This window comes from Streptomyces stelliscabiei (genome assembly GCF_014873495.1).
GTDB classification, from domain to species: domain Bacteria; phylum Actinomycetota; class Actinomycetes; order Streptomycetales; family Streptomycetaceae; genus Streptomyces; species Streptomyces bottropensis.
The window spans coordinates 5,157,975-5,273,317 of record NZ_JADBGF010000001.1; the positions used below are offsets into that span (position 1 = coordinate 5,157,975).

Genomic DNA, 115,343 nt, shown 5'->3' on the forward strand with positions numbered 1-115,343 from the left:
GAAACGACAGTGGTTTGACGAAGTACGCGCAAGAGAACGGCCCCCGACCGATTGACCTGGTCAGGGGCCGTTCACCTAGGCGGTGGGTGTGGGATTTGAACCCACGGTGACTCGCGCCACGACGGTTTTCAAGACCGTTCCCTTAGGCCGCTCGGGCAACCCACCCGCGCCCCGGCCCACCAGGCCCGGAGCGGGTACAGCGTACCGGGCGCGGACGGTGCTCGGGGGGCGTGGTCCAGACGGGGTCCACTGGATCCGTTGAGCAGCACCCCGTCCCCGGTCCCGCGCTGGCATGCAGTAGTCCTCTGCCGGCCGCGGCCAGGCTCGTCCTCCTGGAGCACGACCTTCTGATCCGTAGGATCGGGCAGGTCCTCGCAAGGAGTGGCGACGGCCTGTCGGCTCGATCGTTCAAGGTAGCGATCATGTGGGTTCATGTGCCGTCGGCGCCGTCACAGTTGCCGTCACCTCTATGAGCTTTCGCCGCACCGTTCGCCTGCTTGAGCAGGCTCAACCGTAGGGCTGGCGGGCAGAGGCCGCACAACCCGCCCCGCCACGGTGCGCACAAATAACCGCAAATGGAACTTTCCTCATATAACCGCAAAACGCCTACAGCGAGACACTCAGGTCTATAGGTTACTTCTGCTGCCACACCAGCAGCAGCAAAGCGAAGAGGCCACAGCAACATCAGGGATGCACATGCAGATCACAAAGATTTCCATTCAGAATTTCCGTGGCATCCGGGAACTGAGTATCCCCATGGCGAACTTCAGCTGCATCATTGGCGAAAACAATGCTGGCAAGTCTTCGATTCTGCAAGCACTCGACATCTTCTTCAACAATCCCGGACTCCGAGACAGTGACTTCTACAGGAAAGAGGAGTCGATTCGAGTAGAGGTAACCTTTGACGAGATCAAAGATGAGGACCTGGGCCGCCTCACCGATGAGCATCGGTCTCGCATTGCTGAACACGTATCCGAGGGTCGACTTTCACTTTCTCGCCTCTACTCGCAACCGGGTAAGGGCGTATTACGCATGGTTGCACCCATGCCGATCGACAAGAGGTACTGGCCTGATGCAATCACGGAGGTAACAGCAAAAAAGTCAGGCCAAGAGCTTCGCGCAAATGCAGTTTTCCATATTCCAGACCTAGCCGACGTCCTCCCGCCCCGCCCAACACAGAAGCAGGTTCGAGAAGAGGTTGAGAAGCTGATCGCAGCACTCCCCGCCGATCAGAAAAGGCCAGATGACGTCCCCCTCGTAACAGGCATGGATAAATCCATCCATGCACTACTTCCTGAAGTGATCTACATTCCGGCCGTTAAGGATCTCTCTGACGACTTGAAGACCGCCGAGACGGCTTCTTTCGGCAAGTTGATCGGAATTCTGTTCAATACAATTAAACCCAAACTGGCTAACATTGATGCACTATTCAGCACGCTAGAGAACCTCCTCAACGTCACTGAGGTCGATGGCGTAGAAGTTGACGATCGCCTGAAGGATGTAATTACGGTCGAACGCGCGGTCGAAAAGAATCTTCAAGAAGCGTTCCCTGAAACATCTATCAGGATTGAAATTCCACCACCCGATCTCAAGAGCGTTCTGAACAACGCCCAAATCGCAATTGACGATGGCGTCCGAAGCGGGTTCAAGAGTAAGGGAGACGGCCTCCGCAGGTCTATCACCTTCGCAATTCTCCGAGCATACGCCGACATGAGAAGCCAAGAGCGAATGTCCGATTCGTCGATGGCTCCGCGCCCTTACCTTCTACTGTTCGAAGAGCCTGAGTTGTTCCTCCATCCACGTGCCCAAATCCAGCTCTTCGAGGCACTGAAGGTGTTCGCCGCAGACAACCACGTCATGGTGAGCACACATTCTTCAGCGTTCTTTAGCCCACAGGCCACAGGAACCTTCGTAAAGCTAATCAAAGATCGCTCGGCGACGCCACCTTGCGCAAAGGCATTCCCTGTCGATTTGTCAGACCTTCGCCTAAAAGATCAGTTCCAGATGGTAAGGCAGGAAAATAATGATGCTGCTTTCTTCTGCGAATCGATCCTACTGGTTGAGGGCGACAGCGACCACATCGTCATTCCCCATATCGCCCGCACGCTAAATCCCGCTTGGGACTTCGCCAAAAAAAGTGTGGCAATTGCTCGGGTGGGTGGAAAGCACAACATCCAGAGGTACCGATCTTTCTTTGAACGCTTCGGTGTTTCTGTTTCCGTTCTGGTAGACCTTGATGCCCTCACAGAAGGGTTCGATAAACTGGGTGCATCAGACCCCGCCACTAAAATGCGTAATGAACTGATGCAAGACGTGGGCAATATGCTGACCGGCACTCATGTCAGCGGCGTCGATCTTTCCGGAAATCAGCTCCGGAAAATCAAGGAGTCGCCCACCATCAAAGAGATTTGGTCCGAAGCGAAAAAACAGGGGGAGCTTTTCAACTCTCGCGAGTGCACATGGGAAGATCTGAGGGATGCAGTGGATAAATTCTTCCACCAAGTGGTTACCCGTGACGCACGTTTGCAGGTACTGAAAGAGCTCCATGACGGACCCATGGCCGATAAGCATAAATTGGTCATCGAAGCCCTCCGGAAAGAGGGGATCTACGTTCTTTCAAAGGGAGCAATTGAGGCCTACTACCCTCGCCCTGCAGCGGGCGATAAGCTCCGCGCTGCACAAGAATACTGCGATGAGCTCACCGACCCTCATCAGATTCGGCAGCTCGTAAACACAGATGGAGAAAGCGGAGACTGCGAGTTTGATCTAATCTTCGCCAACTTCTTCGGTGAAAGAGTTCTGACGCATCGACGCTCTTCCCCTGATTTGACTAGTTCACCAACCTCCGAAATCAGCGCCCCGACCAATGTGGATAGTTGAGGCGCACAACGCTTGTCGTAGTGACCGCTGAGATACGGTCGCAATCAGCTGAGGTGAGAAAGCATCGTGTATCCGTTGCACCGGCTGTGCGCTGAACGGGCGATAGCAAAGTCGCAGTTGGAGAACTGTGCTTGATCAGATGCCAGATCGGTTGCTTCTACACGGTTGACCTGCCTGAGCAGTGAACTGAATGGTCGCTGGCAAGGAGCGGTGCTCCTTAAGGTCATCTCGTCAAGTTGACACGAAGAGAGTCAAACTGGCGCCAGCACTCGGTCGGTCTGAGATCCTGGAGACCGATCGAGAGGGGCCGAAGGCATGGAGTGGAAGACCCACGGTGAGCGGCAGATCTACACGAACAAGTGGGTGAACCTGTGTCTGGTCGACGTCCAACAGCCTGACGGGCGCAGGTGGGAGTATCACGTCGTTCGCCTCCGGCACCTGGCCGTGGCCGCCGTGGTCAACGACCGGCAAGAGGTGCTGATGATGTGGCGGCACCGCTTCATCACGGACTCGTGGGCCTGGGAGTTGCCCATGGGCCTGGTCGAGGAGGGCGAGTCGCCTGAGGAAGCGGCGGCCCGCGAAGTGCTGGAGGAAACGGGCTGGCGGCCTGGACCCATCAAGCCCTTGATCTACGCCGAGCCGGCCAACGGCATCACCGACTCTCAACACCACGTCTTCCGCGCGGACGGCGCGACCCACGTCGGACCGCCCACCGAGAAGAACGAGTCAGACCGGATCGAGTGGATCCCGCTCAGCGAGGTGCGCGCAATGATCGACCGACGCGAGATTGTCAGCAGCGGAACCCTGGTTGGTCTTCTCTACCTGCTCATGGATGAAGCGATCCGCTGACCGGTGGGAGCGTCGCCCGTAGCCGTGCCTCGAAGGCCAGGGCTACGGGCTCCTGCCTGTGCGGGGCCAACTGGTCGTAGAACTCCCTGAGATGGCCGGACACTCGCTCGGAAGCCACCGCCGACGCGGACTCCAGAGCCTGCGTGGCAGTGCCGCACGCCTGGTCGAGCTTCCCTTGGTCCAGCTGCGTACGGGCCAGCCAGAATGCGTGAAACGCCCGGCCGCGCTGGTTGGTGAGGGCCTCCCGACGCAACGCGTCCGCGATCAAGGGTTCAGCCGTCGCCGCCTCGCCCAATCGGCCGTGGGCAATGCCCGTGTCCACTATGAGCTTCAGTTCGTCGAAGTAGGTCACCCACGACGGGTCCGGGTCGCTCTCCTGGATCTGCTCGAACTGGCGGTGCGCTTCCCCGATGGCCTGGTGCGTCGCCGTATGACTGCCGAGCGTGGCATGGGCAAATGCCTCCCGCATGGAGAGCATCGACAGAACTCGCGGTGTCGTGCCGAAGGCTGAGCGGGCCTGGTCCTGGGCGGCGGTGACGAGTGCCAGGGAGTCCGCGGGCTTGTCCTGGTAGGTCGCCTGCAAGCTCATGCACGCAAGCACGTTGGCCATGAACTGGCGGTCGTCGATCTCCTTGGCCAGTTGCAGGGCCTCGGTGAAGTAGGCGCGGGCCTGGTTGTACTGGCGGGCGTCGAAGTAGGTCCAGCCGGTGAGGCGTGCCAGCTCGGCCGCGATCCCGTACAGGCCGTTCTGGATGGACGGCGGGCGGCTCTCCTTCAGCAGGCCGACCACGTAGCGGAGCTGGCCGACGACGGCCGGCCTCAGTGCCTCGCCGCCGTGCTGGTCGTCCCGACGCCAGTAGTCCTCGATGGAGGAACGGAACGCTTCGAGCGTGGCTGGGCTGAGGGTGGTCCGCGTGGCCAGCGCCAAGATGCTGTCGACGTCCGGGCCCGGAAGAGACGCGGCTGACCGTTCCTCGGTCTCTGGCACTTGAGGTGCCTCGCGCTCGGTAACCGCGAGAGCCTGCGGTGTCTCCCAGGGACGCCGGGCAAGTCCGAGCATGCCTCCTGGGATGCGCAAGCCGTCCGAGATTCGCTCGATCACGTCCATGTGGAGCAACTGGCGGCGCCCGGCGATCACTTCGCCGACCCGGCTCGGAGTCAGGTCGCAGCGCCTCGCGATCATCGACGGGTAGATGCCCGCTCGGGTCTTCACCAGCCGGAAGACTCGGGCGAAGTCCCGCACCCGGCACGCGCTGATCATCTCGGGGTCGGTGAGCAGCCTGGCAGGTAATTCCTGCGGCCGGTCGGCGTCGGGCATCGGGCCAGCTCCCACACTGCGAGGGCTACGCAACGTCGCGGATTCTCTACTAGCCGCGATATTACCCAAGTTGGGTAATCAGCCTGGCCTTTTGGCAGGGGTGCCCTGATCGCGATGCTCCTCTCATGGCGAGCAATCAGCAGACCAGACCAGGCATCAGCGAGCTGGCGAAGGACCGTGCCACCGGACGCATCGGGGTCGTCATGGGTGAGGTCGGCGGCCGTGTGCAGATGCGGCCGGTCCGTGGCGGCAGGGAGTGGGATGCCATGCGGGACGACGTGGAGGCGCTCAGCGCGCGGGAGGAGCTGAGCGTGCGTCTGGCCGCGAGGAACGGCAACAGCCGGGTCGGGCTGTGATGCGCGCCGTCGGCCGGTACGCCGGGGTCCTGTTCATCATCTGCATCAGCTGTTCGTGCGGATTGGTGATCGGTGTGGCCCTCGGCACCGGCCAGTAGACCGGCCGCCCCGGACGGGTGCCGTTACGGCTCCCCCGTCCCCGTTCGGGGCCGGCCTCCAAGCCCGCTCGCGATGGTCTTCGAGCCTCGCTCGGTGATCGCGACGGCAGGTAAGTGCCCTGCACCTCTCACACCAGGAGACTGCACATGACGGCAACAGCGAACGATCAGAAGACCGGTCGCGCGGTGGCGGGTGAGGAACTGTTCCAGAGCCTCACTCACTTCGTGATCACCCACAACGGGCAGTCGCCCGAGCGTGGCGAGCGGATCGCGGACCAAGCGGTCGCGTTCGTCGTCACGGCTGCCACCGCCACCGTTCCCATGGTCCCGTCCGACGACGTGGACCTCGGCCTCCACGCGCTCATCCTGCACACGAAGGAGTACGCCGGGCTGTGCGAGCAGTACGCGGGCCGCTTCCTGCACCACAACCCGAAGCCGGGCGGTGGGGCACGCGACCCTGAGAAGGTCGCTGCCTCGGCTCACGCCATGAAGGCGGCCGGGTTCATGGTCTTCGACGGCCTGTGGACCGTGGACGGCACGAACCTCGCGCAGTGCGACTCGGACTGCGGCCGACCCTACGGTCAGGACTGACCCACACAACAGCGACGCGACCGGCCTCGAATCGAGGTCGGTCGCGTGCGCCTGGAAGGAGAAGAGACGTTGCCCGGCTCAACCGCTGAACTGCCGATCGTGGTGCTCGACGCGCTCATGCCCACGGCTCAGCGCCTCGTCGTCAACCGCCGGGGCTCCACGGTCTGGGAGGTGGAAGGCAATCGGGGCCACTACGCCGTGAAGCTCGGCCACCCGATCGAAGCCACCGCCGACTGGGCCGCCCAGCCCTGGACCGCGCTCGCGCCGGCGCGCGAGGGCGCCGTACTGCACCGACTCGGCCTCGACCTCGACGCGATCGCCTACGGCGAGTGGGAGCGCGGGACGTGGAACTTCCAGCCGTGGCGCGAAGGGCCGGACCTGTACCGGCTGTGGGAACCCTGCCGTAAGCCGGACTCATCCATCGCGCCGCACACCAGCGTCGCCCTGGGGTGCGTCGAAGCACTGGCGGAACTGCACGCGAAGGGCTGGGCACACGGAGACGTGCAACCCTCCCACTTCATCATCGGTCCCGACCGGACTCATCTGATCGACCTCGCCCTCGCCCGTGGCGGAAGCGTTCCCCAGGGGTACGACTTCCCGTTCCGCGGCTGCCTCGTCCACTACGAAGCACCGGAGATCGCCCGCAGCGTCCTCGCCACTGGGGAAGCCGAACCCACGCCGGAAGCGGACATCTACGCCCTCGGCGCGTCCCTGCTCATCTCCGCCACCGGCTGGCGAGCGGTCGAGTACCCGGACGACGCTCCTCGCCCCGTGCAGCGAGAAGCCGTGGCCAACGGCCGACGCCGCCCCGCAAAGGCACCCGGTGAGCTGGGCGAACTGATCGAAGCCATGCTCAGCCATGCGCCCGAGGACCGGCCGACGATCTACGAGGTGGGTAAAGCCCTGAGCTGATCCCCAACCCTGCTCGCCGTCGTTGCTCGTACGGCGGCGGGCCGACAACAACAGACCGGACCACCCCTCAGCCTGGACAGCATTCCGGGTGGTCCGGTCGTGGAAGCCCTGATCAGGACCCCGGTGCCGATGGTACCGGGGTGGTCGGCGTGCCCGGATGCGGGTGCGGCCACAACCTCGGCTTCCTGTTGTCGAGTTGGAGAGGGCCACTGGTGAAGTCCCGTCGAGGAACGCAGTTCTGGCCTCAGCCACCGAAAGTCAGCCACGACGGCGGGCGCGCCGAACGAGCACCCGTCACGTGTGCCTCCAGCAACCCCGTACGGGCCTCAGCCACGCTGCCCGAATACGTCACGGACCGTGCTCCCGTCTGCCTGGGCGTTGTGAACGTACGGACGGCACTCCACTCCGCTTCGTGCTTCTGGTGCGATACGGCGGGTGGTGGCACGGTGCGCTCGTCACCGGGGCGCTTCGGTCTGCTCCTCGCGCTCGGGACAGTCGGGTTGCTTCCTGCTCTGGCGGTTCGTCTTGGTGGTGTTGCGCGCTGAGCGGCCGGGGGCCGCCGCAGCGGTGGCGGAGACAGGGAGCGGCGGCGGCCCGTGGCCGCCAGCGCGCGCGGACCGCCGTAGGCGGGCCGCCTTGATTCGCCGGTGAGAATATTGACGCAGTGGCACTGGTACTGGCCATGGGAGACCGGGTGCGCCCCGTGATGCGAAGCCTGAGCGTGCGGCCTCAGGGCGTTCCACTCGAATTCAAAAACGAGTACGATGACCAGTATCTTTGCCGTGCTCTGCTAGTTCAGTTCTTCGACGACGTTCGGGATGAAGAATATGTCCCGTCATATGCTGGCGGGAATTCGCGAATCGACTTTCTGATTCCTCGATTTAAGCTCGGAATTGAGCTGAAGCACACTCGAAATGGCCTCAAGGATAAAGATGTGGGCGAACAGTTGGTTATTGATGTGGCCCGCTACTCCGCACATAAGTCGGTCAGTCACCTGATCTGCCTGGTGTTCGACTATGGCGGCCATCTGAGGAACCCGCGAGCGCTCGAAGAGGATCTGCGGCGTGAGGTAAGTTCCCCCGAAATGGCGGTGACGGTTCGGATTTATGATCGGTGATTTTCTGTCCTTTGACTCTTGTCAGTCCACTGCTTAATCCCGGCGCTGGTGTCTGCCCTACTGACTTGATGGGGTGATGTCGGGGCCGTTCGCCTAACAGTCGGCGGTCGGCACCGCGGGTGAGTGAGAGGTCGGTGAACGGTGACATCGGGCCTGGCGTGAGCGCGGAGAGCCGGGCTGCTCTCGAAAACTCTCCGGGCCAGCCCCGGCTCAGCCATGCCCAGGTCGACCGGCTGGAGCGGTTATCTCGGGGGTCGAGCGGGGTGTCAGGCATGTGTCTCTCAGCGCACTGTGCCTGACAGATATCTACGGGTTGTTCAGGCACGTACGGCATGTTCGCAACGTGGGAACCGATCCCCGACGCTGCCCATCAGCGTCGTGCCTGAACCGTTCCCGTCTCCGAGCGCGTCCATACGGGCACCCCACACCGTGGAGCCGCCGCACCATGAGCACATCTGAACCGCCAGCCTGGCCGCACTGCGCACACGGCGCAGACCCTGCTGCCGACCCCTTTGGTTGTCGCGGCATCCACGTCTCCGGCCACACCGCGTGCCTCGCCCACCTGTCCGACGCCGACCGCGACGCCTACCTGGCGGGCCTGGCTCCCGGCGCCAGCATCGACCACCGGGGCACCACCTTCACCGAATCCCTCCTCAACGCCTTACTCAACGCCCTCCGTAACCCTGCAACCGGTCACCCCGACTTAGGCGACGCCGGGTTCGAGGCGGCAACCTTCAAGGACGCCGCCGTGTTCGACTCGGCGACCTTCGAGCGCGCCGCCGTGTTCGACTCGGCGACCTTCAAGGGCGACGCCATGTTCGACTCGGCGACCTTCAAGGGCGCCGCCAGATTCGAGTCGGCGACCTTCAAGGACGACGCTTGGTTCGGGTCTACCTTCGAGCGCGGCGCCGTGTTCGGGTCGGCGACCTTCGAGCGCGGGGCCGTGTTCGGGTCGGCGACCTTCGAGCGGAATGTCTGGTTCGACTGGGTGACCTTCAAGGGCGCCGCCTGGTTCAACTCGGTGACCTTCAAGGACATCGCCGGGTTCGAGTCGGCGACCTTCGAGCGCGCCGCCGTGTTCAGGTGGGCGACCTTCGAGGGCCCAGCCGTGTTCGCGGACGCGACCTTCGAGGGCGCCGCCGTGTTCAGGTCGGCGACCTTCGAGCGCGCCGCTGTGTTCGAGTCAGCGACTTTCGAGGGCGACGCCGCGTTCGCGGAGGCGACCTTCGAGGGCGTCGCCAAGTTCGGGGAGGCGACCTTCGAGGGCGACGCCGCATTCCCGTCGGCGACCTTCGTGGAGGCCGACCAGTTCGGGCCTTTGGTGTGTGCTGGGCGGGTTGTGCTGTCCGGCGCAAGGTTCGGCGGCCCGGTGACCCTCTCATTCGCTACGCGCCGTCTGGAGTGCCGTCGCACCCGCTGGTCATCGACCGCGGAGATCCGCCTGCGCTACGCCACAGTGGACTTCGCCCATGCGGTGTTCGAGTACCCCCTCACGATCGCCGCCGAGGCGGATCCGTTCGTGCTCACCAACGGCCGACAGCTCACCGAAGATGCTGTTCCGACCCCGCCCGACCCCGGCGTGCGGATGGCGTCGCTGCGTGGGGTGGACGCGGCCCACCTGGTCCTGGCCGACCTCGATCTGTCGGGATGTCTGTTCGCCGGCACCGTGCACCTGGACCAGCTCCGCCTGGAGGGCTCCTGCATCTTCGACACGGCCCCGCCTGCCGTGCACTGGCGGCGCTGGCCGCCTGTGCGGTTCACCGAGCGTCGCGTCCTGGCCGAGGAGCACCACTGGCGCGCGAGCCGGCCGGGGGCAGTGCGGGGCTGGAACGTGGCGGTCCTCGGCGCCGGGCGGACGGGGCCGTTGCAGCTGGCACCGGTGTATCGGGCGCTACGCAAGGCCTTCGAAGACGGCAAGCACGAGCCGGGAGCCGCGGACTTCTACTACGGGGAGATGGAGATGCGCCGCCATGCCGATGACATCCCCCGCGGTGAACGGGGGCTGTTGACCGTGTACTGGGTGCTGTCCGGCTATGGCCTGCGCGCCTCCCGGGCCCTGGCCTGGCTGGGTGCCGCCATGTGCCTGACCGTCGTGCTGCTGATGGCCTTCGGCCTCGCGAAGGACACCCCGAAGCACACCGCGACCGGCACCGTCCCGGCCGACGGGGGCAAGGTCACCTTCGAGATCGACAAGGACGATCCCCAGAACCCCACCGGCAACCGGTTCACCGGCGAGCGATTCGAGAAAGCCCTCAACGTCACCCTCAACTCGGTGGTGTTCCGCGCCTCCGGCCAGGACCTGACCACCACCGGCACCTACATCGAGATGACCTCCCGCCTGACCGAACCCGTCCTCCTTGGCCTGGCCGTCCTCGCCATCCGCAACCGCGTCAAACGCTGACGGCCCTGCCCAGGCCCGGCCAAGCCCACTGAACGGTTCGACCGAATCGTTCCCGGCTCCGTGCCTTGCTTGCCTGCACCATTGATCATGCCTTTGAACTGCACAAAAAGCCTTCGCCCTCTAGATAAGCCGGGGGGAGTTGGCGCGTGGTAGTTCCGTAGCAGCGCGACCTTGTGCCCCAAGTGCCATGCGCTCACGACTCGGGTAAAAACCGGCACGAACCCGCGGCCTTCTCCGCGGAGTTGGCGACCGACTGCACCGCAGCCACTAGGCGGGCTGGCCCGCACATGCCCCAAGGCGCCTGGTGAGAGACCTGGTGCCAGCAGCGATCTGGTCCACGCCTGGTCCACACGCACTGATCCACACCGCGACAACGCCGGATCAAGGTGAGACAGCCGCACGCAGAAGGGGTGCCCCTCAGCGAGAGGCACCCCTTCTGACCAGCATGTCTATGACCTGCGGAGTGGGCGGAAACCGGGCCCACGGAGACGCTTTCGCGTCCTCACGTTTTTCAAGACCGTTCCCTTAGGCCGCTCGGGCAACCCACCCCCCGCGATCACCGGGGTGGTCGCGCGGGGACAAGAGTAGCCGGTCAGCTGGGGCGGGGGTGGGCCGGATCGGGGGTGGCGGGTGGGTCGGCCGTCGGCCGGGGTGGGTCAGCTGTCGCCCTCGCGTTCGCCCAAGGTGACGTCCGCCGTGCGGGTCTTGCCGTCGCGGGTGTACGTGAGGGTGACCTTGTCGCCGGGGAGGTGGGTCCAGATCTCGCCGATGAGGGTGGGGCCGCTGTCGATGACGTGGTCGTCGAGCTTGGTGATGACGTCACCGGGCTTGAGGCCGGCCTTCGCGGCGGGGCCGTTCGCGGTGATGGAGTCCGAGCCGCCCTCACCGGAGTTCGTGATCTTCGCTCCGCCCGTGCCCTCCTCCAGGGAGACCGAGGCGCCGATCACCGGATACACCGGCTTGCCCGTCCTGATCAGCTGCTGGGCCACGTTCTTGGCCTGGTTGATCGGAATGGCGAAGCCGAGACCGATGGAGCCCGCCTGGCCGGAGCCGAAGCTGCCGTTGCTGGCGGACTGGATGGCCGAGTTGATGCCGATGACGTTGCCGCGGGCGTCGAGGAGGGGGCCGCCGGAGTTGCCCGGGTTGATCGACGCGTCGGTCTGCAGGGCGCTCATGTAGGAGGCCTTGCTGCCGGAAGAGCCGTCGCTGGAGGCCACGGGGCGGTTCTTGGCGCTGATGATGCCCGTCGTGACCGTGTTGGAGAGGCCGAAGGGCGCGCCGATCGCGATCGTCGAGTCGCCCACCGCGACCTTGTCCGAGTCGCCGAGCGTCAGCGGCTGGAGGTTCGAGGGGGCGTTCTTCAGCTTGATGACCGCCACGTCGTAGCCCTGCGCGTGGCCGACGACCTCCGCGGCGTACTTCTTGCCGTCCGGGAAGGTGGCCGACACCTTGCCGCCGTCGACGGCCTCCGCCACCACGTGGTTGTTGGTGACGATGTGGCCTTCCTTGTCGAAGACGAAGCCGGTGCCCGTGCCGCCGTCGCCGTCGCTGTTGGACGCCTCGATGGTCACCGTGCTCGGCAGTGCGGAGGAGGCCACGGCTGCGACCGTACCGGCGGCGCGCTTGACGTCTCCGCCGTTCTGGGAGGCCGAGACGGTCGTGGAGCCGGTGGAGTTGTCGTTGCGGTCGGCCAGCGTGTAGCCGATGCCACCGCCGACACCGCCCGCGACCAGCGCGGCCACGAGGATCGCGGCGATCAGACCGCCCCGCTTCGTACCCGCCGGCTTGGGGGCGGGCTGCTGCGTCTGCTGCCACGAGGAGCCCCAGCCGCCGTCACCGGGACCGCCCGCGCCACCGGCGCCACCGGGTCCGGAGGCCGCGCCCGTGTCCGCGTACGCGCCACCGCCGTGGTCCGCGTACGACGGGACGGCCGGGGGCGCCGGAGGGGGCCAGGCGGCGTCGGGCGCGGAGGACCCGGCCCCGCCGGGAGCCTGTCCGTAACCTCCGCCGTACCCCTGGCCCGGGGCCGCCGCGTAGCCGGGCGCCCCGGCGGACACCAGTTCGGGCTGCGGCTGATGAGCGGCCGGCTGCGGCGCGGTCGGGTACTGCGCCGTCGGCTGGTGTCCCACCGGCTGCTCGGCCGTCGGATGCTGCGGCACCGTCGGCTGCACCGCGGTCGGCCCCGGCTCCGGGGCCGTCGGCGGGAGCTGGGTCGTCGGCGCGTTGTCGGCGGCCGTTCCGGCAGCCGGCGCCGGGGCGGGGTGCTCCGCCGGGGCCGCGCTCGGCTCGTGCGCAGGGGCCGGCGCGGAGGCAGCGGGAGTGTCCACCGGCACGGGAGGTGCGGACGGGGCCGGGGGTACCGGGGTGCCCTCGTTCTCGGTGCTCACAGCTTTTCTCCTCGATCCACGGCTTCGGCTGGTCGGCGGTCGACGTCGGCGGTCGACTGTTCTTGGTCGCACGTCGGACCGTGCGCAAGTTTGTATGGGGTCAGCTTTTCCCACGAGCCGTCAGGGCACCATAAGCGGTGCCTGTGGGTCCGGGACCATCCTTTATATAGGATCTATTGGACTAATGACGCGTACTGTGCGTACGAACCAGGTCGTCCACGGTCACCACCCCCACGCGTACCCCGTCACGGTGGCACCATGACGCGGTGACCCACGTACGACAGCTCCCGATTCAGGTCGTCGCCCACCGGGGGGCCTCCGAGGCGGCCCCCGAACACACCCTTGCCGCGTACAAGAAGGCGATCGAGGACGGCGCGGACGCCCTCGAATGCGATGTACGGCTGACGGCGGACGGCCACCTCGTCTGTGTCCACGACCGGCGCGTCAACCGGACGTCGAACGGCCGGGGCGCGGTCTCCGCGCTGGAGCTCGCCGACCTCGCGGCCCTGGACTTCGGTTCCTGGAAGAACGGCGACGAGGCCCCCGACTGGGAGGTCACCCCCGAGGACCGGGCCGACACCTCCGTCCTCACCCTCGAACGCCTGCTCGAACTCGTGGCCGACGCGGGGCGCCGGGTGGAGCTGGCCATCGAGACCAAGCACCCCACGCGCTGGGCGGGCCAGGTCGAGGAGCGGCTGCTGGTCCTGCTGAAGCGGTTCGGGCTGGACGCCCCGGCGACGGCCGCCGAGTCGCCGGTACGGATCATGAGCTTCTCGGCGCGCTCGCTGCAGCGCGTGCGCACCGCGTCCCCCACGCTGCCGACCGTCTATCTGATGCAGTTCGTCTCCCCCCGCCTGCGCGACGGACGGCTGCCGAACGGTGTCCGGATCGCGGGCCCCTCGATCCGGATCGTGCGCAACCACCCCGCCTACATCGAGCGCCTGAAGAACGCCGGCCACCAGGTGCACGTGTGGACCGTGAACGAGCCCCAGGACGTCGACCTCTGCGTCGAGCTGGGCGTCGACGCCATCATCACCAACCGCCCCCGCGCGGTGCTCCACCAGCTGAGCCGCTGACCGGGGTCCCCGGCCCGGACCCACCTTCGCCGCCCCACCGAGCGCACGGCCTCCCACAACTTCGAACACACCGATTCCGACAGCTTCCAACACCGCGCTCGGGACGGCTCCGAACACGCCGCTGTTCACACCTGCGACCACCTCGCCGACCGCCGTCGCCGTCCCCGCACGGCGCTTGACGGAGGTAAGAATTCCGCCAAGGCGGCCGGACCATGACTGGGGACAAGTCGGCATATCAGGGACGAAATTCAGCCACTCGGCTACGGGGAGTGCACCGGCGCGTTCGGTCCGTGTTCGATCGTCGCGAGTGCGCCAGAGCACGTGTTCCGGCCGGTTTCCAGTCCAGTCCCATGGGGCATTCACACCGTGGCGTGGGGCGAAGGAGGTCTCGGGGGTGGCGTTGGTGGTGGCACAGGAGGTGCCCACGTCGTCGAGCATGGCCGTACCCCATGGCCCTGCGGGCGTGGGGAAAGCGAGGCACCGGATGCGCGATCAGTTGCGCGACGGCGGTGTGGCGGATTCGGTCATCGACGACGCCCTACTGATCCTTTCCGAACTGCTCAGCAATGCCTGCAAACACGGCAGACCACTGGGCGACGCGCTGGCCGGCGACGGCGACGTGCGCTGCGCCTGGCGCATGGATCCCACCGGACGGCTCACGGTCGAGGTGACGGACGGCGGTGGTCCGACCCGCCCGGTCCCGTCCACGCCCTCGGTCACCGCACACGGCGGCCGCGGGCTGAACATCGTCACGGCGCTGGCCGACGACTGGGGCGTACGCGACGACGCCCGCGGCGAGGTCACGGTGTGGGTCGTCGTCCAGGACGACATCTACCGCGCCCACCGCCGGGACGACTTCGCCACCCGCGTCGTCGCCCCCACGGTCTCCGCCGTTCCCGACCTGGACTTCGTGGACGCCTTCGACGACCTGGACTGAACCGACGGTCGGCGGCAGGCGTGCACATCCCGGCCCGAACCACCGGTTCCGGGACGACTCGGTGCGTTGTCCACAGGGTCCCGTCGGGCGTCGTACGAGCGGCTAGGCTCGCGCCAGTACGAGACGAGCCGTGATCGGGAGACACCCACGATGGCCAAGAAGCGACCCCACACGAAGGCCAAGCGCCCGCAGGGCACCGGCGGAGTCGGCGCCGCAGGCGCCGATGGGCAGGTTCCGGTTGTCGGCGCGCGCGAGCAATGCCCCTGCGGCAGCGGCCGCCGCTACAAGGCCTGCCACGGCCGGGCCGCCGCCCAGGCGGTGACCGAGCTGGTGCAGCGCCCCTTCGAGGGCCTGCCGGGCGAGGGCGACTGGATCGCGCTGCGCGAGCTGGTGCCCGCCGCCACCGTCGAGCTGCAGCTGAAGGACGCGCTCCCGGAGGGCGTTCCGTCGGTGACGCTCGCCACCGTCCTGCCCATGGCGTGGCCCGCGCTGCGCCGCGACGACGGCTCGGTGCTGCTCGGCCTGCAGAACGACACGTCGTCCGGCGACATCAGCCGCGACCTCGCCGACACCCTCCAGCGCGCCCTCGTCGCCGACCCGGGCACTCCGGTCCAGGGCCGACGCGCCCCGGCCGACGGACCGCGTCTGCAGGACCTGCTGGACCCCGAAGGTGAGTTCGAGCCAGTTGTGCACACGGGCTTCGAGTTCTGGGTCCCGGACACGGAGAACACCACCCCGGAGGTGACCGCCTCCCTGGAGCGCGCCAACTCCGCGGCGATCCCGACTGTGAAGCTCGCGGGCGTCGATGCGGCGTACTGGTGCGAGACCCCCGACAAGAACCATTTGCGATGGGTCATGCCGCACGCCGAGGAGCGGCTTCTGGACGCCCTCGCCCGGCTGCACGCGGCGGGGCGCTCCAGCCTCGGCGAGGGCACCCGTCTGGTCGGTTCCTTCCGTGCTCACGGCCTCACCGTGCCGGTCTGGGACCTGCCCACCGGGGTCGGCGCGGACGACGTGGAGAAGCCGGCGGCCGAGTTCGCCGAGCGGCTCGCCACCGCCCTGGCCGACGAGTCCCCGCTCACCCCGGACGAGCGCCGGGCGCGCGGCGGGCTCACCAACCGGCAGGTCACGCTGAGTTGACCCTGCGCGTCGGCGCGGACCGCGTGGGCGGCCGGCCGAGTGTGCTCGGGATGTGGTGACTCCTGTCACAACTCCCCTACGTGACAAGCAAATTCGTGTCCGAATAGCCAAGACCGAATTTGCGAAGCGCCGATCTCTTGTTACGGTTTCATTAGCCCGGTTGCTGGTGCATCCCCCGTCGCCAGCAACCGGGTCTTCTCATGCCCGGGTCTCTTCCGGGTCCTGCCCGGGGTCCTGGGCGCCACCGCCACACCGACCCCGCTCGGCCTCAACGCCCTTATGAACGGCCTGAGTTGCTCCCTGAGCGCAGCAGCAGCGGTCCGTCGCCGTTCGGTGCCGCGAACTCCGCCACGGCCGTGTACGCCCCCATGACGCCCCGCGTGCGCTCCCTGGGCGTCTCGCACGCCCCGGGCTCGTCGTGCGCGCCCACGGCGCAGTACATCCGTACGGTGTGACCGCCGGGCGCCATCATGCTGAGGACCGAACTCAGCTCACGCCCGGTGGCGTTGCGGTAGTACGTGCGGGCCCAGGTCTGCTCGCCCTGCGTGAGGACGCACGTCTGCGCCTCGATGCCGTCGGGGGAGGTGAGTTCGGGGCCGCAGCGGGTGGCCGTGGCGAGTCCGATGCCGAGCAGCGGCCGCGAGGAGCGCTCGGTGCCGTCCTTGTCGCCGGCATCACCGGCATCACCGACGCCGCCGCGGCCCGCCGCCGTTCCGTCCGGCGCACCCGAACCGCCCGCCTTCTGATCGACGTGTCCGGAGGACTTCTCGGCGGCACCTGCCGACCCGTCGGCGGTAGGGCCCGGGTGCGAGGAGGGAGACCGTGCGGACGTGAGGGCGCGGTCGGACGTTCGTACGTCGCCGAGGGGGCCCGCGGCGGCGGCGAGGGGCAGGCCCAGCGCGACCGCGACCGCGGCGGTCAGTCCCGCCAGGCGGAGCCGGTGCGGATCGGGCCCGCCGCGCACCGGCTCGGGTGCTCTACGGCTCCGGGGCGGGGGAGCGCTGTGGCGACCGCGCGGAGGGGCCCCGCGGCCCCCGGGAAGACGCTGCATGTGCGGAAGATAACGACCGACCGGGGGCACCCGGTCCCGCGCGCGCCGGGCGCGCTCAGAACTCGGGCGCGCTCACACCCGTACGAGTGAGGGCGTCGACGACCGCGTCCACGACCGCCTCGACGTCGGGCACCCAGGGCGCGGCCGAACCGGGCAGCGGGGCCCGCTCCCAGCGGATCACTCCGTGACCGGTCTCGGAGGGGGGCAGTGCCAGATAGCCGCCCTCGCTGTGGAAGCGGAGCGAGCCGGGCACGAAGTCCTTGGCGTAGAGCAGTTCGCCCAACTGCTCCATGGAGTACGGCGCGACGAGGATCGCCCAGCGGTGCGGGGCCGCGACCACGGGGCCGAGGCGCATGCCGGTGCGGTCGAGCGCGGCGAGGGCGCGGGAGGCGGCCAGGGCCGGCAGGCTCACCGCGCAGGGGGCGGCGCCGCCGGTGGCCAGCACGATCGGTGCCGTCGGCCGGTTGCCCCACCACCAGCGCACCATGCGCTCGTCGGTGGTGGCGGCCAGCAGGCCGGGGTCGAAGGGGTGAGCGCCGGGCACCACGCAATCCGGGTCCGGGCAGCCGCAGCGGGCACGGCCCTGCGGGTCCGGCGCCACTCCCGGGAGTACGGGCCACTGCCATTCCGTCGCGAACGTCAGGGCCTGCTCAAGTAGCTCGGGCCTCCCGCCGTTGCGCCTGGACAGGAGCCTGCGTCGCTTTCCGGGGATCTCGCGCATGAGCGCTCGTCCTTTCCGTTGCACGCATGGCAACACCGTGGGTCACATCACAACATGTGTCGTTCACTGCACTGTGCGTACCTGCTGGCGCATCACACCCCTGTCGCGGACAAGGGGAACCCCTGCGGGCCGGGCTCGGTTACGTCCGCGTCCATCGCTTGCGTCGACTTGCGTCTGTCAAAAGCATGGGCATGGCGTAGGGGTGGCGGCGCCTGGCGTTTTGCCGTCTCGCGTGTGCTCGCCGCCTCCGCCACGGGAGGATGGGGCTCGGTCGTCGGTGGATAGGACGCCCGGGTCCGTCGCCAGGTTCCGGGCGACCTCCGCCACCCCTGGCCTTCACCGAGTACGTACCCATCACGACCGCTGTGACGCTCTGTTGAACAAGGCCAGTCGACCTCAATACACCGTTCACCACAACACTTTTAAGCCAACTTTCCTTTTCCCGAAGGTCTGGACAAGAGGTTGACGGGTGTCCAACAAGGCCTCACGGACACCAGATATCCCAGCAGGACAATGCTGGACATCCCCTCACGAGTGCGTGTACATGTGGAGAGACTGCTAGCGGCGCAGAATGACATGGGGGTTTGCGATGCTTTTGAGCAATACGCACCGGTCGGAAAGCCGGACACCATGAACGCCCCTCACCCTCCGAAAGTGGCTGGAATCGATTCAACGGTTCCCTCCCCCGCACACACTGTCGCGCCCGCGCCCGTCGCCCCCGGTTCCCCATCGGCCCCTCCCGCCACAGGACCGGGCACCGCCCCCGGGGCCGTTCTGCAGGACAGACTCGCGGGCTGGGTCTCGGACCTCACGACGCTGCACGAACTCACCGAACGCCTGACCCGCACGGACTCGCTCGACAGCGCGCTGGAGGAGACCCTGCGCGCCGGAGCTGCCCTGGTGGGCGCCCGCCGCGGCCTCCTCGTCCTGGAACCGGCCGGCGGAATCGGTCCGGACACCACCGTCGGCCTCGGGCTCGGCCGCGCCGACCTCGGGCACATCGAGACCGTGCCGCGCAGCTCCCTGCCGTACGGCCGCATCCTCGACGGACTGCCGGGCGGGGACGGCGAGATCGCCCAGCCCGACCTGTTCGCCGAGGACGGACTCGACCCCCGCCACCGCGAGGTCGCCGCCCGGCTCGGATACGCGGCGAGCTATGCGCTCCCCCTGTCCAGCGAGGGCGCCGGCCGGCTCGGCGCCGCCGTCTGGCTCTACGACGAGCCCGCGGAGCCGGTCGAGCGGCAGCGCCACCTCGTCGGGCTGTACACGCGCTACGCCGCCGAGCACCTGGCCCGGCTCGTCGAGGTCGAGCGCACCCGCGCGTGCATGGCGACCATCGCCGAGGAACTGCTGCCCTCCCGGCTGCCTCGGGTCGCCGGCGTGCAGCTCGCCGCCCGGCACCGCACCGGACCGCGCGGCGGCGGGGACTGGTACGACGCGCTGCCGCTGCCGGACGCCGCGCTCGGGCTCGCGGTCGGCTCGGTCACGGGGTCGGGGCCCAGCGCGATCGCCGCGATGGGACGGCTGCGCGCCTCCCTGCGGGCGTACGCGGTGATGGAGGGCGAGGACCCCGTCGCCGTCCTCTCCGACCTGGAGCTGTTGCTGCGCCTGACGGAACCCGCCCGCTCCGCCACCGCGCTCTTCGCCTACGTGGAACCCGCCCTGCGCAAGATCACCCTGGCCGGGGCCGGACACAGCCCGCCGCTGGTGATCGGCGAACGGCGCACCGAGTTCGTGGAGACCTCGCTGTCGGCGCCGCTCGGCATGCTCGCCTGCTGGGAGGCGCCGAGCGTGGAGCTGACCGCTCATTCAGGAGAAACCGTCCTGCTCTACACCGACGGCCTCCTCCAGCGCACCGGCGAACCCGTCGACCGGGCCTTCGCCCGCCTCCACGCGGCCGCGGCCTGCGTCCCCCGGGCCCTGCGCACCGACCCGGGCGCCATCGCCGACCACGTCCTGCGCACCGTTCTTCCGGAGAGGCTCGACGCGGCCGACGGCACGGAGGACGTGGTGCTGCTGGCGGCGCGGTTCGAGTAGGCCTGCCGCGCCTTCCTCGGGTGCGGGACGGCGGTCCCTCGCGGCTGCTTGCCGTGAGGGACCGGTGACCCCTCGTGAGAGGCGTTCCGGCCGCCCCGGGCCCCCGGCGGCACGACCGTACGATGGACGCGGTCCAGTGCCGTACCTAGGAGGATGACCGTGGCGGACGAGCTCGAACCGGTGACCCCGGAGACCGAGGCGACCGAAGCCGAGGAGCCCATCAAGCAGCGCAAGAACGGCCTGTACCCGGGCGTGTCCGACGAGCTGGCCGAGAACATGAAGTCGGGCTGGGCCGACACCGAGCTGCACGGCCTGGAGCCGATCGCCCAGGCCGCGGAGACCGCCGCCCGCCGCGCCGCGCTCTCCGCGCGCTTCCCCGGCGACCGCCTGGTCATCCCCTCGGGCAACCTCAAGACCCGCTCGAACGACACCGAGTACCCCTTCCGGGCGTCGGTCGAGTACGCGTACCTCACCGGCAACCAGACCGAGGACGGCGTCCTGGTCCTGGAGCCGACCGGCGCCGAGGGGCACGAGGCGACGATCTACCTCCTGCCCCGCTCCGACCGGGAGAACGGCGAGTTCTGGCTCTCCGGCCAGGGCGAGCTGTGGGTCGGCCGACGGCACTCGCTGACCGAGTCGGCCGAGCTGTACGGCATCCCCGCCGCCGACGTCCGCGAACTCGCCGACAAGCTGCGCGAGGCCACCGGGCCGGTGCGGGTCGTACGCGGGTACGACGCCGGCATCGAGGCGGCGCTGCACGACAAGGTCACCGCCGAGCGGGACGACGAGCTGCGGGTCTTCCTCTCCGAGGCACGGCTGGTCAAGGACGCGTTCGAGATCGGCGAGCTGCAGAAGGCCGTCGACTCGACGGTGCGCGGCTTCGAGGACGTCGTACGCGTGCTGGACAGGGCCGAGGCGACCTCGGAGCGCTACATCGAGGGAACGTTCTTCCTGCGCGCCCGGGTCGAGGGCAACGATGTCGGCTACGGCTCCATCTGCGCCTCCGGTCCGCACGCCACGACGCTGCACTGGGTCCGCAACGACGGTCCGGTCCGTTCCGGCGACCTGCTCCTGCTGGACGCGGGCGTCGAGACGCACACGTACTACACGGCCGACGTCACGCGCACCCTGCCGGTCAACGGCACCTTCAGCGCGATCCAGAGGAAGATCTACGACGCCGTCTTCGACGCGCAGGAGGCCGGTATCGCCGCCGTGCGGCCCGGCGGCAAGTACCGCGACTTCCATGACGCCGCGCAGCACGTTCTCGCCGAACGGCTGGTCGAGTGGGGGCTCGTCGAGGGGCCCGTCGAGCGGGTCCTGGAGCTGGGCCTCCAGCGCCGCTGGACCCTGCACGGCACGGGTCACATGCTCGGCATGGACGTCCACGACTGCGCCGCCGCGCGCGTCGAGTCCTACGTCGACGGGACGTTGGAGCCGGGGATGGTGCTGACGGTCGAGCCCGGCCTGTACTTCCAGGCGGACGACCTCACCGTCCCCGAGGAGTACCGGGGCATCGGCGTCCGCATCGAGGACGACATCCTGGTGACGGAGGACGGCAACCGCAACCTGTCCGCGGGGCTGCCGCGACGCTCCGCTGAGGTTGAGCTGTGGATGGCTTCGCTGAGGGGTTCGCGGGACTGAGGGGCCGGTTGTGCGTTTCTTGTTCGTCCGCGGGTGAGTGGGGGCTGGTCGCGTAGTTCCCCGCGCCCCTGAAAGCCCAGACCCCCGCAGCCCTGAAAGCGCGGCGGTGCCGGGCCGGAAAAGCAGTGGGCGCAGCCCCTGCTTCTCAGGGGCGCGGGGAACTGCGCGACCCGCCCCCACCGGACCCGCGGATGAGGGTCGAAGGGGCGCGGCCCCTGGGGGAGGGACGGGTAGGGGCGGCGGGGGCGAGGAACGCTATGCGGCCACCCTCGCGGCAGCGACAGGCAGCGCGTCCACGAACAACGCGCCCGCCAGCAGCGACGCACTCCCGCGAGGACTCCACCCCCGCTCCCGGAGATCCGCGTCGAGCGCCATCAGCGCCTCCCGCCCCGCGCCCGTCGCCGTACCCCCCGCCTCGATCACCGCCCGGGCCCCGGCCTGCACCCGCCGCAGCCCCTGCGGCCCGGCGGTGTACAGCAGTTCGGTGTCCTGCAGCGTGGACATCACCGTGAGAAGCGCATCGAGACGGGCCTCCCCCTCCCGCGCGCCCGCGACGCGCGCCCCGGCCAGGGCGTCCAACGCCCGCCGTACATGGGGAAAGCCCGCCCGGGCCTCGCCCCGGGCACCCGCGGCCCCGTACGTGGCGGAGACCGACGACCCCCGCGAGGGGCGCCTGGGTGCCCGGCGGTCGGGGTGGGCGGCGATCCTCTTGGCGATGGCGGCCAGTTCACGCCCGCGGGCGCCGGGCTCCATGGCGGCCGCGGCGACCAGCAGACCCAGCACCCAGGTGGCGCCGCGATGCCCGCCGCCGGCGCGTCGCATCGAGTGCTCGGTGCAGCGCCCGATCGCACCGAGTTCGGCCCGGAGTCCGGGGGTGGGGGCACCGTTGCGCCGGGCGCAGGCCGCCATCGCCGCGAAGCCGGGCAGCAGTGCCTTCGCCGACCAGCGCAGGGTGCGGTGGTCCTGCCGGGTCGCGCGGGCGCCGAGGTCGCGCGGGTCGGGCAGGCCGGGCTTGGGGGTCAGTTCCAGCTGCCGGGTGAGCGCGGCCACCGCGGCCCGCGCCAGCGTCTCGTCCTCGCGACTGCTCATGGGCGCACGCCTACGAGGCCACCCCACGAGGAGCCGGTGGCGCCGTCGCTCGGGGGGTCCGCCGGGGGCTCGCCCGAAGGGGGCGTACCGCCCTCGCCGCCACCGCCGCCCGCGCCGGTGTTCTCGGCGTCGGGGTCGATGCCGAGGGTGAGGGAACCCCGGTGACCGCGGGCCGGGTTCGCCTTCTTGAGGGCCTTGAGGGCCTTGAGGGCCTTGAGGGTGAGCAGGCCGCTGGAGGCGCCGCCACCGTCGTGGACCATGTCGTCGCCGAGGTTGGTGCAGCCGCCGCTGTGCCGGGAGCACGGCTCCAGCGTGAAGACCTCCTGGGCGATCTCGCCGTCGAAGAAGAACTGGCCGGTGAAGTCGACCTTGCCGCCCTCGTAGGTGCCGTCCTCCTTCTCGCCGCCGGTGTCGGCCTTCACATGGATGTGGCAGGTGCGCGGGGTGGACCAACCGGGGGAGACGGTCTCGAACTTGACGACCCCGTTCGCGTCGGCGATCTGACATCCGCGAAGGTACGTGGCGTCGGCGGCGGTCGAACCGTCCTCGCTCTCGGCGGGTGCCGAACCGCCGGGATTCGCGGTGGTGCAGCCGGAGAAGTAGCCCCAGGCGTCGCAGTGCCAGATCTCCACGGCCGCGCCGGTGACCGGGGCGCAGCCGTCGGTGGCGTCCACCACGGTGAGGCGCAGCGTCAAGGGAACACCGCTCTTGCCTTCGGTGATGTCCTTGCGGACGAGGGCGCCGTCCAGATGGCAGGGCCCCTCGGTGACGCTCGACATCAGCGTCATGCACGCGCTGCCGGTGCTCGTCCCGGACGCCGTGACGGTCACCTTGGCGCTGCCGGTGTTCCCGTCCGCGAACGCCGACTGATACCCGGTGGCCACCAGCCCGTCGGCGGCGACCGTCCCTCCGGTCACCGCGGGAGCACGGCGCCTCGTGCTCGTTCCGCTCGTGCGGTGTCCCGCTGTGTGGTTTCCCGTCATGGCCCTGAAGTTAGGGGCGCACTCCGTCAGGGGGCTGAGGTCCGGCTGTGCGGTGGCTGAGAGTGCGCGGCGGTCCGCCTCCGGCGCCGGAACGGGGTCTGTCCTCCGCCCGGCCGCCGCGCCGGGAGCCGGAAACCGGAAGCCGGCGGATGAGACGGTTCTCACGTTTGCCGTCCCGCATACGGACGAGGCTTGTGTTGCCGTTCGAAGCACTGGCGGTGTCGGCTATGTTCTGGTCGCGACCAGCAGCTGACCGAATATTCGGCGCCGTCGGCCCGGTCGGCCGCTCACTTCTTCTGCGGCCGGCCCTTGAGTGAGAAATTCCTGTCGGCAACCGCTTCATCGAGCCGCAAGACCGCAACTCCGTCGGTTTCCACGCACAGATTGATGAGGTCCCCATGAACGCATCCCTCGACCCCACGGCCGCAGAGTCAGGATCCACGGCCGCCGTCGGTCCGGAGCGGGTGTCCTTGGTGCAGTTGGCGGCGCGGAGCGGGGGCGCGCTGTCGCCCGCTCTGACCCGTGCCGTGTCGAACGGCGTCGAACGGACCGGTCCGGGACGGGTCGCGGTCGCGGCCTTCCAGTCCTCCGTCTGACACCGCCCGTATCCGGCCGATCCCTGTGACCGTCATGGGCCGACCGCTCCTGCCCCTACGCCAGTTCGTGCTGAAGATGCACAGTCGCTGCGATCTCGCGTGCGACCACTGCTATGTGTACGAGCACGCGGACCAGAGCTGGCGCGGCCGGCCCCGGGTGATGTCGGACCTCGTCCTGCGCGCCACGGCGGAACGCGTCGCCGAGCACGCGAAGACCCATGGGCTCGCCGCCGTGCACGTGGTGCTGCACGGCGGTGAGCCCCTTCTCGCGGGCCGCGCCCGGCTGCGCGCGGCCGCCGTGGAACTGCGCGCCGCCCTCGACGGCGTGTGCGAGCTGGATCTGCGGATCCACACCAACGCCGTCACGCTCGACGAGCGGTTCCTGGACCTGTTCGACGAGTTCGGCATCAAGGTCGGCGTCTCGCTGGACGGCGACCGCGCCGCGAACGACCTGCACCGGCGCTACGCCGACGGGCGCAGCAGTCACGACCGGGTCCTCAGGGCCGTCGCCCTGCTCGGCCGGCCCCGCTACCGCCACCTCTTCGCGGGCCTGCTGTGCACCATCGACCTGCGCAACGACCCGGTCGCCGTCCACGACGCGCTCGCCGGCCTCGCCCCGCCCCGCGTCGACTTCCTCCTCCCGCACGCCACCTGGGACGAGCCCCCGGCGCGCCCCGAGGACGACGTCGACGGCACCGCGTACGCGCGCTGGCTGCTGGCCGTCCACGACCGCTGGACCGAGACCGGACGGCCCATGGAGGTCCGGGTGTTCGACTCGGTCCTGCGGACCCTGCGCGGCGAGAGCAGCCTGACCGAGTCGCTGGGGCTGGACCCGGCCGACCTCGCCGTGATCGAGACCGACGGGACCTTCGAACAGGCCGACTCCCTGAAGACCGCCCACGCCGGGGCTCCCGCCACCGGCCTGGACGTGTTCGCCCACTCCCTGGACGAGGTCGCCGCGCATCCCGGGATCGTGGCCCGGCAGCAGGGCCTCGACGGGCTGGCCGCGCAGTGCCGTTCCTGTCCGGTGGTGCGCTCCTGCGGCGGGGGCCTGTACGCCCATCGCTACCGGTCCGGCGGCAGCGGGTTCGCCAACCCCTCCGTGTACTGCTCCGACCTGTTGTCCCTCATCACCGATCTCCGGGACCGTCACATGACCGACCAGTCCGTACAACCCGCGCTCGCCGAGGCCCACTTGGACGAGCTGGCCACGGGGTGCGGCTCGGACACGACCGTGGACCTGCTGGGCCGCCACCAACTCGCCCTGGTCCGCGAGCTGCTGGGCCATGTGCGGCACACGACGACGCGCACCCCTGCGGGCGGGGACGCCGAGGGCGCGGAGGAGGCATGGGAGACGCTGACCGCCCTCGACAGCGCGGCCCCCGAGGCCGTGGACACGGTCCTGGCCCACCCCTATGTACGGCCCTGGGCGCTCAGCTCCCTCGGGGTCCGTCCACCGACGCGACCGGTGGCGGGAAAGCCCGGAGAGGCGGGAGGGACGGCACCGGCGGAACCGGCCGGGGGCGGCAGCGAGACGGCCGCGACGGCGACCCGCGGGATCGCGGAGATCGCCGCCGCCGCCGTGGTGCGCGCCGGGCGCCCGGCGGCGGTCGTCGTCCCGGTCCGCGACGGGCTGCTGCGGCTGCCCTCGCTCGGCACGCTGGCGGTGGGGGCGGGCGCCGGGCACGCCGTGGTGCGCGCGGGCGCCGACGGTTTCACGGTCCACGCGGACGACCGGACGTACACCGTGGCCCGCAACGAGCCCGGGGACCCCGCCTGGCGGGGGAGCCGGCGGTTCGAGCTGGACGGCTGGTCCGTGACCCTGGAGGACACCGACCCCTGGCGGGCCTGCCACGGGCATCCGGCGCACCCCCGGCTCACCGAGGGGGAGGCCGAGGCGTGGCGGGCCGACCTCACCCGGGCCTGGGCCTGGATCCGCCGCGAACTGCCCCGCTACGCACCCGGGATCGCCGCGGGGCTCCGGGTGATCACCCCGCTCGTGCCCTCCCCCGAGGGCGCCGACATCAGCTCGGCGGCCCGCGACGCCTTCGGTGCCGTGGCCATCGCCCGCCCCGCCGCGCCGGAGACGCTGGCGCTGCTCCTCGTCCACGAGTTCCAGCACGTGAAGCTGGGCGCGGTCCTGGACCTGGCGGACCTGTACGACCCGGCGTGCGACACGCTGTTCTACGCGCCCTGGCGCCCCGACCCGCGCCCGCTGGAGGGGCTGCTGCAGGGGACGTACGCCCATCTCGCGGTGGTCGACTTCTGGCTGGCCCGGTGGCGGAGCGGGGGCGGGCAGTGGGCCGAGACCCGGTTCTCCCGGTGGCGGGACCAGACGGCGGAGGCGGTGGAGACCCTGGCGGGGTCGGGCGCGCTGACGGAGGCCGGGGGACGGTTCGTCGCGGGGCTCCGGCGGGCGCTGCCGGCGGACGAGGTGAGCGCGGACGCCCGGCGGGCGGCCCGGCGGGTGGCGGACGAGCACCGGCGGACCGTTCTGCCGTAGGGGGAGTGGAGTGTCTCCTGCTTCCGCTTACGTGTTCGAGGCTCGCGCAATCCTCGGCCGGAGCGGGGACATTGGGCCCGTTCGTCATATTCCACGTGACCCTGCCCCCTTCCTACACTGAGGAAAGTCACCGGGCATCGGGGGGCACGGGTGCGAGGAGATGCGGCCAACGGGGGCGGAAGCCCTTATTTCTTCCTGAGTTATGCGCACACCCCGCGCAACGACGCCGGTGACACCGATCCGAACATCTGGGTCAAGAAGCTGTACGACGGGCTGTGCGCCCACATCATGCAGATGACCGATCTGCCGCGCGGCGCACGCGCCGGGTTCCTGGACCAGGGCATGGCGGTCGGCACCCGCTGGACGGACGAACTGTCGGAGAACCTCGCGCGCTGCAAGGTGTTCGTGCCGCTGTACTCGCCGCGCTACTTCATCAGCGAGCAGTGCGGCCGGGAGTGGTGGGCCTTCTCCCAGCGCCAGATCAGCCACCGGGCACGCGGCGGGGCCGCCCGGGAACACGCGATCATCCCCGCGTTATGGGTGCCCGTGGAACCCGTACAACTGCCGCACGCGGCGAAGGACCTGCAGTTCAACCATGTGTCCTTCGGCCAGGACTACGCGGAGGAGGGGTTCTACGGGCTGACCAAACTCCGGTACCTGCGCGACGAGTACGAGCGGGCCCTGTACCGGCTGGCCAAGCAGATCGTGCACGTGGCCAAGGTCACCGAGCTGGACGAGGGGCAGACGTACGACGAGTACGAGTCGCTGCCCAGCGCGTTCGGCGCCTCGGGGCACCCCCCGGAGTTCGACATCACGGTCCTCGCGTGCACCCGTTCCGACCTGCCCCCGGGCAGTGAACCCGACTGCTACGGCCCGCTGCCGCGCGACTGGAACCCGTACCACCCGGCGTCGGCCCGGCCGCTCGGCGAACACGCGGCCGACCTGGTGCGCACCATGGACTACAAGGTGAACATCGGGGACTTCGAGAAGGACGCCGACCGGCTGCTCGGGCCCGGCCCGCCCAGGGCGCCCGGACTGCTGCTGCTCGACCGGTGGGCGCTGGGCTCCGCCAGGGGCCGGGAGCTGCTGGACCGGCTGTGCGAGGAACAGCGGCCGTGGATCAGCGTGATGATCCCCAGGTGCGAGGACGACGCCGGTCCGGCCCGGGAGAAGAGGCTGACGGCGCTCACCGAGAAGGCACTGGCCGCACGCATGACGGAGGGCAGCGGGCACCGCACCCTCAACGGCGGCATCCGCACCCTGGACGCCTTCGGCAACGAACTGCAGACGGCCGTGAAGCAGGCCGTCGCCTCCTACGAGGCACACGCGCGGACCTATCCGCCGGCGGGACCCCGTATCGCGCCCCCGCGCCTGCGGGGCCCGGCGGACCTGGGCGGCTAGCGCCCGGGGCCACCGGGACGCACGGGAGCACGGGAGCACGGCAAGGGCGGGGCGGGTCGGACAGGGCGGAGGACGGCAGGCCATGACGGAGAACCGCAACGGCACGGTGATCACGTTCTACTCGTACAAGGGCGGCACCGGGCGAACGATGACGCTCGCGAACGTGGCGTGGATCCTGGCCGCGGGCGGACACCGCGTCCTGGCCGTCGACTGGGACCTGGAGGCGCCCGGCCTGCACAAGTTCTTCCACCCCTTCCTGAACCCCGCGATGCTCCGGGCGACCCCCGGGCTGAGCAACCTCATCGGCGACTACCGCCGCGAGGCACTGCGCGACCTGCCCGACCGCGCCCCGGACTGGCACCGCCGCTACGCCCGGGTCCGGCCGCACGCGCTGACGCTGGACTGGTCGTTCCCCGAGGGCGGCAGCCTGGACTTCCTGTCCGCCGGCCGCCGGCACGACGACTATCCGATGATCGGCAACATGGACTGGGAGCTGTTCTACGCCAGTTACGGCGGCGGCCGGTTCTTCGAGGCGATGCGCGCGGACATGCGGCGCCACTACGACTACACCCTGATCGACAGCCGTACCGGCCTCAGCGACCTCGCCGACGTCTGCACCGTGCAGATGCCCAACACCCTCGTCGTCTGCTACACCCTCAGCGGCCAGAGCATCGAGGGCGCCGCCGCCGTCGCGCAGAGCGTCCGGGAGCGGTTCGGCCACAAGGGCATCCGCATCCTGCCCCTCGCCATGCGCATCGATCTCGGGGAGAAGGACAAGCTCGACGCGGGACGCGCCCTGGCCCGCGAGCGCTTCGCCGGGCTCCCGGCCGGCCTGGACGGCGAACGGCTCACCGACTACTGGTCGTCGATGGAGGTCCTCTACCAGCCCTACTACGCCTACGAGGAGATCCTCGCGGCCTTCGGCGACCCGCCGAAGACGGCCAACTCCATGCTGAGCGCCTGCGAACGGGTCACCTCCGTCATCACCGAGGGCCGGGTCACCCGACTGCCCCTGATCGGCGAGGAGAAGCGGGCGCGGTACAAGGCCGCCTACACCCGGCGGCGGCCGCTGCCCGTCTCCCGGCTGGTGCTGTACTACGTCTCCGAGGACCGGATGTGGGTGGACTGGCTGGAGTCGGTGCTGCGGGACGCGGGCTTCGAGGTGGTGCCCATGGACGTCCGCGAACTGCCGCAGGACGCCGACGGGCTCCCCGGGGACGACGACCGCACGGGGCCCGGAGCCGCGGCGCACCCGGACCCGGACGACGACTCGGAACGGCTGCTCGCCGTGGTCTCCCCCGCCTTCCTCAACTCCCGGCGGGCCCGTCGGGCGTGGGACGACGCGGTACGCGCCGGGGGGCGCAAGCCCCGGAACCGGCCGGTGGCGGTGCGGGTCGACGACGTCCGGCTCAGCCTGCCGCACTCCGGCCGGGGCGCCATCGACCTGACCCGGCTGGACGAGGAGCGGGCGTACACCACGCTGCTGACCGGCCTCGACCACCCGGACATCCTGCCGGCGCCCCCCGGCGGCGCCGCGCGCTTCCCCAACACCGGCACGCGCATCTCCAACGTCCAGCCCCGCTACCCGTGGTTCACCGGTCGCTCACCGATCCTGGACCGGCTGCGTGAGCGCCTGGTCAGCGGCCGCTCCGGCCAGCGGCTGCCGCAGGTGCTGCACGGCCTGGGCGGGGTGGGCAAGTCCCAGCTGGCGCGCGAGTACGCGCACCGGTTCAAGGCGGACTACGACCTGGTGTGGTGGATCGACGCCGAACAGCCGGACCTGGTCCTGCCGAAGGTGGCCGCGCTCGCCCAGGAGCTGGACCTCCCCGTCGGTGACGACGTGGCGGAGGCGGCAGAGGCGGCCATGGCCGCGCTCCGGCAGGGGGACCCCTGCGCGCGGTGGCTGCTGATCTTCGACAACGTCCCCGACCTGGACAAGGCGCTGCACCTCTTCCCGGAGCGTTCCGGGCCCCTGCCCGACCACGTCTACGGTCATGTCCTGGTCACCACCCGGGCCCGGCCCGCCTCGACCGCCGTCCAGTCGCTGGAGATGGAGGTCTTCACCCGCGAGGAGAGCGTGGAGCACCTGTGCCGCCGGGTGCCGGGACTGCGCGAGGACGACGCGGACCGGGTCGCCGACGCGCTGGGCGACCTGCCGCTCGCCGTGGAGGTGGCGGCGGCCTGGCTGGAGACGACGGCCACCCCGGTGCAGGAGTACATCGAGCAGCTGAGGGAGCAGTCCACCCGGGTGCTGTCCGTGCAGGAGGCCGTGGACGCGGTCGAGTACCCGTCCTCCGTGGGCGCCACCTGGAACATCTCCATCGCCCGGCTGCGCGAGGAGTCACCGGCCGCCGCCCGGCTCCTGGAACTGTGCGCCTTCTTCGCCGCCGAGCCCATCTCGATGTCCCTGATCAGCAGCGACGCGATGATCGACGCGCTCCTGCCGTACGACAGGGATCTGCGGGCGCGCTACATGCTCGGCCGCGTCACCCAGGCCCTGAACCGCCTCGCGCTCGCCAAGGTCGACTCCGCCGACAACTCCATCCAGGTGCACCGGCTGGTGCAGGCGGCGGTGCGGGACAGCCTGGACGACGAGCAGCATGTGCAGACCATGCACGAGGTGCACCGCATCCTCGCCGCCGCGCGGCCCAGCGAGGGCGCCGTGGACGATCCGGCGCAGTGGCCCGGTCTGGAGGTGATCTGGCCCCACCTGACCCCCTCGAACATCCGCTCGTGCACCAAGGACGAGCCGCGCCAGCTGATGGTGGACCGCGTCCGCTATCTGTGCAGGCGCGGCGAACTGCAGGCCGCGCGCACCCTGGCCACCCAGCTGCACGAGCTGTGGACGGACGCGTTCGGGGACCGCGACGACGAGCAGATCCTCAACCTGCGCTTCCAGCTGGCGAACGTGCTGCGGGCCCAGGGCGACTACCAGGCCGCCGTCGCCATGGACGAGAGCACCCGGGACGGCCGGCGGCGGCTGTTCGGCGAGGCCCATCCGACCGTTCTCATCGCCTCCGGCAGCGTCGCCGCCGACTACCGGGCGTTGGGCCGCTTCAAGGAGGCCCTGGAGCTGGACACCCGGATCCACCAGGGCTTCGCGGCCGTCTTCGGCGAGGACCATCCGCGAACGCTGTCCGCCGCCAACAACCTCGCCATCGACTTCCGGCTGGCCGGTGACAGCGAGGCCGCGCGCCGGCTCGACGAGGACACGGTCCGCCGCCGTACCGCGCTGCTGGGCCCGACGCATCCGTACACCCTCGCCACCAAGGGGCTCCACGCGCGCGACCTGCGGGATCTCGGCGACTACCGGACCTCCGCCGAGTTCCTGCGCGAGGTGCGTGAAGGGTTCGAGCAGGTGTTCAACCCGGGGGTGCCCGAGGTCCTCCAGGCCGACAAGAGCCTCGCGGTCTCCCTGCGCAAGGCGGGACGTACCGCCGAGGCGCTGCGGATCACGGAGGAGACCTGGAAGACGTACGCCCGCTACCACGACCGCTACGGCAGCACGATCCCCGAGGTCCTCGCCTGCGGGCTCAACCTCGCCGCGGACTACTACGCCACGGACGCCGAGGACGGTCCCGCGCGGGCGGTCCGCCAGGTCGAGGAGGTGCTCGACGGGTACCGGGACTCGTTCGGCGCCGAACACCCGTTCACCATGTACTGCTTCAACAACCTCGCCATGTACCACCGGGCCCTCGGCAACACGGAGACGGCCGAGGAGCTGAGCCGTCACGCCCGCGACTGTCTGGCCGCCACCCTCGGGGACGACCACCCGTCCGTTCTGTCCGCCGGCCTGAACCTGGCCAACACCTACGGGGACCGGGGGCTGCACGAGAGGGCCGAGCACTGGGAGCGCCGGGCCGTGGACGGACTGCGCCGGAGGTTCGGCCCAGACCACCCCGATGTGCTGGTCGGCATGGGCAATCTGGCGGTCACCCTGCGGGGCACCGGCCGTGAGGAGGCCGTGCAGCTCCAGGAGAGGGCGGTGAACCGGCTGACCCATCTGCTGGGCAGAACCCACCCGGTCACCACGCTGGTCCGGTCCTGGCAGCGCGTCGGACGGGATCTGGAGCCGCATCAGATCTGACGCGGGGCGCGTGCGTCCGCCGGGGGGCGACTGCGGGGGGCGTGCGACTGCGGGGACGCGTCCGCGTGGGGTATGGGGGCGTGTCCGGGTGGGGTACGAGGGCGTGTCCGCCTGGGCTGCGGGGGGGGGCGCTCGCGTGGGGTAGGGGGCGCGGGCTGCGGAGGCGGGTCCGCGTGCGGCGTGCTGTGGGCTACACGGCCATCAGCGGGGCGTCCTCGCGCCACTTGAGGATCTTGTCGAAGCTGACGACCGCGCCGCCGTGGCCCGGTTTGTTGCCGATGTGGACGTGGTCGGCCAGTTCGCGGATGAGACAGAGGCCGCGCCCGTTCTCGGCGTCCGTGTGGGCCTGGGCCGGACGGACGGGGTGACGGTGCGGGAAGCCGGGGCCGGAGTCCGCGACCTCGATACGGCACTTCTCTCCGTCGAGGTAGGCGGTGACCCGGTACGCCTCGGTGGTCGCGCCGGCCGAGAGCCCACCGCCGTGCTCGACAGCGTTGGCGCAGGCCTCGCTGAGGGCGACGGAGAGGTCGTAGGAGACGTCCGGGTCGACGCCCGCCGTCTCCATCGTGCCGATCAGCAGCCGCCGGGCGAGCGGCACGCTCGCAGCCTCACGCCGCAAATGGAGTGACCACCAGATGCTCATGCTCCAGCCTCCAGGCCGCGGCTCGACATACCGTTACGTATTGCCGCCGAGAGCACCGCGCAATCGCCCGGACGCTGTCTGTCCGCCCATACGGCGGATGCGGCCCCCGCACATTCGGTGTATGCGGACCGAACCCTTCCGAATCACCTGTCACTCCGTGCACACAAGGCCACGGCTTTGGGGGCTCCGCCACGCCACCCCCACCCCCGTCGCGCCCGCGCCCCCACCTGAACACCGCCGCCCTCGCCCCCGTACCTCCCGCCATGAACCCGCCGAACCCAGCGGAGCGCCCCGGTGCGATGATGGGCCCGCCATGACTGCCCCCCGCCCCCACCGGCCGACCACCCCGCGCCCCGTGCGCGCCGGAGGTGAACTCCGGTTTCCACGAGCCGCGATGTTCGCCGCGGTCTGCGTCGCGCTGGCCGGGGCCGGACACGCGCTCGCCTCGTGCGCGGCGATCCCGCTGTGGACCCTGGGTATCGGCTTCGCCGGCGTCTTCGCCGTCGCGGCCGCTCTGGCCGGACGGGAACGCTCCCTGCCGGGCATCGCGGCGACCCTGGCGGTGGGCCAGACCCTGCTGCACGCTCTGTTCGGACTGGGCCAGCACGGGCCGACGGCCGCGTCACGGACCGCGGAGGCCATGGACGCGGCGCTCGTGGAGCGTGCCGCCCGCTTCGTGTGCGGCACGACCGCGGCGGCCCTGAGCCCCGCGCAGGCCCAGCGGATCCTGGTCGAGGCCGGGGTGGGCGGCACACACGCCGCGCACGCCCCGACGGACACCATGACGACCGTGGCGGGCTCCCCCGTCACCCTCCTGCCGTCGCTGCCCATGATGCTCGGCCATGTGCTGGCGGCCTTGGCCGCCGGCTGGCTGCTTCGCCACGGCGACCTCGCACTGCTCCGCCTGGCCCGCCTGTCGGGCCATGAGCCGCTCGTACGGTCCCTGCGCGGCGCGCTCGCGCTGGCGCTGGCCCTTCGCTCCGGGCTCCCGAGCGCGCCGGAGGCCGTTCCCTGCGCCCCGCGTGCCGGGTACGCGGCGCCCGCGACCCTGCGGACGACCGCCCTGCAGCACACGCTCGTCCGGCGCGGACCACCGGCCGCCGCGTCCGCCCTCACCCTCGCCGCCTGACACGACGCCCGCTCACTCCACACCTGGGAGGGGAGTCGTCGACGGCGTCGAGACACGCGCCGCATCCGCCTCAGCTCCCGGCCCCCGGCTTCTCGCTTCGGGCTCGGCCCCGGCTGCCGCGCGCGGCACGCGCACCCCTCGTCCTCTCCTCCTCACTGTGGAGTGTCACCAGTCATGAAGGCTTCTCGTATCGCCGCCGTCGGCGCCCTCGCCGGTTCGGCCGTCCTCCTCCTGTCCGGCCCCGCGTTCGCGCACGTCAGCGTCGCGGCGGAAGGCACCGCGGCCAAGGGCGGGTACGCGACCGTCAACTTCAAGGTTCCCAACGAGCGCGACGACGCCACGACCACCAAGCTCGAGGTGAACTTCCCGACCGACCACCCGCTCGCCTCGGCCCAGCCGGAGGCCATCCCGGGCTGGGACATCAAGGTCACCAAGGCCAAGCTCGCCAAGCCGGTCGAGCTGCACGGCGAGCAGATCGACGAGGCCGTCTCCAAGATCACCTGGACCGCCGACGGGACGGGCATCAAGGCGGGCTTCTTCCAGAAGTTCCCGGTCTCCATCGGCCAGCTCCCCGAGAACACCGACGAACTGGTCTTCAAGGCGATCCAGACGTACTCCAACAAGGAGGTCGTCCGCTGGATCGAGGTGCCCAAGGACGGCGAGGAGGAGCCCGACAACCCGGCCCCCGTGCTCGCGCTCTCGGCCGCCTCCGGGGACCACCACGGCTCCGCCGCCTCCACCGCCTCCGACGAGTCCGAGGACGCCGACGACGCCAAGGCCGCGTCGAAGGAGACCGCCGCCGCCGCGCCCGCCGACACGAGCGACACCACCGCCCGCGTCCTCGGCATCGTCGGCATCGTCGTCGGCGCCGCGGGTGTCGCCTACGGCGTGCTGGCCGGCCGTCGGCGCACGACCTCCTGAGCCTCCGGCTTCCCGGCCCCTCCTCCTCGGCGCGCACGTGCAGCCCCCGTGCGCGCCGGGGCTCGAACCAACTGGACATTTTCCTATGCGCACGAACACGAAGAAGACGTTCGCGGCCGGAGCGCTGCTGGCCGCGGCCGTCCTCGGCCTCTCGGCCTGCGGCACGGGCGACAGCTCCACGACATCGGTCGCCGAGGTCTCCGACACCGGCCCCCAGAAGCCCTACACGGTCCTCGACCAGCCGTTCACCAAGCCGGATCTGGTCCTCACCGACACCAGCGGCAAGGCGTACGACCTCCGCGAGGAGACCGAGGGCAAGCCGACGCTGATCTACTTCGGCTACACCAACTGCCCCGACGTCTGCCCGCTGACCATGAACAACCTGGCGGTCGCGAAGAAGGAGGTGGCGAAGAAGGTGCCGAAGTCGGAGCTGGCGAACCTCCGGCTGGTCTTCGTCACCACCGACCCCGAGCGGGACACCCCGGCGGAACTCGGCAAGTGGCTCAAGGGCATCGACCCCGAGATCGTCGGCCTGAGCGGCGACTTCGACGACATCCAGAAGGGCGCCCTCAAGCTCGGCATCTCCATCAACCCGCCGACCAAGAACAAGAACGGCAAGGTCGTCTCCGAGCACGGCACCCAGGTCATCGCGTTCTCGCCGAAGACCGACGGGGGCTATGTGCTGTACGACGAGGAGGCCACCGTGCAGGACTACGAGAGGGACCTGCCGAAGCTGCTCAAGGGCGAGAACCCGTGAGGCCTCGACTCGCCGACGCCGTACGGCCTCGGCTCGTCGGTCCCGTACGGCCTCGGCTCGTCGGTCTCGTACGGCCTCGGCTCGTCGGTCCCGTCCTGGTCACCACGGCCGCGCTCGTCCTCGCCGGGTGCGGTTCCGGTGACTCCTCTTCCGCCGCCTCCGCCGCGAAGCTGTCCGTGAAGTCCGCGTACATGCCGCAGCCCGTCACGGACTCCCTGGCCGCCGGTTTCCTCGTCATCCGGAACGACGGCGGCAAGGCGGACGAGCTGACCTCCGTCACCAGCGACATCGCCCAGGACGTCACCGTGCACGAGACGGACGGGCAGTCGATGCAGGAGATCAAGGGCCTGAAGGTCCCCGCCGACGGCGAACTCGTGCTCAAGAGCGGCGGAAACCACCTGATGTTCGAGAACCTGAAGCGCAAACCGAAGGAAGGCGAGACGGTGTCCCTTCGGTTGAACTTCACCAAGTCCAAGGCCATCACGGTCGAGATGCCCGTGAAGTCGGCGACGTACCAGCCGACCAGCGGGCGCTGAGGGAGGAAGCACCGTGAGCCGGTTGAGGCCGTTGCTGTTGCTGTTGTTCGCCGCCGTCGGAGTGCTGCTCGCCGGTGCCGTGCCCGTCTCCGCGCACGCCGCGCTGACCGGCAGCGACCCTCAGCAGGGGTCGGTGGTCCAGGACGCGCCGGACCAGGTGTCGCTCTCCTTCTCCGAGAACGTCGCGGTGTCCGACGGCGCGGTGCGCGTGTACGACCCCAAGGGCAAGGAGGCCGACACCGGCAAGGTCACCGAACTGGGCGGCAACAGCTACTCGGTCGGCCTGCACGCGGGCCTGCCCGACGGCACCTTCACCGTCACCTACCAGGTCGTCTCGGCGGACAGCCACCCCGTCTCCGGTGCCTTCACCTTCTCCGTGGGGGCGCCCTCCAAGACGACGGTCGCGGTACCCGAGCAACAGGTCGGCGGCGGGGTCGTCGGCGGTCTCTACGGGTTCGCGCGCTACCTGTCGTACGCCGGCTTCATCCTGCTGGTCGGCGGCGCGGCCTTCGTGCTGGCCTGCTGGCAGCGCGGTGCCGGCGTACGGCCGGTGCAGCGGCTGGTGGTCGGCGGCTGGCTCACGCTGACCACCGCCACCCTCGCGATGCTGCTGCTGCGCGGCTCCTACACCGGCTCCGGCAAGCTCGGCGACGTCTTCGACCTCGACCTCCTGGGCCAGGTCCTCCAGACGAAGACGGGCGCCGCCCTCGTCTCCCGCCTGCTGCTGCTCGCCGCGGCGGCACTGTTCATCGCGGTGCTGTTCGGCGCGTATGCGCGCCGGGACGAGGAGATCGAGGAGAGCGGGGAGAGCGGGGAGAGCGAAAGCAGCGAGGAGAGCGAGGGCAGCGAGGAGGGAGCCGTCGGAGGCCGGACCGCCGAGGACGGTGACGCCTCCGAGGGCGCCGACGACGCCGACGAGAGCAAGGACGGGGACGGCGACGAGGACGAGGGCGGGAACGACGACTCCCTCCGGCGGGACCTCACCTTCGGGCTGGCCATCGGCGGAGGCGTGGTCTCCGCCGGTCTCGCCGCAAGCTGGGCGATGGCCGAGCACGCCTCGACCGGCATCCAGACGGGCATCTCGATGCCCGTCGACATCCTGCACCTGCTGGCGGTCGCCGCCTGGCTCGGCGGCCTCGCGACGCTGCTCGTGGCACTGTTCCGGGCACCGGTGGACGCACAGATCGAGACCGAGGCCGTACGGCGGTTCTCGCGGGTCGCGTTCGGCAGCGTGCTCGTACTGACCGCGACCGGGATCTACCAGTCGTGGCGCCAGGTCGGCACCTGGTCGGCGCTGACCGGCACCTCGTACGGGCAGCTGCTCCTCGTGAAGATCGGCCTGGTCGCCGTACTGGTCGGGATCGCGTGGATCTCCCGCCGGTGGACCGCGCAGCTAGCGGAGGCAAAGCCGGGTGCTGCGGAGAATGAGGGAGCCGCGGAAAAGGAGCCGGCGGCCGCACGTGCCGCCGGCGGGTCCGCGGGGAGCGCGGGCGGTGGCGCCGGAAAGGCCGCCGCGAAGGGTTCCGAACGGGCTGCTCAGCTCGCCCGCCAGCAGGCGGCGGTGGCGAGCACACGCGAGAAGCGCATGCGGAACGCCGATCCCGGCCGTACGGGGCTTCGCCGGTCGGTGCTGGCGGAGGCGGGCGTCGCCGTCGTCCTGCTCGCCGTCACGACGGCGCTGACCGCTGCCGAGCCCGGACGCACGGTGGAGGAGGCCAAGGCGGCCAACGCCGCCGTGCGGCAGGAGAACGAGACGGCCGGCGCCTTGGCGCTGGACATGTCCTTCGACACGGGGGGCAAGAACGGCAAGGGCGTGGCCCGGCTGCAGATCGACCCCGCGCGCGTGGGGGCCAACGAGATGCACGTCTACGTCCAGGGCCCCGACGGCAAACCCTTCGACGTCCCCGAGGTGAAGGTCGCCTTCACCCTGGACGCCAAGGAGATCGGTCCCCTGCCGGTCGTCCCCGACCGCGTCACCACCGGCCACTGGACGGCGAACGGCGTGCAGATCCCCATGGCGGGCGACTGGAACATCGAGATCACCGTACGGACATCTGAGATCGACCAGGTGACCGTCAGCAAGAACGCGAAGATCGGCTGAAACACCATGGCTGACCAGGATTTGATCGAGAACGACCCCGCCACCCCGGAAGGCGCGCGGGGCCGGCGAGGGGCACGGAAAAGCTCCGGGCATGCGGCAGGCGCGGCACGGGCGCGAGCGGCCGAGGACGCGGCACAGCCGCCGTCCGGCCCTTCGGATTCGGGACGCGACGGCGACAGCCCGGCCGCCGGTGGAGCGATCTCGCGTCGTCTGCTGCTGGGCACCGCCGGCGCGACCGGGCTCGTCCTGGGTGCGGCAGGCGCCGCCGCCGGTTATGCGGCCGGATCCTCGTCCTCTTCGTCCTCCTCGGACGAGGAGGACACACCGCTCTCCTCCCTCGGCGCGGGGGAGGAGATGTTTCACGTGAAACATCAGCCGGGGATCACCACGCCCCTCCAGGCCCGCGGTCACCTCGTCGCGTTCGACCTGGCCGCCGGGGCGGGGCGCAAGGAGGCGGCCGCTCTGCTGCGCCGCTGGTCGGACACGGCTCGGCGGCTGATGGCGGGCGAGCCCACGGCACAGGACGACACCGATATCGCCCGTGACGCCGGCCCGTCGTCGCTGACGGTCACCTTCGGATTCGGACACAGCTTCTTCGCCCGTACCGGTCTGGAGAAGCAGCGTCCGGAGTCCCTGGATCCCCTGCCCGACTTCTCCTCGGACCAGCTCGACCGGGCGCGCAGCAACGGCGATCTGTGGGTGCAGATCGGGGCCGACGACGCGCTCGTAGCCTTCCACGCCCTGCGCGCGATCCAGAAGGACGCGGGCAGCGCGGCCCGGGTGCGATGGCAGATGAACGGCTTCAACCGTTCGCCGGGTGCCACGGCCCACCCCATGACGGCCCGCAACCTGATGGGGCAGATCGACGGCACCCGCAACCCCAAGCCCGCCGAGCCCGACTTCGACGAGCGGATCTTCGTGCCCGCGTCCGCCTCACCGACCACCTCCGGCGACCCGGCGTGGATGGCGAACGGCTCCTACGCCGTCGTACGCCGCATCCGCATGCTCCTGGACGACTGGGAGCAGCTCTCGGTCAAGGCCCAGGAGGACGTGATCGGGCGGCGCAAGTCCGACGGCGCGCCGCTGAGCGGGGGCGAGAAGGCGACCGAGACGACCGCGATGGACCTGGAGAAGACCGACGCCCAGGGCAACCTGCTCGTGCCGATCAACGCGCACGCCCGCATCACCCGCCCCGATCAGAACGGCGGCGCGGCCATGCTCCGGCGTCCGTTCTCCTTCCACGACGGCATCGACGCGAAGGGGGTCCCCGACGCGGGCCTTCTCTTCGTCTGCTGGCAGGCCGACCCCCTCCGCGGCTTCGTCACCGTCCAGCGCAAACTCGACCGCGGCGACGCCCTCTCCAAGTTCATCCGCCACGAGTCGAGCGGCCTCTTCGCGGTGCCGGGGGGCGCGGCCGAGGGGGAGTACGTGGGGCAGAGGTTGCTGGAAGGCTGACCGAGGCGGTGTGCGGCGTCTCCCAGGGCCGTACGCCTCTCTTGGGGCCTACACGTCGCCCTCAGGGGTGGTGGGGCGGCATGCGTGCGCCGGGGCCCCGCGAGGCCCATTAGGGTGAGCCCATGCCAGCCAGCTACGTGTACCTCGGCCCCGAGGGCACCTTCACCGAGGTCGCCCTGCGCACGCTGCCGGAGTCCGCGACCCGCGAGCTCGTCCCGATGGTGTCCGTGCCCGCCGCACTGGACGCCGTCCGCAACGGCGAGGCCGAGGCAGCGTTCGTCCCGATCGAGAACTCCGTCGAGGGCGGGATCACGACCACCCTCGACGAGCTGGTCGCCGGCGCCCCGCTGATGATCTACCGCGAGGTTCTCCTCTCGATCACCTTCGCGCTGCTGGTCCGGCCGGGCACCAGGCTGTCGGAGATCAAGACGGTCACCGCGCATCCGGCCGCCCAGCCGCAGGTCCGCAACTGGATGAAGGCCAATCTCTCCCCGGACGTCGTCTGGGAGTCCGCCGCCTCGAACGCCGACGGCGCCCGACTCGTCCAGGAGGGCCGTTACGACGCCGCCTTCGCCGGGGAGTTCGCGGCCGCGCGGTACGGCCTGGAGGCGCTGCAGACCGAGATCCATGACGCGGAGAACGCCCAGACCCGGTTCGTCCTCGTCGGCCGCCCCGCCCGGCCCGCCGCCCCGACGGGCTGCGACAAGACGTCCGTCGTCATCTGGCAGCGCGACGACCACCCCGGCGGACTGCGCGACCTCCTCGGCGAGTTCGCCGTACGCGGCGTCAACCTCATGCTGCTGCAGTCCCGCCCGACCGGCGAGGGCATCGGCAACTACTGCTTCGCCATCGACGCCGAGGGTCATATCTCCGACCGCCGCGTGGCCGAGGCGCTGATGGGCCTCAAGCGGATCTGCCTCCAGGTCCGCTTCCTCGGTTCGTACCCGCGTGCGGACGCCGCCACGGCGAAGATCCGGCCCACGTCGGCGGGGACCTCCGACGCCGAGTTCGTGGCAGCGGCGGACTGGGTGGCCCGCTGCCAGGATGGCCGATTCTAGGTAGGCCGGTTCTAGGTAGGCCGTTCCAGGTAGGCCGGTTTTTAGAGCGGTCGGCTTTAGCACGGCAGGTTCGAGCACGGCAGGTTCGAGCACGGCCGGTACCAGCACGGCCTACCTGCCCCTGGGCTTCGCGCTTGCGCGTCCACCGCCGGTCCTACCTGCCTATTTTCTTTGTCCACAGAAGTTATCCACAGGGCCGCTTCTCGACCTGGGGACAAGTCGACAACGTATCGCCACGCAGTCGACAAATCCCCTTCGTGGACCCCACTCCGTCCACAACCCCGTAGGTCACCCTTCGTCCACGCGTTTCCTCTGGTCAACCCTTTAGAGCGACCCATTCACCCACGAATCCACACGAAAGTGGGCGTGAAGGTGGTTTGAGTCGGGAATCCTCAAGCTGGCCCCCGACATCCCCCGCGATCTTCCCCGTAGTCCACAGATCTTTCGCACAGCCTGTGGATAACTCTGTGACACTGCGGACCGCTGTGGACAGCCGATCCCCAAGTCCCCTGCACTACAAGGGAGTCGAGTCAACCAGGCGCCGCAGCCACCCCCTCTTTCAGGGGGCCGAACACCGCTTCATTGACTTTCACCACCCCGGTACACCGCCCCACGACGCCCACGCCTCCCCTCCAGAGCCAGTGGCATTCGGTGCAATCACCCACAGAAGGGTCATGGGGCGTATTCGAGTCGTGGGCCGGAACCACGCACCGGTAACCTTGGGGCGTGATTGACCTTCGCCTGCTCCGTGAGGACCCCGACCGTGTGCGCGCGTCCCAGCGCGCCCGTGGAGAGGACGTCGCGCTCGTCGACTCCCTCCTGTCCGCCGACGAGCGGCGCAGGTCCTCCGGCGTCCGCTTCGACGAACTCCGCGCCGAGCAGAAGTCGCTCGGCAAGCTGATCCCCAAGGCCTCCGCCGAGGAGAAGGCCGAGCTGCTCAAGCGCGCCGAACAGCTCAAGGCCGACGTCAAGGCCGCCGACGCCGAGCGCGACGCGGCCGACACCGAGACCCATGAACTCCTCCTCCAACTCGGCAACCTCGTCCACCCCGACGTCCCCGTCGGCGGCGAGGAGGACTTCGTCACCCTGGAGACGCACGGCGAGATCCGCGACTTCACGGTCGAGGGCTTCGAACCGAAGGACCACCTGGAGCTCGGCACCATCCTCGGCGCCATCGACACCGAGCGCGGCGCCAAGGTCTCCGGCTCGCGCTTCTACTTCCTGACGGGCGTCGGGGCCCTCCTCGAACTCGCCCTGGTCAACGCGGCGATCGCCCAGGCCACCGCCGCCGGCTTCACCCCGATGCTGACCCCGGCGCTGGTCCGCCCGCAGTCGATGGCCGGTACCGGCTTCCTCGGCCAGGCCGCCCAGGACGTCTACCACCTCGACAAGGACGACCTCTACCTGGTCGGCACCTCCGAGGTCGCGCTGGCGGCGTACCACATGGACGAGATCATCGACGCCGACCGGCTCCCCCTGCGTTACGCCGGCTTCTCCCCCTGCTTCCGCCGCGAGGCCGGTTCGCACGGCAAGGACACCCGGGGCATCTTCCGCGTCCACCAGTTCGACAAGGTCGAGATGTTCTCGTACGTCGCGCCGGAGGACTCCCAGGCCGAGCACCAGCGACTGCTGGACTGGGAGAAGCAGTGGCTGACGTCGCTGGAACTGCCCTTCCGCGTCATCGACGTCGCCTCCGCCGACCTCGGCTCCTCGGCCTCGCGCAAGTTCGACTGCGAGGCGTGGATCCCGACCCAGGGCAAGTACCGCGAGCTGACCTCGACCTCCGACTGCACCGAGTTCCAGTCGCGTCGTCTGCAGATCCGCGTCCGTGACGGCAAGCAGGTCAAGCCGCTGGCCACGCTCAACGGCACGCTCTGCGCCGTCCCGCGCACGATCGTGGCGATCCTGGAGAACCACCAGCAGGCCGACGGCTCCGTCCGTGTCCCCGAGGTGCTGCGCCCGTACCTCGGCGGCCGCGAGGTGCTGGAGCCGGTGGCCAAGTGAGCGACGCGGCTGTCACCGGGGGTTCCGCCGGCTCCACGGGCTCCGCGGGGACCGCGACGTCCGAGGCACCGGGGGCGCCCGAGATGCGCGAACCTTCCCTGCAGCCCTCGGGCTTCCCGTACAAGCTGATCGCGACCGACCTCGACGGAACGCTCCTGCGCTCCGACGACTCCGTCTCCCGACGCACTCGTGAAGCGCTCGCCGCGGCCACCGCGGCGGGCGCCGCCCACATCGTCGTCACCGGCCGGGCCGTCCCCTGGACCCGCCACATCCTCGACGACCTCGGCTACTCGGGCCTGGCCGTCTGCGGCCAGGGCGCGCAGGTCTACGACGCCGGAGAGCACCGGCTGCTCACGGCCGTCACCCTGGACCGCCAGCTCGCGGCCGTGGCCCTGGCCAAGATCGAGGCAGCGGTCGGCCCCCTGCATCTGGCGGCCAGCCGGGCGGGCCTGGAGGGCGAGGTCCTCGTCGGCCCCGGCTACGCCCTGCACGGTTCCCTCCCCACCACTCCGCTCACGGACGTGTCCGACCTCTGGGCCGCCCCGCTGAACAAGATCTACATACAGCACCCCACGCTGACCACCGACGAACTCGCCGAGGCCTCCCGCCAGGCCGCCGGCGGCTTCGTCTCGGTCGCCATGGCCGGCGAGGGCATCGTCGAACTCCTTCCCCTCGGTCTCAGCAAGGCCACCGGCCTCTCCCTGGCCGCCCGCCGCCTCGGCGCGAAGCGCGCCGACACCATCGCCTTCGGCGACATGCCCAACGACATCCCCATGTTCAACTGGTCCACCCACGGCGTAGCCATGGCCAACGCCCACGCCGACCTCAAGGCCATCGCCAACGAGGTGACCACCTCCAACGACGACGACGGCATCGCCGCAGTACTGGAACGCCTGCTCCCCTAGCCGAGGGCGCCGCCCGACGCCACGGGGGCTGCCGGCCCTACGCGTAACGGGCCGGACGAAGCCGACGCCACTGGCTGAGCCACGCGGTCGCCCCCACAACGGACTGCGGTGAGACTGCTGCGTGGTGACGGGGGCAGAGGCGCGGTGAGGTCGCGCGGCAGCGGGGTGGAGCAGACAGCGGTGAACTCGCGGCGCGGTAGCGGTTGGAAGCGCGAGACAGTGAAGCCGACCGGCGTGCAGAGCGAGTTGCTGCGCTCACCCACCCGCGCCGCCCACGCACACCTGGCGGCATGGGCACCTTGCGGCAGGGCCACCTCTCCGCCAACCACGGGCTCTCAGGTGGCGCCAGCACCTCTCGCCGGCCGGCGAACGGAGTGAAAGAAACCCACCCCTGCCCAGCACCGATCCTCGCGCCCCTCAAGAACGCCCCTGCCGCGGCAAACCCGGGCGCCCCGCACATACCCCCAGCCCAACAGCACGGCCAAGTCACAGCGACAGCGGAACGGCGGAGGATGCACGAATCGAACGTGCGCGGGCAGAACCCGACCACGGCTTAGCAAGCCGGTGCCTTACCACTCGGCCAATCCTCCGGGTGGGCGGCCCACGCGAAGAATCGCGCGCTCGAAGCGGCCGCCCCGGGCAGCCCCCCGCTGGGGGACGGACTCTACGGAGGGGTAACTACTCCGGAGCCCGCCGTGGGCTGCCCTGCTGGGAACTCGACACACTGCGCCTGAAGGACAGCATCGCCGGGCTCCTCTCCCAGTACGTGGCGCCGACTCGATCCGGCGACCTGGACATCAACCACTCTGCCCGGCCGCCGAGTTGCTCGCCACCGAATATCCCCGCACGAGGCGCGCCCACAGAGGCAGTCACCGTCGGCGCCACCTGCGCCGCCGCGCCTTGCTGAAGAACCACCCGGCGGGCGGCTCGTCCGAGCGCCACGGCTGAGGTTCAGGGGCCTCCCGCCGCCAACGCGCCGCGAGCATCCGGGCCCGGGCCGACGGTTCTGCCGTCTCGGCGTCCCGTATGAACTCCTCGTCCAGAACGATGTCGTCCCAAGCCGCGGGCCCTACGGCCGAAACCTCGCCACCCTCCAGGGTTCCGGAATCGGCACCGGCACCAGCGCCGACATCTGGACCGGGGCTGAACGCCCCGGAGGATTCCGTCACTCCTCGCCGGCCAGCTTCAACGTCCGCAGTTTCTGCCCCGCGTACCAGGTCGCGCCCGCGGTGACCACGATCAGCAGGACCACCGCGGTCGGCAGACCCACGTCGGACGTCACGAGACCGCCATCGGTGACTTTCTGGGCCACGGCGAGCGCCCACTGCTGCACGCTGAGCGTGCGTGCCCCGTCCACCAGGGAACCGAAGAGCGTCTCCCAGACGAGCGCGTACACGAGTCCGAAGACGACCGCGTGCCGGGTGACCGTACCGAGGAGCAGGAACATGGCCGCGTACGCGATCGAGGCGACCAGCGCCGCCACCGTGTAGGCGACCGCGATCTGCTGTCCGTTGCCGTTCAGGATCAGGCCCGCGATCAGCGTCGGGACGGCCGAGAACGCCATGGTCACCGCGATGGCCACGATCAGCTTGGTGAAGATGATCGTCGGCCGCTTCACCGGCTTGGCCAGCAGATACACCACCGAGCCGTCGTCGATCTCCGGCCCGATCGCGCCCGTCCCGGCGATGACGCCGATGATCGGCACCATCGTGGCGAGAGCGAACCCGCCGAGGAGGTCCGAGGCAACCTGGTCGTCGGCGCCGCTCAGGGCGCGGACGGCCACCGAGAGCAGGATCAACAGGGCAGGAAGCGCACTGAGAATGAGGGCCCGACGGCGGCCGAGCAGAGCCCGGTAGGTGAGCCGGGCGACTGTGGGGTCGTACATCTTGGGCCTCCTACGCCGCGACGAGATACGAGAAGACGGACTCGAGCGACTCGTCCGACGGCGAGACCGTGAGCAGACGGATGCCGTGGTCCCGGGCCACCCTCGGCAACAGCGTCGTGAACCTGCCGAAGTCGACGGCCTGGATACGCAGAGCACCCTCGGCCAGGTCCACTTCGATCCCAGCGGTCGACGGGTCGGCGATCAGTGCGGCGGCCAGGGCACGGTCGTCGCTGGAGCGCACCAGATAGCGGTGCGGGCGGTCGGTCATCAGGCGGCGGATGCGCCGGAAGTCACCGCTCGCCGCATGCCGTCCGGCGACGATCACCTCGATGTGGGCCGCCAACTGCTCGACCTCTTCGAGGATGTGGGACGAGAACAGCACTGTGCGGCCCTCGTCGCCCATGCGCCGCAGCAGGTCCATGAGCTGCATGCGTTGGCGCGGGTCCATGCCGTTGAACGGCTCGTCCAGCAGAAGCAGGGACGGTTCGTGCACCAGCGCGGACGCCATCTTCACGCGCTGGCGCATGCCCTTGGAGTACGTGGAGATCTTGCGGTCCTGCGCGTACTCCATCTCCACCGTGGCCAGCGCCCGCTGGGCGGCCTTGGCTCCGAGGCCGTGCAACTCGGCGTTGGCGACGACGAATTCGCGACCCGTGAGGAAGTCGTACATCGCCTCGCGCTCGGGAACGATGCCGATGTGCTTGTAGATCTGCTCGTTGCGCCACACCGGCGTGCCGTCCAGTGTGACGGAGCCCGTGGAGGGGGCGAGGAAGCCGCCCATCATGTTGATGAGGGTGGACTTCCCGGCGCCGTTCGGGCCGAGCAGGCCGGTGACACCGGGGCCGATCGTCATCGTGACGTCGTTGACCGCCACCACGTTGCCGAACCAGCGTGAGACGTGGTCGATGTTGAGCGTGGTCACAGCCCGACCTTTCGGTAGCGGCGCATCAGCAGGCCGTAGGAGCCGGCGATGAGACCCAGGACGACGAGGACGTACAGGGCTCCCTGCCCGTCGGAGGGGCCGTGCCCGCCGGGGAAGGCGGAGGTGGCGCCCAGGAAGGCGGTCTGTACGCCGTCTATCAGCGTGATGGGTGAGAAGAACCCGAGCCAGGGCACCGCGTCCGAGCTGCTCTGCTCGTTGGCGATGGCCTGGACCACGGACACCGCCCCGTAGGAGATGGTCAGGACGGCGATGACGGCCGCGATACCGAAGCCCCGCCGCGGGGTGACCGCCGAGATCACCAGGCCGATGCCGGCGAAGAGGAGCGACAGCAACGCCACGGACACCAGCCCCTGTGCCAATCCCTTGGTCTGGTCGGTGAAGTCGAGTTTGGCCAGCAGCGCGCCGATGTAGAGCACGAGCAGGGGCACCGCGGTGAGGATGAACAGTGCCGAGGTCAGCGCCGCGAACTTCGCGCGGACGTAGTCGGCGGTCTCGATAGGGCGCGAGAAGTACAGCGGGACCGTCTTGAAGCGCAGGTCGCGCGAGACGGACTGCGGTGCCTGGGAGGCGACATAGAGGCCGATGACGGCCTGCATGATGACCGCGTAGTCGGTGTACTTGATGGGAAGGTCGTTGGCCTGCGTGGCGACCGCGACGGCCACCATGATGGCCGCCGGCACGCACATCACCGCGAACAGCAGCATCGGCAGCACCTTGGACTTGGCCGAACGGCCCAGTCCGTAGGCGCCCCGCAGGGACTGCGAGTACAGCGCGCGGCGGGCGTAGGCGCGGCCGAGGCGGGGGCCGTCGTAGGAGCGGTATCCGATGTTGTGGATACGGCTCTGCTCGCCCGTGCGAGCGGGCTGTCCGGCGAGGGCCGATGCTGGTGCATCGTGCTGCTCAACCGCCATGGCCGACCGCCTCCTTCCCTGCGTCCTGGGCGCTGCGGGTGCCCGTCTGCTCGTCGTTGTCCTGGAAGACCTCGGCGATCTGGTGCCTGCGCTGCTCCATGCGGACGAGGCCGAGACCAAGGTCGGCGACGACGTCGCGGACCAGGTCGTAGGTCTCGTCCCCCTGGGCCGTGAGCAGCAGGATGTGCCCGGCTCCCGGGAGCCCGCCTCCTTCGGAGACGGTCACTCCGCGCGCGTGCAGTGCCTTGCGCAGAGCATCGGTGCCGTCGGGGTGTTCGTCGCTGTCGGTGACCTCGATCGCGAGGGTCGCCGTGCTCTGGGTGAAGTCCCTGGTGGAACTGGACCGCAGGAGCTTGCCGCCGTCGACCACGACGACGTGGTCGCAGGTCCGTTCCAACTCGCCGAGCAGATGCGAGGTGACGAGCACCGAGATGCCGAAATCGGTGTGGATGCGGCGGATCAGGCCGAGCATCTCGTCCCGGCCGACCGGGTCCAGGCCGTTGGTCGGCTCGTCCAGAAAGACCAGCTGCGGGTCGTGCACCAGGGCCTGGGCGAGTTTCACCCGCTGTTTCATGCCCGTGGAGTAGCCGCCTATGGGGCGGTACCGCTCCTCGTACAGGCCGACGTGGCGCAGGGTGTCCGCGGTGCGCTCGCGCGCGGCGGTCGGTGGCAGTCCGGACATGCGGGCCATGTGCACGACGAACTCGGTGGCCGAGACGTCGGGCGGCAGGCAGTCGTGCTCCGGCATGTACCCCACGCGCTCGCGGATGGCGCCACCCTTGGTGGCGACGTCCAGGCCGAGCACCTCGGCACGGCCCTCCGAAGCGGGGGACAGACCCAGCAGGATTTTGATCAGTGTGGACTTGCCGGCGCCATTGGCACCGACGAGTCCCGTCACACCGGGTCCGATGTCCATGGAGAGCCGGTCAAGAGCGGTCACCCTCGGGAACCGCTTGCTCAGGCTTTCGGTCGCGATCACAGTCACGATCTAGACATTAGGACCACGGACCGCCGCGGTCGTCACCCCGCAGAGCTGTCTACGCGTCACCCTCTAGTCGTACGTGCCCGTAGGGGGTCTCCCTCGCCAGGTCCCCTAGGGGTCGCCCTGAGGTCGAACGACCCGACGAGGCCGCGCGCCACGAGCCGGCGGCCGTCATGCGTGGAACGACCGGCGTCGCCGTTTCGTGCCCGCCTTCCCGCGTGCGTCTTCGCGCCCGTGTTCCAGCCTGTCCGTGCACATCCGTCCCGCGCACATCCGGCCCGTGTGCACATCCGTCCCGTGCCCGCCCATCTCGTGCCTGCTCGTCTCGTCCTCGTCGGTTCTCCACAGCCCCGCCCCACCCCATTGACGCAGCCACCGATCACTGTCACATTCACTGGTGTCACCATGTGAACACGGGCCGTAGTCGATGAGGGCAGGTGGGGCAGCGACATGACCTCGGCACCGAAAGACGGACTCACCGCGGAGCTGCGAGGGTTCCGGCAGGTCCAGACGCTCGCGTACGAGTGCGCCGAAGCGGTCGCGGCCCAGCTGAAGCCGGGCGTGACCGAGCGCGAAGCGGCCCGGATGCAGCGGCGCTGGCTGCGCGAGCGCGGCGTACGGGACTGGTTCCACCTGCCGTTCGCGTGGTTCGGCGACCGCACGGCGTTCGTGAACTTCCGCATACCGCTGCAGTTCTTCCCCACCGACCGCCGCCTCGAAGCGGGAATGCCCTTCATTCTCGACATGGCCCCCATATACAAGGGCCATACGGCTGACATCGGCTATTCGGGCTGCCTCGGCCCCAGCCCTCTGCACGACAAGCTGATGACGGACCTTCGAGCACACCGCGAACTGATCCTGCGCGAGGTGCGCGAGCATCGGTCGTTGCGCGAGATCTATGAGGACGTGGACCGGCTCATGGTCCGCCAGGGATATGCCAACCGGCATCGCGCGTATCCCTTCGGTGTCATCGCGCACAAGGTGGACCGGATCACGGAACGTCGCTGGTCACCCCATGTGTTCGGGTTCGGCGCGCGGGCGCTGAAGGGGCTGGCGGCCGACGCGCTGCGCGGGCACCGGGACGGCTGGTCGCCTCTGTGGTCGCCGTACCGGTTCTCCGATCACCCGCCCCGGCCGGGGCTGTGGGCGGTCGAGCCCCACCTCGGTTTCCGGGGCATGGGCGCGAAGTTCGAGGAGCTCCTCGTCGTCACCGATTCGGCAGAGGCCGAGGAGAGCGCGTTCTGGCTGGACGACGATCTACCGCACGTCCGGCGGTGGGCGGAGGAGAAGTGCCGATGACCGAAGGGGGAGAGATGGGGGGCGAGGTGACGTGTGAAGGGGCGCGGGAGCGTCGGGTGCGCGCGGACGGGGTCGAGCTGTGCGTCGCCGAGCTGGGCGACCCCGAGCAGCCGACCGTGCTGCTCGTGCACGGTTATCCCGACACCAAGGAAGTCTGGTCCGAGGTCGCCGTACGGCTGGCGGAGCACTTCCACGTGGTGCTGTACGACGTGCGCGGGCACGGCCGTTCGACGGCACCCGAGCCGTTGCGCGGCGGCTTCACCCTGGAGAAGCTGACGGACGACTTTCTGGCGGTCGCGGACGCGGTCAGTCCCGACCGCCCCGTCCACCTGGTGGGGCACGACTGGGGCTCCGTGCAGGGGTGGGAATTCGTGACCGTCGAGCGCACCGAGGGACGCATCGCGTCCTTCACCTCGATGTCCGGCCCGTCCCTCGACCACATGGGGCACTGGATCAAACGGCGGCTGAAGCGCCCGACCCCGCGCCGCATCGGTCAACTCCTCGGTCAGGGCGCCAAGTCCTGGTACATCTACGTACTCCACACGCCTGTACTGCCCGAGCTCGCCTGGCGCGGTCCCCTCGGAAAGCACTGGCCCGGCATGGTCCGGCGGGCCGAGAAGCTGACCGGGGGCGGCTACCCCCGTCCGTCGCTGCCCACGGACGCCGCGCACGGGGCATGGCTGTACCGGGACAACATGCGCACCCGGCTGGCCCACCCCCGTGACGACGCGTACGCCCACGCGCCCGTGCAGCTCATCACGCCCCTGGGCGACCAGTTCCTCTCCGAGCAGCTCAACGACGACCTGGAATCGTGGGCTCCGCAACTCATCCGCCGTACTCTGCCCGCCAAGCACTGGATCCCGCGTACACGTCCGGATCAACTCGCCTCCTGGATCACCGAGTTCGTCACCGCGACCGAGGGCGGGCGCCCCGCCCCGGTTTCCACCGGGGCGTACACGGACCGGTTCGGTGGGCAGTTGGTGCTGGTCACGGGTGCGGCCGGCGGTATCGGGCGCGCCACAGCCTTCGCGTTCGCCGAGGCCGGAGCACGCGTCGTCGCCGTCGATCTCGACGCGGAAGGAGCGTCCCGTACCGCGGAGTTGTCCCGGTTGATCGGCGCGCCCGAGGCCTGGGCCGAGGTGGTCGACGTCTCGGACGAGCGAGCCATGGAGAAACTCGCCGAGAAGGTCGCCACCGAGTACGGCGTGGTCGACGTGTTGGTGAACAACGCGGGAGTCGGGCTGTCGGGATCCTTCCTCGACACCACTTCGGAGGACTGGCGGAAGGTCCTCGACGTGAACCTGTGGGGCGTGATCCACGGCTGTCGGCTGTTCGGCAGGCAGATGGCCGAGCGCGGCCAGGGCGGCCATATCGTCAACACCGCCTCGGCCGCCGCGTATCTGCCTTCCAGATCACTGCCCGCATACAGCACCTCCAAGGCGGCCGTCCTCATGCTGAGCGAGTGCCTGCGCGCGGAGCTGGCCGGTCAGGGCATCGGGGTGTCGGCGATCTGCCCCGGCATCGTCAACACCAACATCACCTCGACCGCGCGTTTCGCCGGCGTCGACTCCGAGGAGGAGAAACGCCGGCAGCGGAAGACCGCGAAGCTGTACGGACTGCGGAACTACCCGCCGGAGAAGGTCGCGGACGCCGTTCTGCGCGCGGTCGTCCGCAATCAGGCGGTCGTCCCCGTCACCCCGGAAGCCCACGGCGGCCGCTTCCTGTCCCGGTTCGCCCCGCGGGCGCTGCGCGCACTCGCCCGACTGGAGCCACCACTGTGAACCTGTGGGACGGCGGCACGGAGCGAGCGTCATGGGGGCGCCCGGCGCACCTTCGGCGAGGAAGAGGAGAGCCGTGTCGGGTGTGAGCACACGGGCGGGATCGGCGTAGTCACCGGCGGCGGCCGGGCACGCACAGGAGAGAGGCACGAGGATGGTGAACGACGAATCGGCCCAGACCGCGTATCGCATCGAGGACCTGGCGTACCGGAGCGGCGCCACGGTCAGGACGATCCGCGCCTACCAGGACCGGGGGCTGCTCCCCCGTCCCGAGCGGCGCGGCCGGGCCAACGTGTACGCGGACACCCATCTGACCAGATTGCGCCAGATCGCCGACCTCCTCGACCGCGGCTACACCCTGGCCTCCATCAAGGAGCTTCTGGATGCCTGGGACACGGGCCGCGGCCTCGGCGGGGTGCTGGGCCTGGCCGCGGAGGTCGACGGACCGTGGACCGACGAGAAGGCCGTACGGATCTCACGGGCCGAGTTGGCCGAGCGATTCGGCGGTGCTCCGGACGAGGCGGCGGTGGCGGACGCCATCCGGCTGGGAGTGCTGGAGCAGGTACCCGGCGCCGAGGACGCCTTTCTCGTTCCGAGCCCCCAAGAGCTGGCTGTGGCGGTCGAGTTGCATGGAGCCGGGGTACCACTGTCCGCGATGGCCGGTCATCTGCGGGAGTTGAGGGATCAGGTCGAGCACATCGCCGCCCGTTTCCTGGAGTTCACCACCGAGCATGTGTTCGCTCGCTACATCGGCTCACACCAGCCGCCGAGCGAGGCGGACACGGTCGAGGCGGCGAGACTGGTACGACGGCTACGCCCCCTCGCTCAGCAGGCCGTGGACGTCGAACTCGCCCGTGCGATGCGGCTGTTCGCGACCCGACAGCTGCGTCGGCACCTCGATCCGGAAGCCGCCGTCGAACCGGCCGACGCGTCGCGTTCGGTCCGGATAGCGGCATCCACGATGCGGTCCGTCGAGAGGCTGGTTGGGCCCGCGCAGGCCCCCGCTTTCATCTCCGCGGCAGCCGAACGGGAGGTACAGTCACGCACCTTGGACGCTCTGACAGCAAATAGATCTGAAAGTAACGAACTAGCCTAATTACCCTATATTCGACAGGTAGTTGTCCACAGAATTGTCAATTCCCCTGTGGATAACCTCACTTGACTGTGGATCAAACATCCGGATCAAAATCACGTGCGTGACGCGGGTCTCGCCAGGCACGCTGGCGGGATGAACGAACGACGCACCGTGAGAGTGTCCAAGTACCTCTCCAAACACCTCCGCCACCAGCCGGAGCGGATCGGGCTCACGCTCGACGAGAGCGGCTGGGTCAGGATCGACACCCTGATCGAGGCGGCCGCCACCCACGGCTTCCACTTCACCCGGGCGGAACTCGACCATGTGGTCGAGGCCAACGACAAGCAGCGCTTCGCCGTCGAGGGTGACCGGATCCGTGCCAGCCAGGGGCACACCGTCGACGTCGACCTGGGCCTGCCCCCGGCGACCCCGCCGCCGTACCTCTACCACGGGACCGTACCGGCCTTTCTCGGCGCGATCCGTGCCGAAGGCCTGCGCGCCATGAACCGCCACGACGTGCACCTCTCGCCCGATCGCGAGACCGCCACACGCGTCGGCGCCCGTCGCGGCCGTCCCGTCGTGCTCTCGGTGGACGCGGGTGCCATGCATCGCGACGGCCACGTCTTCCGTGTCAGCGCCAACGGGGTCTGGCTGACCGAGGCGGTACCGCCCGAGTACCTGCGGTTCCCCGAGGCGCGCTGAGCGGAACCACCCGACGACTGCCCTTAGGCTCGACGCATGAGTCTGCGTCTGAGCACCGTGATCCTGCCCTACCTCCGCTGGCACGAGGGCGGCCGCGACAGCTGGCAGCGCGCCGAGCAGCTCGGGTTCCACACCGCGTTCACGTACGACCACCTGTCGTGGCGCACCTTCCGGGACGGGCCGTGGTTCGGCGCCGTGCCGACCCTGACCGCGGCAGCTGCCGTCACCGACCGCATGCGCCTCGGCACGCTCGTGACCTCCCCGAACTTCCGGCACCCGGTGACCCTCGCCAAGGAACTCATCTCCCTCGACGACATCTCGGGCGGCCGGGTCACCCTCGGCGTGGGCGCGGGCGGCACCGGCTTCGACGCCACCGCGCTCGGCCAGGAGCCATGGACACCGCGTGAGCGCGCCGACCGGCTCGCCGAGTTCGTCCCCCTGCTCGACCGGCTGCTCACCGAGGACTCCGTCTCCTACGAGGGCGACCACTACTCCGCCCACGAGGCCCGCAACATCCCCGGCTGCGTCCAGCGCCCCCGGCTGCCCTTCGCGGTGGCCGCCAACGGGCCGCGCGGGATGCGGCTGGCCGCACGGTACGGACAGGCGTGGGTGACCACAGGGGACCCCAAACTGTTCGAGTCGGGCACCCCCGAACAGTCGGTTCAGGCCATTCGCGGCCAGGTCGAGAAGCTGGCCGACACGGCCGCCGCGCTCGGGCGGGACGCGTCCGGACTCGACAAGATCCTCCTCACGGGCTTCACCCCGGACCGCGGCCGACCGCTGGAGTCGCTGGACGCGTTCGTGGACTTCGCGGGCCGCCACGCGGAGCTGGGCGTCACCGACCTCGTGATCCACTGGCCGATCCCGGACTCGGACTTCGCCGCGGACGAGAAGGTCTTCGAGCGCATCGCCATGGAGGCACCGGCCCAGCTGGCCTGAGACCGCCACGCAGCGGTCACGGCCAGGTGCGCTCGACGCGCTCGCAGAGGCTCATGGACGGCGGCCGTCACCGTGTGGGCGGCCGACGGTCCGGGGCGGTGATCACTCACCTGTGCGACCACCCGCACGACCGTGCGCGCATATGCGCGACAATGGGGCCCGTGACCTCAGCGACGAGACAGCCCGAGACCCCGGCCCCGACCGTCCCGCTCCGGCTGATAGCCACGGATCTCGACGGCACCCTGCTCCGTGACGACAAGTCGGTCTCCCCCCGTACCGTCGCCGCCCTCGCGGCCGCGGAGGAGGCCGGCGTCGAGGTCTTCTTCGTGACCGGCCGGCCGGCCCGCTGGATGGACGTCGTCAGCGAACACGTGCACGGTCACGGTCTCGCGATCTGCGGAAACGGCGCCGCGGTGGTCGACCTGCACGGCGGCCCCGGCGCCCATCGCTTCGTCAAGGTCCGCGAACTGGCGCGGAAGAACGCGCTCGACGCCGTACGGCTGCTGCGCGAGGCCGCGCCGGGCACGGTCTACGCGGTCGAGCAGACGTTCGGCTTCAACCAGGAGCCCGAGTATCCGAAACTCCACATGGAGATCCCCGACGTCCTCGCCCCCGCCGAGAAACTGCTGGCCCCAGGTGGTGTGGCCGACGACGAGCCGGTGCTGAAGATCCTCGCGTACCATCCGTCGATCGACCCCGACGCCTTCCTCGCCACCGCGCGTATCGCCGTCGGCGACCGTGCCACCATCACCCGCTCCAGTCCCAGCGCGCTGCTGGAGATCAGCGGACCCGGAGTCTCCAAGGCCAGCACCCTCGCCCTGTGCTGCGCCGAGCGCGGCATCTCCCACGAGGAGGTCGTCGCCTTCGGTGACATGCCGAACGACGTCGAGATGCTCACCTGGGCCGGTCGGTCGTACGCCATGGGCAACGCACACCCGGACGTCCTCGCGGCGGCCTCGGGCCGGACCGTGGCCAACAACGAGGACGGGGTGGCGGTCGTCATCGAGCGGCTGCTGGCGGAACGCCTGTAACCGACGCCGCCCGAGCCGCACCTGCACCGAGCCCATCACGACCGCCGGGCCCACCGCCGTCCGCTCGGACCGCCGTATCGCCATGGCGCCGTACCGTCCAGTCCGTGCCGCCGTACCGTCCATGAGCGCCCCGTCGCCCGCGGCCGACCGGCATCCGCCGCTCTCAGCAGCCGGCTACAGCTCCACGCCGTGGTCCCGCAGCCACGGCGCGGGGTCCACGCCGGACCCCAGCTCCGGGGTGACCCGCACCTCGAAGTGCAGGTGCGGCCCGGTGGAGTTCCCGGTGGTGCCCGACTGGCCGATCCACTGCCCCGCCGTCACCCGTTCGCCCTGGTCGACGGTGACGGCGGCGAGGTGCGCGTACTGCGTGTAGTAGCCGTCCGCGTGCTCGACGACGATCTGGATGCCGAAGGCACCCCCGCACGAGACCTTCACCACACGCCCCGCCCCGACCGCCCGCACGGGCGTACCGATCGGCACCGCGAAATCCTGCCCGGTGTGCTGACTGACCCAGCGCTCACCGCCGCTGCCGTATCCCGCGGAGAGTTCGTACGTGCCCACGGGAGGGACCCACGCGCTCGAAGGCACACCGTCGTCCGGCTGATCCAGTCGGACGGCTCCCCGGCAGGCACCGGCCGCGACCGTCGCGTCGGCCTCCCCCTGGAGCGTCCACTGTGCCTCCTCCAGTTTCAGCTGGATCGCGCGCTTGATCCCCGCGAGTCCGGTCTTCCGCTCCTCCAGCGCCCGCCACGCCGCGGCGGCCTTCGCCTCGTCCTCGGCGAGTCTCGCCTCCGCGCGAAGATTCCTGCTCACGGCGTTGTTGACCGCCAGATCCGCCTGCCAGACGGCCCGCTGACCACGCATCAACTCCTCCGGATTCTCCGCCAGCAGCATCTGCGCGGTGTACGGCACGCCACCTCCCTCCCGGTACTGGGCGCGCGCGATCCGGCCGAGGTCGGCGTTCAGCACCGCGATCTGCTTCCGCTCCCGCGCGAGCAGCTTCTCCAGCCGCCGCGCCTTCTTCTTCAGCGCTCCGGCCGCCCGCCGCCCGGCCTCGTACCGCTGTGTCGCCACCGCCGCTTCGTCGAACAGCCGCACCACCCGGGCGCTGACCCCTGCCGCGCCGGGCGCACCCGCGGCCTCACCGCCATCGCTGTCGGCCACCGTCGGCGTGGCCTGGAAAACCGCCGCCGCGCACAGCAGCACGACGGCGAACAGCGGGTTCCGGCGAGAGAAGCGCATGTCAGCGATCGTGGCCCGACTCGGCGCCGCAGTCCTGTCCGAGTCGTACGCCCGGGGGACACGATGCCCCGGACGGGCCAAGAGGCTGGGCCGAACAGGGTTACTCCTGCGGCGTGTTCGGCGGGGAGACGTCCGGGCGTGGCCGGTCGCCGACGACGTCGCGGTCGGCCGCCCGACAGCGGCTCGTCTCCACGGCGACAGGTGATGAGCAGGCTACGGCTCGGCGAATCGCCCTCCACGCCATCCTCGTTCCCCGCCCCCCGGCGACGCGCTCAGACCCCGGCCGGCACCTCTCCCGCTGCCTCCCGCTCGACCATCGCCCGCAAGGGCCCGTCCGTAGCGGCCAGTTCCGTGTAGGCCCCACGCTGCACGACGCGTCCCTCCGCCAGCACGACGACCTCGTCCACGGCTTCCAGGCCGGCCAGCCGATGGGTGATCAGCACAGTCGTGCGGCCCTCGGTCGCGGCCAGCAGGTCCGCGGTGAGCGCGTCGGCGGTCGGCAGGTCCAGGTGTTCCGCGGGCTCGTCGAGCACGAGGACGGGGAAGTCGGCCAACAGCGCACGGGCGAGGGCGAGCCGCTGACGCTGGCCGCCGGACAGCCGCGCCCCGTGTTCGCCGATCAAGGTGTCCAGCCCGTCGGGCAGTTCGTCGGCCCAGTCGAGCAGCCGCGCCCGCGCGAGCGCGTCCCGCAGCGCCGCCTCGCCCGCGTCCTTCCGAGCGAGCAGCAGGTTCTCCCGCACCGAGCTGTCGAAGAGGTGCGCGTCCTGGGCGCAGAGCCCCACGTACCGCCGTACGGCATCTCCTTCGAGCGCGCACGCGTCCACGCCTCCCAGCGTGTACGTCCCCGCCCGCGGGTCCAGGAAGCGCAGCAGCACCTGTGCCAGCGTGGTCTTGCCTGCCCCCGAGACACCGACCACGGCGACCCTCTGCCCCTGTTCGAGGGTGAGATCCAGCCCGGCGAGCGCGTCCCGGTCCTGCCCGGCGTACCGCGCGCCGAGCCCTTCGAGCCGCAGCGGGAACGGCGACACCGGCGCCTCGGCCGGCTCCTGCGGTTCGCGTACGGGTTCGGGGGCGTCCAGCACGTCGTACACGCGCTCCGCGCTCCTGTGCACCCGCTGGCGGAACTGGACGGCCGACGGCATCCCCAGCACCGCCTCGAAGGCGGCCAGCGGGGTGAGCACGACGACGGCCATGGCCACACCGCCCAGCCGCCCGGTGACCACTGCCTGCACGCCGAGGAACGCGGTGGCGGCGACGGTGAGCCCGGAGACGAGGGCGGTGAGTCCGTCACCGAGCGCGGTCGCGGTGGCGGCGCGGGAGGTGATCCGGGTGAGCACCCGGTCGGCCTGCCCTGCCTCGGCCGTGCGCTTCGGCAGGGCGCCCGCGACCGTCAACTCGGCGGTGCCGGTGAGCAGATCGGCCACGCGGGTGGCGAGGACCCCGCGGGCCGGCGCCAGCCGGTGTTCCGCCCGCCGGGCGACGGCCCCGGTGACGAGTGGCACCCCGGCTCCGGCAGCGAGGAGCCCCACGGCGAGCGCGGCTCCGGCCTCGGGCAGCAGCCAGGTGGTGAACCCGACGGAGGCCGCGGAGACCGCCGTCGCGGCCCCCGCGGGAAGCAGCCAGCGCACCCAGTAGTCCTGCAGGGCGTCCACATCGGCGACCAGTCGCGAGAGCAGATCGCCCCGCCGGGTCGTCCGCAGCCCGGCGGGTGCCAGCCGCTCCAGTCGGCGGTAGACGGCCACCCTGGTGTCGGCCAGCATCCGCAGCACGGTGTCGTGCGACACCAGCCGCTCCGCGTACCGGAACACCGCCCGCCCGATCCCGAACGCCCTCGTCGCCGTCACCGCGACCATCAGGTACAGCACCGGTGGCTGCTGAGAGGCCCGCGAGATCAGCCACCCGGACGTCGCCATCAGACCGACGGCACTGCCCAGCGCGAGGCTGCCGAGCACCAGGGCGAGGGCGAGTCGGCCCCGGCGCGGCCCGGCCATGGCGCGGACGCGGCCGAGCAGACGTCGCCGGGGGGCGTCGGGCATCGTGTCCGGGCGAGCCACCATGCTCCCTGCCCCGACTCCCGCCCTGGCCCCGAACCCGGCACCCGGCCCTCCTCCTGCCGATTCCGGGGGGCCACCCACGACGGCAGTCTTCTCGTCCGTCCCCGCACCGGCGGCCCGCCCACCCGCCGTTTCGGAAACGCCGGATTCCTGCAGCCCCTCGGCCGCCCGTCCCTCCAGCCGCACCACGCGGTCCGCTACCCCCAGCAGCGCCGGTCGGTGGACCACCAACAGGACGGTCCGTCCCACCGACAGCCGCCGTACCGCCTCCACGACCTCCGCCTCGGTCTCGCCGTCCAGCGAAGCCGTCGGTTCGTCGAGGAGCAGCACGGGCCGGTCGGCGAGGAACGCGCGGGCGAGGGCGAGCCGTTGCCGCTGTCCGGCGGAAAGCCCGGCGCCGTCCTCACCGAGGACCGTCTCGGCCCCGTCGGACAACGCGTCCACGAACCCCAGTGCGCCCGCGTCGCCGAGCGCCCGCCGCACGGCCGTGTCGTCCGCGTCCGGCCGGGCCAGCCTTACGTTCTCGGCGATCGACCCGGCGTACAGGTGCGGCCGCTGCGGCACCCAGGCGACACGCGAACGCCACTCGTTCAGGTCGAGCGAGGCGAGATCGGCTCCCCCGACACGAATCCCGCCCGCAGTCACCTCGGTGAAGCCCAGAAGGACATGCAGCAGCGTCGACTTGCCCGCGCCGCTCGGCCCGACGAGGGCCACCGTCTCTCCGGAGCCCACGGTGAAGGACACGTCCGAGACGGCTTCGTACGAGCGCTCGGGGTAGCGGACGCTCACCCCCTCGAAGTGGATGCCCCCGGCTGACGGCACCGCCCCGGTCCCGGACACCGGCACCGGGGTCTCCAGGACCTCGAAGATCTCCTCGGCAGCCGAGAGCCCCTCGGCCGCCGCGTGGAACTGGGCGCCCACCTGCCGAACCGGCAGGTACGCCTCGGGGGCCAGCACCAGGACAACCAGCCCGGTGTACAGGTCCATCTCACCGTGCACGAGCCGCATGCCGATGGTGACCGCGACCAGGGCGACCGAGATGGTCGCAAGCAGCTCCAGCGCGAAGGACGACAGAAAGGCGATCCGCAGCGTGCGCATGGTCGCCTGGCGGTACTCACCGGTGATCCGCTTGATCGACTCGGCCTGGGCCTTGGCCCGGCCGAACACCTTGAGCGTCGAAAGCCCGGCGACGACGTCCAGGAAGTGCCCCGACAACTGGGACAGCAGCCTCCACTGGCGGTCCATCTGCGCGCGGGTGGCCCAGCCGATGAGCACCATGAAGACCGGGATCAGCGGGAGTGTGCCGACGATGATCGCCGCAGACACCCAGTCCTCGGTGACGATCCGTGCGAGCACTGCGACGGGCACGACGACGGCGAGGCCCAGCTGGGGCAGGTAGCGCGAGAAGTAGTCGTCGAGGGCGTCGACCCCCCGGGTGGCGAGGGCGACCAGTGAGCCGGTGCGCTGCCCGCTCAGCCAGCTGGGTCCCAACACGGTGGACCGCTCCAGCAACCGCCCCCGTAGCTCCGACTTCACCGCCGCGCTCGCACGGTGAGCCGCCAGCTCGGTGAGCCAGGAGACCAGGGCCCGTCCCAGCGCGACCGCCACCAGGAGCAGCAGGGGAGTACGGAGTTCACTGACCGGCATCCCGTGCTGGAAGGCGCCGACCACCACTTCCGCGATGAGCATGGCCTGTGCGATGACCAGCATCGCCCCGGCCACTCCCAGGCCGACGACCATCACCAGGAAGAAGCGGGTGGCGCGGGCGTACCGCAACAGTCGTGGGTCGATCGGTTTCACGTGAAACATCCTCTTCTCAGCGGGCATGTTTCACGTGAAACATGCCCCTTCAGCCCGAAGGAGGTGTGTTTCACGTGAAACATCGCCGACCACACCTCCACCGGGGCTCAGTGCGCCGACTCGGCAAGGTGCTGCGTGCCGATCCGCTTGCGGAACACCCAGTACGTCCACCCCTGGTAGAGCATCACGACCGGCGTGGCGATGGCCGCACACCACGTCATGATTTTCAGGGTGTACGGGCTGGACGAGGCGTTGGTGACCGTGAGGCTCCAGTCCTCGTTCAGCGAGGACGGCATGACGTTCGGGAAGAGCGTCAGGAAGAGCATCGCGACGGCAGCCACGATGGTGACCCCCGACAGGGCGAAGGCCCAGCCCTCACGCCCCGCTCGCACCGCCGCCAGCGCGGTCAGGAGCGCGGTGACCGCCACAACCGCCGCGACCAGGGATACGCCGTCACCCTTCTCGATCTGGGTCCAGAGCAGAAAGAGCAGCGCGAGCCCGGCCGTCACGGCACCGATGCGCAGCGCCAGCTTCCGCGCCCGCTCCCGGATGTCCCCCACGGTCTTGAGGCCGACGAACACCGTGCCATGGAAGGTGAACAGCGTCAGCGTGACCAGACCGCCCAGCAGGGCGTAGGGGTTCAGCAGGTCGGCGAGGCCGCCCACGTACTCGAAGTCACGGTCGATCTTCACTCCGCGCACGATGTTGGCGAAGGCCACACCCCACAGGAACGCGGGGAGCAGCGAGGTCCAGAAGATCGCCGTCTCCCAGTTGCGCTGCCAGTTCTCCTCGGGTCGCTTCACTCGGTACTCGAAGGCGACGCCACGGACGATCAGGCAGACCAGGATGAGCAGCAGCGGCAGATAGAAGCCGGAGAAGAGCGTGGCGTACCACTCGGGGAAGGCGGCGAAGGTCGCGCCGCCCGCCGACAGCAGCCACACCTCGTTGCCGTCCCAGACGGGACCGATGGTGTTGATGAGGACCCGCTTCTCCGGACGGTTGCGGGCCAGCAGTTTGGTGAGGACACCGACCCCGAAGTCGAAGCCTTCCAGGAAGAAGTAGCCGATCCAGAGAACGGCGATGAGGACGAACCAGACGTCGTGAAGTTCCATGACTGTGCTCCCTTGGCCCGGTGCGGCCTAGTACGAGAAGGCCATCGGCTTGTCGGCGTCGCGGGAGTCGCCGCCGATCTTCGTGGGCGGGTTGAGGTCGGCCTCCGTCAGCTCCGGCGGCCCTGCCTTGACGTACTTCACGAGCAGCTTCACCTCGACGACGGCGAGGATGGCGTACAGGGCGGTGAAGACGAGCATCGAGGTGATGATCTCGCCCTGGGAGACACCGGGGGAGACCGCGTCCTCGGTGCGCAGCACGCCGTAGACGACCCAGGGCTGGCGGCCCATCTCGGTGAAGATCCAGCCCCAGGAGCTGGCGATCAGCGGAAAGCCCAGGGTCAGGACGGCGATGCGCCAGTACCACTTGGTGAGGGTCGGGCTCAGGGCCTTCTTCGGCAGCAGCACGAGATGGGGCACCTCGTCGTCGCCGACCCGCAGGTGCTGCGGCAACAGGAACTTCCGGCGGGTGAGCCAGAGTCCGGCCGCGCCGATCGCTACGGAGGCCATGCCGAAGCCGATCATCCAGCGGAAGCCCCAGTAGGCGACGGGAATGTTGGGCCGGTAGTCGCCGGGCCCGTACTTCTCCTGCTCGGCCTTGTTGACGTCGTTGATGCCGGGGACGTACGAGTCGAAGTCGTCGTTGGCGAGGAAGGACAACAGGCCGGGGATCTCGATGGCGACCTTGTTGTGTCCCTCGTCGACGTCGCCGTAGGCGAAGACGGAGAAGGGCGCGGGCGCCTCGCCGTCCCACAGGGCCTCGGCGGCGGCCATCTTCATCGGCTGCTGCTTGAACATGACCTTTCCGAGCAGGTCGCCGCTGATCGCGGTGAGCATGCCGGCGACCACCACGGTGACCAGGCCGAGCCGTAGCGAGGTCTTCATCACCGGGATGTGCTTCTTGCGGGCCAGGTGGAAGGCGGCGATGCCGACCATGAAGGCCCCACCGGCGAGGAAGGCCGCCGAGAGGGTGTGGAAGACCTGGGTGAGCGTGGTGTTCTGGGTCAGGACGAGCCAGAAGTCGGTCAGCTCGGCCCGGCCCTTGGCCTCGTTGATCCGATAGCCGACGGGGTGCTGCATCCATGAGTTGGCCGCGAGGATGAAGTACGCCGACAGGATCGTGCCGATGGAGACCATCCAGATGCAGGCCAGATGGATCTTCTGCGGAAGTTTGTCCCAGCCGAAGATCCACAGCCCGATGAAGGTGGACTCGAAGAAGAAGGCGATCAGCGCCTCGAAGGCGAGCGGCGCGCCGAAGACATCACCGACGAAGCGGGAGTAGTCGGACCAGTTCATGCCGAACTGGAATTCCTGCACGATGCCGGTGACGACGCCCATCGCGATGTTGATCAGGAAGAGCTTGCCCCAGAACTTGGTGGCCTTGAGGTACTTCTCGTTCCCCGAGCGCACCCACGCGGTCTGCAGGCCGGCGGTGAGCGCGGCGAGCGAGATCGTGAGCGGGACGAAGAGGAAGTGGTAGACGGTCGTGATACCGAACTGCCAGCGCGCCAGGGTCTCCGGCGCCAGAGCGAGGTCCACGTCTTCTCCTTCCATACCGTGGCACTACGGCAGTTCGCCCCGTCTGTCACGTACATCTCAGGACAACCGAGACGAGCTTGTGAATGCATTCACATTCACAAGCAAGTATGACGCATGCCCGTTCGAGAGGGGAGTGGGGGGTGCCCATAAGCAGGGGGTCCGGAGAAAAAATCTCCGAACCCCCTGGTCAGAAGCCTCTGACGGCGCCCCTAGAGCTCCTTGGTGAACGTCTCCGTCACCTTCAGGAAGATGTCGTTCGCCTCGGTCTCGCCGATCGTCACGCGTACGCCCTCCCCGGGGAAGGGCCGCACGACGACACCGGCCTGCTCGCACGCACCGGCGAACTCGACCGTGCGCTCCCCCAGCCGCAGCCACACGAAATTGGCCTGAGTCTCCGGCACCGTCCACCCCTGGCCACGCAGCGCCTCGACGACCCGGTTCCGCTCACAGACCAGCGAACCGACCCGGCCGAGCAGCGCGTCCTCGGCACGCAGCGAGGCGACCGCGGCGTCCTGTGCGAGTTGGCTCACACCGAACGGCACGGCCGTCTTGCGCAGGGCGGCCGCCACCGGCTCATGAGCGATCGCGAATCCCACCCGGAGACCCGCGAGGCCGTACGCCTTGGAGAAGGTGCGCAGCACACAGACGTTCGGCCGCTCCCGGTAGAACTCGACACCGTCCGGCACCTCGACATCCCGTACGAACTCTCGGTACGCCTCGTCCAGCACCACCAGCACATCACTGGGAACCCGGTCGAGGAACCGCTCCAGCTCGGCCCTGCGTACCGCCGTCCCCGTCGGGTTGTTCGGGTTGCAGACGAAAATCAGCCGGGTCCGGTCGGTGATCGCGTCCGCCATCGCGTCCAGGTCGTGAACATCGCCCGGCGTCAACGGCACCTGCACGGACGTGGCCCCACTGATCTGCGTGATGATCGGGTACGCCTCGAACGACCGCCAGGCGTAGATCACCTCGTCCCCGGGCCCCGAGGTCGCCTGCAGCAGCTGCTGGGCGACACCGACCGAGCCGGTGCCCGTCGCCAGATCCGTGACCGGCACGCCGAAGCGGTCCGCGAGCTCGTTCACGAGCCCCGTGCACGCCATGTCCGGGTACCGGTTGAAGGACGCGGCCGAGCCCGTCACGGTCTCCAGCACGCCGGGCAACGGCGGATAGGGGTTCTCGTTGGAGGACAGCTTGTACGCCACCGGGCCGCCCGCCGCGGCCGGCTTGCCGGGCTTGTAGGTGGGGATACCCTCCAGCTCGGCTCGCAGCTTGGGGCTCGTCTCGCTCACCGCAGTCCTCCTCGTCGACGTAATGCTTCTCACCTTATGAGGATTCGGCGCCCCTGCGAATGGCCTGTGGACAACCGCGTCCGTCCTGTGTCCCCACCGCGTCCGCCCCATCCGCCCCACGGGCATCAGCGCACGAAGGTGTACGAAATAGGGGGCGCACTGCTTCCGAGCGCACGCGCCGGTGGCTCACGCCGTAGCGCGCATCACCCGTGCAGGTGAGTTGAGACCTCTTCGAGACATCAGCTACTTGGCAGGCCCATGCGCGTCGACAAGTCACGTACTGGCATCTGAACGTGCAACTCCCTTGCAATGCAAGGAATTTGACCCTCCATGACCATGCAGAAACGTGCCTGTCAACGAGTGCATATGCGTCCGCACTACCCCACCGCAAGAGCCCTACTATCGGCTCGCCATGACAGCAGCAGGGAAGCACCAGGTGAGCCGCGCGGAAACCCCCCGCCGAGGCAGCCGGTCGGGCCGGGCGGGCATCCGGGACGTGGCCGCCGCCGCCGGAGTCTCCATCACGACCGTTTCCGACGCCCTCAACGGCAAGGGCCGGCTCCCGGACGCCACCCGACGCCATGTACGCGAGGTCGCCGACCGACTTGGCTACCGCCCCTCGGCGGCGGCCCGAACCCTCAGAACCGGCAAGTCCGGCCTCATCGGCCTGACGGTGACCACGTACGGGGATGAACCTTTCACCTTCACCGAGTTCGCGTACTTCGCGGAAATGGCGCGGGCCGCCACATCGGCCGCGCTGGCCCGGGGCTACGCCCTGGTCATCCTCCCCGCGACCTCGCGGCACGACGTGTGGTCGAACGTCGCCCTGGACGGCACGGTGGTCATCGACCCCTCCGACCACGACCCGGTGGTCAGCGAACTGGTCCGCCAGGGCTTACCGGTCGTCTCCGACGGCCGTCCGGCCGGCACCCTGCCGGTGACCGCCTGGGTCGACAACGACCACGAGGCCGCCGTCCTCGGTATCCTCGACCACCTGGCCGACTCGGGTGCCCGCCGGATCGGACTCCTCACCGGCACGACGACGGACACCTACACACATCTCTCCACCACCGCATACCTGCGCTGGTGCGAGCGCGTGGGCCAGGATCCGGTGTACGAGGCCTACCCGGCGCACGATCCGTGCGCGGGGGCCGTCGCCGCCGATCGGCTGCTGGCCCGCCCGGACCGCCCGGACGCGGTCTACGGCCTCTTCGACCCGAACGGCACCGATCTGCTGGCCGCCGCGCGGCGGTACGGTCTGCGCGTCCCCGAGGACCTGCTGCTCGTCTGCTGCAGCGAGTCCACCGTGTACGCGACGACCGAGCCCCCGATCACCACGCTCTCGCTCAAGCCGCGCAGGATCGGCACCGCCGTGGTCCAGCTCCTCATCGACGCCATCGAAGGGGTCGAATCGGACCAACCGGTCGAGCAGGTGATACCGACGGAACTGATCGTGCGGACCTCGTCCGAGCGGCGTCCACCGCGTACGACGGTCAGTCCGCCGCGGTCACCCGAAGAGGGTTGACGCCCGAACTGAGGATCCGAACGGGATTTGGGCGGGGAGACCCCCGCCCAATTCGGGAGAAAACCGCGGTGAACTGGGGCCCTGCGCCATTTCACCACCCCTGGGTCATCACATGGCGCGATCCGCATTCCTATGATGGGCGCACACACCGGCGGGCAGCTGCGACCAGGCAGTCCGATGCGGTGCAGATGCGGGCGATGGTGGTGGAGGGGTCGATGACGCAGGGGGCCGGTCAGGGACCCGAGGTGCGGACGCCGACGGTGCGCGATTTCCGTGTGCCCGCGTACGTCCACGAGGCCGGTCCGTACGGACAGACCACAGAAGCCGGTGAGGCCTCCAGGCCCGCCGAGGAACCCGAGGGCTACCCGGAGGGGTACACCCCGACCCAGCGCGACCTGCCGGTGATCAACCGGGGTGACACGCTGCAGGTCGTGATCGACCCGGAGGACGCGGTGGCGGAGGCCTCCGCCCGGCCGGGCCCCCTCTTCGTCGTCGGAGACGTCCACGGCTATCTCGACGAGCTCCTCGCGGCGCTCCACGAGAAGGGGCTCGTCGACGACGCGGGCAACTGGTCGGCGGGTACCGCCCGGCTCTGGTTCCTCGGCGACTTCACCGACCGGGGCCCGGACGGCATCGGCGTCATCGACCTCGTGATGCGCCTGTCCGCCGAGGCGGCCGCCGCCGGCGGCTACTGCAAGGCCCTCATGGGCAATCACGAGCTGCTGCTGCTCGGCGCCAAGCGGTTCGGCGACACCCCCGTCAACTCCGGCGCGGGCACCGCCACCTTCCAGGCCGCCTGGCTTCTCAACGGCGGCCAAAAGACCGACATGGACCGCCTCCAGGATCACCACCTCCAGTGGATGGCCCGCCTGGACGCCATGGAGGAGGTCGACGGCCACCTCCTGGTGCACTCCGACACCACCGCCTACCGCGACTACGGCGACTCCATCGAGGCCGTCAACGACACCGTCCGCGAGACGATCACACGCAACGACCCGGACGAGGTCTGGGACCTCTTCCGCAAGTTCACCCGGCGCTTCTCCTTCCGTGACGAGGGCGGCGCCGAGGCCGTGCGCTCGCTCCTGGAGACCTACGGCGGCACCCGCATCGTGCATGGCCACAGCCCCATTCCGTACCTCTTGGGCGAGGTCGGCTCGGAGGACGGCGAGGACGGCACGGGCCCCTCGGTCGACGGACCGTACACCTACGCGGGCGGTCTGGCCGTCGCCATGGACGGCGGCGTGACCATGGCCGGAAAGTTGCTGGTCCAGGAACTCCCCTTGCGTACCTGAGCCGTCGGCGGGCAGGCGTGGGACGGCAGCAGACTTCGCCGGCCGGGGGCCAATTTCTTCAAACCCCCTGTCACCGCCCGCCGTCACCGCTCTACCATCGGCTTATCCGTAGCAGGCTCCCCTCCGTTTCTGCCCGACGGCTCGTCAGCATGCCGAGCCACAAGCCCTACGGAGCATCGGGGGATGCACATGAACAGCGTTCCGCAGCACCTGCTCAGTGAGGACCGCCAGGAGTTCGAGCGGATCCTCGGCGAGGTGCTGCGCTCCGCACCACACCGCCCGGAATTCGCCGCCGGCCTCCAGCGGCTCAACACCGAACAGCTGCGCACCATGGCGCTCAACGCCACGGCCATCATCACGGCCGCCGCGGCGACCGAATACCAGTACTACGTGAAGGTCCGCGACGAATTCCGCAGCCCGTCGGTGGCCACGCCCGCCCATGAGGGGACGGCGTCCGGCACCGGCGAACCGGACGGCACCGCCGTGGGCCTCGCGGCCACCGTGGGCGAGGTCACCGAGGCCGCCGGCGCGGGCGCCGGCGCCATCGCCGCGGTGCTCGCCCCCGTCCTCGCCGGAACCGCCGCGGTGCTCTTCCTGTTCGTGGGATACGTCATGAAGGCGCTCGACCCCGAACGGGCGATCGCCGAGACCCTGCTCACCACGGGGTGGGTCTTCGGCGCGGTCACCGCGGCGGCGATCCTGGTGGCCGCCGTCGGCCTCCTGCTCACCGCCCTGCGCAACAACGCCACCGCCCTCCTGGACGGCGGCGCCCGCAGCGAGTTGAACGAGGAGGTGACCCGGGCCCGGGAAGCCTGGCGCGAGACGCTGCTGGAGCGCGGCATCCTGCCGTTTCTCCGCGACGCCCTCGCCAACCCGAGCCCTGCACTGCTGAACGAGCCGGACCGGCCGGCCCCGCCCAGCCGCATGCCGCACCTCGGCTACAACCGCCCGAGCTTCAGCAGCAGCCCGGACAGCGGCAGCTCACGCTCCCGCCCCAGCTACAGCAGCCCGGACTTCTCCAGCCCGGACTTCGGCGGGCCGGAACACCAGCCCGAGTAGGGCCGCCCGGCCGCCCTCCCGGACACGGACCAGCGCCGGTGGCCATGGCTCGACACCGAACGCTCAGATGATGCCCGCCCGGCCGGCATCGGTCACCCAGGTCGGGAATTCGGACAGGAGCCGGTCGTACAGCTCCTGGTCGGGGACGGTACCGATGTCGTCCACGGCGAAGAAACCGACGTTGTCGACGCGACGGCCGGGCAGCGTGTCGAAGCGCTCCAGCACTCCGTAGTCGGCCCGTCCCAGCCCCACGAACTGCCAGAAGATCGGCTCCTCGACAGCATCCCGCAACTCGCGCTCGATCAGGGCGTCCCGGTAGACACCCCCGTCGGAGAAGAACAGCACCAAGGTGGGGGCACCGGCGGGATTCTCCCGGACGTAGGTGCGTACCTGGGCGATCGCCTTCTGTTCCTCGTTCTGGATGCCGATCGTCCGCATGTCGATCTGGCCCGTCTGCAGTCCCCTGGCCGGCTTCTTGCCGCGTCGGAAGAGGCTCATCTGTCCGACGCGCACATGCAGTTGCAGCCAAGCGGGGAGTTCCCCGATGCGCAGGTCAGGCAGCCGCGCCGCGTTCGAGGCGAAGGTCCAGGCCTGCATCTCACCGTCGTCGTCCAACTGCGCGGCGACCGCAGCCATGCGCTCGACGACATCGGCGACGACGCCCTTGGAGTAGAGGAACGACATGGATCCGGAGGCGTCCAGGACCAGGATGACGCGGGCGGTGACTCCCGCCGCACCGTGCTTCCTGAGGCTGACGGCCACTTGCTCCTTACGCAGCGACAGACGCTTGCGCATGTCGACGGGCAACCGTTCCTCGTCCTTGCTGAGACGCGGGCCCACCGGTGCCGCGGCTGGGACAGGTGGTGCCGTGGCCGGGGCAGGTGGTGCGGGGGACGGAACAACTGGTGCCGCGGCGGGGACAGGCGGCGAGGACACGGGCGGGTCCGAGGGCGCGTCGTCGACGGTGATGCCGAAATCGGAGGCCAGCCCGGCGAGGCCGGAGGCATATCCCTGACCGACCGCGCGGAACTTCCACTGCCCCGCCCGTAGATACAGCTCGCCACCGATGAACGCGGTCTCCGTCCCCGCCTCCATGGGAAACCGTGCGATCTCGGTCCGTCTCCCCGCGTCCCACAGCCGCAAGGTCAGTCCGGGCACCTGTCCGAACGTTCCGCCGTCGGCCGAGGCGCACAGCAGAACCCGTTCGACAGCGGGTTCGAGCGCTTGCAGGTCCACCTCGACCGTGTCGGTCAGGACACCGCCGGCGCTCTGTTTCCCCCGGTGTGCCACAGCGTTCGACGCGTGCCGAGGCTGGTTGTAGAAGACGAAGTCACCGTCGTCCCGAACGCGTCCCACACCGGTGAGCAGCAACGCCGAGGCGTCGACATCGGGGACGCCGGGCCCTTCGGACCACGTCAGCTCGACGCGTACCGAAGGGGCGTCGACGGGAAGGTTGGCACCCTTGCTCAGTGCTCTCGCTGTCATGGGGGAAGTCTGCCCGCCGAGAGCACGGGAGGGCAGACCTCCCGCGGTCCGCAAGGCGTGCGATGCCCCGCCGCGCCGGGGCATCGCACCCCGGGTCTCACTCAGCCAGCGGCAGATACACCCGGTTCCCGCTCTGCGCGAACTCCTTCGACTTCTGCAGCATCCCCTCGGCGATCTCCTTTTGGGACGCCCCCTCTGCCGCCGCACCGCCGAACCGCTCGGTGATGCTGTGACTGATCTTCATCGAGCAGAACTTCGGCCCGCACATGGAGCAGAAGTGGGCCGTCTTGGCCGGCTCCGCCGGCAGCGTCTCGTCGTGGAACTCACGAGCCGTGTCGGGATCGAGGGCCAGGTTGAACTGGTCCTCCCAGCGGAACTCGAAGCGGGCGTCCGACAACGCGTCGTCCCACGCCTGTGCACCCGGGTGGCCCTTGGCCAGGTCCGCAGCATGAGCCGCGATCTTGTAGGTGATGACGCCGGTCTTCACGTCGTCACGATTGGGCAGACCCAGGTGCTCCTTGGGCGTCACGTAGCAGAGCATCGCGGTGCCCCACCACGCGATCATCGCGGCACCGATGCCCGAGGTGATGTGGTCGTACGCAGGGGCGATGTCCGTGGTCAGCGGGCCGAGCGTATAGAACGGAGCCTCATCGCAGATCTCCTGTTGCAGGTCGATGTTCTCCTTGATCTTGTGCATCGGGACATGTCCCGGGCCCTCGATCATCGTCTGTACGTGAAAACCCTTGGCGATCGAGTTCAGTTCCCCCAGCGTGCGCAACTCCGCGAACTGGGCCTCGTCGTTGGCATCCGCGATGGATCCCGGGCGAAGGCCGTCACCGAGGGAGTACGTGACGTCGTAGGCGGCGAGGATCTCGCACAGCTCCGCGAAGTTCTCGTAGAGGAACGACTCCTTGTGGTGCGCCAGGCACCAGGCCGCCATGATCGAGCCGCCGCGCGAGACGATGCCGGTCTTCCGGTTCGCGGTGAGCGGTACGTACGCCAGTCGCACGCCCGCGTGGACTGTCATGTAGTCCACGCCCTGTTCGGCCTGCTCGATGACCGTGTCCTTGTAGATATCCCAGGTCAGCTCCTCGGCCCGGCCGTCGACCTTCTCCAGCGCCTGGTAGAGCGGCACGGTACCGATGGGGACGGGGGAGTTGCGCAGCACCCACTCGCGGGTGGTGTGGATGTTCCGGCCCGTGGACAGGTCCATGACCGTGTCGGCTCCCCAGCGGGTCGCCCAGGTCATCTTCTCGACCTCCTCCTCGATGGAGGAGGTGACCGCGGAGTTGCCGATGTTGGCGTTGACCTTCACCAGGAACCGCTTGCCGATGATCATCGGTTCGATCTCGGGGTGATTGATGTTCGCGGGCAGTACGGCCCGGCCCGCGGCGATCTCCTCCCGCACGACCTCGGGCGAGACGTTCTCCCGTACGGCCACGTACTCCATCTCCGGGGTGATCTCGCCGCGCCGCGCGTACGCAAGCTGGGTCACCGCCCGGCCGTCACGGCTACGGCGCGGCTGGCGTGGCCGCCCCGGGAACACCGCGTCGAGATTGCGCAGTCCGCCACGCGGCGAGGTGTGCTTGATCCCGTCGTCCTCGGGGCGCACGGGCCGGCCCGCGTACTCCTCGGTGTCTCCTCGACCGATGATCCAGTTCTCGCGAAGGGGAAGCAGTCCTCGCCGGACGTCGGTCTCCGCTGTCGGATCGGTGTACGGGCCGGAGGTGTCGTACAGGGTGACGGACTGTCCGTTGGTCAGGTGCACCTGGCGGACCGGCACCCGCAGATCGGGGCGCGAGCCCTCGATGTACGCCTTGTGCCAGCCGATGGACTTCCCGGACTCCAGGGGCTGTTCACCCTCGTTGTGTCCGCCCTCGGACGAGACGGATGCCCCGTCCGTCTGGCTGGAGGCAGGCGTGCGTGTGTCCTCGATGGTCATGAGACCTACTCCCTACGCCGGCATTACCCGGTAACAGGTTCAGCGGTCGACGCAGCGATTTCCGCCCGACGATGTTCCACGTGAAACATCGCGTCTGCGGAGGTCAGCGCCCTCTCAGCCCGGTGCTCCGAGCTCCCGCGTGTGCAAAGGTGCCTCCACGCTAGCGGCAGATGTGGCGCGGTGAACAGTGGGCCTCGCTCGTTCTTGCGATGATCGGTCGGTGACCACGACGCAGCAGCCCCCGCCTCCGCCCCCCGAGCCGCCCCACGGCCATGGCCCCGGAAACGGTCATGGGCATGGATCCGACGGCGGCCACGGCTACGGCTCCGGGGGCGGCCACGGCCCCGGTGACGGACATGGCCACGGCCCGTCCTCTGGCGGCGGCCACGGGCACTCCCACAGCCACGGCCCCGCCGCTCCCGTCTCGCAGCATCTGCGCAAGGTCATCGCGGCGGTGCTGATCCCCTTCGCGACCGCAGTCGTCGTGGGCCTCGTCGTGCTCTGGCCGGGCGGCGCCCCCGCGCACGAGCGCACCGGGGTGGGCTTCGACCGGCAGACACAGCAGGCCACCGTCACCAGGGTCGAGAAGGTCGACTGCTCGTCGGTGAACGCCTCGGGCGACACCCCGACCGGTGACACCTCCACCGCGGAGGGCTCGTCCGCCCAGCAGCAGGCCAGCGGCACCTGCAAGAAGGCCACGATCCGCGTCGACACGGGCGACGACAAGGGCCGTACCTTCACGGAGATCGTTCAGCCGGACCAGTCACGGCAGTTGGAGCAGGGCCAGGAGGTCGTGGTCGCGTACGAGCCCGCCGCGCCCAAGGACCTGCAGTACTCGGTCACCGATGTGAACCGGAAGCTCCCGATGGCCCTGCTCGCCGGGATCTTCGCACTCGCCGTCGTGGTGGTGGGCCGGATGCGCGGGGTCATGGCCCTGGTGGCGCTGGCCATCAGCTTCATGGTGCTGACCCTCTTCATCCTGCCGGCCATCCTGCAGGGCTCGAACCCTCTGGTCGTGGCAGTCATCGGTGCCAGCGCCATCATGCTGATCGCCCTGTACATGTGCCACGGGCTCTCGGCCCGGACATCCGTGGCGGTGATCGGCACCCTGATCTCACTGCTGCTGATCGGCCTGCTGGGTTCGGGGTTCATCGGCTGGGCCTATCTGACCGGCAACACCGACGACAACACGGGGCTGATCCACGGGCTGTACCCGACGATCGACATGAGCGGTCTGCTGCTCGCGGGGGTCATCATCGGCTCGCTCGGTGTGCTCGACGACGTGACGGTGACCCAGACATCGGCGGTGTGGGAACTGCACGAGGCCAATCCGGCAATGGGCTGGCAAGGGTTGTATCGCGCGGGCATCCGCATCGGCAGGGACCACATCGCGTCGGTGGTCAACACCCTCGTCCTCGCCTACGCCGGTGCCGCGCTGCCCCTGTTGCTGCTCTTCTCGATCGCGCAGAGCAGTGTCGGCACGGTCGCCAACAGCGAACTCGTCGCCGAGGAGATCGTGCGCACGCTCGTCGGGTCGATCGGCCTGGTGGCCTCGGTACCGGTGACCACCGCGCTGGCCGCCCTGGTCGTCTCGGCCGACCGCCCGGGTGCCCCCGAAGCGGCCGCCGTGCCCGCGCCGGCACGCGGGGGACGAGGCCGCCGCCGCAAGCGCTGAAGCGTTACGGCACCTCGGCGCCGTAACGGTTCATCCCGCGCTCTGCTCCTCCGCCAGGATGCGGTCCAGAGCCTCGTCGAGCAGCGTGTCGAAGTCGGCGAGGGAGCGCTCCTGCCCCAGTGGCACAAGCTTGTCCGTACGGTCGAGGAAGGCCACCAGCGGCGCCGTGCCGACCCGGAACATCGCCTGGTCGGTGCCTACCTGAAGCCGGATCAGGACCTCCCCGAACGTCTCCGGATCGGCGGGGGCGATGTGCACGTCCCCGTCGCCGCACGGCCGCCCGACGCCGTCGATGAGCAACTCCCGCCCGAAGGCCCAGGTCACCGGGGCATCGCCGGGCAGGTGGAAGGTCAGCCGCACGGCATAGGGATCGCAGGTCTCGTAACGGAGCTCCACCGGGATGCGGAAGGAGAGCTCCTCCGAGACGAGAAAGCTCATCATGACCTCTGCCTGTACCGACTCGCGCATCGCCTACCCCGCCGTGTTCGTCGACTGGCCAGGAATCATCCGCCTGACACCTCTGGAAGTTTGCTGAAAGTACACGAGAGATCACAAGGAGTGATTTTTCAGATGCTGATAGAGATCGCGAGTGTTCCTAGCAGCTTCCCGATCTCGGTCTGCAACTGACGGGCGAGGGGCAGCAGTCGGTCCGCCTGGTGCGAGGGCAGCGAGATGGCGAGAGTGCCGGCGGTCGACCCCGCCGTGATGGGAAGAGCGGCGCAGACCGTCCCCAGGGCGTACTCCTGGCGCTCCACGACCGGTTCCATCCTCCCCAACCGCCCGAGGCGCCGTAGCAGCGTCTCGTCGTCACGGACCGTGTACGGGGTCAGGGACTGCACCGGGTAGCGCTCCAGATGGTCGCGGCGGTCCTCGTCGCTCAGCTGGGACAGCAGACACTGCCCGATGGCGTGCGCGTGACCGGTCTCCCGGAAGTCGGCCCACTCCTCGACCGCCGGGGTGTTGGGGCTGTCCGCGACGCACTTGACCTCGATCTCGCCGTCCCGGTAGATCGCGAAGTACACCGGCACGCCGAGGGTGTCCCGCCAGTGCGCCAGAGCCTCACCCACCGTGCTGCGACGTTTCTGCTGCGCTCCGCTGCTGCTCAGCCGCTCGGCCGCCTCACCCAGGAAGAACAGTCCCTTCTCCCGGCGGAGATAGCCCTCATGGACCAGGGTCCGCAGCAGGTGGTAGGCCGTGGGCAGCGCGAGCCCGGCGTCCCGCGCCAACTGCTTCGCGGGCGCTCCGTGTTCTCGCTCGGCGACGGCCTCCAGCAGTCGCATCGCCCGCTGCACGGAGCCGATCAGGGTGCCGGAGTTCGCCTCCGTCGCGGTGGGCGACGCAGGGGACGGGATGCGCGCCCCCGGTCCCGGACCGTGTCCGAGCGGGGACCCGGGGCGTACGGGCCCTGTCTGCGGCCGGGGCCTGGTCGGTGGCGCCAGTGGCTGTGCCTGCGCACGGGGCGACGGCGGAGGGGGCTGCGCCTGCGTGCGGGCCGTCGGCGCGGGTGACTGCGTCCGCGGCCTCGTCCGTTCCTGTGCCTGCGTCAGCGAGGGTTCGGGGCAGCGCACCTTCTCCTCGCCGGGCGAGGTGCGTGGCTGGACGGGGGGAGCCGGGGTCGTCGACGGTGTCGTACGCGGCGGGGACTGCGGGACCTGAGCCTCCGCCTCCCGGACGCGCGCGTGCTCGGCGGCGGACACCGGTGTCGATCGAGGGCCCGGCTGTGTGGGCGGAACCGCGCTCTGCGCCGACCGGGAAAGCGGTCGGCCGGAGGAGGAGAGGGGTTCTGCGGGTGCGGTGTCAGCCGTGGCCAAGGGGTCACTCCCGAAGCGCGAGGAGGGCCGCCCGTGCGGGGGACACGGGAGGGAGATGCGCCGCCCGCGGGGGTCGAGCCCGCGACGAGTTCCCGGACTCTAGCCGCCCGTCACCGCCTGTAGACGGCCCCGCCGGGAAACTTCCCCCTGGCGAGGGAACCTCACGTTCCTGTTACCGCCGTGCCCTGATCGGGGTTCACCCACTCACGCCTCACCTGTGACGCGACGCTGACGCCTCACCAGTCGCCGCGCGAGGAGGACCCCGCCGTGAACTTCTTGACGACGTAGACCAGTCCACCGACCAGCGCCACGAAGACCAGCACCTTGAAGAGCAGGCCCACCACGACCTGGACGACGCTGACTATCAGCCCTCCGAACACCAACAGGGCGATGACCGGCACCGCGACCCACTTCACCCACCACGGCATCCCCGCGAAGATCTCCCGCATCGCCCTTGCTCCTTGTGTCTCCACCCGTCGCCCCGCCACCAGGGCACTCATTCCGGGCCTTTTGCTGTCCTGCCGTCGATGCTAGGGCCACGCGGGGGCCGTCCGGGGGCCTCGTACCCCTTGTCCATCCCTGATCGTCCCCCTAGGGAACACCGAAGCGGACGTCAGCCCTCCGGCGGAGAGAACACCACCACGACCCTCAAGTCCTCGGTGATGTGGTGGAACTTGTGGGCGACCCCGGCAGGCACGTACACGACACTGCCGCGCGCGACCTGGGTGGTCTCCAGGCCGACCGTGATCGATGCCCGGCCGCTCACCACGAGATACACCTCGTCCTGGCCGTGCGGCTTCTGCGGATCGAGCTCTCCGGCATCGAGCGCGTACAGGCCGACCGACATGTTCCGCTCGCGCAGGAACTGCAGATAAGCACCGTCATTGGCGGCGCGCTCCGCCTCCAGCTCGTCCAACCGGAATGCCTTCATCGACTTAGTCGCCCCTGCCCGGTGCTCGTACCGATCGCTTCTGCCACGATCAGACACATGATGAATTTCCTAGTCAAGACGATCGCCAACGCGGGCGCCCTGGCGGTCGCCGTCTGGCTGCTCGACAAGATCACGCTGACCGGTGACAGCACGGGCAAGGAGGTCGGCACCCTGCTGCTGGTCGCGCTCGTGTTCGGCCTGGTGAACGCCGTGGTCAAGCCGCTCGTGAAGCTGTTGACCCTCCCGCTGTTCATACTCACGCTCGGCCTGTTCACGCTGGTCGTGAACGCCCTGATGCTCATGCTCACCTCGTGGCTGGCCGACGTCCTCGACCTGAGCTTCCATGTGGAGGGCTTCTGGACCGCCGTCCTCGGCGGCCTGATCATCTCGATCGTCTCCTGGGCGCTCTCCCTCGTCCTGCCCGACGGGGACTGAGGTCCGGCATGACCTATCGAGTCTGCTTCGTCTGTACCGGCAACATCTGCCGCTCCCCGATGGCCGAGTCCGTCTTCCGTGCCCGGCTGGAGGAGGCCGCGCTGGAGTACCTCGTCGAGGCCGACAGCGCGGGCACCGGCGGCTGGCACGAGGGCGACGGCGCCGATCCGCGCGCCGTCTCCGTCCTGGAGGCGAACGGATACTCCGGCGTTCACACCGCCCGCCAGTTCCAGGTCTCCTGGTTCTCCCGCCTCGACCTCGTCATCGCCCTCGACGAGGGCCATCTCAAGGCACTGCGCCGCCTCGCGCCGACCGCGGCGGACGCGGACAAGATCCGGCTGCTGCGTTCCTACGACCCCGCCGCCGACGGCGATGATCTCGACGTCCCAGACCCCTACTACGGGGGCCTGGAGGGTTTCGAGGAGTGCCTGGAACTGGTGGAGGCGGCGAGCCCCGGCCTGCTGGCCGCCGTACGCGAGAAGGTGGAGGGACGGGCCGCATGAGCACGCACAACCCTGCCGTGGAACCCGGGGACGGCACCCGCGCGGTACGGGCCGGGCTGCCCGAGCCCGTCAAGCACGAGCCGACCCTCCCCGGGCCGGTCTTCGCCGCCCACTACCACCTGCCGGGCGAGCCCACCGGCCCGTACGCCTACGGGCGCGACCAGAATCCCACCTGGACCCTCCTGGAACGCGCCATCGGCGAACTGGAGGCACCGGGACAGGACGACGCCGAGACGGTCACGTTCGCCTCCGGCATGGCCGCCATCTCGGCCGTCCTCTTCTCCCAGCTGCGTTCCGGTGACGTCCTGGTCCTCCCGGACGACGGTTACAACGTGCTGCCGCTGGCAGGTGAGCAGCTGCGGTCGTACGGCATCGAGGTGCGCAGCGCGCCGACGGGCGGCGACGCCCAGCTCGACGTCCTCGACGGCGCCGGGCTGCTGTGGATCGAGACCCCGTCGAACCCGGGGCTGGACGTGTGCGACGTGCGGCGGCTCACCGAGGCGGCACACGCGCGTGGCTGTCTCGTGGCCGTCGACAACACCCTGGCCACCCCGCTCGGGCAGCGGCCCCTCGAACTGGGCGCCGACTTCGCCGTGGCCAGCGGTACCAAGCAGCTGACCGGCCACGGGGACGTCCTTCTCGGGTACGTCGTCGGGCGGGACGCCGCACTGATGGCCTCGGTGCGGCGCTGGCGCAAGATCGTCGGTGCGATCCCGGGCCCGATGGAGGCCTGGCTCGCGCACCGCTCGCTCGCCACGCTCCAGCTGCGCGCCGACCGGCAGAGCACCAACGCCCTCGCCGTGGCCGAGGCCCTCAAGGGGCGGCCCGAGGTGACCGGGCTGCGTCACCCGGGGCTGCCCGACGACCCCGCGCACAAGATCGCCTCGCAGCAGATGAGGCGCTACGGGTGCGTGGTGTCGTTCACGTTGCCCACACGCGCGCGTGCCGACCGTTTTCTCGACGCGCTTCGTCTGGTGGACGACGCCACGAGTTTCGGAGGAGTCCGTTCCACCGCGGAGCGGCGCGGCCGTTGGGGCGGCGACGCTGTGCCGGAGGGTTTCATCCGCTTCTCGGCCGGTGTGGAGGACACGGCCGATCTCGTGGCGGATGTGCTGCGTGCGCTGTCGGTTGCGACCGGCTAGTACTCCGCACGCACGACGGGCGGTCCGAGCCTCCCCCCTCGTGGCTCGGACCGCCCCCGGTTCCGCGCGCGAAGAACCGCGCGAACAAGGCTAATTGACTCTGCGTCAGTGTCCAATCACAGTAGCGACAGGGGCCTATCGACTTATTTATGGTTGGGCGCTCCGGGCAGCGAGGGGAGGGACGACCATGGATCTGGCCTTACTGCGCACGTTCGTGACCGTGCACCGGGCCGGCTCCTTCACCCGTGCCGCCGCCTTGCTCGGTCTCTCGCAGCCGGCCGTCACCTCGCAGATACGCACCCTGGAGCGTCAGCTGGGCCGCCCCCTCTTCCTTCGCCAGGCCCGCGGAGTGACGCCGACGACCATGGGCGACGAGCTGGCCCACAAGGCGGCCCCACATCTCGACGCGCTGGTGGAGATCGCGGCGACCGACCTCGACGACGACTCCTCCTTACGAACCCTCCATCTCGCCGGCCCACCCGAGTTCACCGCCGAGCGGGCTCTGCCGGCCCTCACCGAGCTGACCGGGGACGACGGCCAGCGCTTCGCGCTGCGGGTCTCCTTCGGCAACTCCGACAAGACGCTGGAGGGTCTCGCCGCCGGCCACCACGACCTGGCCATCACCACCGCCCAGGCCCGCGGCCCCCTGCTCACCGCTACCCCTCTCTGCGACGAGGAGCACGTTCTGATCGCCGCCCCGCGCTGGGCGGACGAGATCGGGCTTGAGAGGCCGTGCCGCAAGGGAGCACACCTGCTGGAGGGGCTTCCCGTCGTCGAGGTACACGAATCAATGCCCTTCGTCGCCCGCTACTGGGCGTCGGTCTTCGACGCCCGGCCCACGGCTTCGGGCACCGTCGTCGTCCCGGACCTGCGGGCGGTCCTGGCCTGTGCCGTCTCCGGCGCCGGACTTGCCGTGCTGCCGCGCTATCTGTGCGCCACCGCTCTGAACCGCGGTGACGTGGTCACGCTCCTGGACCCCGCGGTGCCGCCGCTACGGACCTACTTCCTCGTGGTCCGGACCGGAACGCTGGCCTCGCCGCACATCGCGCGGGCGCATGAATGGCTGATGAGGGCCGCCGCGAGCTGGTCCTGAGGCCATGTCGCAGCCGCTGGACGAATGCGGGCGCGGCCACCGAGCCCGCCCGTAGACGCCAGGAAGCCACTCTTCACCTACAGCGATGTTTCACGTGGAACATGGAGGGCCACATTTCTCCCATGACCGTACGACCCGTGGTCAAGCGCACCGCCCGTGCCGTTCTGCTCGACGGCGACGACCTGATCCTGATCAAGCGGACCAAACCGGGCATGGACCCCTACTGGCTCACGCCGGGCGGCGGTGTCGAGCCGGAGGACACCACCGTCGTCGACGCGCTCCACCGCGAAGTGCACGAGGAACTCGGCGCGAAGATCACCGATGTGGTGCCCTGCTTCGTGGACACCGTCGAACACATCGGGGAGGACGGCGGCGCCACCGGTGTGAAGGTTCAGCACTTCTTCGTCTGCCGCCTGGAGTCCATGGACCCCTCCAAGCGGCACGGTCCCGAGATGGACGAGCCGCTGGGCGAGTACGAGATCGTACGCATCCCCTTCACTCGGGTGGGCATCGCTTCCGTGCACCTCGTCCCGCTGTCCCTGCGGCACTATCTGGACGGGAACATCGAGGGCGTGCGGGCGATGCACGCGCCGGACCTGGGCTGACGCAACGGCCGCCGGGGCGCTCGGCCTGGGGCCCCCGCCGGTCAGTCTCCGGCCGCCACCAGCTCCTCGACCGAGTCGTGCCGTATGCGGTCCGCGGGGATGCCGGCGTCCTTCAACGCGTCGACACCGCTGCGGATCATGCCGGGTGGGCCGGAGAGATAGGCGTCGTAGCCGTTCCAGGGCCCGTGGTCCCGTATCGCGTCCGGCAGTTGAAGCAGTCCGTGCCGGTCCACGACCGGGCGCACCTCGAGCCACGAGTTGGTCTGCTGCAGCCGCAGCAGGGTGTCGAGATCGTAGAGGTCCTGGCCGGTGCGGGCCCCGTAGAAGACCTCCACCGGGCGGTTCCGTCCGTGCTCGGCGACGTCCTCCACCATGGCCTTGATGGGTGCGATTCCGGTGCCGCCGCCCAGGCAGAGCAGCCCGCTGTCGGTGGTGTGGTCGACCGTCATCGCGCCGGCCGGCGGCCCCAGCCGCAGAACGTCGCCCGGCCGGGCGCGGTGCACGAGCGCGTTGGAGACCCAGCCCGCGGAGATCGCCTTCACATGGAACGTCAGCAGCCCGTCCGAGCGGGGCGCCGAGGCGAACGAGTAGTGCCGCCAGATCCGCGGCCACCAGGGAGTCTCCAGGCTCGTGTACTGCCCGGCGAGGAAGGGATACGGCTGGTTCGGACGGACCGTGAGGACCGCGATGTCCGCGGTCCTCGGATCGTGCGAGACGACCTCCGCCAGCCACCAGGGCGGCGACCGCAGTTCGTCCGCCGCCGCCGCGTCGATCATCACCTGGGAGATGGTCGTGTACACCCGAACCCAGGCCGCCTCGGTCTCGTCGTTCCAGCTCGCCTTGGCATACCGGCTCAGGGCGCCGATCAGGCACTCGCCAACGGCCGGGTAATGATCGGCCTGCGTGCCGTACTTGCGGTGACCGCGACCGAGATTCTGCAGGTAGTCGACGAGGACCGGGGTGTTGTCGATGTGTTCGGCAGCGGTCAGGAGAGCCTTGAGCAGGCGGTCGCGCTGGGCGTCCATCGCCGGAGGGAACATCGAGCGCAGCTCCGGGTGCTGGACGAAGAGCAGCGCGTAGAAGTACGAGGTGACCTTGTCGGCGACGGGTCCGACCTCGGCCATGGTCCGCTGGATGAGAACGGCGTCGGGGGAGGCTGTGGCGCCGCCTGACTGGGTGGGCACGCGGGCGTCGAAGACGGAGTGCTCAGAACCGTGTTCCTCTGCGGACTGCGCGGCCCGGGCGGGCGGGGAGTACGACGGGACGCCTGGCGGAAGGTCGGCGGAGCCCTGTATTCGCTCCCGTGCCAAGCCTTCCCGGGGCTGCTCCACACCGCTCGACGGCTCCAGGGAACGACCCACGGGCCGCAGGCCGGCGAGGCGGTAACCCTCGGGCTCCTGGTCTTCGCCGGGGGACGGCGGAGACGTACGTGGTGTGAACCAGCCGCCTCCGTCACTGCCCCCCGAAGTGCCGTTGCCGGCCGACGTGGTGGTCGGAGCGTCCATGGTCTGCCTCGCCTCGAACATCTTTCGGTCGATCTACGTACGCCCCCACTCGGAAGTCGCACGCTTTCCCCCGCGGACGGCCTTGCTTTTCCCGTTCGTTCCCCGTCGGCCAATGCGGCCACAGTCAGTCCGGCTTCCCGATCCGTACGGTCAAGTAGGCGAGAGTGTGACGTGAGCCGCAGCTCTCACCGCAGCGTTCCACGGCGCACGAACGCCCCCATCTCGTAACGGCAAACGCGGGTCTCCGATCCCCTTGTCCGGTTAGGCTGCATTGAGCTGCGTTCGTACCCCTGCCATGAGACGGCTACATCTCGCTTCGGACACGAACCGGACTCGACCCTACCGGCAGGGCCGCGACACACAAGTCCCCCCATCCCGTACCGGGAATTCCATGGGGGCGAATCGGCGATTCCTTCAATTACCGGGCCGGGACATCAATTCATAGATATCCCACAGATCCCACTCGCGCACGAGTGGGTGTCCGGCCTCAGTCCCGGTTCTCATGTCCCAAATTTTTCGCAGCCGCGGCGGGCCGGTCCTCCCAGGCCTGGAGACCGGTGTTTCACGTGAAACATCGGTCCGCCCACTGTGTGGTTGGGCGCGAAGTGGCCAAACAGGTGCGTGTCTGACCGCAAACCGGTGGACGCCAAGGGCTCATGTCGGACAGCCTGACCCGCGTGTCGACACTTTCCCCCGCAGCTCTGCCCATCCGCCGCCTGACGCCTCGCGACCGCACCGCCTGCTCCGACCTGTCCGAGGACCGGGGTTGGCCCCGGGAGGAGCACAAGTGGGGGCTCCTCCTTGCGGCCGGCACCGGCTACGGCGTCGACGCTCCCGACGGCGGGCTCGTCACCGCCTGCGTGGTGACCGAGTACGGCCCCGTCGGCAGCCCTGAACTGGGTGCGATCGGCATGGTTCTGGTCGCCGCACGGTATGCCCGCCAGGGCATCGGCCGCCGTCTGATGCGTCATGTGGTCACAGAGATGGGCACGACCCCGCTGACCCTGCACGCGACCCCGCACGGACGTCCGCTCTACGAGGAGCTGGGCTTCAAGGTCACCGGGCAGGCCGAGATGATCCGCGGACTCTTCACACCTGGGGCACCCGACGTCTCGGTCCGTACGCGCCCGGCCACGGCCGAGGACCTGACCACGATCCTCAGGCTCGACGCAGAGGTCTTCGGCACAGACCGCACCCACATCCTGACCCGGCTCCCCGCTTTCGCCGATCAGCTGCGCGTGGCCGTGGAGAACGACAGGATCATCGGATACGCGGCTGCCTGGCCCAACATGGACGATCATGTCGTCGGCCCGTTGATCGCCCGTGACACTCGGACGGCGAAGGCGCTCATCACGTCCCTGGCCGCCCACACCGACCGACCTTTGCGCACCGACATCGACGTACGTCACGACGAACTGCTGGCGTGGGCGAAGGAACGGGGCCTGGCATCGATCGCCTTCAACTCTGTGATGACGTACGGGCTCTCCGAGCTGCCGGGTGACTGGACCCGGCGGTACGCCCCGCTGACCGTGGCAGCGGGCTGAGGCCCCGAATCCAGCGGGCTCGTCAGAGGTCAGTGGTGCACGGGTGTCCGCCGTGCGGCCGCTCCGGTGCCCTCGACGACGGTGTCGGCGGCCGCGCCCCCGCGCTCCAGCAACGAGGCGATGAGCGCGAGCACGAGAGCACTCCCGGCGAGGACGGCACCGACCCAGTTGGGCGCCGTGTAGCCGAGACCGGCGTCGATGACGAGGCCGCCGAGCCAGGCGGAGAGCGCGTTGCCGAGGTTGAAGGCGCCGATATTCACGGCCGAGGCCAGCGTGGGGGCGCCGTGCGCCTGGTCGAGAACCCGCTTCTGGAGTGGCGGCACGGTCGCGAAACCGAGAGCACCGACCAGCGTGATGGTCACCGCAGCGGCGATCTTGTCGTGGGCGGTGACGGAGAACAGTGCGAGAACGACCGCGAGAGCGCCCAGTGAGACGTACAGCATGGGCATCAGCGCCCTGTCGGCGTACTTGCCGCCCACGAGGTTGCCGCACACCATGCCCAGACCGAAGAGGACGAGAAGCCAGGTGACGGAGGAGTCGGCGAAGCCGGCGACGTGCGTCATCATCGGGGCGATGTAGGTGATGGCCGCGAAGACGCCGCCGAAACCCAGCACTGTCATCGCCATGGCCAGCAGTACCTGGATGTTCCTGAAGGCGGCCAGTTCGTCGCGGAGGCGGACGTCCTGCGGCTTGGGAAGGTCAGGGACCAGCCGGGCGACGCCCAGCAGGCCGACGACTCCCAGCGCGGCGACCCCGGCGAAAGTGACCCGCCAACCGACGGACTGCCCGATCAGGGTGCCCAGCGGCACTCCGACCACGTTCGCGACGGTCAACCCGCTGAACATCGTCGCGAGGGCACCGGCCTTCCGGTCCGGGGCGACGAGTTCGGCCGCGACCACCGAGCCGATGCCGAAGAAGGCGCCGTGCGCCAGTGAGGCGATCACGCGGCCGAGCAGCATGACAGAGAAGGCGGGAGCGAGCGCGGAGAGCAGGTTCCCCGCGATGAACAGCCCCATCAGCAGCATGAGCATCCGCTTGCGGGACACCCTCGTCCCCAGCGCGGTCATGACCGGCGCTCCGAACACGACGCCGAGTGCGTAGCCGGTCACGAGGAGCCCGGCGGTGGGGATGGAGACCCCGAAGTCGCCCGCGACCTCGGGCAGCACTCCCATGATCACAAACTCCGTCGTACCGATGCCGAAGGCGCCGATCGCCAGTGCCAGAAGCGCGAGGGGCATGAGGACAACACCTTTCAGAAGATTGCAGATGCGCTTATCGAGCGTACACAATACTTGCAGACGCTCACTATCAGCGAATGCGGGCAATTGCGTGAGTGGCCTATCCTGGGGGCGAGCAGCTTCGGGACGGAGGAACACCGATGACGGCGACGGATCCCGCACTCACCGCCCTCGCTCAGGGCTGGTGCGCTCTCTCCCTGTTGCACGGGCGGATCGAGGCCCGCATCGAGCGCGCACTGCAGTCCGGGCACGGCCTGAGCGTGCGGGAGTACTCCCTGCTCGATGTGTTGAGTCGCCAGCACGACGGCGAGGGCGGGCACCTGCAGATGAAGCAGGTCGCCGACGCGGTCGTCCTCAGCCAGAGCGCCACGACCCGGCTGGTCACCCGGCTCGAGGAGCGTGGTCTGCTCGCGCGCTATCTGTGTCCGACCGACCGCCGGGGCATCTACACGGACGTCTCCGAGGCCGGCCTGCGGCTCCTCGCCGAGGCACGTCCCACCAATGACGCCGCCCTGCGCGGGGCCCTGGACGAGGCCGCCGAGAACCCTGAACTGGCCCCTCTGGTCCGCGTCGTGGAGTCACGGAACGTGTCCGTCTAGGGTGTGCGCATGGGAGATCTCGACATCCGCCCGGCGACCGAGGACGACATCCCGGAGATCGTCGCGATGCTGGCCGACGACCCTTTGGGCGCCCGGCGCGAATCACCCGGCGACCTCACCCCGTACATCGCCGCACTGAAGCGCCTCGACGGCGACCCCCATCAGCATGTGGTGGTCGCCGTCCGCGAGCACCGCGTGGTCGGAACACTCCAGCTGACGATCATCCCCGGCCTGTCCCGGCGCGGCTCCACCCGCTCGATCATCGAAGGCGTGCGGGTCCATGGCGACGAGCGCGGCAGCGGTCTCGGTACGCGACTCATCGAGTGGGCGGTCGACTCGTCGCGGCGCCAGGGCTGCCAGTTGGTGCAGTTGACGTCCGACGTCACGCGCGCCGACGCCCACCGCTTCTACGAACGGCTCGGTTTCGAGGCCACCCACGTGGGCTTCAAGATGCCGCTCTGAATCTCGCCTCTGTTCCTGCTCCAGTCCCTGGGGCGACTGTGGGGTCCCGTTTCACGTGAAACATCGCAAGCGAGCCCCACTGCCCCCAACGTCGTGTCTACGAGACGCCGCGCCATCCCTCGGGATCCACTCCGCCAGGCACGGGAGCCCCCTCCTCGTACGGCTGACGCGTGAACACGAACGATCCGAGGTCCAGGTGGCTCACGGTCCCGTCGGGCCTTCGTACGGCCCGCAGGACCTCTCCGGCGAAGTAGCCGTTGAGTCCGGTCCAGCTGCCGTCGTCGTTGTCCCGGAAGCGAGCACCGCGCAGAGTGGCGGAGAGCGGGTCCAGTGAGAGCCCGCCGTCGGCGGCTAGACGCAACGCGAAGCAGTGCGTCCCCCAGTACCAAGGCCCGGCCAGCTCCAGAACCGAAGGGTCCACCTCGGGCAGCGGTCGCCACGGGTCGGGGATCCGCGGCTCGGCCTCCGCCACGATGCGTACGAGGTCCGCGGCCACCTCCGACACCACGGGCCCCGAGGTGCAGTTGGTCAGCACGACGGCCGCCACGTCGTCCTCGACGCTGATGGTGAGCTGGGCGAGGAAGCCGGGCACCGAACCGCTGTGACCGACCAGGAACCGGCCGTCCCGGTGCTGAAGCTGCATGCCGAGCCCGTACGCCGAACCGGCCGACACGTCGGCGGCCTCCCCCGGTGCGGCGGGCGTCCGCATCTCCCGGACGGATTCCGCACCCAACACCCGGTCGTCCCCCCTGGCCAGGAAGACCGCGAAGCGCGCCAGATCGGCTGCGGTGGACCAGAGCTGCCCGGCAGGACCCATCCTGCCCAGGTCCTCGACCTTCTCCGGCAGCATCACGTCCGCCCAGGGATGCACGGCCCAGCCGCCGGCGTGCGGTGCCACCGGGTGCCACGTCGTGCGGCGCAGGCCGAGCGGTTCGAGCACCTCGCGGCGCAGGACGTCCTCCCAGGCGGCGCCCCGCAGCTTTTCGACGAGCGCACCGAGGAGGGTGAAGCCGGGGTTGGAGTAATGGAAGCGGCGGCCGACGGGATGGCGGTGGGGCTGCTCACCGAGCACATCTGCGAGTTCCGGACGCAGGGATCCCGGGGTGCGCTCCCACCAGGGCGACGGCGACTCGGCCGCCAGTCCGCCCGTGTGGGCGAGCAGTTCGGCGATGGTCGCCTCCCCCACGCCGGTACCCGGCAGGTGCTTTTCCAGCGGATCGCCGAGGTCCAGGGCACCCTCGTCGCGTAGCCGCAGCACCAGGACAGCGGTGAAGGTCTTGGTGATCGAGCCGATCCGGTACTGCACGTTCTCGTCCGGCGCGTGCCCCTGCACCGAGGTCCGCGCCCCGTTCCACACCGTCTCCCCGCCCCTGACCAGCGCCGCGACCAGTGACGGAGTGCGTCCCTCGGCCTGGGCGACGGCGATGCGGTGCAGCAGAGCCCGACGCGTGACGGGAAGGAGCTCTTCCTGAGGTGTTGTCATGCGCCCAGTCCATCGGCCCGGACACCGCGCGTCGAGCGCATTTCCCCGGGTCAGGTCTGTGCCATGTCCACGAACCGCGAGTAGTGACCCTGGAAGGCGACCGTGATCGTGGCCGTCGGACCGTTACGGTGCTTGCCCACGATGATGTCGGCCTCGCCCGCGCGCGGCGACTCCTTCTCGTACGCGTCCTCACGGTGCAGCAGGATCACCATGTCCGCGTCCTGCTCGATCGATCCCGACTCACGCAGGTCGGACACCATGGGCTTCTTGTCCGTACGCTGCTCAGGACCACGGTTGAGCTGCGACAGCGCGATCACCGGCAATTCCAGCTCCTTGGCCAGCAGCTTCAGGTTTCGCGACATGTCCGAGACCTCCTGCTGGCGGCTCTCGGACCGCTTGCCGCCGGACTGCATGAGCTGCAGATAGTCGATGATGACCAGCTTCAGGTCATTGCGCTGCTTCAGGCGCCGGCACTTGGCGCGGATCTCCATCATCGACAGGTTCGGGGAGTCGTCGATATAGAGCGGAGCGGCCGAGACGTCCGGCATCCGGCGGGCCAGGCGTGTCCAGTCCTCGTCCGTCATCGTGCCGGACCGCATGTGGTGCAGGGCCACACGCGCCTCGGCAGAGAGCAGACGCATCGCGATCTCGTTGCGCCCCATTTCGAGCGAGAAGATCACGCTCGGCATGTTGTGCTTGATCGAACAGGCGCGCGCGAAGTCCAGAGCGAGGGTCGACTTACCCATGGCGGGACGGGCCGCAATGATGATCATCTGACCCGGATGGAGACCGTTGGTGAGCTGGTCGAGATCGGTGAAACCGGTCGGCACACCAGTCATCTCGCCCGACCGCGAACCGATCGCCTCGATCTCGTCGAGCGCGCCCTCCATGATGTCGCCGAGCGGCAGATAGTCCTCGGTGGTCCGCTGCTCGGTGACCGCGAAGATCTCGGCCTGCGCCCTGTTGACGATCTCGTCGACGTCGTCGTCGGCCGCGTATCCCATCTGCGTGATGCGGGTGCCGGCTTCGACCAGGCGGCGCAGGACTGCACGCTCATGGACGATCTCCGCGTAGTACTCGGCGTTCGCCGCCGTCGGCACCGTCTGGACAAGGGTGTGCAGATAGGAGGCGCCGCCGACCTTGGTGATCTCGCCGCGCTTGGTGAGCTCGGCGGCGATGGTGATGGGGTCGGCCGGCTCACCCTTGGCGTAGATGTCGAGGATCGCCTGGTAGATGGTCTCGTGGGCCGGCTTGTAGAAATCGGGACCCTTGAGGATCTCGACCACGTCGGCAATGGCGTCCTTGGACAGCAACATGCCGCCGAGTACGGACTGCTCGGCGTCGAGGTCCTGCGGTGGAACCCGCTCGAAGGCCGAACCCCCGCCGTCCCATTCCCCGTTGTCCCTGCCGCGGTCGTGCCGCTCCTCCCGGCCTCGGCCGCCGTCGTCCTGACGCCGTCGGGAAGCAGGCAGACGATCACCGGGCCCGCTGTCGGCCCACGGGTCGTCCAAGGGCTCGGAAATGCTCACCGAGCGACCTCCTCCCGTCCGCCGAGCGGACCTCGCCGTGCTTCTCTTTCTACGGCACGACACTGACAAATGAGACGGCCCAACTCCGGTTCTGGCGCGTCGGTTTTGCGAGGTTTTCGTGATCTGCCGAGGAGCGGGCGCCGCACCACCGTAGGCCCGTCGGCACCGTCAGCCAATCTGGTTATCCACAGGCCATGTGGACGACGGCCCAGATGCTGTGGAGAACCCCGCAAAACCTGTGCACGACTCGGTGGACAGGCCTGTGAACAAGACCTCCCTCCTCTCATCGAAAGCGCCCTGATCTGCACTTTTACCGTCCACCGGCTGTGCAGAAGAAAAACTTTCCCGACCTGATCAAGATCATCGCGATCTGTGCGCGAGAACACCCTCGACCGAGCGTCGTGTAATAGTCATAGGCGCATTGCATCTCTTACCTGTGGAAGATTAGATTGGTGGTCATGACACAGGCTTCCGCGCCCCCCAAGGCCACCCGGCGCCGGCACGATCGTGAGATCATCACGCTGGCCGTTCCGGCCTTCGGTGCGCTCGTCGCCGAGCCACTCTTCCTGATGGTCGACACCGCTGTCGTCGGCCATCTCGGCACCGCACAACTGGCCGGCCTCGGTGTCGCTTCGGCCCTTCTCGTCACCGCCGTGAGCGTCTTCGTCTTTCTGGCCTACGCCACCACAGCCGCTGTCGCGCGACGCGTCGGAGCCGGGGATCTGCGGGCCGCGATCCGGCAGGGCATCGACGGCATCTGGCTCGCTTTGCTACTGGGGGCTGCAGTCGTCGCCGTCGTCCTGCCCACCGCGCCCACGCTCGTCGCCCTCTTCGGTTCCTCGGACACCGCGGCCCCCTATGCCACGACCTATCTCCGGATCTCGGCACTGGGCATCCCGGCCATGCTCGTCGTGCTCGCCGCGACCGGTGTGCTGCGCGGTCTCCAGGACACGAAGACACCTCTGTACGTCGCCGTGGCGGGCTTCGTCGCCAACGGCGCCCTGAACGCAGGCCTTGTCTACGGCGCCGGTCTGGGCATCGCAGGATCAGCCTGGGGAACGGTCATGGCCCAACTCGGCATGGCGGTCGCCTATCTCTGGGTCGTGATCCGCGGTGCCCGCAGACATGGCGCCTCTTTGCGGCCCGACGCCCTCGGGATACGCACCTCGGCCCAGGCGGGGGTGCCGTTGTTGGTCCGCACGCTCTCCCTACGTGCTGTCCTCATGATCGCGACCGCGGTCGCTGCCCGGCTCGGGGACGAGGACATCGCCGCGCACCAGATCATCCTCTCGCTCTGGAGCCTGCTTGCCTTCGCCCTGGACGCGATCGCCATCGCCGGACAGGCCATCATCGGTCGCTACCTCGGTGCCGGCGACGCTCAAGGAGCCCGCGAAGCCTGCCGCCGGATGGTGCAGTGGGGGATCGCCACCGGCACGGTCCTCGGACTGCTGGTGATCCTCGCTCGTCCCATGTTCATTCCGCTCTTCACGGACGACCCGACGGTGCAGGAAGCCGCACTCCCCGCTCTGCTCGTGGTGGCGCTCGCCCAGCCGATCTCCGGAATCGTCTTCGTGCTGGACGGCGTACTCATGGGCGCGGGAGACGGCCCCTACCTCGCCCGGGCCATGGTGCTGACCTTGGCCGTGTTCGTCCCGGCCGCCCTACTCGTCCCCGCCCTCGGAGGTGGCCTGACCGCGCTCTGGGGCGCCATGACGTTGATGATGGCGACGCGCATGCTGACGCTGTGGCTGCGATCCCGTTCCGGCCTCTGGATCGTGACCGGAGCAACCCGCTGAGAGCGGAACCTGAACTTCACGTCGTTTCACGTGAAACATCGCCCGGTTCCCTCTGTTTCACGTGAAACAGAGGCTCCTCGGCATCATCAGCCGATTGACCCCGGTCAGTACGGCTTGCGGGCAAGCATGTGGGGCCGCACCCCTTACAGGGTGCGGCCCCACACACCGCTTGAGCGTGAGCGACCCTTAGGCCGCGATGACCTCGATGTTGACCTTGGCGGCAACCTCGGGGTGCAGACGCACGGACGTCTCGTGGGCGCCCAGCGTCTTGATCGGAGAGGTCAGCTCGATGCGGCGCTTGTCGACCTCGGGGCCACCGGAAGACTTGATCGCGGAAGCGATGTCGGCCGGAGTGACGGAACCGAAAAGCCGACCGGCGTCGCCGGAGCGGACAGCCAGACGAACCTTGACGGCCTCGAGCTGGCCCTTGATCTGGTTGGCCTGCTCGATGGTCTGGATCTCGTGGATCTTGCGAGCACGACGGATCTGCTCGACGTCCTTCTCGCCACCCTTGGTCCAGCGGATCGCGAACTTCCGCGGGATCAGGTAGTTGCGAGCGTAGCCGTCCTTGACGTCGACGACGTCGCCGGCAGCGCCGAGGCCGGAGACCTCGTGGGTAAGGATGATCTTCATTGGTCGGTCACCCTTTCCTTAGCGCGCGGTGGACGTGTAGGGCAGCAGCGCCATCTCACGGCTGTTCTTGACGGCCGTGGCGACGTCACGCTGGTGCTGCGTGCAGTTGCCGGTCACGCGGCGGGCACGGATCTTGCCGCGGTCGGAAATGAACTTCCGCAGCATGTTCGTGTCCTTGTAGTCCACGTACGTGACCTTGTCCTTGCAGAATGCGCAGACCTTCTTCTTAGGCTTGCGCACAGGCGGCTTCGCCATGGTGTTTCTCCTGTGTGATCAAGAAGTTTGGGGTTACGGCCCCGCCCTCGTCCTTTCGAACCGGTGATCCGGCCCGGAAAGGCTTAGAAGGGGGGCTCGTCCGAGTAGCCGCCACCGCCGCCGGAGCTTCCGCCCCAGCCGCCGCCACCGCCGCCACCCTGGTTGCCACCGGCGGGTGCGCCGCTGGCCCACGGGTCGTCGGCGGGAGCGCCGCCGCCCTGCTGGCCGCCGCCGGGGCTTCCGCCCCAGCCGCCGCCACCCTGGCCGCCGCCGTTACCGCCGCCGCCGTAACCACCCTGGCCACCGCGGCCACCGCCGGCGGTCTTGGTGACCTTGGCCGTGGCACTGCGCAGGCTGGCGCCGACTTCCTCGACGTCCAGCTCGTAGACCGTGCGCTTGACGCCCTCACGGTCCTCGTAGGACCGCTGCTTCAGCCGGCCCTGCACGATCACGCGCATGCCTCGCTGGAGCGACTCGGCGACGTTCTCCGCCGCCTGACGCCAGACCGAGCAGGTCAGGAACAGGCTCTCGCCGTCCTTCCACTCGTTGGTCTGACGGTCGAAGGTGCGGGGGGTGGACGCGACACGGAACTTCGCGACCGCCGCACCGGAGGGGGTGAAGCGCAGCTCGGGGTCGTCGACAAGATTGCCGACGACCGTGATGACGGTCTCGCCTGCCATGGGGGTACCTCTCGGCGGGTTTGCTGCTGGCTGCTAGTGCTGCTACTCGAATCCCGGGATCAGCTGAGCGGAAGCTCAGTGGGTCTCGGGACGGAGGACCTTGGTCCGGAGGACCGACTCGTTCAGGTTCATCTGGCGGTCGAGCTCCTTGACGACCGCAGGCTCGGCCTGCAGGTCGATGACCGAGTAGATGCCCTCAGGCTTCTTCTTGATCTCGTACGAGAGACGACGACGGCCCCAGGTGTCGACCTTCTCGACCTTTCCGTTGCCCTCACGGACGACGGAAAGGAAGTTCTCGATCAGGGGGGCGACAGCGCGCTCCTCCAGATCGGGGTCGAGGATGACCATCACCTCGTAGTGACGCATGTGGAACCCACCTCCTTCGGACTCAGCGGCCACGGTCGTTCCGTGGCAGGAGGGTTGTGATGCGTACGCAACGGTATCGGCCACCACTGACAATCAGGTTCCCCGCAAGGGGGGCCCTGTCATGGCCTGGGCAGACACCGGTGCAGACGGTACAGACTACCTGCACCCCCGCTTCCGGTTGAAATTGGGGGCTGCGGACCGTCAATCTGTACACATCGGGTGTGTATGGCGCTACGATGCGCCGCCTTCCGCAGGAGGTGCCCTATGGCACAGACATTGCGACCCAACATCGCCGGCTCCCTGTTCGCCACCGACGACAAGCCCCACCCCGTGCAGGACACCCTGCTGGCCGTGACGCTCGTACTCGGGGCGGTCTCCTTCATCACGGCGATGTTCCACCATCTGCACCTGCTCAGTTCCTGGACGGGGCTGGTGGGGATTCTGACCGGCGCGTACGGGCAGTTCATCTCGGAGACGACCCGTGAGCGCTTCGGTCTGATCGTGGGTCTCGGTGCCTCGGCAGTCGGTTTCTTCCTCGGCATGGCCCATGGAGGTCTCTTCGGCGGGGTCATCGGCTGACTTCGCACCCTCGGCCGCACGGCGGCGGACCGCGCTCCAGTCTGTCCGCCGCCTCACATCGGACCAAGCGGCCCAATAACACCGCCTGACGTCCTGGCTGCGTACCGGCCGGGCCCCAGGTTCCATACGGCCATTCGAGGCGCCCGCAGGGCGCAGTAGGCTTCGGCGCGAGAGCCGGAGCCCCTGTACCCATGGGGACACACCAGCCCGAGGAGCGCCCTGAATGAGCCTGACCCTGAGGACGATCAGCCGTGAGCAGCATCTGGCATACATCCAGAGCCTGCCCTCGGCTAGCCACATGCAGGTCCCGGCCTGGGCCGACGTCAAGGCCGAGTGGCGCTCCGAGAACCTCGGGTGGTTCGACGACAGGACCGGTGAGATGGTCGGCGCCGGCCTGGTGCTGTACCGCCAGCTGCCCAAGATCAAGCGCTATCTCGCCTATCTGCCCGAGGGCCCGGTCATCAACTGGTTCGCTCCGAACCTCACCGACTGGCTGGAGCCGATGCTCGCCCATCTGAAGCAGCAGGGCGCCTTCTCGGTGAAGATGGGCCCGCCGGTGATCATCCGACGCTGGGAGGCCACCTCCATCAAGGCGGGCATCCAGAACCCGGACGTGAAGCGCCTGCGCGACATCGAGGCCGACTTCATCGAGCCGCGGGCCTTCGAAGTCGCCGACAAACTGCGCCGCATGGGCTGGCAGCAGGGCGAGGACGGCGGGGCCGGCTTCGGTGACGTGCAGCCCCGCTACGTCTACCAGGTGCCGCTGGCCAATCGTTCCCTGGAGGAGGTCCACAGAAACTTCAACCAGCTGTGGCGCCGCAACATCAAGAAGGCCGAGAAGGCCGGCGTCGAGGTCGTCCAGGGCGGTTACCAGGACCTGGAGGAGTGGCAGCGGCTGTACGAGATCACGGCCGTGCGCGACCGCTTCCGGCCGCGCCCGCTGTCGTACTTCCAGCGCATGTGGACGGCCCTCAACACCGAGGACCCCAACCGCATGCGGCTCTACTTCGCCCGGCACAACGGCGTGAACCTGTCCGCCGCCACCATGCTGGTCGTCGGCGGGCACGTCTGGTACTCCTACGGCGCCTCGGACAACATCGGCCGTGAGGTCCGGCCCTCGAACGCGATGCAGTGGCGCATGCTGCGCGACGCCTACGCTCTCGGTGCGACGGTCTACGACCTGCGCGGCATCTCCGACTCGCTGGACGAGACGGATCACCTCTTCGGCCTGATCCAGTTCAAGGTGGGCACGGGCGGACAGGCCGCCGAATACCTCGGCGAGTGGGACTTCCCGCTGAACAAGCTGCTCCACAAGGCGCTCGACATCTACATGTCGCGCCGCTGACGCCCCCGTTTTTGTTTCCATACCTCTGATACACCGCAGCCACCAGAAAGGTTCCGGGACCGTCCATGGCGCTCACGCTGTACGTCGACACCGCGCGCTGGCGGGCACACCACAAGCATGTTCAGGAGCAGTTCCCGGGACTCGTCCCCGTCTGCAAGGGCAACGGCTACGGCTTCGGGCACGAGAAGCTGGCGGAAGAGGCCACGCGCCTCGGGTCGGACATCCTCGCCGTCGGCACCACGTACGAGGCCGCCCGGATCAAGGACTGGTTCAGCGGCGACCTGCTGGTGCTGACCCCCTACCGACGCGCTGAGGAGCCCGTCCCCCTGCCCGACCGCGTCATCCGCTCCGTGTCGTCGGTCGACGGCGTGTACGGCCTCGTCGGCGCCCGTGTCGTCATCGAGGTCATGTCCTCGATGAAGCGGCACGGAGTGAGCGAGCAGGAGCTGCCCCAGCTCCACGCGGCCATCGAGAACGTGCGCCTGGAGGGCTTCGCCATCCACCTGCCGCTGGACCGCACCGACGGCTCGGACGCCGTCGAGGAGGTCATCGGCTGGATGGACCGGCTGCGCGCGGCCCGCCTGCCGCTGCACACCATGTTCGTGAGCCATCTCAAGTCCGAGGACCTCATCCGCCTGCAGCAGCAGTTCCCACAGACCCGTTTCCGGGCCCGGATCGGCACGCGGCTGTGGCTGGGCGACCACGAGGCGACCGAGTACCGGGGAGCGGTGCTGGACGTCACCCGTGTCGCCAAGGGCGACCGCTTCGGTTACCGCCAGCAGAAGGCCGCCTCCGACGGCTTCCTGGTGGTCGTGGCGGGCGGTACGTCGCACGGCGTGGGTCTGGAGGCTCCGAAGGCGCTGCACGGCGTCATGCCGCGTGCCAAGGGCGTTGCCCGGGCGGGCCTCGCCACGGTCAACCGGAACCTTTCTCCCTTCGTCTGGGCCGGCAAGCAGCGCTGGTTCGCCGAGCCGCCGCACATGCAGGTGTCGATCCTCTTCGTCCCCTCGGACGCCCCGGAGCCGAAGGTAGGCGAGGAACTGGTGGCCCATCTGCGGCACACGACCACGCAGTTCGACCGGACCGTCGACCGCTGAGGGCTCGCTTCCCCAAGGACTCGGCGAACGAATCACCCGAGTGGATCACCCCAGCACCACGCGGAAGGCCGTACACGAGGATTTCGTGTACGGCCTTCCGCGTCACCTGTCCGCACCCTGTTCGCTCAGAGCGAACTTCTCTCCGGTCCACGGCTGCCCCAGTCCACCTGCGGTCCGTCGACGTGCACGGCATGCCGCGGAGGGCGGGCCGCCGCACCGTAGACGTGGACGTCGTCCGCGCCGTCGAGCACTCCACCGGAGGGATCGTCGTCACCTGCCCGGCGCACCGTGTCCCGGTCGGGCATGAAGATGTCCCGCACGACGACGACGCACAGGTACAGCGTCCCCAGCAGGTGAGCCATGATGGCGAGTTGGTAGCCCTCGGCAGGCAGCCCCTTGTGGGCGTCCCCACTGGTCGTGTAGGCGAGGTACATCCAGATCCCCAGGAAGTACGCCACCTCGCACGCCTGCCAGATGAGGAAGTCCCGCCACCGGGGCCGGGCCAGCGCGGCGAGGGGGACCAGCCAGAGGACGTACTGCGGCGAGTAGACCTTGTTGGTGAGGATGAAGGCCGCGACGATCAGGAAGGCGAGCTGGGCGAAGCGCGGGCGGCGCGGCGCGGTCAGCGCGAGCGCGGCGATACCCGCGCAGACGAGCACCATCGAGACCATCGCGTACGCGTTCGCCGTCTCACCCGTGATCTGGATGTTCATCCGCTGCGAGATGACGAGGAAGAAAGAGCCGAAGTCGACGCCGCGTTCCTGACTGAAGCGGTAGAACTTCGCCCATCCGTCGGGTGCCAGGAGCATCACCGGGAGGTTCACCGCGAGCCAGGCGGCGACGGCACCGAGCAGCGCGGTCGCGAACGCGCGCCACTTGCCGGCCCGCCAGCACAGCACGAAGAGCGGTCCGAGCACCAGGAACGGATAGAACTTGGCGGCTGTGGCGAGCCCGATCAATACACCGAAGGCAAGCGGACGCTCACGCGACCACATCAACATGGCGACGGCCAGCAGGGCCACCGCGAGCAGGTCCCAGTTGATGGTGGCCGTCAGCGCGAAGGCGGGCGCCAGCGCCATCAGAAGGCCGTCCCAGGGGCGCCGCCGGTGGATGCGCGCGCAGCAGACGGCGATGACGGCCGCACAGGCCATCAGCATCCCGGCGTTGACCATCCAGTACCACTGCTCCTGGTCCTGAATGGTGCCGCTGCCCGGGGTGAGCCAGGCGGCGACCTCCATGAAGACGCCGGTGAGCACCGGGTACTCGAGGTACTCCATGTCACCGGGGATCTTGTCGAAGTACGGCACAAGCCCGTCGGCGAAGCCACGCCCCTGGTAGAGGTGCGGGATGTCCGAGTAGCAGGCGTGCGTGTACTGGGAGCTGGCCCCGAAGAACCAGCCGCCGTCGTAGCAGGGCAGCTTCTGCACCATGCCCAGCGCGAACATTCCGATCGCCACGAGCGCGACGACCCGTACAGGCGTCCACCAGGACGTGCCGAGCAGCGCTCGCCGCCCGATCGGGCCGCCGATCAGCTCGCTGCCGGTCGCAGCGACCTCATCCTCCTTGGTCGGCCGTACGGGCTCCGGCTCGTCCACGCTCACTCGCGTCGTCTCTGCACTGGGCATGCCGCACATCCTGCCGTACGCGCCTGGGAATACGTCCAGGGCTGCCGGGTCCGGTCGTGGGGCGAGCGCCCGCGTTTCACGTGAAACACGGCGCCACCATGCTCTCCGGCCCTACCGGCACCACAGCAAGGGCCACCGCGCCTGATCGGTGCGGTGGCCCTTGTTTCACGTGAAACGCATCCTGCGAGGCGAGGAGCTACCCGTTGGAGCCTCCGAAGAGTCCTCCCCCGTTCTGGTTGCCTCTCGTATCGTCCTCCGACTCGGTCGGTGTCGGTGTCACTCCGCCGTCGGCACCACCGACATCCGTACCGCCCGTGTCCGTACCGCCCGTGTCATCACAGGTGGGGTTGAAGGGGTTGGTGCAGCTCTCACTGGGCGTCGGTGACGGCTCGATCTCGCTCTCGGTCGGCGTCGGGCTCGGCTCGGGGACCTCTTCCTCCGACTCGGTCGGGGTCGGAGTCGGAGTCGGATCCGGGTCGTCGTTCACGATCACACCGATCGGCTGGGGCTCCGGGAAGTTCTCGACCGGCTCGCCCTTGAGGGCGTCCTCCATGTAGTCGTGCCAGATCTCGGCCGGGAACGAGGCACCGTGGATCGTCTCCTGACCACCCGTGCCGTACATCTCCAGGAACGTTCGGTTCTTGTTGGACTCGTCGTCGTCCATGCGGTACATGCTGATCGCGGTCGACAGCTGCGGGGTGTACCCGACGAACCAGGCCGACTTGTTGCCGTCGGTGGTACCGGTCTTGCCCGCCACCTCACGGCCGGCCAGCTGGGCCGACGTACCGGTTCCCTCGTCGACGACGGTCTTGAGGACGTCGGTGACGTTGTCGGCGACCTCCGGCGTGAAGGCCCGCTTGGGCTCGGCGATGTCGTCGTGATCGAACATCGTCAGACCCTCGTGCTCCACCGTCTTCACGGAGAACGGATCGTTCTGCTTGCCGCTGGCAGCGAAGGTCGCGTAGGAGCCGGCCATTCGAATCGCACTGGGGTCGGAGATACCGATCGAGAAGGACGGGAAGCTGGTGCCGGTCAGGCTGCTCTCCTTGAGCCCTGCCTCGATGGCCGCTTCCTTCACCCGGTCCAGACCGACATCCATGCCCAGCTGCACGAAGGCCGAGTTCGCCGAGACCCGCATCGCCTCGCGGAGGTCGATCTGGTACTTCGGCGCGCTGCCGTACGACGCGTCATCGTCGTTGGCCTGCAGCCACTCCTCCCCCTTCTCGTTGGTCCAGACCTGACCGTCGTAGTCCTTGATCTTGAGGTTGTTCTTGCCGCTGTAGAGGCTCTTCGGCGAGACGATGGTGCGCTCGTCCTGCGCCTGGTCCCCATCGAGGTCGGGATCGCGCTTGCCCCAGGTCATGGCTGCCGCGAGCACGTACGTCTTGAACGTCGAACCGACCTGCGCACCGGTGACGTCGGCGTTGTTGGTGAAGTGCTTGGTGGCGTCCTCACCACCGTAGATCGCCTCGATGGCACCCGACTTGGGATTCACGGACGCGCCACCGAACTGCACATGGGTGTCGGTCTTCGGACGCAGGTCGGGCTTGATGTTCTCCTTGCGGACCTTCACCACGGCCTTCTCGAGTTCCTTGACCTTGTTCTTGTCGAAGGTCGTGTGGATCTCGTAGCCGCCCCGTTCGAGCTGCTTCTGGTCGATGTTCGTGTTGTTGAGGATGTAGCCCTTGGCGGTGTCGACGAGGTAGCCGATCTGACCGCCCAGCTGAGCGTTGGACCGAGGGCTCTGGATCTTGGGGAAGTCGGGGTACTTGGCCCGCTCGGTCGCGGACAGGTGCTTGTCCTTGACCATCTCGTCAAAAATCCAACGCCAGCGGTCGGTGGCCCGCTTGCGGTTGTTCTCCGGCGAGGCCTCCGGGTCGATCGACGGCGCGCCGGCCGGGTCGTAGTACGTCGCGCCCTTGAGGACCGCGGCGAGGAAGGCGCACTGGCTGGGGTTGAGCTTCTCGGCGTCCTTGCCGAAGTACGTGCGGGCGGCAGCCTGGATACCGTACGCACCACGTCCGTAGTACGCGGTGTTCAGGTACCCGCGCATGATCTCTTCCTTCTCGACCGAGGTACCCACCTTGACCGAGATGAAGAGTTCCTTGACCTTCCGCGACAGGGTCTGCGACTGGTCGTCGAGCATGGCGTTCTTCACGTACTGCTGGGTGATGGTGGAGCCACCCTGCGTCTGACCACCCTTGGCCATGTTGACGACGGCTCGCGCGATACCCATGGGGTCGACGCCGCTGTCGCTCTCGAACGTCTTGTTCTCGGCCGACATCACGGCGTAGCGCATCGCCTTGGGGATCTTCTCGTACGCGATGATCTGGCGGTTGACCTCACCACCCGTCGCGACCATCTGCGAGCCGTCCGACCAGTAGTAGACGTTGTTCTGCGCCGTGGCGGCCTCGGCCGGGTTGGGTACGGCCACGACCGCGTAGCCGATGCCGGCCGCCGCCACCAGGCTCCCGAAGAAGCCGATGAGCATACCCGTCACCTGACGCCACGACGGCACCCAGCGCATCGCCCCGTACCTGCCGGCACGCGGGTAGTCGATGAAGCGCTTCTTCCCGGGCGGGGCCGCGCGCCCACGGCCGCGGCTCGGGGGCTCGGGGGCTCTGCGACGGCTTCCGCCGACGCCGGTGTCGGCGCTTCTCACCGACCCCCGACGCGTGGCGGCTCGGCCCTCGTACGAGGTCTCCTCACCTCCCGAGCCATAGGTCTCCGAAAGTGACCCGGTGGCGCCCCGCGGTGCCGCGCGGCGGCCGGAGGACGCCGACTGGCCGCGTCGGGCCGCGGCACGTCCGCCTCCCTGCGGCTGCGGCGGTTTGCGACGGTGCTCGCTCATCGAACGACTACTCCTCGGGCAGGCGCACCCGTGCGCGCCTGGAAACGGCGGCTGGTTTCCGGTCCCCCCGAAGTACGGATGCGGTCGTGCTGGCATTCATCCGTACCGCACTCAGGACGGCGACGTGCTCAAACGTCACTCGGCTCCCAGTGGTGTGCATGCCGCACAGACTACGCACCGCCAAAACCCATTGAGCACCGAACTTCACCCCAAATCAGGCAACTTGCTTCCTGCCCATCGGTGATGTGACCCCGTTCACCGGATCCTCACTTGTCGCATCCGTAGGGGCGTTCTATCGTCTGGATGTATCGAGTCGATACATCAGCTCGGCATAAGACGTGTCGACGGGGTCAGCGAGAGAGGGGAGGCGACGATGAGCCGGCGCTCCGGGATACTCGAGTTCGCCGTCCTCGGCCTGCTCCGCGAGGCCCCGATGCACGGGTACGAGCTGCGCAAACGACTCAACACGTCGTTGGGTGTGTTCCGTGCGTTCAGCTACGGGACGCTCTACCCCTGCCTCAAGACGCTGGTCGCGAGCGGCTGGTTGATCGAGGAGCCAGGTGGTACTCCGGAGGATCCTGCCGCCGTCCCGCTCACGGGCCGCCGCGCCAAGATCGTCTACCGGTTGACGGCGGAAGGTAAGGAGCACTTCGAGGAGCTGCTCTCGCAGACGGGTCCCGATGCCTACGAGGACGAGCACTTCGCTGCTCGGTTCGCGTTCTTCGGGCAGACCTCCCGTGATGTGCGCATGCGCGTCCTGGAGGGCCGTCGCAGCCGTTTGGAGGAACGGCTGGAGAAGATGCGGGCCTCACTGGCGCGCACCCGAGAGCGCCTCGACGACTACACGCTCGAGCTCCAGCGCCACGGGATGGAGTCCGTGGAGCGCGAAGTGCGCTGGCTGAACGAGCTCATCGAGAGCGAGCGGGCAGGCCGGGACCTGAATGGTCCCGGCCACGCAGAGCCCGCTCGCGACACCACAGAGGGAGCGCCGGGCGCCCTGCCCCGGCCCGGGGAGAACCCCGGGCCGGATGCGCCCGGCGACACCACCACGTGAGGTCCCTGCCAGGACCTCACTCGTACACACAGGGAGCAGCCGGAATGGGTTCGGTTCGCGTAGCCGTCGTCGGTGTGGGCAACTGCGCCGCGTCGCTGGTGCAGGGAGTCGAGTACTACAAGGACGCCGATCCGGCGTCGAAGGTCCCGGGCCTCATGCACGTCCAGTTCGGCGACTACCACGTCCGTGACGTGGAGTTCGTCGCCGCCTTCGATGTCGACGCCAAGAAGGTCGGTCTCGACCTCGCGGACGCCATCGGTGCCTCCGAGAACAACACCATCAAGATCTGTGACGTGCCCGCCACCGGTGTGACGGTGCAGCGCGGTCACACCCTCGACGGTCTCGGCAAGTACTACCGCGAGACCATCGAGGAGTCCGCCGAGGCCCCGGTCGACGTGGTCCAGGTACTCAAGGACAAGCAGGTCGACGTTCTCGTCTGCTACCTGCCCGTCGGGTCCGAGGCCGCGGCGAAGTTCTACGCCCAGTGCGCCCTCGATGCCAGGGTCGCCTTCGTCAACGCCCTTCCGGTCTTCATCGCCGGTACCAAGGAGTGGGCGGACAAGTTCGTCGAGGCGGGCGTCCCGATCGTCGGTGACGACATCAAGTCGCAGGTGGGTGCCACCATCACGCACCGCGTCATGGCGAAGCTGTTCGAGGACCGGGGTGTCGTCCTGGACCGCACGATGCAGCTGAACGTCGGCGGCAACATGGACTTCAAGAACATGCTCGAGCGTGAGCGTCTGGAGTCGAAGAAGATCAGCAAGACCCAGGCCGTCACCTCGCAGATCCCCGACCGGGATCTCGGCGAGAAGAACGTCCACATCGGTCCGTCCGACTACGTGGCCTGGCTCGACGACCGCAAGTGGGCGTACGTCCGCCTCGAGGGCCGCGCGTTCGGTGACGTCCCGCTGAACCTGGAGTACAAGCTCGAGGTCTGGGACTCCCCGAACTCCGCCGGCGTCATCATCGACGCGCTGCGGGCCGCGAAGATCGCCAAGGACCGCGGCATCGGCGGCCCGATCCTGTCGGCGTCCTCGTACTTCATGAAGTCCCCGCCGGTGCAGTACTTCGACGACGAGGCCCGTGAGAACGTCGAGAAGTTCATCAAGGGCGAGGTCGAACGCTGACCAGGCGTTCGTAATGGGCTGTTGAGGGTCTCCGGGTCATGCGCCCGGGGGCCCTCCCCATATGTGAGGCTGGGCCCATGTCCGTCGTGCGCGACCTGCGCGTCCTGCTCCACCTTCGGGACTTCCGGCGTCTGCTGGCCGTACGTCTGCTGTCCCAGGGCGCCGACGGTGTCTTCCAGGTCGCGCTCGCCACGTACGTCGTGTTCTCCCCCGAGAAGCAGACGTCAGCGGCGGCCATCGCCTCCGCCATGGCGGTCCTGCTCCTTCCGTACTCCCTCGTCGGCCCCTTCGCGGGCGTCCTGCTGGATCGCTGGCGACGCCGCCAAGTGCTGCTGTACGGAAACCTGCTGCGCGCCCTGCTGGCGTCCGTGACAGCCGTCCTGATCCTGAGTCACGTACCCGACTGGCTCTTCTACGTCTCCGCTCTGTGCGTCACCGCGGTCAACCGTTTCGTGCTGGCGGGGCTGTCCGCCGCGTTGCCCCGGGTGGTGGACGCCGACCGCCTGGTGGTCGCCAACTCACTCTCTCCGACAGCCGGAACGCTGGCCGCGACCGCCGGCGGCGGACTCGCCTTCGTCGTTCGACTGGTGGGCTTCGACTCGGACGCCGCGGTGGTGCTTCTCGGCTCGATCATGTACCTGTGCGCGGCCCTCGCTTCACTGAGGATCGCCCGTGACCTGCTGGGCCCGGATCCGGAGTTGATGCCCCCTCGACTGGGTGCGGCGCTCGTCGGGACCGCGCGGGGTCTGACAGCAGGCGTGCGTCATCTTGCCGAGCCGGGGCGACGGCCTGCTGCCTGGGCGTTGGCGTCGATGACGCTGATGCGGTTCTGCTACGGCGCCCTGACGGTCATGGTGCTCATGCTGTGCCGGTATGCCTGGTCCTCGAACAGTTCCGGGGCCTACGGCTCCGAGGAAGGCCTGGCCCTTCTGGGTCTCGCCGTGGGGATCTCGGGAGCAGGTTTCTTCACCGCAGCGGTGATCACTCCTTGGGCGGCCGGGCGGTTGGGTCCGGACCGCTGGATCGTCGCCTGCGCCGCTGCGGCCGCCCTGTTGGGTCCGCCCCTCGGTCTGCCCTTCACGGAAGCGCCCATGTTGGCCGCGGCGTTCGTCCTGGGTCTGGTCACCCAGGGGGCGAAGATCTCCACGGACACGATCATCCAGTCCTCCGTCGACGACGGCTACCGAGGCCGCATCTTCTCCGTCTACGACGTCCTGTTCAACGTTGCCTTTGTCGGCGCCGCCGCAGCGGCCGCCCTCATGCTCGCTCCGGACGGTCGCTCGGCCGCCCTGGTGATCACCGTGGCCGTGATCTACGCAGCCATCGCTGTCGTCATGGCCCGCTTCGGGATGGCCGGACAGCGTCGGGGCGGGAGCGCCGATGTTTCACGTGAAACATCGCTCCCTCAGTGACTGCAGCCTCTGCCGATACGGAGACACAGCGACGCGGTGCGATGTTTCACGTGAAACATCGCACCGCGTCGCTGTCTGTCGTCAGGACACCCGTGGCGACTGGGCCCACCACTCCTTGAGCGCAGTCACGGCGTCATCGTGCGGCATCGGCCCGTTCTCCAGACGCAGCTCCAGCAGGAACTTGTACGCCTGCCCGATCGCCGGTCCGGGTCCGACGCCCAGGATCTCCATGATCTGGTTACCGTCCAGGTCCGGACGGATGGCATCCAGCTCCTCCTGCTCCTGAAGCTGGGCGATGCGGTCCTCCAGACCGTCGTACGCGCGCGACAGGGCATTCGCCTTGCGCTTGTTCCGTGTCGTGCAATCGGAGCGCGTCAGCTTGTGGAGCCGGTCCAGAAGCGGGCCGGCATCGCGCACGTAGCGGCGGACGGCGGAGTCCGTCCATTCACCCATGCCGTAGCCGTGGAAGCGCAGGTGCAGTTCGACCAGGCGCGAGACATCCCTGACGAGTTCGTTCGAGTACTTGAGGGCAGCCATGCGCTTCTTGGTCATCTTGGCGCCCACCACCTCGTGGTGGTGGAAGGAGACCCTGCCGTCCTTCTCGAACCGACGAGTGCGGGGCTTGCCGATGTCGTGCAACAGAGCGGCAAGCCTCAGGGTGAGGTCCGGTCCGGCGTCCTCCAGCGCGATCGCCTGCTCCAGGACGATCAGCGTGTGGTCGTAGACGTCCTTGTGCCGGTGATGCTCGTCCCGCTCCAGTCGTAGCGCCGGAAGCTCGGGCAGGACATGCTCGGCGAGGCCGGTCTCGACCAGCAGGCTCAGGCCCTCACGGGGATGAGCGGACAGGAGCAGCTTGTTCAGCTCGTCCCGTACCCGCTCCGCCGAGACGATATCGAGACGGCCCGCCATGTCGGTCATCGCCGAAACGACCTCGGAGGCCACCTCGAAGTCCAGCTGAGCAGCGAAACGCGCGGCCCGCATCATGCGCAGCGGGTCGTCGGAGAAGGAATCCTCAGGAGTGCCGGGGGTACGCAGCACACGCGCCGAGAGGTCTTCGAGCCCGCCATGAGGGTCGATGAACTCCTTCTCGGGGAGGGCCACCGCCATCGCGTTCACGGTGAAGTCCCGGCGTACGAGGTCATCCTCGATCGAGTCGCCGTACGACACCTCGGGCTTCCGCGAAGTCCGGTCGTACGCCTCGGAGCGGTAGGTGGTGACCTCGATCTGGTAGCCGTCCTTCTGCGCCCCCACCGTGCCGAAGGCGATCCCGACCTCCCAGAGGGCGTCCGCCCAGGGGCGGACGATCTTCAGTACGTCATCGGGGCGGGCGTCCGTCGTGAAGTCCAGGTCGTTCCCGAGGCGGCCGAGCAACGCGTCCCTGACCGAGCCACCGACCAGGGCGAGCGAGAACCCCGCCTCCTGGAAACGGCGTGCGAGGTCGTCGGCGACAGGGGACACCCGTAGCAGTTCACTCACCGCGCGGCGCTGCACCTGGCTCAGGGCACTGTTGTCTTCGTTGGCGTTCGGCACAACAGAAAAGGGTACGGGGCACCGGTGGCCCCAGTCGCCTCCATTGAACGTGCACAGGGCTTCGCGCAGGAGTATCCCTCACGGACCGCAGCGATACGTGCACATACAGGGACAGGCCGACCTCGCCGCCGATCTTGTGAAGCGGACCGCGGCACTTCCCCTCAGCGCACATCGTTACCATGCGTGGACGCACATTTCGACGACCACTGACGACGACTAGGGACGGGCGAGCGCGTGGCCGAGGCGGCAGACTTCCAGGGGACGAGTCCCTCACCTGCCCGCCGGTGGCTGCTGCGCACCGGGGCGCTGCTCGCCGGGGCCCCCCTGCTGGCCGGTCTGTTCCAGGTGCCCGCGGCCCCGTCCGCACAGGCGACGCCGCGCACTTCCCCGGCCGAGGCCACGGGGTCGAAAACCGTCGAGGTCTCCCTGGACTCGCTCAGTCCCAGCGTCCCCACCGACGGCGACACCGTCACCGTCTCCGGCACGGTCACGAACAAGGGCAAGCAGACGGTCACGAACGCCCACGTGGGCCTTCGGGTGGCATCGGCGGCCGTGACCGGCCGCTCGGCCATCGACGACGCGGCCAGGCGTAGTGGCTTCGACCAGTTCACCGACGGGACGGAGGTCGGCGGGAAGTACGTCGAGAAGTTCTCCGCGCTCGCCTCCGGTGTGGCTCAGCCCTTCACCATCTCGGTACCCGTCAAGGAGCTGGACCTCGACGAGGACGGCGTCTACCAGCTGGGCGTCTCGCTTTCGGGAAGGACCGCGTCCGCCCAGTACGACCAGGTTCTCGGGATCCAGCGCACGTTCCTGCCGTGGCAGCCCGACGAGGCCGGCACCAGGACGAAGACGACCTACCTCTGGCCGCTGATCTCCACCACCCATCTGACGGCCGAGACAGGTCCCGGTGAGCAGCAGACGCCCGTCTTCCGTAACGACGACCTCGCCAAGGAGATCTCTGCGGGCGGCCGCCTGGAGCAGATGCTGACACTGGGCAAAAACCTGGACATCACCTGGGTGATCGATCCGGATCTCCTGGCGTCGGTCGTCGCGATGACGGAGAGCTACCGGGTCCGGAGCGGGGACACCACCGTCGCCGGCAGGAACCAGGCCGTCGCCAAGGCGTGGCTGGCGGAGCTGGAGACCGCGGTTCAGGGCGAGGAGGTCATCGCTCTCCCCTTCGCCGACCCCGACGTCGCTGCGCTGGCCCACAATGGCAAGACGATCACGGGCTCCCTGAGCCGACTGAAGGGCGCCACCGATGTGGCCTCGGACACCGTCGAGAACATCCTCCGGGTGGTACCGGAGACGGACTTCGCCTGGCCCGTCAACGGCGCCGTCGACCCCTCGATCGTCAAGGTCGCCATCTCCGCGGGCGCCGACAAGGTCATCGCCCGCAGTGACAGCCTGCAGGAGAGCAGCCGCCTGTCCTACACACCCAACGCGGCCCGACCGATCGGGGGCGGCACCACGGCGGTGGTCGCGGACGCCCGGTTGTCGACAGCCTTCCAGGGCGACATGACGAAGGCCGAGCGTTCGACGCTGGCCGTACAGAGGTTCCTCGCCCAGAGCCTGGTGACCGACCTCCAGAACAACAAGCAGCGCAGCGTCGTGATCGCCCCGCAGCGCATGCCGTCGGCGAGCCAGGCGCAGACGATGGCGCAGGCCCTGACGGCGCTCCAAGGGGGCAACTGGTCGCAGCCCCAGGAGCTGTCCGAGGCCGCCGCCGCGAAGCCCGACCCGCGCGCCAGCACGACGATTCCGTCCGCCTCGGCCTACCCCAAGTCGCTGCGGAAGCAGGCGCTGCCCAAGTCGGCGTTCGAGGAGATCCACGCCACTCAGGCCGACCTCGACCGCTTCAAGGTGATCCTCTCCGACCAGTCCCGCGTGGTCACGCCGTTCGGCAGGACCATGGACCGGGAGATGTCCACGTCCTGGCGGGGCCGCTCCATGGAGGGGGCGGTCTACCGCAACAATGTGCAGTCGTACCTCAACTCGCTCACCGGCCAGGTCCGGCTGATCAGGAAGTCCGAGACGAAGCTCTCGGGCCGCAGCGCGACGATCCCCGTGACCGTGCAGAACAACCTCGTGCAGGGCGTCGGCAATTTGACGCTGCGCCTCAGGTCGAAGGCCCCCAAGCGCCTGCTGATCGGCGACAAGGCCTTCGCTGAGCAGTCCGTCGACATCTCGGGTGGACACAGCGAGTCGGTAAAGTTCACCACCAACGCCGCAGCCAACGGCAAGGTCGACGTCGTCGCCCAGCTCTACACCGCGAACGGCGAGAAGTATGGTGACGAGGTCGAGTTCACGGTGAACGTCACCGAGATCACGCCCACGGTCATGCTGGTCATCGCGGGTGGCGTCCTGCTCCTCGTGCTCGCCGGATTCCGGATGTACACACAGCGCAAGCGCGCGGCCGCCCGACTTGAGGCTGAGGGAGCGTCGACGGACGACGACTCCTCGGGAAGTGTCCCGACGGACGAGACCGCGAGCACCGAAGCGGTCTCAGTCGTACACACTGTCGAGGAGGAGACCCCGGCGAAGTCGGGGACGGACGAGCCGGAGCACCCGAGTGACCCGGCACCGGACACCGCTCCGGAAAGCGCCGACCCGTCCGGCACGGGTGAGAGAGTGGACCGTTGAGCGACTGTCGTGGCCGGTTGGCCCGGGGACGATGAGGTGGGGTAGGCATGAACGCGCCGTACGACGGTGACCGCGGCCAGGGCGCGGCCGACTCGGGGTATCCCGACGACGGCCAGCCGCCCGGGCCGGGCCAGGTGCCGCCGCAGCATCCCGCGGACATATACCTCCAGGACGCCTACGACCAGGACCCCTACCGCGCACGCGATCTCGCCGCCCAGGACCCTGTGGCCGAGGCGCTCTACGACCGTGCCGCGCACCCCCCGCCCGCTCCTGGTACCTACCAGCCGCAGCAGCCCCTCTACGCGCAGCCGTCGTCGCCGCAGTACGCACCCGACCCGCGTGTGTGGGCCCAGACGCCGGCCCCCGAGCCCGAGGGGCCGACCCGGCATCTGCCGTACGGAGACGACGCGCGCACGACCCAGTTCGTCGGCGTGGACGACCTGGTGACCCAGGCCGGCGAGGAACGCCACGAGCCGGACGCGTTCGCGCATCTCTTCCGCGACCAGCAGCAGAGCGGCCCCGTCCCCATGGGCCAGCCCTCCGTTCCCGGACCGACCCCTGCGCCGTCGTCCGGCACCGGCCGCGCGGCGTACCAGGAGCCCGCGCCCGCTCCGACGCCCCCGCCCGCGGCCGCGCCCACTCCTGCATCTGCGTCGAAGAAGGGCGGGCGGGCTTCGGGCCTGCTCAAGTCGAGCGCCGTGATGGCGGCGGGCACGATGGTGTCGCGCCTCACCGGCTTCATCCGTTCGGCGATGATCGTCTCGGCGCTGGGCCTGTCGCTTCTCGGTGAGTCCTTCCAGGTCGCCTATCAGCTGCCGACGATGATCTACATCCTGACCGTCGGCGGGGGGCTCAATTCCGTCTTCGTACCGCAGCTCGTCCGTGCCATGAAGGACGATGAGGACGGCGGCGAGGCGTACGCCAACAGGCTGCTGACCTTGGTCATGGTGATCCTGGGCCTCCTCACCGCGCTCGCCATGTTCGCCGCACCACTGCTCGTCCGCGCCCTGTCGACGCCACTCGCCACCGACCCCGCGGCCAATGACGTAGCCGTCACCTTCACCCGGTACTTCCTGCCCTCGATCTTCTTCATGGGCATTCACGTGGTGATGGGACAGATCCTCAACGCCCGTGGCCGCTTCGGCGCGATGATGTGGACCCCGGTCCTCAACAACATCGTCATCATCGTCACCCTCGGCGCGTTCCTCTGGGTCTACGGCAGCGCGGCCAACTCCCACATGACGGTCGAGAGCATCCCGCCGGAGGGTGAGCGGCTACTCGGCATCGGCATCCTCTTGGGTCTCGTGGTCCAAGCCCTGGCGATGATCCCGTACCTGCGGGAGACCGGGTTCCGGATGCGGTTGCGTTTCGACTGGAAGGGCCATGGCCTCGGCAAGGCCGCGATGCTGGCCAAGTGGACGATCCTGTTCGTGCTCGCCAACCAGGCGGGTGCACTCGTGGTCACCCAGTTGGCAACCGCGGCGGTCACTGAGACGAAGATCGCCGGAACAGGCTTCAGCGCCTACGCCAACGCCCAGCTCATCTGGGGCCTGCCCCAGGCCATCATCACCGTCTCGCTCATGGCCGCCCTCCTGCCACGCATCTCCCGCTCGGCCGCCGAGGACGACACCGGCGCCGTGCGTGACGACATCTCACAGGGCCTGCGCACCACGGCGGTCGCCATCGTGCCGATCGCCTTCGGCTTCGTCGCCCTCGGCATCCCGATGTGCACGCTGATCTTCGGTTCCTCCGGCACCGGTGCGGCCACCAACATGGGCTTCATGCTGATGGCCTTCGGCCTCGGTCTGATCCCGTACTCCGTGCAGTACGTCGTGCTCCGCGCCTTCTACGCGTACGAGGACACCCGGACCCCGTTCTACAACACGGTCATCGTGGCCGCCGTCAACGCGAGCGCCTCCGCGGTCTGCTTCTTCGTGATCCCGGCCCGCTGGGCCGTGGTCGGCATGGCGGCTTCGTACGGCCTGGCGTACATGATCGGTGTCGGTATCGCCTGGCGCCGGCTCAAGAAGCGGCTGGGCGGCGACCTGGACGGATCCAGGGTCATGCGGACGTACGCGCGGCTGTCCATCGCCTCTCTGCCCGCGGCGCTGCTGAGTGGCGCCGCCTGCTACGGCATCAGCCGGACTCTGGGGCAGGGTGTCGGTGGCTCGATGCTCGCACTCGCAGGGGGAGGAATCGTGCTGCTCGGTGTCTTCTACGTAGCCGCGCGACGCATGCGCATCGAAGAGCTCAACTCGATGGTCGGCATGGTTCGCGGACGGCTGGGACGCTGACGCGGGGGTACGCGCACAACCATCGTCCGCCGCCGCGTGTCGCTCATAGCGGCGGACTGTGGGCACAATTGGCTTCGGCGTGTCAGAGCGCTCAACGGATGGGGAGGCAGGAACGACGGTGGCGGAACGGAGCACGGCTGCCGTCGACGTGGCAGACAACAGCGGCGACAAGCCGCTGACCGCGCAAGCGGACCAGTCCACGGCCGACGGGGAGGCCCAGAACCGGGAGCGGGACACGGAGAGCTCGGCGAGCGAAGAGGCACATGGGAACGGCGATACCGAGAGCCCTTCGCAGACGACACCGCCCGAACTGCACAGCGGCCACAAACTCGCCAGGCGCTACCGCCTCGAAGAGTGCGTCACCCGTCTGGACGGTTTCAGCAGTTGGCGTGCCGTGGACGAGAAACTGCGTCGCGCGGTCGGGGTGCATGTCCTGCCCGCCGATCACACACGCGCTCGTTCCGTGCTGGCGGCGGCCCGGTCCTCGGCGTTGCTGGGGGACCCCCGCTTCGTCCAGGTACTCGACGCCGTCGAGGAGAACGACCTCGTGTACGTGGTGCACGAATGGCTGCCCGACGCCACGGAGCTGACGGCGCTGTTGGCCTCCGGCCCCCTGGAACCGCACGACGCGTACCAGATGGTCACGCAGGTCTCACACGCCATGGCCGCCGCGCACCGTGAGGGCCTCGCGCATCTACGGCTGAACCCGAGCGCCGTGCTGCGTTCCGCCTCCGGGCAGTGGCGCATCCGCGGTCTCGCGGTGAACGCGGCGTTGCGAGGAATCGGTTCGGACACCCCCCAGAGGACGGACACGGAGGCGATCGGCGCACTGCTGTACGCCGCCCTCACCCAGCGCTGGCCGTACGAGAACGACGCGCACGGCCTCTCAGGGCTCCCCAAGGGCGTCGGGCTCATCGCGCCCGACCAGGTCCGTGCGGGCGTCCACAGGGGCCTGTCGGAGCTTTCCATGCGCGCGCTCGTCAACGACGGCGCCACCGCTTCCCGCCATGAGACTCCGTGCACGACGCCGGAGGAGCTGGTGAAGGCTGTCGGAGAGATGCCGCGCATCCGCCCGCCGGAGCCCGCGTTCACCGCGCCGCCCGACTACCAGCACACCACGTACCAGCAGGGGACGTACGGCCGTCAGGCACCGCATCCGGGTCTCACCCAGCCGATCCAGACCCCGCCGCCGCCGCTGCAGAGCCGAACCGGCAAGGCCCTCAAATGGGCCGTCTCCGCGCTGCTGATCGCCGCGCTCGGTCTCGGCAGCTGGCAGCTCGCCGACGCGCTCATGAACAGCAGGGGCCAGTCCAGCGAGCCGGACACCAGCCAGTCGGCCGACGGCAACGACAAGGGCACCGACAAGGCCAGGCCCATCACGGCACTCGGCATCAAGGACGCCGCGGAGTACTACCCGGACGGCAAGCCGCAGCACGCCAACGACGCGAGGCTGACGTACGACAACAGCTCGTCGACGTACTGGCGGACGTACTCCTACACCGACGGCCCCACATTGGCGCCGTTCAAGCAGGGCGTCGGCATCGTCTACGACCTGGGCTCGGCCAAGGAGGTGTCGGCGGCCTCGATAGGGCTGTACTACACGGGCGACCACACCACGGCCACGCTCTACGGGGCCGACTCCCTGTCGTCGTCCGCTCCCCTCAGCTCCATGACGAAGATCGCCACGAACAGGACGAGTGGCACGGACCTGAAGATCTCCGCCAAGAAGCCGGTGAAGACCCGGTACGTTCTCGTGTGGCTCACGGATGTGCCCTACGCGAACCGTGACCAGTTCAGTGGCGCCGGCTACAAGCAGGCGATCACCGACGTGAAGTTCACGGGCTGAGAGCTCACCGAGAGAGGGGGTCCGATGGCGCCCAGCGCTGATCACAGCGAGGTAAGCGATCAGGATCTCCTGGCCCGCCACGTGGGGGGCGACCCCGAGGCCTTCGGTGAGCTTGTACGGCGACACCGGGACCGGCTGTGGGCGGTGGCCCTGCGGACGCTCGGAGACCGTGAGGAGGCCGCGGACGCCGTCCAGGACGCGCTGGTGTCCGCCTATCGGGCCGCCCACACCTTCCGTGGCCAGGCGGCCGTCACGACCTGGCTGCACCGCATCACGGTGAATGCCTGCCTGGACCGCGCCCGCAAGACGGCCTCGCGCAAGACGTCGCCCGTCGACGACACCGAGCGGCTGGAGCAGCTGCTGGAGCCGCACGAGTCGGCTTCCGCCCCGGCCGAGCGCAACGACCTGCACCGCCAGCTGCTGGAGGCCCTCGGCACTCTGCCACAGGATCAGCGGGCGGCGCTCGTCCTGGTCGACATGCAGGGCTATCCGGTGGCCGAGGCCGCGCGAATTCTCGACGTACCGACCGGCACCGTGAAGAGCCGTTGTGCCCGTGGCAGAGCCAGACTCCTGCCGCTGCTGACCCATCTGCGTACGGATGGTGAGAGCAGCGGCAAAAAGTCGGGGCGTGGAAGGAACCGGGCGCAGGGGACATCCGTCCCACCCGCAGCGGGACCACATGAGGCAGGGCCAAGCGATTCAGCTGCTGTGAAGGGCGGAGGTGGGCGAGCGTGACATCCACGACCGACACGGCCGGACACCCCGACGTCGAGGAGATCTCCGACCTCAGCGAAGGGCTTCTCCCTCCGTCCCGCACCACGCATGTCCGGCAGCATCTGGACGAGTGCCCGCTCTGCGCCGATGTGTATGCCTCCCTGGAAGAGATCCGCAGCCTGCTCGGCACCCTGCCAGGACCACCTCGCATGCCCGACGACGTGGCAGGGCGGATCGATGCGGCCCTGGCAGCCGAGGCTCTTCTGAACGCCACGGCACCTGAGCGGGAGACCAGCGCGGAGCCCGTCGCAGCCGAGATCTCCCACACGGCCCGGGGGGAGGAGGCCACCACGCATGTTTCACGTGAAACATCGCCGACAGGGGATCGCCCTGTCGGTCGTCCACGCGCGTCCACCGGCCCAGGCCGTATGAGCAAGCGGCGCCCCAAGCGTCGTACGACGGTCATCGGTGCTGTGTTCGCGATCGCGGCTCTGGGCTTCGGCACCGTCCTCGTCCAGTCGGGCGGCGGGAGTGACGGCCCTCCTACGCGCGAAGCCGCGACCGCGGCTCCCTCGACCTTCTCCGGCGTCAAGCTGGAGAAGCGTGTCCAAGAGCTCTTGGGCGAGACCAAGACCGAGAGCTCGCCCAGCCAGGAAGCCTTCGGCACCGCGACCACGCCGGACAAGAGCAGGAACACGGTCTTCAAGACCGAGGTGCCGGTCTGTATCGCGAAGGGCATCGGCGATGTCACGGGGGCGATCGCTTCCGAGCGCGGTACCTACCGGGGAGCCGACGCCTACCTCGTGCTGCTGCCCGACCGCTCCGACGACTCGCACGTCACCGCTTATGTCGTCGACGCCTCCTGCTTGGACAGAGCTTCGGATCCCGCCGGGGACGTTCTCCTGAAGCACTCCTACGCTCGCTCCTGAGGACTGTCTCTCGCGCTGTGGTATGCCTTGCATCCCTCTGCGGCTGTGTGCCGTCTCCGTGTGCCCGGACACACCGGGAATGCGCGCCCCTTAGGATCCGTTGGGTGGGGTGAGAGTTTCGAGAGCAGCTCCCGCCGGCAGTACGCAGCAGTCTCCAGAGACGAGGAATCAAGCCGTGAGCGACGTCCGTAACGTGATCATCATCGGCTCCGGGCCCGCCGGCTACACGGCGGCGCTCTACACCGCGCGCGCGTCGCTGAAGCCGCTGGTATTCGAGGGCGCCGTCACCGCAGGCGGCGCGCTGATGAACACCACCGAGGTGGAGAACTTCCCCGGCTTCCGCGACGGCATCATGGGTCCCGACCTCATGGACAACATGCGTGGCCAGGCCGAGCGATTCGGTGCCGAGCTCATTCCGGACGACATCGTCGCCGTGGACCTGAGCGGCGAGATCAAGACCGTCACGGACACGGCCGGCACAGTGCACCGCGCCAAGGCCGTCATCGTCACCACGGGCTCCCAGCACCGCAAGCTCGGGCTGCCCAACGAGGACGCGCTCTCCGGCCGCGGTGTCTCCTGGTGTGCCACCTGTGACGGGTTCTTCTTCAAGGACCAGGACATCGCTGTGATCGGCGGCGGGGACACGGCGATGGAGGAGGCGACCTTCCTCTCACGCTTCGCCAAGTCCGTGACCATCGTCCACCGTCGGGACACGCTGCGCGCCTCCAAGGCGATGCAGGATCGCGCGTTCGCCGACCCGAAGATCTCCTTCGTGTGGGACAGCGAGGTAGCCGAGATCCAGGGCGACCAGAAGCTCGCCGGGCTGAAGCTGCGCAACCTCAAGACGGGCGAGACCTCCGAGCTGCCGGCCACGGGCCTGTTCATCGCGATCGGCCACGACCCGCGCACGGAACTCTTCAAGGGTCAGCTCGACCTGGACGACGAGGGTTATCTGAAGGTGGCCGCACCGTCGACCCGGACGAACCTGACCGGTGTCTTCGGCGCCGGTGACGTCGTCGACCACACGTACCGGCAGGCGATCACCGCAGCCGGCACCGGCTGCTCCGCCGCCCTCGACGCCGAGCGGTACCTCGCCGCCTTGGCCGACGGCGACCAGGCCGCCGAGCCCGAGAAGACCACCGTCTGACCCCCGTCCGCCCCACCGCACCAACCAGTTAGGAGCCCTCAGTGGCCGGCACTCTGAAGAACGTGACCGACGACTCCTTCGAGCAGGACGTCCTCAAGAACGACAAGCCCGTCCTGGTGGACTTCTGGGCCGCCTGGTGCGGCCCGTGCCGCCAGATCGCGCCGTCTCTCGAAGCGATCGCCCAGGAGTACGGCGACAAGATCGAGATCGTCAAGCTCAACATCGACGAGAACCCGGCCACGGCTGCCAAGTACGGCGTCATGTCGATTCCGACGCTGAACGTCTACCAGGCCGGCGAAGTCGCCAAGACCATTGTCGGTGCCAAGCCGAAGGCCGCGATCGTGCGTGACCTCGAGGACTTCATCGCCGAGTGATGTTTCACGTGAAACATGAAGAGGCCAACCCGCTCGGGTTGGCCTCTTCGCTTTAGAGCGGTCGCAGCGCGGGCTCCTTCTGTACGGCCCCGAGAAGACGGTCCAGTGCCAGCTCGACGTCCTCCTTCCAGGAGAGCGTCGTCCGCAGCTCCAACCGCAGCCTCGGGTACGTGGGGTGGGGGCGCACGGTCTTGAAGCCCACAGCCGTCAGATGGTCGGCGGGGAGGACACACGCCGACTCCTTCCAACGGGCGTCCCCAAAGGCCTCTATGGCCTTGAAGCCCCGCCGCAGAAGGTCCTTGGCCACCGTCTGCACCATCACACGGCCCAGCCCTTGGCCCTGATAGCCCTGGGCGATGAAGGCGGTCATCAGCTGAACCGCGTCGGGGGACACCGGACTTGTGGGGAATGCCAGGGCTCGGGGCACATAAGCAGGAGGCGCGTACAGCACGTACCCCACCGGGATCTCGTCCACGTAGACGACCCGGCCGCAGGACCCCCAGTCCAGCAGGACGGCGGAGATCCACGCCTCTTTCTCCAGAGCGGGCGTACCCGCTCTTACCGCGGCCTCGCCACTGACTGGGTCGAGCTCCCAGAAGACACACGAACGACAGCGCTTGGGAATGTCCTGAAGGTTGTCCAACGTGAGCGGTACGAGCCGACGCCCCATGAAGGCTGTTCCTCGCTTCCTTCGCCCGCAGCCTCGCGGGCGGCTGTCAGAGCGCTCCGCTCCCTGAGGAGACTGCCGATGAATCCGCCGACGGCCCCCAGTCCCAGGCCTGCCGTCACCAGTCCGGAACGGCTCACGGTTCGCATGGCCCCGCCTCTCCCAAGAAGACCCGCCAGGTCGATGCGCTCTACCGAATCGCATCGTATCCACGATGCGATTGCCTTGATACCGCCTCAAAGCAAAGAGCGGGCTGTGTCCGG

At 69.1% G+C, this 115,343-nt stretch carries 92 protein-coding genes and 2 tRNA genes; 57 read left to right on the forward strand and 37 right to left on the reverse strand.

What is annotated here, in order from left to right; genetic code table 11:
- Positions 1–80 precede the first annotated feature (80 nt).
- Positions 81–165 (reverse strand) — tRNA-Ser (locus H4687_RS22765).
- Positions 166–696: 531 nt separating this feature from the next.
- Between H4687_RS22765 and H4687_RS22770 the strand changes: the two genes are divergently transcribed.
- Both H4687_RS22770 and H4687_RS22775 read left to right on the forward strand, forming a co-directional pair.
- Positions 697–2,880 (forward strand): ATP-dependent nuclease, encoded by a 2,184-nt coding sequence (locus H4687_RS22770; RefSeq protein ID WP_159026185.1) that lies wholly within the window; start codon positions 697–699, stop codon positions 2,878–2,880.
- A gap of 315 nt (positions 2,881–3,195) precedes the next feature.
- The gene (locus H4687_RS22775; protein WP_045558424.1) at positions 3,196–3,729 is read left to right on the forward strand and encodes an NUDIX hydrolase; all 534 of its coding nucleotides are present in this window, start codon (positions 3,196–3,198) and stop codon (positions 3,727–3,729) included.
- Here the strand turns inward: H4687_RS22775 and H4687_RS22780 are convergent.
- The gene (locus tag H4687_RS22780; RefSeq protein WP_046916452.1) at positions 3,707–5,047 is read right to left on the reverse strand and encodes a tetratricopeptide repeat protein; all 1,341 of its coding nucleotides are present in this window, start codon (positions 5,045–5,047) and stop codon (positions 3,707–3,709) included. The two genes, H4687_RS22775 and H4687_RS22780, sit on opposite strands and share 23 nt — an antisense overlap.
- A 125-nt stretch (positions 5,048–5,172) precedes the next feature.
- Between H4687_RS22780 and H4687_RS22785 the strand changes: the two genes are divergently transcribed.
- From H4687_RS22785 to H4687_RS22805, 5 genes are all read left to right on the forward strand, one after another.
- A complete protein-coding gene (locus tag H4687_RS22785; RefSeq protein WP_046916453.1) occupies positions 5,173–5,403 on the forward strand; it encodes a hypothetical protein in 231 nt (76 codons plus the stop codon).
- A 245-nt stretch (positions 5,404–5,648) separates the two neighbouring features.
- Positions 5,649–6,092 carry a glycine-rich domain-containing protein gene (locus tag H4687_RS22790; RefSeq protein WP_046916454.1) on the forward strand — a complete coding sequence of 148 codons (444 nt, stop codon included), beginning with the start codon at positions 5,649–5,651 and terminating at the stop codon, positions 6,090–6,092.
- Positions 6,093–6,209: 117 nt separating this feature from the next.
- A complete protein-coding gene (locus H4687_RS22795) occupies positions 6,210–7,004 on the forward strand; it encodes a protein kinase domain-containing protein (RefSeq protein WP_404819315.1) in 795 nt (264 codons plus the stop codon).
- Between the two features lie 664 nt (positions 7,005–7,668).
- Positions 7,669–8,121, forward strand: a complete 453-nt coding sequence (locus H4687_RS22800; protein WP_159026186.1) for a PD-(D/E)XK nuclease domain-containing protein — start codon at positions 7,669–7,671, stop codon at positions 8,119–8,121.
- Between the two features lie 445 nt (positions 8,122–8,566).
- Positions 8,567–10,522, forward strand: coding sequence for a pentapeptide repeat-containing protein (locus H4687_RS22805; protein WP_046916456.1), 1,956 nt, complete (start codon positions 8,567–8,569; stop codon positions 10,520–10,522).
- Between the two features lie 656 nt (positions 10,523–11,178).
- On the opposite strand, the gene H4687_RS22810 is transcribed toward H4687_RS22805, so the two are convergent.
- On the reverse strand, positions 11,179–12,909 hold the full coding sequence (locus tag H4687_RS22810) for a trypsin-like peptidase domain-containing protein (RefSeq protein WP_050398398.1): 1,731 nt from the start codon (positions 12,907–12,909) through the stop codon (positions 11,179–11,181).
- A gap of 266 nt (positions 12,910–13,175) precedes the next feature.
- Between H4687_RS22810 and H4687_RS22815 the strand changes: the two genes are divergently transcribed.
- The 3 genes from H4687_RS22815 to H4687_RS22825 all read left to right on the forward strand — a co-directional run bounded on the left by H4687_RS22815 (position 13,176) and on the right by H4687_RS22825 (position 16,062).
- A complete protein-coding gene (locus tag H4687_RS22815) occupies positions 13,176–13,985 on the forward strand; it encodes a glycerophosphodiester phosphodiesterase (protein ID WP_046913818.1) in 810 nt (269 codons plus the stop codon).
- 307 nt (positions 13,986–14,292) lie between these two features.
- Positions 14,293–14,922: an ATP-binding protein gene (locus H4687_RS22820; RefSeq protein WP_063778510.1), complete on the forward strand. Its 630-nt coding sequence runs from the start codon at positions 14,293–14,295 to the stop codon at positions 14,920–14,922.
- Between the two features lie 150 nt (positions 14,923–15,072).
- A complete protein-coding gene (locus H4687_RS22825) occupies positions 15,073–16,062 on the forward strand; it encodes a DUF5926 family protein (protein ID WP_046913816.1) in 990 nt (329 codons plus the stop codon).
- A 277-nt stretch (positions 16,063–16,339) separates the two neighbouring features.
- Here the strand turns inward: H4687_RS22825 and H4687_RS22830 are convergent, their stop codons facing one another.
- Both H4687_RS22830 and H4687_RS22835 read right to left on the reverse strand, forming a co-directional pair.
- Positions 16,340–17,026, reverse strand: coding sequence for a hypothetical protein (locus H4687_RS22830; RefSeq protein WP_046913815.1), 687 nt, complete (start codon positions 17,024–17,026; stop codon positions 16,340–16,342).
- Positions 17,027–17,168: 142 nt separating this feature from the next.
- A complete protein-coding gene (locus H4687_RS22835) occupies positions 17,169–17,834 on the reverse strand; it encodes a bifunctional DNA primase/polymerase (RefSeq protein WP_046913814.1) in 666 nt (221 codons plus the stop codon).
- A 513-nt stretch (positions 17,835–18,347) separates the two neighbouring features.
- Here H4687_RS22835 and H4687_RS22840 point away from each other — a divergent pair.
- Positions 18,348–19,871 carry a PP2C family protein-serine/threonine phosphatase gene (locus H4687_RS22840; protein ID WP_078907218.1) on the forward strand — a complete coding sequence of 508 codons (1,524 nt, stop codon included), beginning with the start codon at positions 18,348–18,350 and terminating at the stop codon, positions 19,869–19,871.
- 159 nt (positions 19,872–20,030) lie between these two features.
- Positions 20,031–21,512 (forward strand): aminopeptidase P family protein, encoded by a 1,482-nt coding sequence (locus H4687_RS22845; RefSeq protein WP_404819286.1) that lies wholly within the window; start codon positions 20,031–20,033, stop codon positions 21,510–21,512.
- A gap of 255 nt (positions 21,513–21,767) precedes the next feature.
- Here H4687_RS22845 and H4687_RS22850 read toward each other — a convergent pair whose 3' ends face one another.
- Entirely contained in the window at positions 21,768–22,601 is an 834-nt protein-coding gene (locus H4687_RS22850; RefSeq protein ID WP_050398399.1) for a triphosphoribosyl-dephospho-CoA synthase, read from the reverse strand.
- Positions 22,598–23,584, reverse strand: a complete 987-nt coding sequence (locus tag H4687_RS22855; RefSeq protein WP_225966780.1) for a peptidase associated/transthyretin-like domain-containing protein — start codon at positions 23,582–23,584, stop codon at positions 22,598–22,600. The genes H4687_RS22850 and H4687_RS22855 overlap by 4 nt, the downstream gene beginning before the upstream one ends.
- Positions 23,585–23,982: 398 nt before the next feature.
- Between H4687_RS22855 and fxsA the strand changes: the two genes are divergently transcribed.
- From fxsA to fxsT, 4 genes are all read left to right on the forward strand, one after another.
- Positions 23,983–24,180 (forward strand): FxSxx-COOH cyclophane-containing RiPP peptide, encoded by a 198-nt coding sequence (gene fxsA, locus H4687_RS22860; RefSeq protein ID WP_046915121.1) that lies wholly within the window; start codon positions 23,983–23,985, stop codon positions 24,178–24,180.
- Between the two features lie 34 nt (positions 24,181–24,214).
- Entirely contained in the window at positions 24,215–26,683 is a 2,469-nt protein-coding gene (locus tag H4687_RS22865) for an FxsB family cyclophane-forming radical SAM/SPASM peptide maturase (protein ID WP_225966781.1), read from the forward strand.
- A gap of 150 nt (positions 26,684–26,833) precedes the next feature.
- On the forward strand, positions 26,834–28,084 hold the full coding sequence (locus tag H4687_RS22870) for a TIR-like protein FxsC (protein WP_046915123.1): 1,251 nt from the start codon (positions 26,834–26,836) through the stop codon (positions 28,082–28,084).
- Positions 28,085–28,166: 82 nt separating this feature from the next.
- Positions 28,167–32,171 (forward strand): FxSxx-COOH system tetratricopeptide repeat protein, encoded by a 4,005-nt coding sequence (gene fxsT, locus H4687_RS22875; protein ID WP_046915124.1) that lies wholly within the window; start codon positions 28,167–28,169, stop codon positions 32,169–32,171.
- 190 nt (positions 32,172–32,361) lie between these two features.
- Here the strand turns inward: fxsT and H4687_RS22880 are convergent, their stop codons facing one another.
- Complete coding sequence (locus H4687_RS22880; protein ID WP_050398401.1) at positions 32,362–32,814, reverse strand: ATP-binding protein; 453 nt, start codon at positions 32,812–32,814, stop codon at positions 32,362–32,364.
- A 394-nt stretch (positions 32,815–33,208) separates the two neighbouring features.
- Between H4687_RS22880 and H4687_RS22885 the strand changes: the two genes are divergently transcribed.
- From H4687_RS22885 to H4687_RS22925, 9 genes are all read left to right on the forward strand, one after another.
- Complete coding sequence (locus H4687_RS22885; protein ID WP_050398402.1) at positions 33,209–33,943, forward strand: hypothetical protein; 735 nt, start codon at positions 33,209–33,211, stop codon at positions 33,941–33,943.
- 174 nt (positions 33,944–34,117) lie between these two features.
- Positions 34,118–34,864, forward strand: coding sequence for a YcnI family copper-binding membrane protein (locus tag H4687_RS22890; RefSeq protein WP_046915370.1), 747 nt, complete (start codon positions 34,118–34,120; stop codon positions 34,862–34,864).
- Positions 34,865–34,949: 85 nt separating this feature from the next.
- Positions 34,950–35,621: an SCO family protein gene (locus H4687_RS22895; protein ID WP_046915371.1), complete on the forward strand. Its 672-nt coding sequence runs from the start codon at positions 34,950–34,952 to the stop codon at positions 35,619–35,621.
- A 95-nt stretch (positions 35,622–35,716) separates the two neighbouring features.
- Positions 35,717–36,157 carry a copper chaperone PCu(A)C gene (locus tag H4687_RS22900; RefSeq protein ID WP_097251369.1) on the forward strand — a complete coding sequence of 147 codons (441 nt, stop codon included), beginning with the start codon at positions 35,717–35,719 and terminating at the stop codon, positions 36,155–36,157.
- 13 nt (positions 36,158–36,170) lie between these two features.
- On the forward strand, positions 36,171–38,258 hold the full coding sequence (locus H4687_RS22905; RefSeq protein WP_046915373.1) for a copper resistance CopC/CopD family protein: 2,088 nt from the start codon (positions 36,171–36,173) through the stop codon (positions 38,256–38,258).
- 6 nt (positions 38,259–38,264) lie between these two features.
- Entirely contained in the window at positions 38,265–39,713 is a 1,449-nt protein-coding gene (gene efeB, locus H4687_RS22910) for an iron uptake transporter deferrochelatase/peroxidase subunit (protein WP_046915374.1), read from the forward strand.
- Positions 39,714–39,835: 122 nt separating this feature from the next.
- Positions 39,836–40,771, forward strand: coding sequence for a prephenate dehydratase (pheA, locus tag H4687_RS22915; protein WP_046915375.1), 936 nt, complete (start codon positions 39,836–39,838; stop codon positions 40,769–40,771).
- Positions 40,772–41,497: 726 nt separating this feature from the next.
- Entirely contained in the window at positions 41,498–42,775 is a 1,278-nt protein-coding gene (gene serS, locus H4687_RS22920; protein WP_046915376.1) for a serine--tRNA ligase, read from the forward strand.
- 83 nt (positions 42,776–42,858) lie between these two features.
- Positions 42,859–43,680, forward strand: coding sequence for an HAD family hydrolase (locus tag H4687_RS22925; protein ID WP_046915391.1), 822 nt, complete (start codon positions 42,859–42,861; stop codon positions 43,678–43,680).
- Between the two features lie 506 nt (positions 43,681–44,186).
- Here H4687_RS22925 and H4687_RS22930 read toward each other — a convergent pair.
- From H4687_RS22930 to H4687_RS22950, 6 genes are all read right to left on the reverse strand, one after another.
- Positions 44,187–44,270 (reverse strand) — tRNA-Ser (locus tag H4687_RS22930).
- Between the two features lie 279 nt (positions 44,271–44,549).
- Positions 44,550–44,777, reverse strand: a complete 228-nt coding sequence (locus H4687_RS46580; RefSeq protein WP_078907257.1) for an SGM_3592 family protein — start codon at positions 44,775–44,777, stop codon at positions 44,550–44,552.
- Positions 44,778–44,845: 68 nt separating this feature from the next.
- Positions 44,846–45,565: an ABC transporter permease gene (locus H4687_RS22935; protein WP_005482878.1), complete on the reverse strand. Its 720-nt coding sequence runs from the start codon at positions 45,563–45,565 to the stop codon at positions 44,846–44,848.
- Positions 45,566–45,575: 10 nt separating this feature from the next.
- Positions 45,576–46,487: an ABC transporter ATP-binding protein gene (locus H4687_RS22940; RefSeq protein ID WP_005482879.1), complete on the reverse strand. Its 912-nt coding sequence runs from the start codon at positions 46,485–46,487 to the stop codon at positions 45,576–45,578.
- A complete protein-coding gene (locus H4687_RS22945; protein WP_005482881.1) occupies positions 46,484–47,419 on the reverse strand; it encodes an ABC transporter permease subunit in 936 nt (311 codons plus the stop codon). Before H4687_RS22945 ends, H4687_RS22940 begins: the two co-directional genes overlap by 4 nt.
- Positions 47,409–48,398 carry an ABC transporter ATP-binding protein gene (locus tag H4687_RS22950; protein ID WP_046915377.1) on the reverse strand — a complete coding sequence of 330 codons (990 nt, stop codon included), beginning with the start codon at positions 48,396–48,398 and terminating at the stop codon, positions 47,409–47,411. Before H4687_RS22950 ends, H4687_RS22945 begins: the two co-directional genes overlap by 11 nt.
- Before the next feature lie 453 nt (positions 48,399–48,851).
- Between H4687_RS22950 and H4687_RS22955 the strand changes: the two genes are divergently transcribed.
- The 6 genes from H4687_RS22955 (at position 48,852) to H4687_RS22980 (ending at position 55,225) form a co-directional block, all read left to right on the forward strand.
- Positions 48,852–49,700 carry a M24 family metallopeptidase gene (locus H4687_RS22955; RefSeq protein WP_046915378.1) on the forward strand — a complete coding sequence of 283 codons (849 nt, stop codon included), beginning with the start codon at positions 48,852–48,854 and terminating at the stop codon, positions 49,698–49,700.
- The gene (locus H4687_RS22960) at positions 49,697–51,481 is read left to right on the forward strand and encodes an SDR family oxidoreductase (protein ID WP_046915379.1); all 1,785 of its coding nucleotides are present in this window, start codon (positions 49,697–49,699) and stop codon (positions 51,479–51,481) included. Before H4687_RS22955 ends, H4687_RS22960 begins: the two co-directional genes overlap by 4 nt.
- A 151-nt stretch (positions 51,482–51,632) precedes the next feature.
- Entirely contained in the window at positions 51,633–52,574 is a 942-nt protein-coding gene (locus H4687_RS22965) for a MerR family transcriptional regulator (RefSeq protein WP_046915380.1), read from the forward strand.
- A 132-nt stretch (positions 52,575–52,706) separates the two neighbouring features.
- On the forward strand, positions 52,707–53,255 hold the full coding sequence (locus H4687_RS22970) for an RNA 2'-phosphotransferase (protein ID WP_046915381.1): 549 nt from the start codon (positions 52,707–52,709) through the stop codon (positions 53,253–53,255).
- A gap of 36 nt (positions 53,256–53,291) precedes the next feature.
- Positions 53,292–54,194, forward strand: a complete 903-nt coding sequence (locus H4687_RS22975; RefSeq protein WP_046915382.1) for an LLM class flavin-dependent oxidoreductase — start codon at positions 53,292–53,294, stop codon at positions 54,192–54,194.
- Between the two features lie 161 nt (positions 54,195–54,355).
- A complete protein-coding gene (locus tag H4687_RS22980; RefSeq protein ID WP_046915383.1) occupies positions 54,356–55,225 on the forward strand; it encodes a Cof-type HAD-IIB family hydrolase in 870 nt (289 codons plus the stop codon).
- 174 nt (positions 55,226–55,399) lie between these two features.
- Here the strand turns inward: H4687_RS22980 and H4687_RS22985 are convergent, their stop codons facing one another.
- The 5 genes from H4687_RS22985 to hisC form a co-directional block, all read right to left on the reverse strand.
- Positions 55,400–56,467, reverse strand: coding sequence for a M23 family metallopeptidase (locus tag H4687_RS22985; protein WP_046915384.1), 1,068 nt, complete (start codon positions 56,465–56,467; stop codon positions 55,400–55,402).
- 272 nt (positions 56,468–56,739) lie between these two features.
- Positions 56,740–60,330 (reverse strand): thiol reductant ABC exporter subunit CydD, encoded by a 3,591-nt coding sequence (gene cydD / locus H4687_RS22990; RefSeq protein ID WP_046915385.1) that lies wholly within the window; start codon positions 60,328–60,330, stop codon positions 56,740–56,742.
- A gap of 98 nt (positions 60,331–60,428) precedes the next feature.
- Positions 60,429–61,433: a cytochrome d ubiquinol oxidase subunit II gene (gene cydB, locus H4687_RS22995; protein ID WP_046915386.1), complete on the reverse strand. Its 1,005-nt coding sequence runs from the start codon at positions 61,431–61,433 to the stop codon at positions 60,429–60,431.
- A gap of 27 nt (positions 61,434–61,460) precedes the next feature.
- The gene (locus tag H4687_RS23000) at positions 61,461–62,969 is read right to left on the reverse strand and encodes a cytochrome ubiquinol oxidase subunit I (protein ID WP_046915387.1); all 1,509 of its coding nucleotides are present in this window, start codon (positions 62,967–62,969) and stop codon (positions 61,461–61,463) included.
- Between the two features lie 209 nt (positions 62,970–63,178).
- Positions 63,179–64,258, reverse strand: a complete 1,080-nt coding sequence (gene hisC / locus H4687_RS23005; protein WP_046915388.1) for a histidinol-phosphate transaminase — start codon at positions 64,256–64,258, stop codon at positions 63,179–63,181.
- A 412-nt stretch (positions 64,259–64,670) separates the two neighbouring features.
- Here hisC and H4687_RS23010 point away from each other — a divergent pair, with 412 nt between their 5' ends.
- The 3 genes from H4687_RS23010 to H4687_RS23020 all read left to right on the forward strand — a co-directional run bounded on the left by H4687_RS23010 (position 64,671) and on the right by H4687_RS23020 (position 68,134).
- Positions 64,671–65,783: a LacI family DNA-binding transcriptional regulator gene (locus H4687_RS23010; RefSeq protein WP_046915389.1), complete on the forward strand. Its 1,113-nt coding sequence runs from the start codon at positions 64,671–64,673 to the stop codon at positions 65,781–65,783.
- Positions 65,784–65,983: 200 nt separating this feature from the next.
- A complete protein-coding gene (locus H4687_RS23015; protein ID WP_257035518.1) occupies positions 65,984–67,075 on the forward strand; it encodes a metallophosphoesterase in 1,092 nt (363 codons plus the stop codon).
- A 183-nt stretch (positions 67,076–67,258) separates the two neighbouring features.
- Complete coding sequence (locus H4687_RS23020) at positions 67,259–68,134, forward strand: hypothetical protein (RefSeq protein WP_050398404.1); 876 nt, start codon at positions 67,259–67,261, stop codon at positions 68,132–68,134.
- 63 nt (positions 68,135–68,197) lie between these two features.
- On the opposite strand, the gene H4687_RS23025 is transcribed toward H4687_RS23020, so the two are convergent.
- On the reverse strand, positions 68,198–69,619 hold the full coding sequence (locus H4687_RS23025; protein WP_050398405.1) for a VWA domain-containing protein: 1,422 nt from the start codon (positions 69,617–69,619) through the stop codon (positions 68,198–68,200).
- Between the two features lie 97 nt (positions 69,620–69,716).
- Positions 69,717–71,561: a phosphomethylpyrimidine synthase ThiC gene (thiC, locus tag H4687_RS23030; protein ID WP_097249810.1), complete on the reverse strand. Its 1,845-nt coding sequence runs from the start codon at positions 71,559–71,561 to the stop codon at positions 69,717–69,719.
- Between the two features lie 220 nt (positions 71,562–71,781).
- Between thiC and H4687_RS23035 the strand changes: the two genes are divergently transcribed.
- Entirely contained in the window at positions 71,782–73,236 is a 1,455-nt protein-coding gene (locus H4687_RS23035; RefSeq protein WP_050398406.1) for a YibE/F family protein, read from the forward strand.
- A gap of 30 nt (positions 73,237–73,266) precedes the next feature.
- Here the strand turns inward: H4687_RS23035 and H4687_RS23040 are convergent, their stop codons facing one another.
- The 4 genes from H4687_RS23040 to H4687_RS23055 all read right to left on the reverse strand — a co-directional run bounded on the left by H4687_RS23040 (position 73,267) and on the right by H4687_RS23055 (position 75,978).
- Positions 73,267–73,704: an SsgA family sporulation/cell division regulator gene (locus tag H4687_RS23040; protein ID WP_005482911.1), complete on the reverse strand. Its 438-nt coding sequence runs from the start codon at positions 73,702–73,704 to the stop codon at positions 73,267–73,269.
- A 98-nt stretch (positions 73,705–73,802) separates the two neighbouring features.
- Positions 73,803–74,528: an IclR family transcriptional regulator gene (locus H4687_RS23045; RefSeq protein ID WP_046913161.1), complete on the reverse strand. Its 726-nt coding sequence runs from the start codon at positions 74,526–74,528 to the stop codon at positions 73,803–73,805.
- Positions 74,529–75,283: 755 nt separating this feature from the next.
- Positions 75,284–75,496, reverse strand: a complete 213-nt coding sequence (locus H4687_RS23050; RefSeq protein WP_005482913.1) for a DUF5326 family protein — start codon at positions 75,494–75,496, stop codon at positions 75,284–75,286.
- Positions 75,497–75,660: 164 nt separating this feature from the next.
- Positions 75,661–75,978, reverse strand: coding sequence for a cupin domain-containing protein (locus H4687_RS23055; protein WP_028797115.1), 318 nt, complete (start codon positions 75,976–75,978; stop codon positions 75,661–75,663).
- A gap of 57 nt (positions 75,979–76,035) precedes the next feature.
- Between H4687_RS23055 and H4687_RS23060 the strand changes: the two genes are divergently transcribed.
- The 5 genes from H4687_RS23060 (at position 76,036) to H4687_RS23080 (ending at position 79,756) form a co-directional block, all read left to right on the forward strand.
- Positions 76,036–76,413, forward strand: a complete 378-nt coding sequence (locus tag H4687_RS23060) for a phage holin family protein (protein WP_046913162.1) — start codon at positions 76,036–76,038, stop codon at positions 76,411–76,413.
- An 8-nt stretch (positions 76,414–76,421) separates the two neighbouring features.
- On the forward strand, positions 76,422–76,916 hold the full coding sequence (locus tag H4687_RS23065) for a low molecular weight protein-tyrosine-phosphatase (protein ID WP_046913163.1): 495 nt from the start codon (positions 76,422–76,424) through the stop codon (positions 76,914–76,916).
- On the forward strand, positions 76,913–78,058 hold the full coding sequence (locus tag H4687_RS23070) for a cystathionine gamma-lyase (RefSeq protein WP_046913164.1): 1,146 nt from the start codon (positions 76,913–76,915) through the stop codon (positions 78,056–78,058). Before H4687_RS23065 ends, H4687_RS23070 begins: the two co-directional genes overlap by 4 nt.
- Positions 78,059–78,245: 187 nt before the next feature.
- Positions 78,246–79,151, forward strand: coding sequence for a LysR family transcriptional regulator (locus H4687_RS23075; RefSeq protein WP_046913165.1), 906 nt, complete (start codon positions 78,246–78,248; stop codon positions 79,149–79,151).
- Positions 79,152–79,273: 122 nt separating this feature from the next.
- Positions 79,274–79,756 carry an NUDIX domain-containing protein gene (locus tag H4687_RS23080; RefSeq protein ID WP_013002277.1) on the forward strand — a complete coding sequence of 161 codons (483 nt, stop codon included), beginning with the start codon at positions 79,274–79,276 and terminating at the stop codon, positions 79,754–79,756.
- A 41-nt stretch (positions 79,757–79,797) separates the two neighbouring features.
- Here H4687_RS23080 and H4687_RS23085 read toward each other — a convergent pair whose 3' ends face one another.
- Positions 79,798–81,282, reverse strand: a complete 1,485-nt coding sequence (locus tag H4687_RS23085) for a globin domain-containing protein (RefSeq protein WP_078907219.1) — start codon at positions 81,280–81,282, stop codon at positions 79,798–79,800.
- Positions 81,283–81,917: 635 nt separating this feature from the next.
- Between H4687_RS23085 and H4687_RS23090 the strand changes: the two genes are divergently transcribed.
- On the forward strand, positions 81,918–82,805 hold the full coding sequence (locus H4687_RS23090) for a GNAT family N-acetyltransferase (protein WP_078907220.1): 888 nt from the start codon (positions 81,918–81,920) through the stop codon (positions 82,803–82,805).
- Positions 82,806–82,834: 29 nt separating this feature from the next.
- Here H4687_RS23090 and H4687_RS23095 read toward each other — a convergent pair whose 3' ends face one another.
- Positions 82,835–84,043 (reverse strand): MFS transporter, encoded by a 1,209-nt coding sequence (locus tag H4687_RS23095; protein ID WP_046913166.1) that lies wholly within the window; start codon positions 84,041–84,043, stop codon positions 82,835–82,837.
- 140 nt (positions 84,044–84,183) lie between these two features.
- On the opposite strand from H4687_RS23095, the gene H4687_RS23100 reads away from it, so the two are divergent.
- Complete coding sequence (locus H4687_RS23100) at positions 84,184–84,642, forward strand: MarR family winged helix-turn-helix transcriptional regulator (protein ID WP_046913167.1); 459 nt, start codon at positions 84,184–84,186, stop codon at positions 84,640–84,642.
- 9 nt (positions 84,643–84,651) lie between these two features.
- On the forward strand, positions 84,652–85,104 hold the full coding sequence (locus H4687_RS23105; protein WP_046913168.1) for a GNAT family N-acetyltransferase: 453 nt from the start codon (positions 84,652–84,654) through the stop codon (positions 85,102–85,104).
- 97 nt (positions 85,105–85,201) lie between these two features.
- On the opposite strand, the gene H4687_RS23110 is transcribed toward H4687_RS23105, so the two are convergent.
- Entirely contained in the window at positions 85,202–86,587 is a 1,386-nt protein-coding gene (locus H4687_RS23110) for a serine hydrolase domain-containing protein (RefSeq protein WP_046913169.1), read from the reverse strand.
- A gap of 50 nt (positions 86,588–86,637) precedes the next feature.
- Positions 86,638–88,116 carry a replicative DNA helicase gene (gene dnaB / locus H4687_RS23115; protein WP_046913170.1) on the reverse strand — a complete coding sequence of 493 codons (1,479 nt, stop codon included), beginning with the start codon at positions 88,114–88,116 and terminating at the stop codon, positions 86,638–86,640.
- A gap of 449 nt (positions 88,117–88,565) precedes the next feature.
- On the opposite strand from dnaB, the gene H4687_RS23120 reads away from it, so the two are divergent.
- Positions 88,566–89,912 carry an MATE family efflux transporter gene (locus tag H4687_RS23120; RefSeq protein WP_046913171.1) on the forward strand — a complete coding sequence of 449 codons (1,347 nt, stop codon included), beginning with the start codon at positions 88,566–88,568 and terminating at the stop codon, positions 89,910–89,912.
- 186 nt (positions 89,913–90,098) lie between these two features.
- On the opposite strand, the gene rplI is transcribed toward H4687_RS23120, so the two are convergent.
- The 4 genes from rplI to rpsF all read right to left on the reverse strand — a co-directional run bounded on the left by rplI (position 90,099) and on the right by rpsF (position 91,846).
- Positions 90,099–90,545 (reverse strand): 50S ribosomal protein L9, encoded by a 447-nt coding sequence (rplI, locus tag H4687_RS23125; RefSeq protein ID WP_046913172.1) that lies wholly within the window; start codon positions 90,543–90,545, stop codon positions 90,099–90,101.
- 18 nt (positions 90,546–90,563) lie between these two features.
- Positions 90,564–90,800: a 30S ribosomal protein S18 gene (gene rpsR / locus H4687_RS23130; protein ID WP_003949403.1), complete on the reverse strand. Its 237-nt coding sequence runs from the start codon at positions 90,798–90,800 to the stop codon at positions 90,564–90,566.
- An 83-nt stretch (positions 90,801–90,883) separates the two neighbouring features.
- On the reverse strand, positions 90,884–91,480 hold the full coding sequence (locus tag H4687_RS23135) for a single-stranded DNA-binding protein (protein ID WP_046913173.1): 597 nt from the start codon (positions 91,478–91,480) through the stop codon (positions 90,884–90,886).
- 75 nt (positions 91,481–91,555) lie between these two features.
- The gene (rpsF, locus tag H4687_RS23140; RefSeq protein WP_005482942.1) at positions 91,556–91,846 is read right to left on the reverse strand and encodes a 30S ribosomal protein S6; all 291 of its coding nucleotides are present in this window, start codon (positions 91,844–91,846) and stop codon (positions 91,556–91,558) included.
- 264 nt (positions 91,847–92,110) lie between these two features.
- On the opposite strand from rpsF, the gene H4687_RS23145 reads away from it, so the two are divergent.
- The 3 genes from H4687_RS23145 (at position 92,111) to H4687_RS23155 (ending at position 94,867) form a co-directional block, all read left to right on the forward strand.
- A complete protein-coding gene (locus tag H4687_RS23145; protein ID WP_005482944.1) occupies positions 92,111–92,425 on the forward strand; it encodes a hypothetical protein in 315 nt (104 codons plus the stop codon).
- Positions 92,426–92,648: 223 nt separating this feature from the next.
- Positions 92,649–93,770: a peptidoglycan bridge formation glycyltransferase FemX gene (femX, locus tag H4687_RS23150; RefSeq protein WP_046913174.1), complete on the forward strand. Its 1,122-nt coding sequence runs from the start codon at positions 92,649–92,651 to the stop codon at positions 93,768–93,770.
- A gap of 65 nt (positions 93,771–93,835) precedes the next feature.
- The gene (locus H4687_RS23155) at positions 93,836–94,867 is read left to right on the forward strand and encodes an alanine racemase (protein ID WP_046913175.1); all 1,032 of its coding nucleotides are present in this window, start codon (positions 93,836–93,838) and stop codon (positions 94,865–94,867) included.
- Between the two features lie 125 nt (positions 94,868–94,992).
- On the opposite strand, the gene H4687_RS23160 is transcribed toward H4687_RS23155, so the two are convergent.
- Positions 94,993–96,492, reverse strand: coding sequence for a glycosyltransferase family 87 protein (locus H4687_RS23160; protein ID WP_046913176.1), 1,500 nt, complete (start codon positions 96,490–96,492; stop codon positions 94,993–94,995).
- A 196-nt stretch (positions 96,493–96,688) separates the two neighbouring features.
- Positions 96,689–99,343: a transglycosylase domain-containing protein gene (locus H4687_RS23165; RefSeq protein WP_179860074.1), complete on the reverse strand. Its 2,655-nt coding sequence runs from the start codon at positions 99,341–99,343 to the stop codon at positions 96,689–96,691.
- Between the two features lie 373 nt (positions 99,344–99,716).
- On the opposite strand from H4687_RS23165, the gene H4687_RS23170 reads away from it, so the two are divergent.
- The 3 genes from H4687_RS23170 to H4687_RS23180 all read left to right on the forward strand — a co-directional run bounded on the left by H4687_RS23170 (position 99,717) and on the right by H4687_RS23180 (position 102,936).
- Complete coding sequence (locus H4687_RS23170) at positions 99,717–100,397, forward strand: PadR family transcriptional regulator (RefSeq protein WP_046913178.1); 681 nt, start codon at positions 99,717–99,719, stop codon at positions 100,395–100,397.
- A 44-nt stretch (positions 100,398–100,441) separates the two neighbouring features.
- The gene (locus H4687_RS23175) at positions 100,442–101,524 is read left to right on the forward strand and encodes an inositol-3-phosphate synthase (protein ID WP_046913179.1); all 1,083 of its coding nucleotides are present in this window, start codon (positions 100,442–100,444) and stop codon (positions 101,522–101,524) included.
- A gap of 77 nt (positions 101,525–101,601) precedes the next feature.
- On the forward strand, positions 101,602–102,936 hold the full coding sequence (locus H4687_RS23180; protein WP_046913180.1) for an MFS transporter: 1,335 nt from the start codon (positions 101,602–101,604) through the stop codon (positions 102,934–102,936).
- A gap of 81 nt (positions 102,937–103,017) precedes the next feature.
- Here the strand turns inward: H4687_RS23180 and H4687_RS23185 are convergent, their stop codons facing one another.
- Positions 103,018–104,466 carry a CCA tRNA nucleotidyltransferase gene (locus tag H4687_RS23185; protein WP_046913181.1) on the reverse strand — a complete coding sequence of 483 codons (1,449 nt, stop codon included), beginning with the start codon at positions 104,464–104,466 and terminating at the stop codon, positions 103,018–103,020.
- Positions 104,467–104,700: 234 nt separating this feature from the next.
- Between H4687_RS23185 and H4687_RS23190 the strand changes: the two genes are divergently transcribed.
- The 7 genes from H4687_RS23190 (at position 104,701) to trxA (ending at position 114,413) form a co-directional block, all read left to right on the forward strand.
- Positions 104,701–107,109, forward strand: a complete 2,409-nt coding sequence (locus tag H4687_RS23190; RefSeq protein WP_046913182.1) for a DUF6049 family protein — start codon at positions 104,701–104,703, stop codon at positions 107,107–107,109.
- Positions 107,110–107,156: 47 nt separating this feature from the next.
- The gene (gene murJ / locus H4687_RS23195; RefSeq protein WP_046913183.1) at positions 107,157–109,403 is read left to right on the forward strand and encodes a murein biosynthesis integral membrane protein MurJ; all 2,247 of its coding nucleotides are present in this window, start codon (positions 107,157–107,159) and stop codon (positions 109,401–109,403) included.
- Between the two features lie 118 nt (positions 109,404–109,521).
- Positions 109,522–111,249 carry a protein kinase family protein gene (locus H4687_RS23200; RefSeq protein WP_046913184.1) on the forward strand — a complete coding sequence of 576 codons (1,728 nt, stop codon included), beginning with the start codon at positions 109,522–109,524 and terminating at the stop codon, positions 111,247–111,249.
- A gap of 24 nt (positions 111,250–111,273) precedes the next feature.
- Entirely contained in the window at positions 111,274–111,984 is a 711-nt protein-coding gene (gene sigM / locus H4687_RS23205) for an RNA polymerase sigma factor SigM (protein WP_046913185.1), read from the forward strand.
- Positions 111,981–112,892: an anti-sigma factor family protein gene (locus H4687_RS23210; RefSeq protein ID WP_046913186.1), complete on the forward strand. Its 912-nt coding sequence runs from the start codon at positions 111,981–111,983 to the stop codon at positions 112,890–112,892. Before sigM ends, H4687_RS23210 begins: the two co-directional genes overlap by 4 nt.
- Before the next feature lie 175 nt (positions 112,893–113,067).
- Complete coding sequence (gene trxB, locus H4687_RS23215; protein WP_005482960.1) at positions 113,068–114,039, forward strand: thioredoxin-disulfide reductase; 972 nt, start codon at positions 113,068–113,070, stop codon at positions 114,037–114,039.
- A gap of 41 nt (positions 114,040–114,080) precedes the next feature.
- Positions 114,081–114,413 carry a thioredoxin gene (trxA, locus tag H4687_RS23220; RefSeq protein ID WP_005482961.1) on the forward strand — a complete coding sequence of 111 codons (333 nt, stop codon included), beginning with the start codon at positions 114,081–114,083 and terminating at the stop codon, positions 114,411–114,413.
- A 52-nt stretch (positions 114,414–114,465) separates the two neighbouring features.
- Here the strand turns inward: trxA and H4687_RS23225 are convergent, their stop codons facing one another.
- Complete coding sequence (locus H4687_RS23225; protein WP_046913187.1) at positions 114,466–115,083, reverse strand: GNAT family N-acetyltransferase; 618 nt, start codon at positions 115,081–115,083, stop codon at positions 114,466–114,468.
- Positions 115,084–115,343: the final 260 nt, after the last annotated feature.

What these genes read in the sequence shown, in the direction of transcription:
- H4687_RS22865 (WP_225966781.1), top strand. Translation starts at nt 24,215, where the DNA reads ATGGGCCGACCGCTCCTGCCCCTACGCCAGTTCGTGCTGAAGATGCAC.
- H4687_RS23070 (WP_046913164.1), top strand. Translation starts at nt 76,913, where the DNA reads ATGAGCACGCACAACCCTGCCGTGGAACCCGGGGACGGCACCCGCGCG.
- H4687_RS22885 (WP_050398402.1), top strand. Translation starts at nt 33,209, where the DNA reads ATGTTCGCCGCGGTCTGCGTCGCGCTGGCCGGGGCCGGACACGCGCTC.
- H4687_RS23095 (WP_046913166.1), bottom strand. Translation starts at nt 84,043, where the DNA reads ATGCCCCTCGCGCTTCTGGCACTGGCGATCGGCGCCTTCGGCATCGGT.
- H4687_RS22825 (WP_046913816.1), top strand. Translation starts at nt 15,073, where the DNA reads ATGGCCAAGAAGCGACCCCACACGAAGGCCAAGCGCCCGCAGGGCACC.
- H4687_RS23105 (WP_046913168.1), top strand. Translation starts at nt 84,652, where the DNA reads ATGGGAGATCTCGACATCCGCCCGGCGACCGAGGACGACATCCCGGAG.
- H4687_RS23175 (WP_046913179.1), top strand. Translation starts at nt 100,442, where the DNA reads ATGGGTTCGGTTCGCGTAGCCGTCGTCGGTGTGGGCAACTGCGCCGCG.
- rplI (WP_046913172.1), bottom strand. Translation starts at nt 90,545, where the DNA reads ATGAAGATCATCCTTACCCACGAGGTCTCCGGCCTCGGCGCTGCCGGC.
- H4687_RS22835 (WP_046913814.1), bottom strand. Translation starts at nt 17,834, where the DNA reads ATGCGCGAGATCCCCGGAAAGCGACGCAGGCTCCTGTCCAGGCGCAAC.
- fxsA (WP_046915121.1), top strand. Translation starts at nt 23,983, where the DNA reads ATGAACGCATCCCTCGACCCCACGGCCGCAGAGTCAGGATCCACGGCC.
- H4687_RS23155 (WP_046913175.1), top strand. Translation starts at nt 93,836, where the DNA reads ATGGCGCTCACGCTGTACGTCGACACCGCGCGCTGGCGGGCACACCAC.
- efeB (WP_046915374.1), top strand. Translation starts at nt 38,265, where the DNA reads ATGGCTGACCAGGATTTGATCGAGAACGACCCCGCCACCCCGGAAGGC.
- H4687_RS23180 (WP_046913180.1), top strand. Translation starts at nt 101,602, where the DNA reads ATGTCCGTCGTGCGCGACCTGCGCGTCCTGCTCCACCTTCGGGACTTC.
- H4687_RS23080 (WP_013002277.1), top strand. Translation starts at nt 79,274, where the DNA reads ATGACCGTACGACCCGTGGTCAAGCGCACCGCCCGTGCCGTTCTGCTC.
- H4687_RS22880 (WP_050398401.1), bottom strand. Translation starts at nt 32,814, where the DNA reads ATGAGCATCTGGTGGTCACTCCATTTGCGGCGTGAGGCTGCGAGCGTG.
- rpsR (WP_003949403.1), bottom strand. Translation starts at nt 90,800, where the DNA reads ATGGCGAAGCCGCCTGTGCGCAAGCCTAAGAAGAAGGTCTGCGCATTC.
- H4687_RS22850 (WP_050398399.1), bottom strand. Translation starts at nt 22,601, where the DNA reads ATGAGCAGTCGCGAGGACGAGACGCTGGCGCGGGCCGCGGTGGCCGCG.
- H4687_RS22790 (WP_046916454.1), top strand. Translation starts at nt 5,649, where the DNA reads ATGACGGCAACAGCGAACGATCAGAAGACCGGTCGCGCGGTGGCGGGT.
- murJ (WP_046913183.1), top strand. Translation starts at nt 107,157, where the DNA reads ATGAACGCGCCGTACGACGGTGACCGCGGCCAGGGCGCGGCCGACTCG.
- H4687_RS23065 (WP_046913163.1), top strand. Translation starts at nt 76,422, where the DNA reads ATGACCTATCGAGTCTGCTTCGTCTGTACCGGCAACATCTGCCGCTCC.
- thiC (WP_097249810.1), bottom strand. Translation starts at nt 71,561, where the DNA reads ATGACCATCGAGGACACACGCACGCCTGCCTCCAGCCAGACGGACGGG.
- H4687_RS23060 (WP_046913162.1), top strand. Translation starts at nt 76,036, where the DNA reads ATGATGAATTTCCTAGTCAAGACGATCGCCAACGCGGGCGCCCTGGCG.
- H4687_RS22965 (WP_046915380.1), top strand. Translation starts at nt 51,633, where the DNA reads ATGGTGAACGACGAATCGGCCCAGACCGCGTATCGCATCGAGGACCTG.
- rpsF (WP_005482942.1), bottom strand. Translation starts at nt 91,846, where the DNA reads ATGCGTCACTACGAGGTGATGGTCATCCTCGACCCCGATCTGGAGGAG.
- femX (WP_046913174.1), top strand. Translation starts at nt 92,649, where the DNA reads ATGAGCCTGACCCTGAGGACGATCAGCCGTGAGCAGCATCTGGCATAC.
- H4687_RS23225 (WP_046913187.1), bottom strand. Translation starts at nt 115,083, where the DNA reads ATGGGGCGTCGGCTCGTACCGCTCACGTTGGACAACCTTCAGGACATT.
- cydB (WP_046915386.1), bottom strand. Translation starts at nt 61,433, where the DNA reads ATGGAACTTCACGACGTCTGGTTCGTCCTCATCGCCGTTCTCTGGATC.
- H4687_RS23050 (WP_005482913.1), bottom strand. Translation starts at nt 75,496, where the DNA reads ATGCGGGAGATCTTCGCGGGGATGCCGTGGTGGGTGAAGTGGGTCGCG.
- H4687_RS22985 (WP_046915384.1), bottom strand. Translation starts at nt 56,467, where the DNA reads ATGCGCTTCTCTCGCCGGAACCCGCTGTTCGCCGTCGTGCTGCTGTGC.
- H4687_RS23170 (WP_046913178.1), top strand. Translation starts at nt 99,717, where the DNA reads ATGAGCCGGCGCTCCGGGATACTCGAGTTCGCCGTCCTCGGCCTGCTC.
- H4687_RS23025 (WP_050398405.1), bottom strand. Translation starts at nt 69,619, where the DNA reads ATGACAGCGAGAGCACTGAGCAAGGGTGCCAACCTTCCCGTCGACGCC.
- H4687_RS23100 (WP_046913167.1), top strand. Translation starts at nt 84,184, where the DNA reads ATGACGGCGACGGATCCCGCACTCACCGCCCTCGCTCAGGGCTGGTGC.
- H4687_RS22975 (WP_046915382.1), top strand. Translation starts at nt 53,292, where the DNA reads ATGAGTCTGCGTCTGAGCACCGTGATCCTGCCCTACCTCCGCTGGCAC.
- H4687_RS22795 (WP_404819315.1), top strand. Translation starts at nt 6,210, where the DNA reads ATGCCCACGGCTCAGCGCCTCGTCGTCAACCGCCGGGGCTCCACGGTC.
- H4687_RS22935 (WP_005482878.1), bottom strand. Translation starts at nt 45,565, where the DNA reads ATGTACGACCCCACAGTCGCCCGGCTCACCTACCGGGCTCTGCTCGGC.
- H4687_RS22855 (WP_225966780.1), bottom strand. Translation starts at nt 23,584, where the DNA reads ATGACGGGAAACCACACAGCGGGACACCGCACGAGCGGAACGAGCACG.
- H4687_RS22770 (WP_159026185.1), top strand. Translation starts at nt 697, where the DNA reads ATGCAGATCACAAAGATTTCCATTCAGAATTTCCGTGGCATCCGGGAA.
- H4687_RS23085 (WP_078907219.1), bottom strand. Translation starts at nt 81,282, where the DNA reads ATGTTCGAGGCGAGGCAGACCATGGACGCTCCGACCACCACGTCGGCC.
- H4687_RS22960 (WP_046915379.1), top strand. Translation starts at nt 49,697, where the DNA reads ATGACCGAAGGGGGAGAGATGGGGGGCGAGGTGACGTGTGAAGGGGCG.
- H4687_RS22775 (WP_045558424.1), top strand. Translation starts at nt 3,196, where the DNA reads ATGGAGTGGAAGACCCACGGTGAGCGGCAGATCTACACGAACAAGTGG.
- H4687_RS22805 (WP_046916456.1), top strand. Translation starts at nt 8,567, where the DNA reads ATGAGCACATCTGAACCGCCAGCCTGGCCGCACTGCGCACACGGCGCA.
- fxsT (WP_046915124.1), top strand. Translation starts at nt 28,167, where the DNA reads ATGACGGAGAACCGCAACGGCACGGTGATCACGTTCTACTCGTACAAG.
- cydD (WP_046915385.1), bottom strand. Translation starts at nt 60,330, where the DNA reads ATGTTTCACGTGAAACCGATCGACCCACGACTGTTGCGGTACGCCCGC.
- H4687_RS22780 (WP_046916452.1), bottom strand. Translation starts at nt 5,047, where the DNA reads ATGCCCGACGCCGACCGGCCGCAGGAATTACCTGCCAGGCTGCTCACC.
- H4687_RS22945 (WP_005482881.1), bottom strand. Translation starts at nt 47,419, where the DNA reads ATGGCGGTTGAGCAGCACGATGCACCAGCATCGGCCCTCGCCGGACAG.
- H4687_RS23160 (WP_046913176.1), bottom strand. Translation starts at nt 96,492, where the DNA reads ATGCCCAGTGCAGAGACGACGCGAGTGAGCGTGGACGAGCCGGAGCCC.
- H4687_RS22895 (WP_046915371.1), top strand. Translation starts at nt 34,950, where the DNA reads ATGCGCACGAACACGAAGAAGACGTTCGCGGCCGGAGCGCTGCTGGCC.
- H4687_RS22890 (WP_046915370.1), top strand. Translation starts at nt 34,118, where the DNA reads ATGAAGGCTTCTCGTATCGCCGCCGTCGGCGCCCTCGCCGGTTCGGCC.
- H4687_RS23040 (WP_005482911.1), bottom strand. Translation starts at nt 73,704, where the DNA reads ATGCGCGAGTCGGTACAGGCAGAGGTCATGATGAGCTTTCTCGTCTCG.
- H4687_RS22955 (WP_046915378.1), top strand. Translation starts at nt 48,852, where the DNA reads ATGACCTCGGCACCGAAAGACGGACTCACCGCGGAGCTGCGAGGGTTC.
- H4687_RS22970 (WP_046915381.1), top strand. Translation starts at nt 52,707, where the DNA reads ATGAACGAACGACGCACCGTGAGAGTGTCCAAGTACCTCTCCAAACAC.
- H4687_RS23090 (WP_078907220.1), top strand. Translation starts at nt 81,918, where the DNA reads ATGTCGGACAGCCTGACCCGCGTGTCGACACTTTCCCCCGCAGCTCTG.
- pheA (WP_046915375.1), top strand. Translation starts at nt 39,836, where the DNA reads ATGCCAGCCAGCTACGTGTACCTCGGCCCCGAGGGCACCTTCACCGAG.
- H4687_RS23020 (WP_050398404.1), top strand. Translation starts at nt 67,259, where the DNA reads ATGCACATGAACAGCGTTCCGCAGCACCTGCTCAGTGAGGACCGCCAG.
- H4687_RS22925 (WP_046915391.1), top strand. Translation starts at nt 42,859, where the DNA reads ATGCGCGAACCTTCCCTGCAGCCCTCGGGCTTCCCGTACAAGCTGATC.
- H4687_RS23075 (WP_046913165.1), top strand. Translation starts at nt 78,246, where the DNA reads ATGGATCTGGCCTTACTGCGCACGTTCGTGACCGTGCACCGGGCCGGC.
- H4687_RS22840 (WP_078907218.1), top strand. Translation starts at nt 18,348, where the DNA reads ATGCTGGACATCCCCTCACGAGTGCGTGTACATGTGGAGAGACTGCTA.
- H4687_RS23145 (WP_005482944.1), top strand. Translation starts at nt 92,111, where the DNA reads ATGGCACAGACATTGCGACCCAACATCGCCGGCTCCCTGTTCGCCACC.
- H4687_RS23165 (WP_179860074.1), bottom strand. Translation starts at nt 99,343, where the DNA reads ATGAGCGAGCACCGTCGCAAACCGCCGCAGCCGCAGGGAGGCGGACGT.
- H4687_RS23055 (WP_028797115.1), bottom strand. Translation starts at nt 75,978, where the DNA reads ATGAAGGCATTCCGGTTGGACGAGCTGGAGGCGGAGCGCGCCGCCAAT.
- sigM (WP_046913185.1), top strand. Translation starts at nt 111,274, where the DNA reads ATGGCGCCCAGCGCTGATCACAGCGAGGTAAGCGATCAGGATCTCCTG.
- H4687_RS23110 (WP_046913169.1), bottom strand. Translation starts at nt 86,587, where the DNA reads ATGACAACACCTCAGGAAGAGCTCCTTCCCGTCACGCGTCGGGCTCTG.
- H4687_RS22785 (WP_046916453.1), top strand. Translation starts at nt 5,173, where the DNA reads ATGGCGAGCAATCAGCAGACCAGACCAGGCATCAGCGAGCTGGCGAAG.
- H4687_RS23135 (WP_046913173.1), bottom strand. Translation starts at nt 91,480, where the DNA reads ATGGCAGGCGAGACCGTCATCACGGTCGTCGGCAATCTTGTCGACGAC.
- H4687_RS23010 (WP_046915389.1), top strand. Translation starts at nt 64,671, where the DNA reads ATGACAGCAGCAGGGAAGCACCAGGTGAGCCGCGCGGAAACCCCCCGC.